Annotated in this window: 110 protein-coding genes (2 of these 110 cut by a window edge); 81 read left to right on the forward strand and 29 right to left on the reverse strand. The window is 70.9% G+C overall.

Annotated elements, in window-relative coordinates:
- On the forward strand, positions 1-178 hold the 3' portion of the coding sequence (locus LO762_RS03965; protein WP_230612498.1) for a hypothetical protein. It extends 140 nt beyond the left edge of the window; the window shows 178 of its 318 coding nt (coding positions 141-318); its start codon lies off the left edge, out of view; the stop codon is at positions 176-178.
- A gap of 160 nt (positions 179-338) precedes the next feature.
- A complete protein-coding gene (locus LO762_RS03970) occupies positions 339-617 on the forward strand; it encodes an HU family DNA-binding protein (RefSeq protein ID WP_230612500.1) in 279 nt (92 codons plus the stop codon).
- 84 nt (positions 618-701) lie between these two features.
- On the opposite strand, the gene LO762_RS03975 is transcribed toward LO762_RS03970, so the two are convergent.
- Together LO762_RS03975 and cofC are read right to left on the reverse strand one after the other, a co-directional pair.
- Complete coding sequence (locus LO762_RS03975) at positions 702-902, reverse strand: cold shock domain-containing protein (protein ID WP_230612502.1); 201 nt, start codon at positions 900-902, stop codon at positions 702-704.
- Between the two features lie 49 nt (positions 903-951).
- Positions 952-1599 carry a 2-phospho-L-lactate guanylyltransferase gene (gene cofC, locus LO762_RS03980; RefSeq protein WP_230612504.1) on the reverse strand — a complete coding sequence of 216 codons (648 nt, stop codon included), beginning with the start codon at positions 1597-1599 and terminating at the stop codon, positions 952-954.
- A 69-nt stretch (positions 1600-1668) separates the two neighbouring features.
- On the opposite strand from cofC, the gene LO762_RS03985 reads away from it, so the two are divergent.
- The 4 genes from LO762_RS03985 to LO762_RS04000 are packed head-to-tail and all read left to right on the forward strand — an operon-like array spanning position 1669 to position 5873.
- A complete protein-coding gene (locus LO762_RS03985) occupies positions 1669-2409 on the forward strand; it encodes a 1-acyl-sn-glycerol-3-phosphate acyltransferase (RefSeq protein ID WP_230612505.1) in 741 nt (246 codons plus the stop codon).
- Positions 2406-3413, forward strand: a complete 1008-nt coding sequence (locus tag LO762_RS03990) for an NAD(P)H-dependent glycerol-3-phosphate dehydrogenase (RefSeq protein WP_230612506.1) — start codon at positions 2406-2408, stop codon at positions 3411-3413. The genes LO762_RS03985 and LO762_RS03990 overlap by 4 nt, the downstream gene beginning before the upstream one ends.
- A 50-nt stretch (positions 3414-3463) precedes the next feature.
- Positions 3464-4729, forward strand: coding sequence for a PLP-dependent aspartate aminotransferase family protein (locus tag LO762_RS03995; protein ID WP_230612507.1), 1266 nt, complete (start codon positions 3464-3466; stop codon positions 4727-4729).
- Between the two features lie 43 nt (positions 4730-4772).
- Positions 4773-5873, forward strand: coding sequence for a D-alanine--D-alanine ligase family protein (locus LO762_RS04000; protein ID WP_230612508.1), 1101 nt, complete (start codon positions 4773-4775; stop codon positions 5871-5873).
- A gap of 53 nt (positions 5874-5926) precedes the next feature.
- Here the strand turns inward: LO762_RS04000 and LO762_RS04005 are convergent, their stop codons facing one another.
- Positions 5927-7813, reverse strand: a complete 1887-nt coding sequence (locus tag LO762_RS04005) for a beta-propeller domain-containing protein (RefSeq protein ID WP_230612509.1) — start codon at positions 7811-7813, stop codon at positions 5927-5929.
- Between the two features lie 54 nt (positions 7814-7867).
- The gene (locus LO762_RS04010) at positions 7868-9556 is read right to left on the reverse strand and encodes a beta-propeller domain-containing protein (RefSeq protein ID WP_230612510.1); all 1689 of its coding nucleotides are present in this window, start codon (positions 9554-9556) and stop codon (positions 7868-7870) included.
- 184 nt (positions 9557-9740) lie between these two features.
- Here LO762_RS04010 and LO762_RS04015 point away from each other — a divergent pair, with 184 nt between their 5' ends.
- On the forward strand, positions 9741-10346 hold the full coding sequence (locus LO762_RS04015) for an acetamidase/formamidase family protein (protein ID WP_230612512.1): 606 nt from the start codon (positions 9741-9743) through the stop codon (positions 10344-10346).
- A 4-nt stretch (positions 10347-10350) separates the two neighbouring features.
- Here the strand turns inward: LO762_RS04015 and LO762_RS04020 are convergent, their stop codons facing one another.
- Positions 10351-10824, reverse strand: coding sequence for a DUF3515 domain-containing protein (locus LO762_RS04020; RefSeq protein ID WP_230612514.1), 474 nt, complete (start codon positions 10822-10824; stop codon positions 10351-10353).
- Positions 10821-11054, reverse strand: coding sequence for an Lrp/AsnC family transcriptional regulator (locus tag LO762_RS04025; protein WP_230612516.1), 234 nt, complete (start codon positions 11052-11054; stop codon positions 10821-10823). Before LO762_RS04025 ends, LO762_RS04020 begins: the two co-directional genes overlap by 4 nt.
- A 102-nt stretch (positions 11055-11156) precedes the next feature.
- On the opposite strand from LO762_RS04025, the gene LO762_RS04030 reads away from it, so the two are divergent.
- From LO762_RS04030 to thiD, 3 genes are all read left to right on the forward strand, one after another.
- On the forward strand, positions 11157-12053 hold the full coding sequence (locus LO762_RS04030; protein WP_230612518.1) for a thiamine-phosphate kinase: 897 nt from the start codon (positions 11157-11159) through the stop codon (positions 12051-12053).
- Positions 12054-12175: 122 nt separating this feature from the next.
- Positions 12176-12802, forward strand: a complete 627-nt coding sequence (locus tag LO762_RS04035; protein ID WP_230612520.1) for a cellulose binding domain-containing protein — start codon at positions 12176-12178, stop codon at positions 12800-12802.
- 24 nt (positions 12803-12826) lie between these two features.
- Entirely contained in the window at positions 12827-13621 is a 795-nt protein-coding gene (gene thiD / locus LO762_RS04040; RefSeq protein ID WP_230612522.1) for a bifunctional hydroxymethylpyrimidine kinase/phosphomethylpyrimidine kinase, read from the forward strand.
- An 81-nt stretch (positions 13622-13702) separates the two neighbouring features.
- On the opposite strand, the gene rpmB is transcribed toward thiD, so the two are convergent.
- The gene (rpmB, locus tag LO762_RS04045; protein WP_230612523.1) at positions 13703-13900 is read right to left on the reverse strand and encodes a 50S ribosomal protein L28; all 198 of its coding nucleotides are present in this window, start codon (positions 13898-13900) and stop codon (positions 13703-13705) included.
- 279 nt (positions 13901-14179) lie between these two features.
- Here rpmB and LO762_RS04050 point away from each other — a divergent pair, with 279 nt between their 5' ends.
- Positions 14180-15799: a DAK2 domain-containing protein gene (locus LO762_RS04050; RefSeq protein ID WP_230612525.1), complete on the forward strand. Its 1620-nt coding sequence runs from the start codon at positions 14180-14182 to the stop codon at positions 15797-15799.
- On the opposite strand, the gene LO762_RS04055 is transcribed toward LO762_RS04050, so the two are convergent.
- Entirely contained in the window at positions 15751-16080 is a 330-nt protein-coding gene (locus tag LO762_RS04055) for a hypothetical protein (RefSeq protein WP_230612527.1), read from the reverse strand. The genes LO762_RS04050 and LO762_RS04055 overlap by 49 nt on opposite strands.
- A 214-nt stretch (positions 16081-16294) precedes the next feature.
- Between LO762_RS04055 and recG the strand changes: the two genes are divergently transcribed.
- From recG to LO762_RS04125, 15 genes are all read left to right on the forward strand, one after another.
- The gene (gene recG, locus LO762_RS04060; RefSeq protein ID WP_230612529.1) at positions 16295-18487 is read left to right on the forward strand and encodes an ATP-dependent DNA helicase RecG; all 2193 of its coding nucleotides are present in this window, start codon (positions 16295-16297) and stop codon (positions 18485-18487) included.
- A gap of 103 nt (positions 18488-18590) precedes the next feature.
- Positions 18591-18671 (forward strand): putative leader peptide, encoded by an 81-nt coding sequence (locus LO762_RS33850; RefSeq protein WP_374201532.1) that lies wholly within the window; start codon positions 18591-18593, stop codon positions 18669-18671.
- Between the two features lie 40 nt (positions 18672-18711).
- On the forward strand, positions 18712-19539 hold the full coding sequence (locus tag LO762_RS04065) for a HEAT repeat domain-containing protein (protein ID WP_230612531.1): 828 nt from the start codon (positions 18712-18714) through the stop codon (positions 19537-19539).
- 30 nt (positions 19540-19569) lie between these two features.
- Positions 19570-20139, forward strand: coding sequence for a 16S rRNA (guanine(966)-N(2))-methyltransferase RsmD (rsmD, locus tag LO762_RS04070; protein ID WP_230612533.1), 570 nt, complete (start codon positions 19570-19572; stop codon positions 20137-20139).
- 47 nt (positions 20140-20186) lie between these two features.
- Positions 20187-21608 (forward strand): penicillin-binding transpeptidase domain-containing protein, encoded by a 1422-nt coding sequence (locus tag LO762_RS04075; RefSeq protein ID WP_230612535.1) that lies wholly within the window; start codon positions 20187-20189, stop codon positions 21606-21608.
- A gap of 75 nt (positions 21609-21683) precedes the next feature.
- The gene (coaD, locus tag LO762_RS04080) at positions 21684-22163 is read left to right on the forward strand and encodes a pantetheine-phosphate adenylyltransferase (RefSeq protein ID WP_230612846.1); all 480 of its coding nucleotides are present in this window, start codon (positions 21684-21686) and stop codon (positions 22161-22163) included.
- Between the two features lie 315 nt (positions 22164-22478).
- On the forward strand, positions 22479-22970 hold the full coding sequence (locus LO762_RS04085) for a DUF177 domain-containing protein (protein WP_230612537.1): 492 nt from the start codon (positions 22479-22481) through the stop codon (positions 22968-22970).
- A gap of 3 nt (positions 22971-22973) precedes the next feature.
- Complete coding sequence (rpmF, locus tag LO762_RS04090) at positions 22974-23150, forward strand: 50S ribosomal protein L32 (protein WP_230612539.1); 177 nt, start codon at positions 22974-22976, stop codon at positions 23148-23150.
- Positions 23151-23414: 264 nt separating this feature from the next.
- Positions 23415-24140, forward strand: a complete 726-nt coding sequence (gene rnc / locus LO762_RS04095; RefSeq protein ID WP_230612540.1) for a ribonuclease III — start codon at positions 23415-23417, stop codon at positions 24138-24140.
- Positions 24133-25020: a bifunctional DNA-formamidopyrimidine glycosylase/DNA-(apurinic or apyrimidinic site) lyase gene (gene mutM / locus LO762_RS04100; RefSeq protein WP_230612542.1), complete on the forward strand. Its 888-nt coding sequence runs from the start codon at positions 24133-24135 to the stop codon at positions 25018-25020. The genes rnc and mutM overlap by 8 nt, the downstream gene beginning before the upstream one ends.
- Complete coding sequence (locus LO762_RS04105) at positions 25020-25313, forward strand: acylphosphatase (RefSeq protein ID WP_230612544.1); 294 nt, start codon at positions 25020-25022, stop codon at positions 25311-25313. Before mutM ends, LO762_RS04105 begins: the two co-directional genes overlap by 1 nt.
- Before the next feature lie 178 nt (positions 25314-25491).
- Positions 25492-25674 (forward strand): hypothetical protein, encoded by a 183-nt coding sequence (locus LO762_RS04110; RefSeq protein WP_230612549.1) that lies wholly within the window; start codon positions 25492-25494, stop codon positions 25672-25674.
- A 255-nt stretch (positions 25675-25929) separates the two neighbouring features.
- Positions 25930-29571: a chromosome segregation protein SMC gene (smc, locus tag LO762_RS04115; RefSeq protein WP_230612551.1), complete on the forward strand. Its 3642-nt coding sequence runs from the start codon at positions 25930-25932 to the stop codon at positions 29569-29571.
- Positions 29572-29602: 31 nt separating this feature from the next.
- Positions 29603-30745: a signal recognition particle-docking protein FtsY gene (ftsY, locus tag LO762_RS04120; protein ID WP_230612553.1), complete on the forward strand. Its 1143-nt coding sequence runs from the start codon at positions 29603-29605 to the stop codon at positions 30743-30745.
- Positions 30746-31009: 264 nt separating this feature from the next.
- Entirely contained in the window at positions 31010-31549 is a 540-nt protein-coding gene (locus LO762_RS04125; protein ID WP_230612554.1) for a hypothetical protein, read from the forward strand.
- Between the two features lie 68 nt (positions 31550-31617).
- Here LO762_RS04125 and LO762_RS04130 read toward each other — a convergent pair whose 3' ends face one another.
- Complete coding sequence (locus LO762_RS04130) at positions 31618-32250, reverse strand: hypothetical protein (protein WP_230612555.1); 633 nt, start codon at positions 32248-32250, stop codon at positions 31618-31620.
- Between the two features lie 282 nt (positions 32251-32532).
- Between LO762_RS04130 and LO762_RS04135 the strand changes: the two genes are divergently transcribed.
- The 25 genes from LO762_RS04135 (at position 32533) to LO762_RS04255 (ending at position 56506) form a co-directional block, all read left to right on the forward strand.
- Positions 32533-33837, forward strand: coding sequence for an ammonium transporter (locus LO762_RS04135; protein WP_255684544.1), 1305 nt, complete (start codon positions 32533-32535; stop codon positions 33835-33837).
- On the forward strand, positions 33834-34172 hold the full coding sequence (locus LO762_RS04140; protein WP_230612556.1) for a P-II family nitrogen regulator: 339 nt from the start codon (positions 33834-33836) through the stop codon (positions 34170-34172). Before LO762_RS04135 ends, LO762_RS04140 begins: the two co-directional genes overlap by 4 nt.
- Positions 34173-34260: 88 nt before the next feature.
- Complete coding sequence (locus LO762_RS04145; RefSeq protein ID WP_230612557.1) at positions 34261-36522, forward strand: [protein-PII] uridylyltransferase; 2262 nt, start codon at positions 34261-34263, stop codon at positions 36520-36522.
- 256 nt (positions 36523-36778) lie between these two features.
- On the forward strand, positions 36779-37807 hold the full coding sequence (locus tag LO762_RS04150; RefSeq protein WP_230612558.1) for a PstS family phosphate ABC transporter substrate-binding protein: 1029 nt from the start codon (positions 36779-36781) through the stop codon (positions 37805-37807).
- 93 nt (positions 37808-37900) lie between these two features.
- Positions 37901-38899, forward strand: coding sequence for a phosphate ABC transporter permease subunit PstC (pstC, locus tag LO762_RS04155; protein ID WP_230612560.1), 999 nt, complete (start codon positions 37901-37903; stop codon positions 38897-38899).
- A 2-nt stretch (positions 38900-38901) separates the two neighbouring features.
- Positions 38902-40110, forward strand: a complete 1209-nt coding sequence (gene pstA, locus LO762_RS04160) for a phosphate ABC transporter permease PstA (protein ID WP_230612562.1) — start codon at positions 38902-38904, stop codon at positions 40108-40110.
- Entirely contained in the window at positions 40107-41588 is a 1482-nt protein-coding gene (gene pstS / locus LO762_RS04165) for a phosphate ABC transporter substrate-binding protein PstS (protein WP_230612564.1), read from the forward strand. The genes pstA and pstS overlap by 4 nt, the downstream gene beginning before the upstream one ends.
- Positions 41585-43843 (forward strand): hypothetical protein, encoded by a 2259-nt coding sequence (locus LO762_RS04170; protein ID WP_230612566.1) that lies wholly within the window; start codon positions 41585-41587, stop codon positions 43841-43843. Before pstS ends, LO762_RS04170 begins: the two co-directional genes overlap by 4 nt.
- Complete coding sequence (locus LO762_RS04175; protein ID WP_230612568.1) at positions 43840-44736, forward strand: sortase; 897 nt, start codon at positions 43840-43842, stop codon at positions 44734-44736. Before LO762_RS04170 ends, LO762_RS04175 begins: the two co-directional genes overlap by 4 nt.
- A 26-nt stretch (positions 44737-44762) precedes the next feature.
- Complete coding sequence (locus tag LO762_RS04180; protein WP_230612570.1) at positions 44763-45590, forward strand: phosphate ABC transporter ATP-binding protein; 828 nt, start codon at positions 44763-44765, stop codon at positions 45588-45590.
- Positions 45591-45635: 45 nt separating this feature from the next.
- Positions 45636-47180, forward strand: a complete 1545-nt coding sequence (gene ffh, locus LO762_RS04185; protein WP_230612572.1) for a signal recognition particle protein — start codon at positions 45636-45638, stop codon at positions 47178-47180.
- A 252-nt stretch (positions 47181-47432) separates the two neighbouring features.
- Positions 47433-47864 (forward strand): 30S ribosomal protein S16, encoded by a 432-nt coding sequence (gene rpsP / locus LO762_RS04190; RefSeq protein ID WP_230612574.1) that lies wholly within the window; start codon positions 47433-47435, stop codon positions 47862-47864.
- Positions 47865-48107 (forward strand): RNA-binding protein, encoded by a 243-nt coding sequence (locus LO762_RS04195; protein ID WP_230612575.1) that lies wholly within the window; start codon positions 47865-47867, stop codon positions 48105-48107.
- 3 nt (positions 48108-48110) lie between these two features.
- Positions 48111-48611, forward strand: coding sequence for a ribosome maturation factor RimM (gene rimM, locus LO762_RS04200; RefSeq protein WP_230612577.1), 501 nt, complete (start codon positions 48111-48113; stop codon positions 48609-48611).
- Positions 48612-48624: 13 nt separating this feature from the next.
- Entirely contained in the window at positions 48625-49401 is a 777-nt protein-coding gene (trmD, locus tag LO762_RS04205) for a tRNA (guanosine(37)-N1)-methyltransferase TrmD (protein ID WP_230612579.1), read from the forward strand.
- 103 nt (positions 49402-49504) lie between these two features.
- Entirely contained in the window at positions 49505-49858 is a 354-nt protein-coding gene (gene rplS / locus LO762_RS04210) for a 50S ribosomal protein L19 (protein WP_230612581.1), read from the forward strand.
- Between the two features lie 206 nt (positions 49859-50064).
- The gene (lepB, locus tag LO762_RS04215; protein ID WP_230612583.1) at positions 50065-50958 is read left to right on the forward strand and encodes a signal peptidase I; all 894 of its coding nucleotides are present in this window, start codon (positions 50065-50067) and stop codon (positions 50956-50958) included.
- A 137-nt stretch (positions 50959-51095) separates the two neighbouring features.
- On the forward strand, positions 51096-51812 hold the full coding sequence (locus tag LO762_RS04220; RefSeq protein ID WP_308103281.1) for a ribonuclease HII: 717 nt from the start codon (positions 51096-51098) through the stop codon (positions 51810-51812).
- The gene (locus LO762_RS04225) at positions 51802-52110 is read left to right on the forward strand and encodes a DUF2469 domain-containing protein (RefSeq protein WP_123662559.1); all 309 of its coding nucleotides are present in this window, start codon (positions 51802-51804) and stop codon (positions 52108-52110) included. Before LO762_RS04220 ends, LO762_RS04225 begins: the two co-directional genes overlap by 11 nt.
- A 148-nt stretch (positions 52111-52258) precedes the next feature.
- A complete protein-coding gene (locus LO762_RS04230) occupies positions 52259-52615 on the forward strand; it encodes a YraN family protein (protein WP_230612585.1) in 357 nt (118 codons plus the stop codon).
- Complete coding sequence (locus LO762_RS04235; protein ID WP_230612587.1) at positions 52615-53646, forward strand: YifB family Mg chelatase-like AAA ATPase; 1032 nt, start codon at positions 52615-52617, stop codon at positions 53644-53646. Before LO762_RS04230 ends, LO762_RS04235 begins: the two co-directional genes overlap by 1 nt.
- Positions 53647-54325: 679 nt before the next feature.
- The gene (locus tag LO762_RS04240) at positions 54326-54838 is read left to right on the forward strand and encodes a DUF6879 family protein (protein WP_230612589.1); all 513 of its coding nucleotides are present in this window, start codon (positions 54326-54328) and stop codon (positions 54836-54838) included.
- The gene (locus tag LO762_RS04245) at positions 54839-55759 is read left to right on the forward strand and encodes a helix-turn-helix transcriptional regulator (RefSeq protein ID WP_230612591.1); all 921 of its coding nucleotides are present in this window, start codon (positions 54839-54841) and stop codon (positions 55757-55759) included.
- Positions 55732-55992 (forward strand): hypothetical protein, encoded by a 261-nt coding sequence (locus tag LO762_RS04250; RefSeq protein ID WP_230612592.1) that lies wholly within the window; start codon positions 55732-55734, stop codon positions 55990-55992. The genes LO762_RS04245 and LO762_RS04250 overlap by 28 nt, the downstream gene beginning before the upstream one ends.
- Before the next feature lie 235 nt (positions 55993-56227).
- Positions 56228-56506: a hypothetical protein gene (locus LO762_RS04255; protein ID WP_230612594.1), complete on the forward strand. Its 279-nt coding sequence runs from the start codon at positions 56228-56230 to the stop codon at positions 56504-56506.
- A gap of 87 nt (positions 56507-56593) precedes the next feature.
- On the opposite strand, the gene LO762_RS04260 is transcribed toward LO762_RS04255, so the two are convergent.
- Together LO762_RS04260 and LO762_RS04265 are read right to left on the reverse strand one after the other, a co-directional pair.
- Positions 56594-57766 carry a hypothetical protein gene (locus LO762_RS04260; protein WP_230612596.1) on the reverse strand — a complete coding sequence of 391 codons (1173 nt, stop codon included), beginning with the start codon at positions 57764-57766 and terminating at the stop codon, positions 56594-56596.
- A gap of 79 nt (positions 57767-57845) precedes the next feature.
- Complete coding sequence (locus LO762_RS04265; RefSeq protein ID WP_230612598.1) at positions 57846-59519, reverse strand: recombinase family protein; 1674 nt, start codon at positions 59517-59519, stop codon at positions 57846-57848.
- Positions 59520-59593: 74 nt separating this feature from the next.
- Between LO762_RS04265 and LO762_RS04270 the strand changes: the two genes are divergently transcribed.
- Both LO762_RS04270 and dprA read left to right on the forward strand, forming a co-directional pair.
- Positions 59594-60280, forward strand: coding sequence for an ATP-binding protein (locus LO762_RS04270; RefSeq protein WP_255684547.1), 687 nt, complete (start codon positions 59594-59596; stop codon positions 60278-60280).
- A gap of 1745 nt (positions 60281-62025) precedes the next feature.
- Positions 62026-63030: a DNA-processing protein DprA gene (gene dprA, locus LO762_RS04275; RefSeq protein WP_230612602.1), complete on the forward strand. Its 1005-nt coding sequence runs from the start codon at positions 62026-62028 to the stop codon at positions 63028-63030.
- A 233-nt stretch (positions 63031-63263) separates the two neighbouring features.
- On the opposite strand, the gene LO762_RS04280 is transcribed toward dprA, so the two are convergent.
- On the reverse strand, positions 63264-63893 hold the full coding sequence (locus LO762_RS04280) for a M23 family metallopeptidase (RefSeq protein ID WP_230612605.1): 630 nt from the start codon (positions 63891-63893) through the stop codon (positions 63264-63266).
- Between the two features lie 284 nt (positions 63894-64177).
- On the opposite strand from LO762_RS04280, the gene rpsB reads away from it, so the two are divergent.
- From rpsB to LO762_RS04320, 8 genes are all read left to right on the forward strand, one after another.
- Entirely contained in the window at positions 64178-65077 is a 900-nt protein-coding gene (gene rpsB, locus LO762_RS04285; RefSeq protein WP_230612608.1) for a 30S ribosomal protein S2, read from the forward strand.
- A 37-nt stretch (positions 65078-65114) separates the two neighbouring features.
- A complete protein-coding gene (gene tsf, locus LO762_RS04290) occupies positions 65115-65951 on the forward strand; it encodes a translation elongation factor Ts (RefSeq protein WP_230612613.1) in 837 nt (278 codons plus the stop codon).
- A 112-nt stretch (positions 65952-66063) separates the two neighbouring features.
- On the forward strand, positions 66064-66831 hold the full coding sequence (gene pyrH, locus LO762_RS04295) for a UMP kinase (RefSeq protein WP_230612854.1): 768 nt from the start codon (positions 66064-66066) through the stop codon (positions 66829-66831).
- Positions 66832-66847: 16 nt separating this feature from the next.
- Positions 66848-67405, forward strand: a complete 558-nt coding sequence (gene frr / locus LO762_RS04300; protein WP_230612615.1) for a ribosome recycling factor — start codon at positions 66848-66850, stop codon at positions 67403-67405.
- Positions 67405-68244, forward strand: a complete 840-nt coding sequence (locus LO762_RS04305; protein WP_230612617.1) for a phosphatidate cytidylyltransferase — start codon at positions 67405-67407, stop codon at positions 68242-68244. Before frr ends, LO762_RS04305 begins: the two co-directional genes overlap by 1 nt.
- 14 nt (positions 68245-68258) lie before the next feature.
- Complete coding sequence (rlmN, locus tag LO762_RS04310; protein ID WP_230612621.1) at positions 68259-69449, forward strand: 23S rRNA (adenine(2503)-C(2))-methyltransferase RlmN; 1191 nt, start codon at positions 68259-68261, stop codon at positions 69447-69449.
- A gap of 20 nt (positions 69450-69469) precedes the next feature.
- Entirely contained in the window at positions 69470-70255 is a 786-nt protein-coding gene (locus tag LO762_RS04315) for a DivIVA domain-containing protein (RefSeq protein WP_230612622.1), read from the forward strand.
- A gap of 9 nt (positions 70256-70264) precedes the next feature.
- A complete protein-coding gene (locus LO762_RS04320; protein ID WP_230612623.1) occupies positions 70265-70684 on the forward strand; it encodes an HIT family protein in 420 nt (139 codons plus the stop codon).
- Between the two features lie 7 nt (positions 70685-70691).
- Here the strand turns inward: LO762_RS04320 and LO762_RS04325 are convergent, their stop codons facing one another.
- Complete coding sequence (locus LO762_RS04325) at positions 70692-71162, reverse strand: Lrp/AsnC family transcriptional regulator (protein ID WP_230612625.1); 471 nt, start codon at positions 71160-71162, stop codon at positions 70692-70694.
- Positions 71163-71376: 214 nt separating this feature from the next.
- Between LO762_RS04325 and LO762_RS04330 the strand changes: the two genes are divergently transcribed.
- The 6 genes from LO762_RS04330 to LO762_RS04355 all read left to right on the forward strand — a co-directional run bounded on the left by LO762_RS04330 (position 71377) and on the right by LO762_RS04355 (position 78431).
- Positions 71377-72813: a gamma-aminobutyraldehyde dehydrogenase gene (locus LO762_RS04330; protein WP_230612627.1), complete on the forward strand. Its 1437-nt coding sequence runs from the start codon at positions 71377-71379 to the stop codon at positions 72811-72813.
- Positions 72814-72968: 155 nt separating this feature from the next.
- Positions 72969-74078, forward strand: coding sequence for an ABC transporter ATP-binding protein (locus LO762_RS04335; RefSeq protein ID WP_230612629.1), 1110 nt, complete (start codon positions 72969-72971; stop codon positions 74076-74078).
- Positions 74079-74083: 5 nt separating this feature from the next.
- On the forward strand, positions 74084-75295 hold the full coding sequence (locus LO762_RS04340) for a PotD/PotF family extracellular solute-binding protein (protein WP_230612631.1): 1212 nt from the start codon (positions 74084-74086) through the stop codon (positions 75293-75295).
- Between the two features lies 1 nt (position 75296).
- Positions 75297-76151 (forward strand): ABC transporter permease, encoded by an 855-nt coding sequence (locus LO762_RS04345; RefSeq protein ID WP_230612633.1) that lies wholly within the window; start codon positions 75297-75299, stop codon positions 76149-76151.
- On the forward strand, positions 76148-76933 hold the full coding sequence (locus tag LO762_RS04350; protein WP_230612635.1) for an ABC transporter permease: 786 nt from the start codon (positions 76148-76150) through the stop codon (positions 76931-76933). The genes LO762_RS04345 and LO762_RS04350 overlap by 4 nt, the downstream gene beginning before the upstream one ends.
- An 88-nt stretch (positions 76934-77021) precedes the next feature.
- Positions 77022-78431 carry an FAD-binding oxidoreductase gene (locus LO762_RS04355; protein WP_230612636.1) on the forward strand — a complete coding sequence of 470 codons (1410 nt, stop codon included), beginning with the start codon at positions 77022-77024 and terminating at the stop codon, positions 78429-78431.
- Positions 78432-78488: 57 nt separating this feature from the next.
- Here LO762_RS04355 and LO762_RS04360 read toward each other — a convergent pair whose 3' ends face one another.
- The 3 genes from LO762_RS04360 to LO762_RS04370 all read right to left on the reverse strand — a co-directional run bounded on the left by LO762_RS04360 (position 78489) and on the right by LO762_RS04370 (position 80845).
- Positions 78489-79769 carry a hypothetical protein gene (locus LO762_RS04360; RefSeq protein ID WP_230612637.1) on the reverse strand — a complete coding sequence of 427 codons (1281 nt, stop codon included), beginning with the start codon at positions 79767-79769 and terminating at the stop codon, positions 78489-78491.
- Positions 79769-80203: a hypothetical protein gene (locus LO762_RS04365; protein ID WP_230612638.1), complete on the reverse strand. Its 435-nt coding sequence runs from the start codon at positions 80201-80203 to the stop codon at positions 79769-79771. Before LO762_RS04365 ends, LO762_RS04360 begins: the two co-directional genes overlap by 1 nt.
- Positions 80204-80311: 108 nt before the next feature.
- Positions 80312-80845, reverse strand: a complete 534-nt coding sequence (locus tag LO762_RS04370) for a PH domain-containing protein (RefSeq protein ID WP_230612639.1) — start codon at positions 80843-80845, stop codon at positions 80312-80314.
- 73 nt (positions 80846-80918) lie between these two features.
- On the opposite strand from LO762_RS04370, the gene LO762_RS04375 reads away from it, so the two are divergent.
- Positions 80919-81383 (forward strand): winged helix-turn-helix domain-containing protein, encoded by a 465-nt coding sequence (locus LO762_RS04375; protein ID WP_230612641.1) that lies wholly within the window; start codon positions 80919-80921, stop codon positions 81381-81383.
- Between the two features lie 407 nt (positions 81384-81790).
- On the opposite strand, the gene LO762_RS04380 is transcribed toward LO762_RS04375, so the two are convergent.
- Positions 81791-81982, reverse strand: coding sequence for a hypothetical protein (locus tag LO762_RS04380; protein WP_230612642.1), 192 nt, complete (start codon positions 81980-81982; stop codon positions 81791-81793).
- A 202-nt stretch (positions 81983-82184) separates the two neighbouring features.
- Positions 82185-82520 (reverse strand): hypothetical protein, encoded by a 336-nt coding sequence (locus tag LO762_RS04385; protein ID WP_230612643.1) that lies wholly within the window; start codon positions 82518-82520, stop codon positions 82185-82187.
- A 134-nt stretch (positions 82521-82654) separates the two neighbouring features.
- Here LO762_RS04385 and LO762_RS04390 point away from each other — a divergent pair, with 134 nt between their 5' ends.
- Positions 82655-83875, forward strand: a complete 1221-nt coding sequence (locus tag LO762_RS04390) for a helix-turn-helix domain-containing protein (protein WP_230612645.1) — start codon at positions 82655-82657, stop codon at positions 83873-83875.
- 401 nt (positions 83876-84276) lie between these two features.
- Complete coding sequence (locus tag LO762_RS33035; protein WP_304523604.1) at positions 84277-86169, forward strand: nitrate- and nitrite sensing domain-containing protein; 1893 nt, start codon at positions 84277-84279, stop codon at positions 86167-86169.
- A gap of 12 nt (positions 86170-86181) precedes the next feature.
- On the opposite strand, the gene LO762_RS04410 is transcribed toward LO762_RS33035, so the two are convergent.
- Complete coding sequence (locus LO762_RS04410) at positions 86182-87204, reverse strand: polyprenyl synthetase family protein (RefSeq protein ID WP_230612648.1); 1023 nt, start codon at positions 87202-87204, stop codon at positions 86182-86184.
- Between the two features lie 443 nt (positions 87205-87647).
- Between LO762_RS04410 and LO762_RS04415 the strand changes: the two genes are divergently transcribed.
- The 7 genes from LO762_RS04415 to LO762_RS04445 all read left to right on the forward strand — a co-directional run bounded on the left by LO762_RS04415 (position 87648) and on the right by LO762_RS04445 (position 95109).
- The gene (locus LO762_RS04415; RefSeq protein WP_230612650.1) at positions 87648-88898 is read left to right on the forward strand and encodes a cytochrome P450; all 1251 of its coding nucleotides are present in this window, start codon (positions 87648-87650) and stop codon (positions 88896-88898) included.
- Between the two features lie 29 nt (positions 88899-88927).
- Positions 88928-89770 (forward strand): terpene synthase family protein, encoded by an 843-nt coding sequence (locus LO762_RS04420; RefSeq protein WP_230612652.1) that lies wholly within the window; start codon positions 88928-88930, stop codon positions 89768-89770.
- Positions 89767-91266 (forward strand): prenyltransferase/squalene oxidase repeat-containing protein, encoded by a 1500-nt coding sequence (locus LO762_RS04425; RefSeq protein ID WP_230612654.1) that lies wholly within the window; start codon positions 89767-89769, stop codon positions 91264-91266. The genes LO762_RS04420 and LO762_RS04425 overlap by 4 nt, the downstream gene beginning before the upstream one ends.
- A 238-nt stretch (positions 91267-91504) precedes the next feature.
- The gene (locus LO762_RS04430; RefSeq protein ID WP_230612656.1) at positions 91505-93745 is read left to right on the forward strand and encodes a nitrate- and nitrite sensing domain-containing protein; all 2241 of its coding nucleotides are present in this window, start codon (positions 91505-91507) and stop codon (positions 93743-93745) included.
- Positions 93745-94152 (forward strand): roadblock/LC7 domain-containing protein, encoded by a 408-nt coding sequence (locus tag LO762_RS04435; RefSeq protein WP_230612658.1) that lies wholly within the window; start codon positions 93745-93747, stop codon positions 94150-94152. The genes LO762_RS04430 and LO762_RS04435 overlap by 1 nt, the downstream gene beginning before the upstream one ends.
- Positions 94149-94538, forward strand: a complete 390-nt coding sequence (locus LO762_RS04440; protein ID WP_230612660.1) for a DUF742 domain-containing protein — start codon at positions 94149-94151, stop codon at positions 94536-94538. The genes LO762_RS04435 and LO762_RS04440 overlap by 4 nt, the downstream gene beginning before the upstream one ends.
- Positions 94519-95109 (forward strand): ATP/GTP-binding protein, encoded by a 591-nt coding sequence (locus tag LO762_RS04445; RefSeq protein ID WP_230612662.1) that lies wholly within the window; start codon positions 94519-94521, stop codon positions 95107-95109. The genes LO762_RS04440 and LO762_RS04445 overlap by 20 nt, the downstream gene beginning before the upstream one ends.
- Positions 95110-95115: 6 nt before the next feature.
- Here the strand turns inward: LO762_RS04445 and LO762_RS04450 are convergent, their stop codons facing one another.
- Genes LO762_RS04450 through LO762_RS04465 form a run of 4 tightly spaced genes read right to left on the reverse strand, consistent with a single transcriptional unit; the run spans position 95116 to position 100459 of the window.
- Entirely contained in the window at positions 95116-95934 is an 819-nt protein-coding gene (locus tag LO762_RS04450; RefSeq protein WP_230612663.1) for a glutamate ABC transporter substrate-binding protein, read from the reverse strand.
- A 32-nt stretch (positions 95935-95966) separates the two neighbouring features.
- The gene (locus LO762_RS04455) at positions 95967-97376 is read right to left on the reverse strand and encodes a hypothetical protein (RefSeq protein ID WP_230612668.1); all 1410 of its coding nucleotides are present in this window, start codon (positions 97374-97376) and stop codon (positions 95967-95969) included.
- A 40-nt stretch (positions 97377-97416) separates the two neighbouring features.
- A complete protein-coding gene (locus tag LO762_RS04460) occupies positions 97417-98352 on the reverse strand; it encodes a PP2C family serine/threonine-protein phosphatase (RefSeq protein WP_230612670.1) in 936 nt (311 codons plus the stop codon).
- Between the two features lie 31 nt (positions 98353-98383).
- Positions 98384-100459 carry a serine/threonine-protein kinase gene (locus LO762_RS04465; protein ID WP_230612672.1) on the reverse strand — a complete coding sequence of 692 codons (2076 nt, stop codon included), beginning with the start codon at positions 100457-100459 and terminating at the stop codon, positions 98384-98386.
- A 350-nt stretch (positions 100460-100809) separates the two neighbouring features.
- On the opposite strand from LO762_RS04465, the gene LO762_RS04470 reads away from it, so the two are divergent.
- Positions 100810-101946: an alpha/beta hydrolase gene (locus LO762_RS04470; protein ID WP_230612674.1), complete on the forward strand. Its 1137-nt coding sequence runs from the start codon at positions 100810-100812 to the stop codon at positions 101944-101946.
- Between the two features lie 22 nt (positions 101947-101968).
- Here the strand turns inward: LO762_RS04470 and LO762_RS04475 are convergent, their stop codons facing one another.
- Entirely contained in the window at positions 101969-103459 is a 1491-nt protein-coding gene (locus LO762_RS04475; protein ID WP_230612676.1) for a CoA-acylating methylmalonate-semialdehyde dehydrogenase, read from the reverse strand.
- The gene (locus LO762_RS04480; RefSeq protein WP_230612678.1) at positions 103459-104742 is read right to left on the reverse strand and encodes an aspartate aminotransferase family protein; all 1284 of its coding nucleotides are present in this window, start codon (positions 104740-104742) and stop codon (positions 103459-103461) included. Before LO762_RS04480 ends, LO762_RS04475 begins: the two co-directional genes overlap by 1 nt.
- A gap of 107 nt (positions 104743-104849) precedes the next feature.
- Between LO762_RS04480 and LO762_RS04485 the strand changes: the two genes are divergently transcribed.
- Positions 104850-106457: a PucR family transcriptional regulator ligand-binding domain-containing protein gene (locus LO762_RS04485; protein ID WP_230612680.1), complete on the forward strand. Its 1608-nt coding sequence runs from the start codon at positions 104850-104852 to the stop codon at positions 106455-106457.
- Between the two features lie 409 nt (positions 106458-106866).
- Here LO762_RS04485 and LO762_RS04490 read toward each other — a convergent pair whose 3' ends face one another.
- From LO762_RS04490 to LO762_RS04505, 3 genes are all read right to left on the reverse strand, one after another.
- The gene (locus tag LO762_RS04490) at positions 106867-107244 is read right to left on the reverse strand and encodes a septal ring lytic transglycosylase RlpA family protein (RefSeq protein ID WP_230612682.1); all 378 of its coding nucleotides are present in this window, start codon (positions 107242-107244) and stop codon (positions 106867-106869) included.
- Positions 107241-107408 (reverse strand): hypothetical protein, encoded by a 168-nt coding sequence (locus LO762_RS04495; protein ID WP_230612684.1) that lies wholly within the window; start codon positions 107406-107408, stop codon positions 107241-107243. The genes LO762_RS04490 and LO762_RS04495 overlap by 4 nt, the downstream gene beginning before the upstream one ends.
- Positions 107409-108686: 1278 nt before the next feature.
- Positions 108687-110030, reverse strand: a complete 1344-nt coding sequence (locus LO762_RS04505) for a CoA transferase (protein ID WP_230612685.1) — start codon at positions 110028-110030, stop codon at positions 108687-108689.
- Positions 110031-110252: 222 nt separating this feature from the next.
- Here LO762_RS04505 and LO762_RS04510 point away from each other — a divergent pair, with 222 nt between their 5' ends.
- Together LO762_RS04510 and LO762_RS04515 are read left to right on the forward strand one after the other, a co-directional pair.
- Positions 110253-110555, forward strand: a complete 303-nt coding sequence (locus tag LO762_RS04510; protein WP_230612686.1) for a hypothetical protein — start codon at positions 110253-110255, stop codon at positions 110553-110555.
- A 226-nt stretch (positions 110556-110781) separates the two neighbouring features.
- Positions 110782-111969 carry an extracellular solute-binding protein gene (locus tag LO762_RS04515; protein WP_230612687.1) on the forward strand — a complete coding sequence of 396 codons (1188 nt, stop codon included), beginning with the start codon at positions 110782-110784 and terminating at the stop codon, positions 111967-111969.
- A 426-nt stretch (positions 111970-112395) separates the two neighbouring features.
- Here the strand turns inward: LO762_RS04515 and gabT are convergent, their stop codons facing one another.
- On the reverse strand, positions 112396-113593 hold the 3' portion of the coding sequence (gene gabT / locus LO762_RS04520) for a 4-aminobutyrate--2-oxoglutarate transaminase (protein WP_230612689.1). Its footprint extends 146 nt past the window's final position; 1198 of the gene's 1344 nt are visible here — the last part of the coding sequence; its start codon lies off the right edge, out of view — the gene reads right to left on this strand; its stop codon occupies positions 112396-112398.

The raw sequence follows: 113593 nt of genomic DNA on the forward strand, positions 1-113593 counted from the left end.
GGCGATCACCGACCTCGCCAAACGCGACCACGAGCTCGCCGCGCGGCGGCTGGCGGCCTTCCTCGCCGACACCGACCTGCCCGGCGGCACCGACCACGCGGGGGCCGCCGCGACGGGCGCGGACGGCGCCGCCACGGGGCAGCGGCGCGACGCGGACGCGGGACGGCACCGGGCCTGAACGCCCCGGCGACTTCTCCCAACGAATCACCATAAGCAGGCTGGTTTCCGCCTTGGGATTCCCCCATGACATGGGAAAACTCGCGACAAGGTGATTGTGCGGGTGCGGTGATGCCCTTAGTTTCAGGGGCGCAACGGGGGAAGCCGGAGGAGTAAACCCTATGAACAAGCGTGAGCTGGTCGACGCGATCGCCGAACGGCTGAACGGCAGCAAGAAGGACGCCGCCGAAGCCGTCGAGGCGTTCCTCGACACGATCCAGACGACGGTGGCGAAGGGTGAGAAGGTCGCCATCACCGGATTCGGTTCGTTCGAGAAGGCGCACCGCCCCGCCCGTACCGCGCGGAACCCCGCGACGGGCAAGACGATCGAGGTCGCCGCGACCTCGGTGCCCAAGTTCAAGGCCGGCGCCGACTTCAAGAACCTGGTCGCCGGCAAGTAGGACGCGGGCCCCGGGCCGCGCGTCCACACAGGCGGACGATGCGCCCGCACGGTTCCCCGTGCGGGCGCTTCCGCGTCCCCGGGGTCAGGGCAGAGGCAGCGTCGCCAGGGTGATCGCGGTGATCCGGTCGCCGTCGTGGGCGAGGTTGACGCGCTGGCCGAAGCGCAGCAGGCGCAGGCCGCCGGCGTCGAACGCGGCGGTGTCGAACGAGAGCTCGCTCCCGTCGTCGAGCAGCACGCTGCCCGAGCGCGACGAGGCGTCGAAGTCCTTCACTGTGCCCTGCATGGCCGCCACCCTAGCCGGGCGGCCCGGCCGCTTTCGACCCCGGCACGGTTCAGCCGGACGCCCCCGCGAGGATCAGCGCGGCGACGGACTCCGTGCGCGGCCCGACCCCCAGCGCCAGGGCGGCGCGCAGGTCGTCGAGGGTGTCCACGTCGGTGCGGACGCTGTCTCGTCCGGCGCGGGGCAGCTCGGTGACGCCCAGCGCGAGGTGCCGCGCGCGGGAGGCGCCGCCGAACGCGGGGAAGAAGGGCGCGTCGGAGCGGGCCGTGTACAGGACCGTCCCGACGCCCTCGCGGTCGGCGAGGAACGCGCGGGGGAAGGCGAGCGCGTCCGAGAGCGCGCAGGCCAGTTCGTCCGGGCGGAGCGCGGGCAGGTCCGCCTGAAGGGCCGCCCGGTGCGCGCCGGGCGGCACCGCGAGCGCCCCGTGCCGCAGCGCCGCGTTCAGCCCGCGCGGCGGCCCCTCGGCGACGATCCGGGCGCCGAGCCCGGTGAGATCGGCGGCCGCCTCCGGGTCCCCGGTCACCACGACGACCTCGGTGACCGCGGGGCAGGCGAGCGCGGCCGCGACGGTGTCGGCGGCGACGGCGCGGGCCAGCGCGGCGCGGTGCGTCCCGGCGGCCCCGGCGATCCGGGACTTGCCGAGCCGTGGCGGTTTCACCGGAACGATCAGTGTCCACCCGGTGACAACGGTGTTCGACATGACAAAGACGACATTAAGGTGTTCCGGTCGTCTCCTCTTCGTCCGCCCCGCCAGGAAAGGAAGCGGCCCATGGCCCCTGGTTCCTCCGCCATGACGGCGCGCTACCGGTACTCGCCTGCCTGGCGCACCTTCGCGCAGCTCCTGCTGCGCCCGCTGCTGTTCGCCCTGATGGCGCGCGGGTGGCGGGGGCGGAGCCACATCCCTCGGTCCGGCGGCGTGATCATCGCGGCCAACCATGTGTCGGAGGCCGACCCTCTGGCACTCGCCCACTTCGTCTACAAGGCGGGCAGGTTCCCTGTGTTCCTCGCCAAGGACGTCCTGTTCCGGCTGCCGGTGCTCGGGCCGCTGCTCACCGCCGTCGGGCAGATCCCGGTGGCGCGCGGCACGGCGGGCGCGGCGCGCTCGCTGGCGGACGCGCGGGAGGCGCTCGAAGCGGGACAGTGCGTCGTCTTCTATCCTGAGGGCACCTGTACCCGCGATCCGCGCCTGTGGCCGATGCGCGCCAAAACCGGCGTCGCCCGCCTGGCGCTGGAGACGGGGGCGCCGGTGATCCCGGTGGCCCAGTGGGGCGCCCATGAGCTGCTGCCTTACGCGTCGGGGAAGCTCAGCCCGCTGCCGCGCAAGGCAATGCGGGTGGCGGCCGGTGCGCCGGTCGACCTGACCGCCTATGCGGACGGGGCGGCCGACGCCGATACGCTCAGGGCGGCGACCGATGAGATCATGCGGACGATCACGGCGCTGCTGGGCGAGCTGCGCGGACAGGAACCGCCCGAGAGACCGTACGTCCATGAGGAGCGTAGACAGTCGTGACGCGCGTTGCGGTGATGGGGGCCGGGTCCTGGGGGACCGTTTTCGCCAAGGTCCTGGTGGACGCCGGGAGCGACGTCGTCCTGTGGGGCCGCAGGCCCGAGGTGGCCCGGGAGATCAACGAGCGGCACGAGAACAGCGAGTACCTGCCCGGGGTGACGCTGCCCGCCGCGCTGCGCGCCACCACCGACCTCGCCGAGGCGCTGGCCGGCGCGGAGTTCGTGTGCCTCGCGGTGCCCGCGCAGACGCTGCGGGAGAACCTCGCCGCGTGGGCGCCGCTGATCCCCGAGGGCGCGGTGCTCGTCAGCCTGATGAAGGGCATCGAGTCCGGCACGAGCCTGCGCATGTCCCAGGTGATCGCGGAGGTGCTGGGCGTCGGGCCGGAGCGGATCGGCGTGGTGTGCGGGCCGAACCTCGCGCCGGAGATCGCCCGCGGCGAGCCGGGAGCCGCCGTCGCGGCCTGCGCGGACGAGGAGACGGCGCTCCGCCTTCAGTCCGCCTGCATGAACCCGTACTTCCGCGTCTACACCAGCACCGACGTGATCGGCTGCGAGGTGGGCGGCGCGGTCAAGAACGTCATCGCGCTGTGCGTGGGCATCGCGACCGGCCTGGGGTTCGGCGACAGCACCAAGGCACTGCTCATGACCCGTGGCCTGGCTGAGATCATCCGCCTTGGTGTCACGCTGGGCGCGCAGGAGCCCACGTTCGCCGGCCTCGCCGGGCTCGGCGACCTCGTGGGCACGTGCAGCTCCCCGTTCTCCAGGAACCGGACGTTCGGCGAGAACCTCGGCCGTGGCATGACGCTGGCGGAGGTCATCGGCGTGACCAAGCAGACGGCCGAGGGCGTCAAGTCGGCGCTGCCGATCCTCACGCTGGCCCGCGAGCACGGGGTGGAGATGCCGATCACCGAGGTGGTCGCCGCCGTCATGCACGACGGGGTGCCCATCGAGGAGGCGTACCTCAAGCTGATGTCCCGGTCGCCCAAACCCGAGCGGTACGGGGTCTAGCCTCCCGAAAGGCCCGAGGTGGCCTCACGTTTCGTGACATCATTGTCGCGATGTGTAAGAAGAGTAGAGGCGAGAACACGAGGGCGGTCCAGTTGCCCGACCCTCCCGTCCCCGCCCAGCGCCCCGCCGGGCTTCCCGTCTACCGCACCGCCGGGTTCGTCTTCGCCGACGCGGCCGAGCACGCCGACCTCGTCCACGAGGGCGGCGGCTACCTGTACGGACGGGTGGACAACCCCACCTGCGACGCGTTCGCCGACGCGGTGGCGGCGCTGGAGGGCGTGACGGTCGAGGGGGTGCGCGGGCAGGCGTTCGCCTCCGGGATGGCCGCCATCAGCGCCGTCCTCCTGGCGTTCACCCGCTCCGGAAGCCACGTGGTCGCCCCTCTGGCGCTGTACGGCGGCGCGTACGAACTGCTCGTGGGGCTGATGTCCAGATTCGGGGTGACGGCCGACTTCGTGGACTTCGCGGATCTTGAGCAGGTCCGAGCGGTGTTGCGCCCTTCGACCCGCCTCGTGTGGGCCGAGACCCTCGCGACGCCCGGCATGGCCGTCGCGGACCTGCCCGGCCTCGCCTCGCTCGCGCATGGAAGGGGCGCCCTCCTCGTCGTCGACTCCACCGCCGCGACGCCGGTGCTGTGCCGTCCGCTGGAGTACGGGGCGGACCTCGTCGTCCACTCGGCCACCAAGTACCTGGGCGGGCACGGCGACGCGCTCGGCGGGGTCGTCGCGGGGCGGGCCGACCTCGTCGCGGAGGTCAGGGGCGTGCGGGTCGCGACGGGCGCCGTCCTCGGGCCCGACGAGGCGTTCCTCCTGAGGCGCGGCCTGGAGACGCTGCCCCTGCGCGTCCGGAGGCAGTGCGACACGGCGGCGCAGTTCGCCGCCGCGATGGCCAGACACCCGGCCGTCCGCGCGGTCGACTATCCAGGGCTGCCCGGACACCACGGGCACACGCTCGCGCGGCGGCTGTTCGACCGAGGCCCTGAGGGCACCCGCTTCGGCGCGCTGGTCACCGTCACCCCGCACGGCGGCCGGGTCGCGGGGCTCGCGCTGTGCGACGCGCTGCGCCTCGCGGGCACCGCGACGTCCTACGGCGGCACCCGCACCACCGTCGCGCACGTCGGCGCGACGGCGCTCACCGGCCGCGACGACGTGCTCCTGGCGGGCGGCGGCGTCGATCCGGGCGCCGTGCGCTTCTCCATCGGCCTGGAGGACGCCGAGGACCTCATCAGGGACGCCGTGGAGGCGCTCGACACGCTCTCCGCCGACCTCCGCCGGCCCGCCGCGCCCGGCGCCGCGCACGAGGCGGTGCCCGGCTGAGCGGCGGCTGAGCGGCCGCGGAGGGCGATAGAGTCGGAGCATCATGCCGGAAAAGATCACAGTCGCCGTGGTGTTCGGCGGCCGAAGCTCAGAACACGCCATCTCCTGCGTCACCGCGGGCAGCGTCATGGCGGCCATCGACACCGACCGCTACGACGTGCTGCCCATCGGCATCGCCAAGGACGGCCGCTGGGTCCTCGCGGGCGAGGAGCGCCTGGCGATCACCGACGGCGCGCTGCCCGAGGTGTCGGGCGCGGGCACCGCGCTGGCGCTGCCGTTCGACCCCGACGGCCCCGGCCTGATCACCGTCGCGCCGGAGGAGGTGCCGCGCGCGCTCGGCCGGGTGGACGTGGTGCTGCCGCTGCTGCACGGCCCCTACGGCGAGGACGGCACGATCCAGGGCATGCTGGAGCTCGCCGGGATCCGGTACGTGGGCGCGGGCGTGCTGGCCAGCGCGGTCGGCATGGACAAGGCGTTCATGAAGCTCGTGTGGCAGGCGCAGGGGCTCCCGGTCGGCCCGTACGTGATCATCACCGACCGCGAGTGGCGGTTGGAACGCGACCGCAAGCTCGACGAGGTCAAGCAGCTCGGCTGGCCCGTGTTCGTCAAGCCCGCGCGCGCCGGGTCCAGCATGGGCATCTCCAAGGTGAGCCGGGCCGAGGACCTCGTGCCCGCGATCGAGGCGGCCCGCGAGCACGACCCGAAGCTCATCGTCGAGGCGGGCGTGGACGGCGCCGAGGTCGAGTGCGGCGTCCTGGAGGGCGTCGGCGACGGGCCCAACGAGGCGAGCCTGCCCGCCCGGATCGTCATGACGGGCGAGCACGACTTCTACGACTTCGAGACCAAGTACCTGGACGGCACCTCCGAGCTGGAGATCCCCGCCGACCTGCCGCCCGAGGTCGTCGCCCGGCTGCGGGCCACCGCCGTGCGCGCGTTCGACGCGCTGGGCTGCGAGGGCCTGGCCCGCGTCGACTTCTTCGTGACGCCGGGGCACGAACTCGTGCTCAACGAGATCAACACCATGCCGGGCTTCACCCCGACGTCGGCGTTCCCGCAGATGTGGGCGGCGACCGGGCTCGACTACCCGGCGCTGGTGGACCGGCTCCTGCGGACGGCGCTGGCCCGCCCGCTCGGCCTGCGCTGAGCCCGCGCGGGACGCCCGCCGCCCGGACGTGCCGGGCGGCGTGCCGGGTTCCGTCAGTCTCCGGGCAGGGTGATCCAGGCCCGCTGCTTCAGGGTCTTGGCGTCGCTGAGCCGGATGCCGCCGTAGGAGACCGTCCACAGGGTGCCGTCGATGTAGAGGGCGCGGGAGATCATGTCGTGGCGCTTCTCGTGGCGGATCTCACCGAGCTGCGTGATGGCGTTCTCCGTGACGGTGAGGACCAGCGCGCTCTCCATGGCGGGCAGCACGGTCAGGCCCGTCTCCGGCCAGTACAGGAAGCCGTGGGCGTCGTTCTCCACCTCGGTGGAGTAGGTGTCGGGCAGGTGCAGTTGGGAGAGGCGCGCGGGCTGGTCGCCGGAGACGTCGAACAGGGAGATGAGCGCGCCCTTGCGGCGTCCCTTGAGGTCGGCCTCCTGACCGACGCCCAGGAGCCTGCCTTCGGCCGTCGGATGCAGGTAGGCGGAGTAGCCGGTGATCTTCAGCTCGCCCAGGGCGCGCGGAGCCTTCGGGTCGGCTAGATCGATCGTGTACAGCGGATCCACCTGCCGGAACGTGACGACGTAGCCGCGCGGTCCGATGAAGCGCACCGAGTAGATCTGCTCGCCCTTGCCCAGGCCGCCGAGCGAGCCGACCTTCTTCAGCTCGGCCCCGTCGGTGGTGAGCACGTGGACGCTGCTCTCCTCCTTGGTGTGGTCGGTCACCGCGACCCGTAGATGGCCGTCGTGCTCGGACATCGAGTACTGGTTGAGCAGTTGCCCGACGACCTCGCCGGAGCCGGTGTAGCGCGGCGTCAGCCCGTCGAAGGCGAACCTGTGCACGCGGGTGCGCACCGGCGCGGGCCGGGAAAGCCGGGTGGGCAGCGGGTCGAAGCCGCGGGTCTCGGTGACGTAGAGGCTGTCGGCGGTGCCGTAGACGGTCTCGCCGCCGCCCACCACCGAGGTGGTCTCCGCTTTGCCCAGCGGCTTGGCGAGGTCGAAGGCGAAGACGCTCACCATCGCGATGCCGTCCTCGTCGTCGGCGGGATGGCTGATCCGCTCGCACGGCACGCTGTGCTCGGCTGACGAGCCGTCCGCGCCCGTCACCTTGTACGCGGGGAGGAAGGACTCCAGGGGCGCCCGGCGGACGATCTCCTTGTTGCGCGCGATGAGGCGGGGCTCGCTCTTCTTCCAGTCCTCGTAGTCCTCCTCGGTCGGGTGTGGGATGTCGATGCGCGGGGTGCTGCGGACGACGAGCCGGACCGCCGAGCCGACCTGTCGGGCGTCCACGAGGCCGCCGGGCAGTTCCAGTTCGGCGACCGTCTCGCGGGTCTTCAGATCGACCTGGACGGCCCGCAGCCCGCCGTGCCCGGGGTAGGGGAGGAGGACGTCCGACGCCGCGTCGGTGGGCATCGGCATCGGGCCGCCGAAGCCGCCGCCCAGGACGAGGGCGGTGTCGCCGTGCAGGAGCAGCCGGGAGCCGCGGCCGAAGCCCTTGGGCAGCTCGACCTTGCCGACGGTGGCGCCGGTGCGGCCGTCCAGGATGAGGAGCGCGCCGTCGGCGACGAGCAGGACGCGGCCGCCGTCGGTCTTCACCTCGTCGGGCTCGTCCACGCCCGCGGTGTGCGTGTTCGTGGTGGAGTGTGCGGGCGGGGCGGCGGAGGCGGCGGCCGGGGCTCCTCCGGCGTCCTGGGCCGTGTTCCGCTCGAAGAGGCCGCCTCCCTCGGCGCGGTAGGCGAGGTGGTCGTCCGCGGTGACGAGGCCCGAGGCGTCCACCCGCTTCAGGGCGGCGGCGCGCAGCGAGTCGAGGAGGGCGTCGCATCCGTCGTAGGCGACGAGGCGGATGTTGGAGAGGTCCGCGGGAGGCGGTGCGGACGCACCGGTGCAGGCGGTCGCGAGGAGGACCGGCACGAGGAGGAGGGAGGCCAGGGGGAGGGCATGTCGCATACCGTCCAGACGGGTCCCTGGGCCTTGCGCGTTGCTCCGGGAGCCGTTCGGGAGCTAGAAGGCCGTCCAGGCGCGGCGCTTCAGCCTCGCCGCGTCGCTGACCATGACGCCCGCCGACGAGAACGTCAGCAGGGTGTCCCCGACGAGGAGGGCGCGGGTGATGGGCGCCGACCGGTGGCGGAGCGTGCCGAGCCGGGTGACGCCCTGCGGCGTCACGGACAGGACGGCAGCCGCGTGCGGGACGGTCGGCAGCACCGTCAGGCCGGTGGCCGGGTCGTGCAGGTAGGCGCGCGGGTCGTGTTCGACGCGGGCGCCGGGGAGGCCGGGTCCGCGCAGGTCGGCCAGAGGGCCGTCGGCGGAGGGGCCGAACAGGGAGACGCGCAGCCCTTGCGGGCGTCCCCTTCCGGTGCGCGGCTGGCCCACCGCGACGACCCTGCCTTCGGCGGACGGAAGCAGCGACGTGGACGCCGCCGGGAAGGGCAGCTCACCCAGGCGGCGCGGATGGGCGGGGTCGGACAGGTCGAGGGCCGGAAGCGGGCCCTTCGCCCGGTCCGTCGTGACGTAGGCGCGGTCCCCGAGGAAGCGCACCGCGCGGATGCCGCTGTCTCCGCTCACGTCGATGAGCCTCCCGATCGTGTCCAGGCGTGGCCCTGACGTCTCCAAGACGTACAGGTCGCCTACGGTGCGGCCGGGGTCGCCGACGGCCACCCGCAGATGGCCTTTGTGCTCCGACAGCCCGCCCGGCCCCAGCACCTCGCCCACGACCGATCCGGATCCGACGTAGAGGGGACGGTCCGGGGTGAGGTCGATCCTGTGCACGCGGGTGGTCGCGGTGCCGGGAGGCGTCTCCGCGACGTACAGGCTGGTGGCCGTGCCGTGCACGGCCGCGTGGCCTCCGGCGACGGCCAGGGGGGCGCCGTCTCCGAGCGGCTTGGACAGGTCGAAGGTGAACACGGTAAGGACGGACTCGGCCACGTCGTCCCGAGGCCGGTTGATCCGGTTGCAGGGCACCCGGTGCCTGACGGTCTCGCCGGACACCGTCACGTCGTAAGCGGGATGGAACGCCTCGGCGGGCGCGTCACGGACGACGTCCTTGTTCCGCTCGACGGCGCGGGGCGCGTAGTCGTTCCAGGCGCTGTCGTCCTTCGAGGGCGGGGCGGCGAAGTCGAGCCGGGGGAGCGCCCGGACGGAGACCCTGACGAGGGGGCCCGATCTGCGCGCGTCCACGAGGACGCCCGGCATGCGCAGCTCACCGAGGGTGCCGCCGGTCGCCAGGTCGACGAGCAGAAGCCGGGCCACGGGAGCGCCGGGGCCCGTCCCGTCGGGGTCATGGCCGGTGAGCAGGAGGGCGCGGGAGCCGTCGCTGAGGACCCGCGCGGTCTCGTAGCCGCGCGGCAGCCTTATCCGCCGCTGGACGGAGCCGTCGCGGCCGTCCAGGACGAACAGGCGGCGTCCGGCGGCCGCGAGCGCCCGTGGCGCGCCTCCGGGGAGGAGCTCCACGGTGTCGGGCAGGTCGGCGGCGGCCGAGGGGTCGTCGGCTGGGACGGGCGCCACGGCCGCAGGGCCGCCGCCCGAAGGGTCCAGCGACCCCTCGACGCCGAGGGGCCCGGTGCGGGCGAGCGTAGCCGTCCGCAGGGACTCCAGCAGCGCCGCGCAGTCCTGCCTGCCGACGAGGCCCGGTGGGGCGTCGGCGGCCGAGGGGGAACAGGCCGTGACCAGAAGGAGCACGGTCGGAGTGATCATGCGTCGCATACATCTCAGATGTTCGGAACACCGCACGGGTTGGGGTGGCGATCTGACAGCGGAGAGTGAGAAGGCACTTACCGAGTTGTAAAAGCAGAGAAACGGGTCCGAAACAGCGCGGTGTGCACTATCTCCTTGGCTACGTGTTTCTTCCGTCGACAAGACAAGTCTGAAAGGGGCCTCCGTGCCGCTGCTGTCGTACGGCGCCCAGGCGGTGCCCGGGCACACCCGGTGGCACCCCGAGATCCCCGCCGTCGCCGAGGTCATCTCCGGGGGGTCGGTGCGGATGGAGTGCCGCGGCTTCTGGGGCGCCCGCGAGGCGCTGCTGTGCGGGCCGATCGCCGTTGTCGGCGCGGAGCCCGGCGACGTGATCGTCGTCGACGTGCTCGGCATCGGCCGCGCCGACGGCGGCCCCGCGCTCGACGCGCACCCCGGCGTGCTCGGCTGCGCCCCCGGCGACGACGCGCTCCCGGTCGAGGTCGAGCCGGACGGGCCGCTGCTGGGCCGGGTCCGGCCGGGCCTGGCCGACTACCAGCCGGTCGCGGCGCGGGCGCTGCGCTCGGCGGCGCTGGCCGGGCAGATCGTCGGCTCCTGCGCGGACGCCAGGCTGACCGCGGGCTCGCGGATCGTGCTTCCGGTGCACGTGCGCGGCGCCAAGCTCTCGGCGGGCGACCTGCACTTCGGTGACGGCTGCACCACCCTGGACGGCTGGATCGACCTGCGCGTCAACCTCACCAAACGCGGCGTCGAGCGGTTCCACGTGACGGGCCCGCTCCTGATGCCCGCCTAGCGCGCTAGAACTGTCCCTCGGGGAGGCTCGGCAGCCCTTGGAGCGTCGAAGTGAACTCGGTGAGGAGCTCGCCGGGAGGGCTGCCCGCGGGTGTGTACTTCTGCGGGATCGTCACCTCGACGTAGGCGGCGCGGCCCACGAGCGTCCAGGTGGAGGGCCGGTCGCCTTCGGCGGGCAGCCATGCGAGCCCGTCCACGGTGACGACGCGTTCGATGAGCCCGGAATCCGGGTCGGCGGGCCGGGTGACGCCGCAGCGCACCGCGATGGCCGGGCTGCCCCACGCCGCCACGTAGGGCGACGCCGGGTCCGTCTCGCGCCGCTCCAGGCCGTTCACCCGCTCCGGATAGGACAGGGCGCGGCACGCGGAGGCGGCCTCCGCGTCCGGGGACGGGACGGGCACCTGCACGGAGCCCTCCGCGCAGCCCGCGGCCAGCAGCAGCGGGACAGCGCAGAGCACGGCGGATCTGGCGAACCTCACAAATGCACGATAGGGCAGGTCAGTGTACGGGTGATCCCGGGGACCCCCTGGATGCGGGCGACGACGAGCTTGCCCAGGTCGTCCATGTTCGGTGCCTCCGCTTTGACGATCACATCGTAGGGTCCGGTCACGTCGTCGGCCTCGACGGCGCCGTCGATGACCGCGATCGTCCGAGCCACCTCGGCGGCCCTGCCGACCTCGGTCTGGATCAGGATGTAGGCCTGCACCATCGCGTCTCCCCGAGTGGGGTGGGAGAAAGAGCGTCCGATCGCTCACCGTACCTTGGTTCTCCCGGGAACTTGAGAGGGAGGGCCGTCATAGAGATCGGTGAGATGGGCGAGTTCGGGCTGATCCGCAGGGTGACCGCGCGGTTCCCCCAGGGCCCGCTCGTGGAGCTCGGGCCGGGCGACGACGCGGCGGTGGTCCGCACCCCGGACGGCAGGGTCGTCGCGACGGCGGACATGCTCGTCGAGGGCAGGCACTTCAGGACCGACTGGTCCTCGGCCTACGACGTGGGGCGCAAGGCGGCGGCGCAGAACCTCGCCGACGTCGTCGCGATGGGCGCCCGGCCGACGGCGCTGCTCATCGGCTTCGGCGCGCCCGCCTCCCTCGACGTCGCCTGGGCCGACGGGCTCACCGCCGGGCTGCGCGACGAGTGCGCGCTCGTCGGGGCCTCGATCGTCGGCGGCGACACGGTGCGCACCCCGGGCATCACCGTCGCGGTGACGGCGCTCGGCGATCTCGGCGGCGCGCCGCCGCTCACCAGGTCCGGCGCGCGCCCAGGAGATCGTGTGGCGGTCCGCGGGCGGCTCGGGTGGGCGGCGATGGGGCTCGCCGCGCTGGAGGTCTCCTCGGCCGTCTCAGGGCCTTTTGTGGAGGCGCACCGGCGTCCCGCGCCGCCCTACACCGCGGGCGCGGAGGCGCGGGCGCTCGGCGCGACGGCGCTCGTGGACGTCTCGGACGGCCTCGTGCAGGACCTCGGCCACGTCGCGCGGGCCAGCGGGGCGGGCATCGCGCTGGAGGCGAAGCTGATCCCGCTGGATCCCGGCGTCACCCTGGAGGCGGCGCTCACGGGCGGCGACGACCACGCGTTCGCGGCCGCGTTCCCGCCGTCGGCGGAGCTGACACCCGAGTGGCGGGTGATCGGCGCGGTGACGGCCGACGTGACGGGTGTGACGGTGGACGGCGCGCGGGTCACCGGCGGCGGCTGGGATCATTTCGGTGGTTGAGCGGCATTCCGTGAATCTTAGAGTTATGTAAAAAGAAGGGACTTCGCGGCGGTCGCCTTGGTCATCCGGTAGGCGCACTTGGTGTGGTTTTGGTATACATCCCAGGAACGAAGAGGATTGGGATGGGACGACACACCAAGTTCTGGGACCGGCCGCGTTTCGCGGACGCGCCCCCAGCGCCCTCCCCCGCTGGGAAGGTGCGGATGGCCTGGATCGGACGGACCCCGCTGATGCCGGTGCTCGCCGGGGTCGGCGCCGTCGGCGTCGTCGTTGCTGCCTACCTGACGCAGCAGATCACCCTGAACCTCGCAGGCCCCGGCGCGGGCCCGGAGTCGGCGGCCTGCGCCGGCTGTGAGCCGCTGCGCGCCGAGGTGCCGGGATACGCGACCGCCGAGGACCCCCCGACCCAGGGGACCGAGGCGGCGGACCGTTCCCTCACGCCCCCCGGCCTGCGCGCCGCCTTCAAGCTGCGCGGGACGACGGGAAGCGGCTTCACCGCGACGGTCACCCTGCGCAACACGGGCGAGGAGGCGGTCTCGGCCTGGAAGCTGCGGTTCCGCATCCCCAACGCCGAGGTGCACGGCGCGGAGGGCGCCACGGTGCAGACCCTCGCGGCCAACGGGGGCACCACGCTGCTCACCGGCGCCGCCCCCATCGGGCCCGGCGCGACGCTGAGGCTCGTCCTCACCGGCCAGGGCGCCTGGTCGGAGCCCGTGGGCTGCCGCGTCAACGGGCAGAAGTGCCGCTGACCGGTTTCCATTAGGCTGCCCCGTATGGCTACCGCTCCACCCCGTGTGCTGACCGTCGCCGGCTCCGACTCCGGCGGAGGCGCGGGCATCCAGGCAGACCTGAAAACGATGCTCGCCCTGGGCGTGCACGGGATGAGCGTGATCTGCGCGGTGACGGCGCAGAACTCCCTGGGGGTCCAGGGCTACTGGGAGCTGCCTCCCGAGGCGGTGACGGCGCAGATGGACTCGGTGCTGTCCGACATCGGCGCACAGGCCGTCAAGACCGGCATGCTCGCCTCGACGGTCCTGGTGGAGACGGTGGCCGAGCGCCTGTCACACCATGACGCGCCCCTGGTGGTGGATCCCGTCGGCGTCAGCAAGCACGGCGACACCCTGCTCGCGCCCGACGCGGTGGACGCCGTCAGGACGGCCCTGCTGCCGCTCGCCACGGTCGTCACGCCCAACCTGTGGGAGGTGGAGCTCCTCACGGGAGTGAAGGTCGAGTCCGAGGACGACCTGATCCGCGCGGCGGAGGCCGTCAAGGAGTTCGGGCCTCGGTGGGTGCTCATCAAGGGCGGCCACCTTCCGACCGCTCCGGTGGACCTGCTCTACGACGGCTCGGAGCGGCACCTGTTCTCCGACGAGCGTTACGACAACCGGCACACGCACGGCACGGGCTGCACGCTCGCCTCGGCCATCGCCTCGCACCTGGCGCTCGGCCTGTCCGTGCCGGACGCGGTGGCCGCGAGCAAGACCTACATCTCCGGCGCGATCCGGGGCGGCTTCCCGCTCGGCTCCGGCATCGGCCCGGTGGACCACGCCTGGCGCTGGCGCGTCTGACCGGCCGCCCGACGGCCCGGGGTGAGACGCCAGAAGACCCGGCGGGCCGCGCGGGCCCACCGGGTCTTCGAGAAGCTTCGGCTAGCGGGCCAGCGGACGCTGGATCTTGCCGGCCTTCAGGCAGGAGGTGCAGACGTTCACGCGCTTGGTCGTGCCGGCGACCACCGCGCGCACGCGCTGGATGTTCGGGTTCCAGCGGCGCGGGGTGCGACGGTGCGAGTGGGACACGCTCATACCGAAGCCGGGGCCCTTGCCGCACACTTCGCAGTTGGCAGCCACGGTAACTCCAAACAGTCGAGAACTCGGGCACCCCAGGCGGATTCCAGCCGGGGCGCTCACACGGAAAAGGTCCCCGCGCAGGGGGACGCTCGGAACAGGGTAGCGGAACCCGCCGCTGGTAGGCGAATCGAGGCCGGGTCCGGTTCCGGCGAGGCCGTCGGGTCTGTTGGGGAATGCCGGAATCGCCGGTTCGACACTACGCTCTGGGAGGCGGGCGTCGCGCGGCGTCCGCGCTCAGCCCTCCCCGGGGAGACCCGGAAAAGTCGGGAAAGGGGTCTCGTGCGCGACACCCTGGACGCCCCCGCCGTGCGCCGCTGGGCGCGCCTCGCCGCCGACGCGCTCGGCAGGTCGCGGACCGAGATCGACGCGCTCAACGTCTTCCCGGTGCCCGACGGGGACACCGGCACCAACCTGCACCTCACCGTGCTCGCGGCGGCCGAGGCCGTCGAGGAGCTCGCCGCGTCCGCGCCGCTGGAGGAGGTCTGGCGCACGCTCGGTAGGGCCGCGCTGGTCGGCGCGCGCGGCAACTCGGGGGTGATCGTGAGCCAGGTGCTGTGCGGGCTCGCCGAGACGCTCGGGCCGCGCTCCGCCGCGACCGGCGCCGACCTCGCCGAGGGGCTGGAGCGCGCGGCGGGGCTGGCGCGCGGCGCGGTGTCCCGGCCGGTCGAGGGCACGATCCTCACCGTGCTCCAGGCGGCCGCCGCCGCGGCTGTGCGGCCCGAGGCGCCGTTCCCGCCGCGCGACCCCGCTCCGGGCGCCGAACTCGCCGAGACGGTCCGGGCGGCCGTCAGGGGGGCGCGCAGGGCGCTGCGGGAGACGCCGGGCGGCCTGCCGGTGCTCGCCGAGCACGGTGTGGTGGACGCGGGCGGCGCGGGCCTGTGCGTCCTGCTGGACGCGCTCGCCGCGGTGATCACCGAGGAGTACCCCGAGCGGTGGGAGGTGCCCGCCCGCACCGAGCCGAGGGCGTCCCTGAACCTGCCGAAGCAGCGGGTCGAGGACCCCGGCTACGAGGTGATGTACCTGCTGGAGGCGGAGGACACCGTCATCCCGGCGCTGCGTGAGTCACTCGACGCGCTGGGCGACTCCCTGGTCGTGGTGGGCGGCGACGGCCTGTGGAACGTCCACGTCCACGTGGACGACGCGGGCGCGGCCATCGAGGCGGGCCTCGCGGCCGGAAAGACCAGGCGTATCCGCGTCACCTATCTCGCCGTCGATTCCGGACGGCCGAAGCCGCCCTGCACAGGGCGCGGCGTGGTGGCGGTGACGGCGGCGGACGGGCTCGCCGCGCTGTTCGAGGAGGCGGGGGCGACGGTGGTGCGCCGCCCGTCCGGCGGGATGCCGCATCTGGCGGTGCTCGTGGAGGCGATCCTCGCGGCGGGCGACGAGGTCGCCGTGTTGCCCAACGAGCCGGAGGTGCTGGCGCTCGCCGAGGCGGCGGCGGTGCGGGCCCGCGAGAGCGGCGTGCGCATCTCGGTGGTGCCGACCAAGGCGTCGGTGCAGGGCCTGGCGGCGCTCGCGGTGCACGACCCCCTGCGGCACTTCCGCGACGACGTGATCGCGATGACGGGCACGGCACTGGCCACGCGCTTCGGTGGACTGCGCGTGGCCAGTGGGGAGGCGATGACGACGGTGGGGTTCTGCCGCGAGGGTGATGTGCTCGGCCTCATCGAGGGCGACGTCGCGTTGATCGGCGATGACCTGGAGGACGTCGCGTGGCGGGTGCTCTCCCGCATGCTCTCCGGGGGCGGCGAGGTGGTCACCGTGGTCACCGGGGCCGGGGTGCCCGACGGGTTCGCCGCCGGGATCGCCGGGAGGTTGCGGGCCCTACGGCCCGACGTGGAGGTGACGTTCTACGACGGCGGCCAGGTGCTGTACCCGGTGCTCCTCGGCGTCGAGTGAGCGGGCACGCCCAGGCTCTGGCAGACGCTGGCGGTGGCCTGGTCGAGGTCGCCGACGGCCGCGATGCGCTCGCCCCAGGGCCACCAGAGCGCCTCGTCTTCGAGGACGATCTCTTCGGCGGCGCCGGGGGCGGCGGGGTTGCTGACGTGCAGCGCGGGCGGCCGTCCGATGGGCTGCTCGAGCCGGGCGCGCAGGCCGTGCGGGACGAGCCTGTCGGCCAGCGAGCTGAGGAGGCCGATGTGGCTGCGCTCAAGGGTGGGGGTGGCGGTCAGAGTGACCATGGTGGTGACGCTCCACTTCATTGTGGGTGATCTAAAGCACCCTTCTAGCATGTCCCCCTTTTACCGTTTTGGGCAAGCCGATTCCCCTGATCTTTACCTTTCCGCGTTCCGGCGGTGACGCCCCTGACCAGGCATTACCCGCACCCGCCTGGGCGCTGCCCGCCGATCTCCACCTTCGGGACGCCCGCGCGCGGCGGCCCTTCCATCGGCTGTAATGGTCGGTGTGACCCTCGCAGACGACCTGAGGAAGACCGTCGGCGACAAGACCGCCAAGGTGCTCAAAAGCAAGTGGGACATGGCCACGGTCGGCGACCTGCTGCGCCACTATCCGCGCAGGTACGTGCGGCATGGCGAGCTCACCGACCTCGCCTCGCTCACCGAGGGCGAGGACGTGACCGTCGTCGGCAGGGTGGTCGACTCCCGGCAGCGCAAGATAACCAAACGTCCTTTCCAGCTCCTCGAAGTGACCGTGGAGGACGCCACAGGGCGCCGGATCAGCCTGACGTTCTTCGGGACCGGCGTGCACAAGGCGGCAGCCGACCTCCAGTCCGGCGTGCTCGCGATGATCGCCGGACGGGTCGGCCTCTACCGGGGCAAGGTCCAGCTCACCCACCCCGACTACGAGGTGATCCCGGGCAGGGCGACCGCCGAGACCGTCGAGGAGTACGCGGCGCGGCCGATCCCGATCTACCCGGCCACCAAGGACCTGCCGTCCTGGAAGATCAAGAAGGCGGTGGAGTACGCGCTCGGCCCCGGACTCGACCTCGCCGACCCGATGCCCGCCTCCGTGCTCGGGCGGCGCGGCCTCGTCCCGCTGGGCGCCGCGCTGGAGGGCATCCACCGGCCCAAGGACGACGACGAGCTGAGGGCGGCCCGCAAGCGGCTCAAGTGGGACGAGGCGTTCTACGTCCAGCTCGCCCTGGCGCTGCGCCGGGAGGCCGCCGCCGACCTGCCCGCCACGCCGCGTCCCGACCGCGCCGACGGGCTGCGCGCCGCCTTCGACGCCGCGCTCCCGTTCACCCTCACCGACGGGCAGGTCGAGGTGGGCGCGGAGATCTCCGCCGACCTCGCGCGCGCGCATCCGATGCACCGCCTCCTCCAGGGCGACGTGGGCGCGGGCAAGACCGTCGTCGCGCTGCGCGCGATGCTCCAGGTCGTCGACAACGGCGGCCAGGCCGCGCTGCTCGCGCCCACCGAGGTCCTCGCGCAGCAGCACTACAGGTCCATCCTGAGCCTGCTCGGGCCGCTCGCCAGGGCGGGCCAGCTGGACGGCGTCGAGGGCGCTACCCGGGTGGCGCTGCTGACGGGCTCGCAGGGCGCCAAGGCGAAGCGAGCCGCCTTGCTGGAGGCCGCCTCCGGGGGCGCGGGGATCGTCGTGGGCACGCACGCGCTGATCCAGGAGCACGTCCAGTTCGCCGACCTCGGCCTCATCGTGGTGGACGAGCAGCACAGGTTCGGCGTCGAGCAGCGCGACGCGCTGCGCGAGAAGGTCGCCGGGGGCCGTCCGCACGTGCTCGTGATGACGGCGACGCCGATCCCGCGCACGGTCGCGATGACCGTCTTCGGCGACCTGGACACCTCCGTCCTCGCCCAGTTGCCCGCCGGACGGGCCGCCGTCGCCACCCACGTGGTGCCGCCGGAGAAGCCGGCGTTCCTGGCGCGGGCGTGGCAGCGGATCCGGGAGGAGGCGGCGGAGGGCCGTCAGGCGTACATCGTGTGCCCGCGCATCGGCGACGACGCCGGAGGCAGGGCGGGGGAGGAGGAAGACCTCCCGCGTGAGGAGGGCGAGGCCCGTCCTCCGCTCGCCGTGATGGAGCTGCTTCCGCTGCTGGAGGGCGAACTCCTCCGGGGCCTGCGCATCGACGTCCTGCACGGCCGGATGCACCCCGACGACAAGGACGCGGCGATGCGGAGGTTCGCGGCGGGGGAGACCGACGTGCTGCTCGCCACCACCGTCGTCGAGGTCGGTGTGGACGTCCCCAACGCCACGGTGATGATGATCATGGACGCCGACCGCTTCGGTGTCTCCCAGCTGCACCAGCTGCGCGGCCGGGTGGGCCGTGGCGGGCTGCCGGGCCTGTGCCTCCTCGTCACCGACGTCCCCGCCGACGCGCCCGCGCGCGCACGGCTGGAGGCGGTGGCCTCGACGTCGGACGGCTTCGAGCTCTCCCGGCTCGACCTTGAGCAGCGCAGGGAGGGCGACATCCTGGGGGCCGCCCAGTCCGGCACCCGCTCGACGCTGCGCCTCCTGACGCTCCAGTACGACGAGCCCGTGATCTCGAACGCCCGTAAGGAGGCGTCCCGGCTTCTGGCGGAGGATCCCGGCCTCGCCGGGCACCCGGAGGTGCGGGCCGCGCTGGAGGAGTTCCTCACCGAGGATCGGGCGGACTACCTCGACAAGGCATGAACAGCGGGACAAGTCGCCTGACAACCCGGGTGAAGTGATCTCCACGAGGCATTGCCTACTAAATAGGTTGACTTAATGGGAGAAGTGGGCGACCATCTTTTCCATGACCGCTGCACTCCTGGTCGGCCGTCCGCACGTCGATCTGCGACGCCAGGCGAGCTGCCTGTGTCGCCCTTGCCGCTGACCCCGCGCACCGGCCACGACGCACCCGACTGGAGAAGAGCATGTCCGACCTCAGCTTGCTGGAGGAGTACCTCCGCGACCCCGACCCCCGAGTCCGCCGCGCCGCCGTCGAGATCCTCGCCGAGACCGCGCCCGGCGGCTCCGGTGACGCCCTCGCCTGGGCGCTCGCCGACGAGGACCCCGACGTCCGCGCCAGCGCCGCGCTGGCCCTGGCCACGCTACGCCCGCCCGTCGGCGAGGACGGCGTCGCCGCCCTGCGCCTGGCGGCCGCGCGCGGCGCCGACCCGCTCGTGCGGGGCACCGCCGAAGCCCACCTGCGCGTCCTCGTGGACGCGCACCGCTCCCTGTACGCCCAGGGCCTGGCCGACGACGAGCCCCAGATCCGCGCTCAGGCCGTGCTGGCGCTGACCGCGCTGCGGGCCGCCGACGCCGTCCGCGAGGCCGCCGACGACCCCGCCAGGGACGTGCGCGTCGCGGTCGCGGACGGGCTGGCCAGGCTCGGCACCGCCGACGGCCTCGACCAGCTCCTGGACGACCACGACCCGGTCGTCAGGCTCGCCGCGCTGGACGCCGTCGCGGCGCTCGGCGTGCCCGGCGAGCTGGTGCCGCGCGTGCTGCGGTCCCTCTCGCACGCGGGCTGGCAGGTGCGCAAGCGCGCCGCCCGGGTCCTGGCCGGAGCCTCCGCCGCCGACGCCGCGGCGCCCCTGTCGGTGGCGCTGCGCGACCCGGTCGTGGACGTGCGGCGCGAGGCCGTCGCGTCGCTCGAACAGTGGGCGTCGCGCGAGCCCGGCGTGCTCGCCGCGCTCACCGAGGCGCTCGCCGACCCCGACCCGGGCGTCCGCACCCAGGTGCGCTGGGCGCTGGCCTGACCCCGCCCGCCGGGGCGGGAGAATGGCCCCATGACGAGGGTGATCGCCGGAACGGCCGGAGGCAGGAGGCTCGCGACCCCCGAGGGGCGCGACACCCGGCCCACCAGCGACAGGGCGAGGGAGGGCCTGTTCTCCACGGCGCAGGCCCTCCTCGGCTCCCTGAGCGGCGTCCGGGCGGCCGACCTCTACGCCGGATCCGGCGCGGTCGGCCTTGAGGCGCTGTCACGCGGGGCGTCCCACGCGCTGCTCGTGGAGTCACACCCGCGCGCGGCCAAGGTGATCCGCGCGAACATCGAAGCGCTCGGCCTGCCCGGCGCCCGCCTGGTGACGGACAAGGTGGAACGCCTCCTGCGGACGGCCCCCGACGAGCCGTACGACTTCGTCTTCGCCGACCCGCCTTACGCCGTCCCGGACGCGACGGTCGTTGCGGTCCTGGAGGCGCTGCGCGACAACGGGTGGCTCGCCGACGGCGCCCTCGTGGCGGTCGAACGGGCCAGCAGGGGCGCCGCACCGGCGTGGCCCGAGGGCTATGTGCCCGAGCGGGAGCGCCGTTACGGCGAGGCCGTCTTCCACTACGCGTCTTACGAGCGGTCCGCGTAGGTCGCCTTTCCCGTCGCTTTCCCCGCCGCCGGTTAGCGTCGGCGGGTGTGAACGTCCAGCTCAGGCGGACCGCTGTCGTCGCGCTCACGATGATCATCGCGATCATGGTGAACGTCACGTGGATCATGGGCTTCCAGGCCGACGGACTCCGCGACGACCCGCGCAACGCCCGCCAGTTCAACCGGCAGTACGAGCGGGACAGGGGCGCGATCCTCGCCGGGGACCTCAGGGTCGCCTACTCCGCGCCCAACCGCGACGGGAAGACGTTCGACAGGCACTACCGCGAAGGCGAGGTCTTCGCTCCCGTCACCGGCTATCTCGGCGCCTTCAGCAAGACGGGCCTGGAGTCCGCGATGAACGGCGTCCTGGACGGCACCGATGGGCGGGTCTCCGTACGCGGCCTGGTGGACTGGCTCACCGGCGAGCTGCCCAAGGGCGCCGACGTGCATACGACGATCGTGCCGAGGGCGCAGCGCGTCGCCTACCGGGAGCTGGCCGCGAGCACCACCCTCCAGGCCGCCGCCGTCGCGGTGAACGCCAGGACGGGCGCCATCGAGGTGATGGCCTCCTATCCGTCCTTCGACCCCGAGGACGTCGCCACGCGCGACATCGCCGCCGCCGGTAATGCACTCCAGCGCCTTGAGGGCGCCGCAGGCAACCCCCTGCTCAACAAGGCGACCCGTGAGCTGTACCCGCCCGGCTCGTCCTTCAAGATCGTGACGGCCGCCGCCGCGCTCGCCGACGGCATCGCCGAGGACGGCACCGTGCCGGCGGGCGCCTCCTACCGGCTGCCCGGGACGAACACCGTCATCGGCAACAGCCATGACTCCGGCGGCTGCGGCCTGCCGAGGACGACGCTCGTGAACGCGTTCGCCCAGTCCTGCAACACCACGTTCGCCGAGATCGGCGCCGAAGAGGTCGGCAACGCGGGGATGCGGGAGCGGTCGGCGGCCTTCGGCTACGGGGAGCGCTGGGAGTACGCGCCCGGCCTCAGGGCCGTCGCCAGCGCCTTCCCCGACACCGACGCCGCCCAGACGGCCCTCGCCTCCTACGGGCAGGGCCAGAACGTCGCCACGGTCCTCCAGATGGCGCTCGTGGCCGCCGCAGTGGCCAACGGCGGCGACCTCATGCGCCCCCGCCTCGTCCAGAAGGTGACGCTGCGGGGCTCGACCCTGGAGGAGACCGAGCCGTCACGGTTCGGAAAGGCGGTCTCGGCGGCGCACGCCGCGCGGCTCGGAGAGATGATGGAAGCGGTGGTCAGCACGGGGACGGCCACCAATCTCCGGGGCAGGGAGGTGGCGGGCAAGACGGGCACCGCCGACGTGGACGGCGGCGCCCACAATGACCGGTGGTTCGTCGGCTACTCGACCTCCGGCCCCCACGCCATCGCCGTGATGACCCAGGGCGCCGGGTTCGGGGGGAGCGTCGCGGGGCCGATCATGGCGGCGATCGCGGACGCGCTCCGCTGATCGTCGCCCCGGTTCCGGCTGGAGACGGCCGGTTTGGTACCTTCGCGCCGTCCGCACCGAAAGGATTTGATGGTCGTGCGCCGAGTCGTCTGTCCGGGCTCCTTCGACCCGGTGACCAATGGTCATCTGGACATCGTCAGCCGTGCCTCGCGCCTCTATGACGAGGTCGTGGTCATGGTGTCGATCAACCTGGCCAAGAAGGGCCTGTTCTCCATCGAGGAGCGCCTCGACATGATCCGCGAGGTCACCCGCTTCCTCGGCAACGTCAAGGTCGACTCGTTCCGCGGCCTGACCGTCGACTACTGCAAGCAGCACGACATCCCTGTGATCGTCCGCGGCCTGCGCGCGGTGACGGACTACGACTACGAGCTCCAGATCGCCCAGATGAACAACCGCATGTCGGGCGTGGAGACCCTCTTCATGGCGACGAGCCCGGAGTACGCCTTCCTGTCCTCCAGCCTCATGAAGGAGGTCGTGCGCTGGGGCGGCGACGTGTCCGGCCTCGTGCCCGAACTCGTGCACGACCGCCTGATCCAGCGCCTCAAGGACGCCTGAACCTGCCAGCCCCCGGCCAGGTCAACACAGCGCGCCGGGGGCGCTCCCGACGAAGTCGGGCCCGCAAAAGCGCCCCCGGCCAGGAAAACACAGCGCGTCCAGCGGCTGAGCACCCGCCGAGTTGGGGTGCGCGCCCCGGCTTCGGTATCCTTGTCCATCGGCCATGCCTGACGTGGCGATCCAACCGTGCACACTTGTGTTCTTCCGGCGCCTCGACGCGTCCGGACGAGCCCTGAAGGGGGAGCCCTGTCCAGCCTCGATCCCAAGGCGCCGCTCGTCGTAGACACCAGGACGCTCGGCCGCCGCCCGGGATCGATGAAGGAACAGCGGTTCACCGCCCCGGCGCCGGCGGGTCTCGGCGTCGAAATGGTCGGCGTTCCCAAGGACGCCGAGATCGAAGTCGACTCACGGCTCGAATCGGTGATGGAGGGCGTGCTCGTCTCGGGCACGGCGCTCTTGCCCATCCAGGGCGAGTGCGCGCGCTGCCTGGACGACATCTCCTTCACCCTGGAGGTGGAGTTCCAGGAACTCTTCGTCTACGACGACACCCGCTCAGCGGCGGGCGCCGACGAAGACGAACACCGTCTTGACGGGGATCTCCTCGATCTGGAGCCGGTGCTCCGGGACGCGGTGGTGCTCGCACTGCCGCTGTCCCCCCTGTGCCAGGACGACTGTCCCGGCCTCTGCGCGGAGTGCGGCGCCCGGTTGGCCGATGTCGGCCCCGGGCACACGCATGACGTCGCCGACCCCCGGTGGGCGGCACTGCAGGGCCTTGCCGAACAACGAGAAGAAAGCCAGGAGGGCTGACAAGTGGCCGTCCCGAAGCGGAAGAAGTCCCGCAGCAACACCCGGCACCGCCGGTCGCAGTGGAAGGCGACCCCGGTCGCCCTGGTCGAGTGCCCGCAGTGCCGTGACCAGAAGCTGCCCCACGTGGCCTGCTCCAACTGCGGTACCTACAACAGGCGGCAGGTCGTCGAGACGGCCTAGCCAACGCCGTAAGACCTGAACCCGGGGGCCGGTTCCGCGCGTAGCAGCGTGGGGACCGTCCCCCGGCGTCGTAGAGGGCGCGACCTCCTCCCTGGCCCCACGGGGCGTGGGGAGGCCGTCCGAGGCCACCTGAGGCCGTGGTGCACGCCGGACCGTTCGTTCGGCGTCCGGCGCGCACCTCGCTCTCCGGAGGGTCCTCCCAGGACGTGACGGCTCCCGCCCTCAACACACCGGCCCACGGGCCCGACCATGTGAGGAGCTGGAATGACCGTCCCCGCCTCGGCGCTTGAGGAGCGGATCGCGCTGCGTCTCGATCCCGCGCTTTTGGAACGCGCCCTTACGCACCGTTCCTACGCCTACGAGAACGGCGGGCTGCCCACCAACGAGCGCCTGGAGTTCCTCGGCGACTCGGTGCTCGGCCTCGTCGTCACCGACACCCTGTACCGGGGGCACCCCGACCTGCCCGAGGGGCAGCTGGCCAAGCTGCGCGCGGCGGTGGTCAACATGAAGGCGCTCGCGGGCGTCGCCCGGGGCCTTGACCTCGGCGCGCACATCCGGCTCGGCAGGGGCGAGGAGGGCACCGGGGGCCGCGACAAGTCCTCGATCCTCGCCGACACGCTGGAGGCGCTCATCGGCTGCGTCTACCTGGACCGCGGCCTGGACGAGGCGTCGGCGTTGGTGCACCGGCTGTTCGACGGCCTGATCGCCAGCTCGGCGAAGCTCGGCGCCGGCCTCGACTGGAAGACCTCGCTTCAGGAGCTGACCGCCGACGAGGGGCTCGGCGTGCCCGAGTACCACGTGGACGAGAGCGGCCCCGACCACCAGAAGACGTTCCGCGCGTCCGTCCGGGTGGGCGGTCGTGCCTACGGGCAGGGCGAGGGCCGCAGCAAGAAGGACGCCGAGCAGAAGGCCGCGGAAGCCGCCTGGACGGAGATCCGCGCGGGCCTGGACGCGGCGGCGGCGGAGGCCGCGCGGGGCGGCGATGCCTGAGCTGCCCGAGGTCGAGGTCGTCAGGCGCGGCCTCGCCGACTGGGTGGCGGGCCGCACCGTCTCGACGGTGGAGGTGCTGCACCCCCGGGCGGTGCGCAGGCACGTGCCCGGGGGCGGGGACTTCTCCGCCCGCCTGGCCGGGGTCACCCTGGGCGAGCCAAGGAGACGCGGCAAGTACCTGTGGCTGCCTTACGGGGACGGCGCGGTGCTCGCCCATCTGGGCATGAGCGGGCAGCTCCTGGTGGGTGAGGCTTCCGCGCCGGGGCAGAAGCACCTGCGGGTCCGTTTCACCTTCACCGACACGGGGCCGTCCGGCGGCACCGACCTGCGGTTCGTCGACCAGCGGACGTTCGGGCACCTGATGGTCTGCCCGCTCGTCCCCGACCCGCACGGCGGCGACGCCCCGGTGCCGGACGTGATCGCGCACATCGCGCCCGACCCGTTCGAGCCCGCCTTCGACGACACGGTGTTCCTGCGCGCGCTGAAACGCAAACAGACGGGCGTCAAACGGGCACTTCTCGACCAGTCTCTGATCAGCGGGGTCGGCAACATCTACGCCGATGAGGCACTGTGGCTGGCGAGGCTGCACGGGGAGCGTCCCACCTCCGGGCTCACCCGGCCGAAGGCGGCGCTGCTGCTGTCGTCCGTCCGGGAGGTGATGGGGGCGGCGCTCCAGGCGGGCGGGACGTCCTTCGACAGCCTCTACGTGAACGTCAACGGCGAAAGCGGCTACTTCGAGCGCTCCCTGAACGCGTACGGGCGCGGTGACCTGCCGTGCGCGCGCTGCGGGACGCCGATCCGCAGGGAGGTCTTCATGAACCGGTCGTCCTACAGCTGCCCGCGCTGCCAGCCCAGGCCGCGCGCCGCGAGGGCCTCCTGATGGCCGCCCAGGGCGACGCCGAGGCCGTCCGGCTGACGGTGTGGGTGCGCGGGCTCGTCCAGGGCGTGGGCTTCCGCTGGTGGACGCGGGCGCGGGCGCTGGAGCTCGGCCTCGTCGGCTCCGCCTCGAACCTGCGGGACGGCAGGGTGGAAGTGGTCGCGGAGGGCTCCCGCGCCGCGTGTGAGCGGCTGCTCGAACTGCTGCGCTCGGGGGACACGCCGGGCCGTGTTGACGGAGTTACCGAGCGGTGGGATGCGGCGCGGGGTAACGTTGTGGGTTTCGTGGAAAGGTGACGGACTGGCAATCCGCCGCAGACCTGCTAAACTCTTTACGACAGGGTTGTTACGGGTCTGTGACGTGCGACTTGACCGGCGTCACGGGTAGTGCAACTCTAGTTGAGTTGATAACCGCTGCCTACTATCGAGTGCAGTGTGATCTCTGCTGGTTACTCAGCGTGGAGGACCCTCAATCATGGCGAAGGCTCTACTCGGCCACGTCGGCGGTCCCGACCCCCGGATGGTCGCGGAGATGCGACGTCTCCAGCGGCGGGTACGGGACCTGGAAGCCGAACTCGTTCGGCTCCAGGAAGAGAACGAGGCACTCGCCTCTTCCGAGGCTGTGCACTCCGTCGACCGCGAGCCCGTGCTCACCTGAAGCCGGGCGGTACCCGGGGCATATCGGACCAAGATATGGTTCGCATACGGTCACTTCCCGGGTACGGACAGACAGGGACGTCGATGACAATGGCGTCCCTTTTGTCATTTCTGGGGTTTTCGTCACGGCTGTGGAAAACCCCGGTGGGACTCGTTCGCCGGTGGCACGATGGAGAGGCCCCGCACCGGGGCTAAGCTGCGTTGTTCACCCCCGGCCACGGCCGGGATCCCGAGCCGTGAGGGGGACCATCCGCGCGTGTATCTCAAGAGCCTCACCCTGCGCGGGTTCAAGTCCTTCGCCTCCTCCACCACCCTGAAGTTCGAGCCGGGCATCACCTGTGTGGTCGGCCCCAACGGATCGGGCAAGTCCAACGTCGTCGACGCCCTCGCCTGGGTGATGGGCGAGCAGGGCGCCAAGTCGCTGCGCGGCGGCAAGATGGAGGACGTCATCTTCGCGGGCACGGCCAACCGCGCCCCGCTGGGCCGCGCCGAGGTCGTGCTGACCATCGACAACTCCGACGGCGCCCTCCCGATCGACTACTCCGAGGTGACGATCAGCCGGCTGATGTTCCGGTCGGGCTCCAGCGAGTACTCGATCAACGGCGACGGCTGCCGCCTGCTCGACGTCCAGGAGCTGCTCTCCGACTCCGGCATCGGCCGCGAGATGCACGTCATCATCGGCCAGGGCCAGCTCGACCAGGTGCTCAACGCGGGCGCCGAGGGGCGGCGCGCGATCGTCGAGGAGGCGGCGGGCGTCCTGAAGCACCGCAAGCGCAAGGAGAAGGCGCTGCGGAAGCTCGACGCGATGCAGGCGAACCTCACCCGCGTGCAGGACCTCACCGCCGAGCTGCGCCGCCAGCTCAAGCCGCTCGGCAAGCAGGCCGAGATCGCCCGCCGCGCCGCCGTCATCCAGGCCGAGCTGCGCGACGCCAGGCTCAGGCTGCTCGCCGACGACCTCGTCACGCTCGCCACCAGGCTGGAGCGCGAGGCCGCCGACGAGGAGGCGGTGCGCCGCCGCCGCGCCGAGGTCGAGGCCGCGCTCGCCACGGCCCAGGCCCGCGAGGAGGAGCTGGACGCCGAGGCCGCGCGCGAGGCGCCGGTGCTCGCCGCCGCGCAGGAGACGTGGTTCCAGCTCTCGTCGCTGAAGGAGCGGCTGCGCGGCGTCGCCGACCTCGCCGCCGAACGGCACAGGGGAGCCACCGGCTTCCAGGCCGAGGAGCGCTTCGGCCGCGACCCCGAGGAGCTGGAGCGTGAGGCCGAGGAGGTCCGCGCCCAGGAGGAGGTGCTGTCCGAGCGGCTCGAAGAGGCGCGCGGCGCCCTTGAGGAGGCGGTCGCCGAGCGGGCGGGCGCCGAATCCGCGCTGGCCGCCGAGGACCGCAGGGTCCAGCAGCTCGTCAGGGCCGCCGCCGAGCGGCGCGAGTCGCTGGCCCGGCGGCGCGCCGCCGTCGAGTCGCTGCGCTCCCGGCTGCAGGCCGCCGGCGCCGAGATCGGCCGCCTCACCGAGGCGCGGCTCGCCGCCGAGGACCGCGCGGAGGCGGCGCGGGCCGAAGCCGAGGCGTTCCAGGTTGAGGCGCGGGTCGATCCGGCGCTGGCCGCCGAACTCCAGGCCGTGGAAGAGGCGCTCGCGCGGGCCAAGGAGGCGGCCGCGCAGGCCCGCGCCGCCGTGGACGGGCCGCAGCGGGCGCTCAAGGCGGCCCGCGAGGAGGTCGGCTCCGCCCGCGCCGCCGACCAGCGCGCCCAGCGCGAGGTCACCGCGCTGCGCGCCCGGATCGAGGCGCTGGAGCTGGGGCTCGGCTCGGCCGCCGACGGGGGGGAGGCGCTGCTGTCCTCGGGTCTGCCCGGGGTGGCGGGCACCCTGGCCTCGGTGCTGACCGTCCGTCCGGGCGCTGAGACGGCCGTGGCGGCCGTCCTGGGCACGCTGGCCGAGGCCGTCACCGTGACGTCGCTGGAGGCCGCGGCGGCGGCGCTGGGCTTCCTGGGCGAGCGCGAGGCCGCCGCGGGGCTCGTCATCGGGGCGGCGCCCAAGGTGCCGGGGCCGGGCGTGCCCAGCCCCGAGGGCGCGGTCTGGGCGAGCGAGCTCGTCGGCGTGCCGGACACCCTGCGGCCCGCCCTGGACGCGCTGCTGGACGGCGTCGTTGTGGTCGAGGACGTCGCCGCGGCCGAGAGGGTCGTCGCGCGGGCGCCCGCGCTCAGGGCGGTGACGCGTGACGGCGTCCTGCTGGGCGCGCACTGGGCACAGGCCGCAGGCACCGGCGGGCAGGGCCCGCTGCAGATGCGGGCCACGCTGGACGAGGCGGTGGCCGCCCTGGCGGGCACCGAGGAGGACGCGGAGCTGGCGGGCGCGGGCCTGGACGCCGCCATCGAGGCCGAGGCCGAGGCACAGGCCGCCGTAGAGGAGGCGCAGACGCGCTCGGCCGCCGCCCAGTCGGCGGTGGGCCAGGCCCAGAGCGCCCTGGACACGGTGCGGGCCGCACTGCGCGAGGCCGACGCCGCCGCCGCGCAGGAGGCACGCCAGGAAGCCAGGCTCCAGGCCGCCGCGCACGCCGCGCTCCAGGAGGCCGAACGCCTCGCCGACAACGTGCGCGCCGCCGAGGAGAACCGGGACACCACCGCCGAGCGGCTCGCCGAGCTCGAAGAGCGGTACGAGGCCGAGGAGTCCGCCGAGCCCGAGGAGGAGCCGGAAACCGAGATCCGCGAGGAACTCGCCGAACGGGTCGCCGAACTGCGCGGCACCGAGATGGAGGCACGCCTGGCCGTCCGCACCGCCGAGGAGCGCGCCGGGGCCCTGGCGGGCCGCGCCGACGCGTTGGAGCGGCAGGCCGAGGCGGAGCGGCGCGAGCGCGTCCAGGCCGTCGAGCGCAGGCGGCGGCGCGAGGAGCGCGCGCGGGTGGCCCTCGCCGTCCGGGACGGCGCGCTGCGGGCGCTCGCGCGGATCGAGGAGTCCCTGGCCGTCGCGGTCGCCGAGCGGGAGGAGGCCGAGCGGCGCAGGGCGGCCCGCGAGGAGGAGCTGAAGGTCGTCCGCGCCCGGGTGCGCGAGTACGCGACCCAGCTGGAGCGGCTCGTGAACGTCGTGCACGGCAGCGAGGTGGCGCGCGCGGAGCAGCGGCTCCGCCTTGAGCAGCTCCAGGAGCGGGCGCTGGAGGAGTACGGCATGGAGGTCGAGGGCCTCATCGCCGAGTACGGTCCCGACCAGCCCGTCCCCCCGCAGGACCCCGAGGCGCTGTCCGAGCCGTTCGACCGGGCCGTCCAGGAGAAGCGGGCGAAGGCCGCCGAACGGCAGATGGCGCAGCTCGGCCGGGTCAACCCGCTCGCGCTCGAGGAGTTCGCCGCGCTGGAGGAACGCCACGCCTTCCTCACCTCGCAACTGGAGGACCTCAGGAAGACCCGCAAGGATCTTTTCGACATCGTGAAGGACGTCGACCAGCGGGTACAGGAGGTGTTCGCCGCCGCCTACGCCGACACCGCCGAGCACTTCTCCGGGATCTTCGGACGGCTGTTCCCCGGCGGCGAGGGCTCGCTTTCCCTCACCGACCCCGAGGACATGCTCACCACCGGCATCGAGGTCGCCGCCCGGCCGCCCGGCAAGAAGGTCAAGCGGCTGTCGCTGCTCTCAGGCGGCGAACGCTCCCTGGTGGCGATCGCGTTCCTCGTCGCGGTGTTCAAGGCGCGGCCCAGCCCCTTCTACGTGCTGGACGAGGTCGAGGCCGCCCTGGACGACACCAACACCCAGCGGCTCATCGGCGTCTTCGAGGAGCTGCGTGAGTCGTCCCAGCTCATCATCATCACGCACCAGAAGCGGACCATGGAGGGCGCGGACGCCCTCTACGGCGTCAGCATGCGCGGCGACGGCGTCTCCCAGGTGATCAGCCAGCGGCTCCGCGAGGCCGAACCGGCCTGACCGGCCCCGGGCGTGCGAGACTGGACGCGCTATGGAATATCTGATTCTCGGTATCGCGCTGCTCGTGGTCATCGCGGTCGGCGGGACGGTTGCCCTGCTCCGGTCCCGGTCGAGCGCCCCGACGATCGAGGCGCCGCCGCAACCGCCGCAGGTCACCGAGCCGTCGGGCGCAGGTGAGGAGCACGAGGGCGGAGCCGTCGCCACCGCCCCGCCGCCCGTCGAGGCGCGGCCCGCGCCCGAGATCGAGGTGCCGCCGCCGTCCGCGGGCCGCCTCCAGCGGCTGCGCGCCCGCCTGGCCAGGTCGCAGGGCACGCTCGGGCAGGGGCTGCTGAACCTCCTGTCGCGCGACACGCTCACCGACGACGACTGGGACGAGATCGAGGAGATCCTCATCACCGCCGACGTCGGCGTCGTCCCGTCCCGGCTGATCGTCGACGAGCTGCGCACCCAGGTCAAGGTGCAGGGCAAGCGCTCGCCTGACGAGGTCAAGGCGATGCTGCGTGAGCAACTTCTCGCCCAAATCGGCACCGATCTGCCGCGCGGCCTCAAGGTGGACAGGCACGGCAACCACCCGGCCGTCCTCATGGTCGTCGGCGTCAACGGCACCGGCAAGACGACGACGACGGGCAAGCTCGCCCGCGTCCTGGTCGGCGACGGCAAGCACGTCGTGCTGGGCGCGGCCGACACGTTCCGGGCCGCCGCGGCCGAGCAGCTCGCCACCTGGGGCGAGCGGGTCGGCGCGGTGACCGTCCGGGGCCCCGAGGGCTCCGACCCCGCCAGCGTGGCCTTTGAGGCCGTCAAGGAGGGCATCGCGGAGCAGGCCGACACCGTCATCGTCGACACCGCGGGGCGGCTGCACACCAAGGTCGGGCTGATGGACGAGCTCGGCAAGGTCAAGCGGGTGATCGAGAAGCAGGCGACGGTCGACGAGGTGCTCCTCGTCCTGGACGCCACCACCGGCCAGAACGGCCTCACCCAGGCCCGGGTGTTCGCGGAGGTCGTCAACATCACCGGCATCGCGCTGACCAAGCTGGACGGCACCGCCAAGGGCGGCATCGTCATCGCGGTCCAGCGCGAGCTGGGCGTGCCGGTGAAGCTCGTCGGGCTCGGCGAGGGCCCCGACGACCTCGCCCCGTTCGACCCCGAGGCGTTCGTCGACGCGATCCTCGGCTAGCCGGAACCGGAGCGGCCTTGGCCGAATCCAGGCCGTCTGCGGGATCCGGCTTGGAACGATCCCTCTCGATCTGTGCTTCTGTGAGGAGATAGGCACGAACCCGTACAGATCGGGGGGATGGAAGTGTCAACACCGACCAGGCGCCCGCACGGCGCTACGTCCGCGGGGGGAGAGGCCGCTCCGGGCGGCGCGCAGAGCGGCTCGGCCACCCAGACATCCGGCGCGCAGGGTATGCAGACGGCGGGCGAAAGGCCCATGATGCCGATGCTCTCGCCGGAGCAACGCATCACGTCGACGGCGTCGAAGGCGTCGGCGATCTCGGCGGGGGTGCTGATCCTCGGCACCCTGTTGCCGTGGCTCAGCGTCACCTTCTTCAGCGCGGCCACGCTGAGCGGCGTGCGCCTGTGGGAGGGCAAGATCGCCCTGATCCTCGCCTTCCTGGCCGGTGCGATGGCACTGACCGCGGCGGTGACCGACGGCAACCGGCGCGCCATGCTCATGGGCTCCGCGATCTGCGGCGCCCTGGCGTTCATCGCCTGCGTCGTCTTCGCGTTCAGGTTCAACAACGCGCTGGACATCCCGCCCGTCCTGGGCGGCAGCGAGGCCGTGGCGCTCGCTGACGCGGGCATCGGCCTCGACGCTGGCTGGTACCTGTCGATAGCCGCGAGCATCGCGCTCGTCGGCTTCGCCCTGTGGGGCGCGATGGCGCACAAGCAACAACAACACGTCCCCGGCATGGAATGGGTAGAACCGGGCACCCCCGGCACCCACACCACCGGCGGCGGCGCCCACCGCCAGCCCTGACCACCACCAACACCACCAACACCAAGGGGACCGGCCTACACCGGTCCCCTATCCGTGCCTCGTCAGGATCAACGCTTGACGCAGATCTTGATCCTCGGGTCGAAGGCGTCGTTGGCACCCTTCAGGTAAGCCGTGGTGCGGACGTGGGTGGCGAGACACAACGGCCTGGTCTTTCCAGGGTAGGCAACGTAGGTCGCGCGGCCCGTGAACGCGGCGACGTGGCTCTCGGCGAACTGCGTGTAGACCTTACGCTTCGTCATGTCGGTTGACGTGAGCCGGAGCACCTTGCGTGAGCCGCACTCCACGGTCACCGCGGTCCCGATCGTCCAGGGGAAGGAGACACTCGCGTCTGCCTTGAGGTCGCACTTGGTTTCGTACCAGTTCTGCTGCATGTGCATGCCGGAGAGCTTGGTGGCCTTGCCCTTGGTGCACTTGGTGAGTCCTCTCACCCGCATGGTGGGCTCGACGAGTCGGACGTCGTAGTAGAACTTGCCCGACTTGCCGTGACTCCGGATCTTGAAGGTGACGTTGCCCGAGATGGAGATGCGGATACAGCGCTTCAGTCCGAACGAGTACTGCTGCACGGAGGCCGAGTAGCTGCGCCCGTAGGTCATCGGTGCGGCGGCGGCGGGTGTCGCGACGAGCGGTGCGAGCAACGCGATGGCCGCAGCGATGATCACGAATCGGGGACGTGTGCTCAAGGTCTGCTCCTGTGGTCTCGGGGACGTGCAGGGCGAAAGTTGCAGGTGTGGGCAGTAGACCACGGAGCTTCCGGCTGGCCAAGATGTCGAGTTTGGCATGTTATGGACATCTGGTACCTGGCCACTTGCCGCGCTTTGGACCGGTGCGAGGGGGGAAACACTTGCGAAACATCGTGTTCGTATGTTTCACACGTCGGAAACATCGGTGCCGTTCGGGTGAAACCGCCGAGGAAGAGTCTTCTGGGCGAACGGAAACCCGCACTAGGAGGGGCGCTCTTCCTGATGGAAATCGACAGCGGCAATACAGCATGGATCCTCACGAGCGCAGCGCTCGTGTTGCTCATGACCCCGGGCCTCGCGTTCTTCTACGGCGGTATGAGCCGCGCGAAGTCCGTGCTCAACATGATGATGATGAGCTTCGTGTCCATGTCCGTCGCGGCCATGGTCTGGGTGTTGTGGGGCTACTCGGTGGCCTTCGGCAGCGACGGCGGCATCCCCGCCCTGTTCGGCGGCCTTGACGCGTGGGGCGTCGTCGGCCTCGAAGCCACCGGCGACGGTCACCCCGACCTCGCGTTCGTCGCCTTCCAGGCGACCTTCGCCATCATCACCGTCGCCCTGATCTCGGGCGCGATCGCGGACCGTGCCAAGTTCCTGACCTGGGTGATCTTCATCCCGATCTGGCTGACCCTGGTCTACCTGCCCATCGCACACTGGGTGTGGTACGCCAGCGCGGACGGCGAGTCGGCCGGCTGGATCGCCGACCTCGGCGCCATCGACTTCGCGGGCGGCACGGTCGTCCACATCAACGCAGGTTGCGCCGCGCTGGCGCTCGCCCTGGTGATCGGCAAGCGCAAGGGCTGGCCGAAGGAGCCGATGCGTCCGCACAACCTGCCGTTCGTGCTGCTCGGCGCCGGTCTGCTGTGGTTCGGCTGGTTCGGCTTCAACGGTGGCTCCGCCCTCGCGGCCAACGACCAGGCCGCCCTGGCGTTCCTCAACACCATCGTCGCCACCGGTGCCGCGGGCTTCGGCTGGATCCTCGTCGAGAAGTTCCGCGACGGCGCCCCCACCACGCTGGGCATCGCCTCCGGTATCGTCGCCGGTCTCGTCGCGATCACCCCGGCCGCCGCGGCCATGACCCCGCTGGGCGCGCTGGTCCTCGGCCTCGTCGCCGGTGCCATCTGTGCCGTCGCGGTCGGCCTCAAGTACAAGCTCGGCTACGACGACTCCCTGGACGTCGTGGGCGTCCACCTGGTCGGCGGTGTCATCGGCGCCCTGGCGATCGGTATCTGGGGTTCGGCCGCCTTCGGCGCCGACAGCATCCTGGCGGGCGGCGGTGTCTCGCTGCTCGGCAAGCAGGCCCTGGCCGTGGTCGCGACGCTGGCCTACTCGTTCATCGTCACCTTCATCATCGGTAAGGTCCTGGACCTGACCCTGGGCTTCCGGGTCGACGAGGAGGCTGAGGTGTCCGGCATCGACCTCGCCGAGCACGCCGAGACCGCCTACGACTTCGGGCCCTCCACCTCTGGTGGCCGCAGCGGCGCGCCCGCTCCGGTCTCCGCTGACACGAAGGTCGAGGCAGACGCGTGAAGCTCATCACCGCCATCATCAAGCCGTTCAAGCTGGACGACGTGAAGGCCGCCCTGGAGACCTTCGGGGTCAAGGGCATGACCGTCAGTGAGGCCAGCGGCTTCGGCCGCCAGAAGGGCCACACCGAGGTCTACCGCGGCGCCGAGTACAAGGTCGACGTCGTTCCGAAGATCCGCCTGGAGATCCTCGTCGAGGACGAGGATGTCGAAGAGGTCATCGACGTGGTCGTGAAGGCCGCGCAGACCGGCAAGATCGGCGACGGCAAGGTCTGGTCGACCTCGGTCGACACGGTGGTCCGCGTGCGGACCGGCGAGACCGGAGCCGAGGCCCTCTAAGGCGGGGCTGTCGGGTTCGGGGGAGAGCGCGAGGGGCGTTCCGGAGCACATCCGGAACGCCCCTTACTCTGTGCGTGAGAGGTGAGATGTGCTGAGTTTCGCGACGGAACGGGCCGCGCGGGTGGCCGAGCTCGACGAGTGGCTCGCCGACCTGGTGGGGGACACCGAGGGGGTGGCGCTCGTCGCGGTGGGCAGTCTCGGCCGTCGCGACCTGACGCCCGGCGGGGACCTCGACCTCGTGCTGGTGCACGAGGGCCGTGAGGACGTCGCCGAACTCGCCGAGAAGATCTGGTACCCGGTCTGGGACCGGGGCCTCAAACTCGACCATTCGGTCAGAACGGTGGCCGAGGCGCGGGCGGTGGCCGCCGAGGACCTCAAGGCCGTCCTGGGCCTGCTGTACGGACGCTGCCTGGCGGGGGACGGGAGGCTCGCCGACGAGGTGCGCTCCAAGGTGCTCGCCGACTGGCGCGCGTCCGCCAAGACGAGGCTGCCTGAACTGCGCGACCTGACCGTCGAGCGGTGGGATCACCTTGGCGAGCTGGCCTTCCTCCTCGAAGGCGACGTGAAGGACGCCCGTGGAGGGCTCCGTGACGTGCACGTCATGCAGGCCGTCGTCGCTACCTGGGCCGTCCCGGAGCCGTCGCCCAGGGTGCGGGCCGCCTACGACACGCTTCTGGAGATCCGTCACGCGCTGCACAAGCGGACCGGCCGCGCCGCCGACCGCCTCCTGCTCCAGGAGCAGGACGGCGTGGCGGAGGAGCTGGGGCTGGCCGACGGCTTCGAGCTGCTGGGCGCCGTCGCGGGAGCCGCCCGGACGATCTCCTACGCGGCCGACACGGTGTGGCGGAACGTCGAGCGGTTCTGTGCCCCGCCGGCCCGCAGAGAGCGCCGTCCGATCGCCGACGGCCTCGTGGAGTACCAGGGCGAGGTCGTGCTCGCCCGGGGCGCCGACCTGACCGACCCGTCCATGCCGCTGCGCGCCGCCGCCGCGTCCGCGCACGCGGGACTGCCGCTGGCGCCCGCGACGCTGGACCAGCTCGCCAGGTCGTTCAGGGGCCTGCCGGTGCCGTGGCCGGAGGCGGCGCGGACGGCGCTGGTCTCCCTGCTGGGCGCGGGTGCCGCCGCCATCCCCGTGTGGGAGGGGCTGGACCAGGCGGGCCTCGTGGTGCGGATGATCCCCGACTGGACGCGGGTGCGGAACCGGCCGCAGCGCAACGCCGTCCACAAGTGGACGGTCGACCGGCACCTGATGGAGGCCGCCGCGGGGGCCGCCGCCAGGACCCGTGACGTCTCCCGGCCGGACCTGCTGCTTGTCGGAGCGTTCCTCCACGACATCGGCAAGGACGGCTCGGGCAGGGACCATTCGGAGGCGGGCGCGGAGTACACCAGGGAGATCGCCGCCTATCTCGGCTTCCCTTCCGAGGACGTCGAGGTGCTGGAGGCCGTTGTCCTGCACCATCTCCTGCTGCCCGACACCGCCACCCGCCGCGACCTCGACGATCCCCTGACCATCGAGACCGTCGTCAAGGCCGTGAAGACGCCGCTGGTGCTGGAGCTGCTGCACGCCATCGCCGTGGTGGACGCGGGCGCGACGGGGCCCGCCGCGTGGGGCGGCTGGAAGGCGCGGCTGATCGACGAGCTCGTCCGGCGCACCGCCGCCGCGCTGCGCGGGGACGAGCCGCCGCGCACGCCCGCGCCGTCGTCGGCCCAGCTCGCGCTGGCCAGGCACGACGGTGTCGCGGTGCGGGTGAGCAGCACCGCCGTCCGGGGCACCTGGGCGCGGCACACCGGCGGCGCGCTGAGCGTCACGATCGTCGCGTGGGACCGGCCTGGGCTGCTCTGGCAGGCCGCGGGTGTGCTCGCCCTGCACCGGCTCGTCCTGCGCACCGCGCGGACGTTCTCGCACGGTGACGTCGGGGGCGGCAACGCCGTCATCGAGTTCACCGCGCAGCCGGAGTTCGGCAGCCCGCCCGAGCCCGCCTCGATCGAAGCCGATCTGCGGCGTGCCCTGGCCGGACGCCTTGACGTCGCGGACAGGCTGGAGAAGCGGGCCAGGTCGGTGCGGACGCGTCCAGGCGTGCCCGTGGCGCCGCCGAAGGTGACGTTCGTGGAGGAGGCGTCGAGCACGGCGACCGTGGTCGAGGTGCGCGCACACGACCGTCCAGGGCTGCTGTGGCGGATCGGCCGGATCCTGGGTGACTGCGGCCTGCACATCCGCGCCGCCAAGATCGACACGCTCGGTTCGGAGGTCGTCGACGTGTTCTATGTCGTCGGCCACGACGGACGCCCTGTGACGGACCCGGTCCTGCTCGCCGAGATCGAAGAGGACATCGTCGAGGCCCTGAGCTGAACGGCGGGTGGACGGGAGCCGAGGGGACGGGGCTCCCGTGGCCCCCGCGTGGTCGGGACGGACGGGGCTGAGACGGGCCGACGCCGGATGATGTTCGCTGTGGTCTGCGTTGTTTGCAGGCTTTTTACCAAACGAGCCGCAGATGGACATGTGATCGGATGCCGCCCGTTCGTCTGGCGGCCCCAGGGTAAACCTCCGCGAGCCAAGCGGTTCGCCGGCGGCGATATGGCCGCCGAAGCATCTTCGCGGAGGAAGAATGCTCAAGAAGATGGTCCTCAGCGTGGCGGTCGCCATGCTGGCCGTCTCGGTCGTCCAGGCTCCGGCGAGCGCCGACCCGGGCTTCACCCCGTCCAGGACCGACTTTGTCGGGGTGGGTTCGGACACCACCCAGGACGTGGTGAACGCGCTCGCCGCCGCGTACAACAAGCGGAAGCCGGCCAACCGGCTCGCCAGCTTCAACGCGACCGGCTCGGCGACCTTCACGCCGAAGGCGGGCCTGCCCAAGCGCGCGCGTGTTGTCGGTTCCAGCAACGGCATCAAGGCGCTGCAGGCCGACACCGAGGGCGCCTACGACTTCGCCCGCTCCTCGCGCGCGAAGAAGACCGACGGCACCGAGGCCACGCTCACCTTCTACGCCTTCGCGCAGGACGGCGTCACCTGGGCGGTGAACTACAACAGCTTCGCGCCCAAGAACCTGAAGAAGTCGCAGCTCGCGAACATCTTCAAGTGCTCCTCCTCGGCCCGTTACTGGGACCAGGTCGGCGGCAAGAAGAACGGCAAGAAGCGCGTCGCCATCAGGCCGTGGCTGCCGCAGGCCGGCTCCGGCACCCGCTCGTTCTTCCTCGGCGCGATCGGCCTGACCGACGCCCAGGTCGGCTCCTGCGTCAACCAGAAGGCCAGCAACATCGAGAACGACGGCAAGAAGGTCGGCACCAACCGCGCCGTCATCGCGCCGTTCTCCATCGGCCAGTGGGTCGCCCAGGCGATCTACGGCAAGAACGACCGCCACGGCAAGCTCGTCCTGGGCAGGATCGCGGGTGTCTCGCCGACCACCGGCAAGATCACGATCTCCAAGAAGGGCGCTGTCAAGGGCAAGAACATCCGCCTGAACGCCTCTGACTTCCCGCGCCAGCACCTGCGCCTCGTCTACAACGTGGTCCGCAACGAGGAGGCCGCCAAGTTCGAGCCGATCTTCGGCCAGACCGGCTACCTGTGCGACCAGACCAAGATCATCCGTGCCTACGGCTTCGAGCCGATCGGCGGCGGCTGCGGCGCCATCTCCTGACGCCCTGACCTCTCGCACAACGAGCCGAAGGCGACCGGCACCGTCCGGTCGCCTTCGGCCCCTGTCCTCATCAGAACGGCTACCACGATGAGCATGGCCCCCCCGGTCGCTCCGGGCACCGAGCCCGCGGCGCAGCGGCGGCGCGTCGTCACCGCGCGGTTCGCGCCGGTGGACGTCGCCTTCCGGACCGCCGTGCGCGGCTCCGGCGTGACCCTCCTGGTCATCCTCGGCTTCATCGGCCTCTTCCTGGCCCTGCGCGGCTTCTCCGCGCTCAACACGGCCGGATACCACTTCTTCGGCACCGAGTCCTGGGACCCGGAGCAGCACGACTTCGGCATCGCCGCGGTGCTGCCCGGCACCATCGCGATCGCGCTGACGGCGCTGGCGGTGGGCGTGCCCGTCGCGGTGCTCGCCGCGCTCTACATCAGCGAGTACGCGGCGCCGGGCATGCGCCGCGCGCTCATCTCCCTCGTCGACCTGATGGCCGCTATCCCGTCGATCCTCTACGGGCTCTGGGGGGTGACGTTCCTGCAGCCGCGCCTGATCGGAGTCTCGCGCTGGCTGTCGGACCATGCCTCTTTCATCCCGTTCTTCCGGGTGGACACCGACCACGCCGACCCCGGCTCCTACACCTCCTCGCACTTCATCGCGGGCATCGTCGTCGCGATGATGGTGATCCCGATCTGCTGCTCGCTGTCGCGCGAGGTGTTCTCCCAGGCTCCGCAGGCAGAGCGGGAGGCCGCCTACGCGCTCGGCTCGACCCGCTGGGGGATGATCCGCACGGTGGTCCTGCCCTTCGGGCGCGGCGGCGTCATCGGCGCGGCGATGCTCTCGCTCGGCCGCGCGCTGGGGGAGACCATCGCGGTCGTCCTCATCATCTCCCCGGACTTCCGGGCCACCCTCCACATCCTCGAAGGCGGCGGGAACTCGATCTCCGCCCTCATCGCGCTGCGTTACGCCGACTCCAGCGACTTCGGCCTGTCGGCCCTCATGGCCGCCGGACTCGTGCTGTTCGCGCTGACACTCGTCATCAACTTCTTCGCCGCCATGATCATCAACCGCAGCCGTTCCGGCGCTTCGACCGAGGCCTGACCATGACCATCGCCGACCAGCGCACCGACCCGTCCGCCGCCGAGGCGCCGCCGACGACGCGCGGCCGCTTCCGACCGGGAGGGGCCGTCCGCGAGGACCGCTACGCCCTCGTCGGGGCCGCCGCGGCGAGCCTCGCCCTGGTGTGGATCCTCTTCACCAGGCTGCTGCCGTTCACCGGCGCGCTCGGCTTCGCCGTGTGCTGGTACGGGGCCTTCCTCGTCCTGTACACGCTCGTCGTGACGCACGAGCACGGACGGCTCGCGGCCCTCGACCGCCTCGTCAGCGTGCTCGTGCACAGCGCGGGCGTGCTCACCGTCACCGTCATCGCGGCGATCCTCGGGTTCACCGTGCTGCGCGGCGCCCAGGCGTTCGCGCACTCCAACTTCTTCACCCAGACGATGTCGGACACCGGCGCGCTCGACCCGCTGACCAGCGGCGGCGTGCTGCACGCCGTCGTCGGCTCGCTGATCCAGCTCGGCATCGGCGTCGCCATCGCGGTGCCGCTCGGCATCGCGACCGCCCTGTTCCTCGTGGAGGTCGGCGGGCGGCTGACCCGTCCCGTGCGGCTCATCGTCGACACGATGAGCGCGCTCCCGTCCGTCCTCGCGGGGCTCTTTGTGCTCGCCGCGTTCATCCTGACGTTCGGATTCCAGAAGTCGGGCCTGGCCGCCGCGCTGGCCATCGCGATCATGATGGTGCCGATCGTCACGCGGGCGTCGGAGGTCGTGCTGCGGCTGGTGCCCGGCGGGCTGCGCGAGGCCGCCTACGCGCTGGGCGCCGGACAGTGGCAGGTCGTGTGGCGGGTGGTGCTGCCGACGGCGCGGTCCGGCCTCGCGACCGGCGTCGTGCTGGCGATGGCGCGCGGCGTGGGGGAGACGGCCCCGGTCCTGCTGACGGCCGGGTTCGCGCGCGGCATGAACGCCGACCCCTTCTCGGGGAACATGACCAACCTTCCCCTCTACATCTACACCTACGTGAAGTTCCCGCAGCCGGACATGGTGTCGCGGGCGTTCGGGGCGGCGCTGGTCCTCGCGCTCGTTGTGCTCGTGCTCTTCACCGTCGCGCGCCTGCTGGGGGGTGCGGCGCCCGGGCAGATGACGCGCCGCGCCCGCCGCAGGCTCGCGAAGGCGGACCGCGCCGCCGCCCAGGCCCCCGTCCCCGCGCCGTCCGGGGACCTTCCCCTCGCACCCGACAAGGAGACGTCCGCATGAGCGCTCGACGTCTGGGGGCGCTCGTCCTGGCGTCCCTGCTCGCCCTCCCGTGCGCGCGGCCGGCCGCCGCCGCGGACTTCGTGCCGGTGACCGGCAGCGGCTCGACCTGGAGCCAGGTCGCGCTCGACCAGTGGGCGGCGGCGGTGAAGAAGAACGGCATCACCGTCAACTACACCGGCTCGGGCTCGACCGCGGGCCGCACCGACTTCCGCAGCGCCCAGGTCGACTTCGCCGTCTCGGAGATCCCGTTCCAGTTGCGTCCTGAGGACGGCAGCCCGCCCGAGGTGAGCAAGCGCGACTACGCCTACATGCCGATCGTCGCGGGCGGCACCGCCTTCATGTACCACCTCACCAAGAACGGCAAGCGGGTGGAGAACCTGCGGCTGTCCGGCGAGACCATCACCAGGATCTTCACCGGGAAGATCACCAACTGGAGCGATCCGGCGATCACCAAGGACATGAACGGCGTCCAGATGCCGAACCGGAAGATCACCCCGGTGACGCGCTCGGACGGCTCGGGCACCACCGCGCAGTTCTCGCTGTGGATGGACGGCCAGTACCCCGACCTGTGGCGGCCGTTCTTCAAGAAGAAGGGCCTGACCTCGTACTATCCGACGCTTCCGGGTGGCAAGCAGCAGAACGGCTCCAACGGTGTCGCCGCCTACGTGGCGGCCAGCTACGGCGAAGGCGCCATCACCTACGTGGAGTACGCCTACGCGCGCAACGCGGGCTACCCGGTGGTCAAGGTGAAGAACAAGTCCGGCTACTTCACGCTGCCGACGGCCTCCAACGTCGCCGTCGCGCTCACCAAGGCCGAGATCAACGCGGACCTGACGCAGAAGCTCGAAGGCGTCTACAACAGCGCCGACAAGCGCGCCTATCCGCTGTCGAGCTACTCCTACATGATCATCCCGACGTCGACGCAGGCGCCCTTCACCAACGAGAAGGGCCAGACGCTCTCGACGTTCATCGACTACTTCCTGTGCGCGGGCCAGCAGAAGGCGCCGGAGCTGGGGTACTCGCCGCTGCCCAAGAACCTGGTCGAGGCCGCCTACAAGCAGATGAACCGGATTCCCGGCCACATCACCGCAGGCACCGACCTTTCCCGGTGCAAGAACCCCACGTTCGAGGGCGGTAAGAACGTGCTGCTGGAGACCGCGCCGCAGCCCGAGGCGTGCGACGAGGAGGGCAAGATCCCCTGCGGCGAGCCGGGCGCGGGCACCAGCGCCTCCGCGCCGCCCGGGGCGACGGCGGCGCCCACCGCGGACGCCACCACGCCCGCCGTCGCCGCCGGGGACGCCCCGGTGGTCGCCGCGGGCAGCACCGCCTTCGCCGAACCGGTCGAGGTGGCGGCGCAGAGCGGGACGGCGCTCGTCGCCGGCGCCGTCGCCACGGCGGTGCTGCTGGGCGCGCTCATGCTGCCGCCCGTCCTCACCGCCTACGCCCGTCGTCGGCGGCGTGCCGGAGGTGCCCGATGACGCGCCGGACAGGGGCCGTCCTGGCCGCCGTCGTCGTCCTGGCGTTCGGCGCGACCGCCGCCGCCGACCCGAAGACCATCGAGACCGCGACGGCGACACCGACCGCGACACCGTCCGCGACCGCCACCCCGAGCCCGTCCGCGTCGCCGTCGACGGACCCGGACGGCCCGGACGACCCGGACACCCCGGCGGAACCCACCGACCCGACCGACCCGGACGGCCCCGCCAAGCCCGAGTACCCGGGCAACACCAAGGGCAAGGTGACGCTCGACCAGTCCACCGACCTGGTCAACCAGGTCATCCGGGTGAGCTGGCGGGGGTTCACGCCGAGCTCCGACGCGTTCCTCAGCGACAGCACCACCCACGTCGTACGCGTCTACCAGTGCCGGGGGCAGCGGCCCGAGACCGTCGCCGACTGCTACGGCTCCGGCGCCTTCACCTACCCGGACAAGCCCAAGGGCGGCGGCGTGCTGCCGGACGGGCCGACCAACGCGGTCACCGCGCTGACCGCGTCGAACGGGCGCGGCTACGCCGACATCGAGGTGCGCACCATCGCCGAGTCGGCGAGCCTCGCCTGCGACGCCGTCGACGACTGCTCGATCGTCGTCATCCCCAACGACGGCGACCCGACCCGGCCGACCCTGGCGGGCCAGCTCGCCACCCAGGCCTACCTCGACTCCGACTGGGCCTGGGCCAACCGGATCGTCGCGCCGATCGGCTTCGCGGCCACCGCGGCGACCTGCGCGCTGGAGGACGCCGACTTCCGCATCACCGGCTCCCCCCAGGCCAAACGGCTCGTCGAACGGTGGCAGCCGGGGCTGTGCACCTCCAAGGCGGACCTGGACGTCGACTACACCTCGCTCGGCGAGCCGCTGGCGAGGTCCAGTTTCCAGACGAACGGCACCGACGTCGCCCTGACGACCCGGCCCGAGGACACCGCGCCGTCCCGCGCGTTCGACTACGCGCCGGTCGGTATCTCCGGCATAGCCGTCGCCTACCGCGTCGACGACGCCGACACCGGCAAGCCGATCACCGGGATCAAGCTGACGCCGCGCCTGGTCGCCAAGCTCCTCACCACGTCCTACTCGATGAACGCCGCGTGCGGTCCCGGCGTGAAGGACTGCAACAAGGCGACCGACGGCAACCCGCAAGACATCTTCCAGGATCCGGAGTTCCTCAGGCTCAACGGCGAGGAGCGCTCCTGGCCGAGCATGGCGTGGCCGACCGTCGTCTCCGGCGACAACGACCTCACCTACGAGCTGACCCGCTGGCTCGCGGCCGACCCGGAGGCCGCGGCCTTCCTCAAGGGCGCCAAGGCACCCGGCGGGATGACGGTGAACCGGAACTTCAAGGGCGCGGAGTTCCCGACGAGCGCGTTCGTGTCCCGCGACCCCGACAAGCGGTTCGTGCACGGGTTCATCCCGGTGTTCGGCCTGTCCGACGTCGCCCGCTACCTCGTGACGAACCGGGACAACAGTGAGAACTACGTCAAGGACCAGTACGGCAACTACGTGAAGACCGGGCCCTACGCCATCGGCAACCGCGGGCTGTTCGCCGTCGTCTCCACCTCCGACGCGCAGGCGCTGCGGTTCTCCTCCGCCCGGCTGCGCAACGCGGCGGGCAAGTACGTGGCGCCGACCGACGCGTCGATGACGGCGATGCTCAAGCACCTCAAGACCAACACCGACGGCGTCACCCAACTGCCCGACTACACCGCGAAGGACCCGAAGGCGTACCCGCTGACGCACGTCCAGTACGCCGAGGTGCCCACGAACGGGGTCGAGGCGGCGAAGGCGAGCAAGATCGCGGCCTTCCTTGAGCACGCGGCCGGTCCCGGCCAGAAGGCGGGCATCAAACCCGGCACCCGGCCCGTCGGCTACGTGCCCCTGACGGCGGCGATGCGGGCGCAGACGAAGAAGGCCGCCAAGAACGTCCTCGCGCAGAAGGGCACGATCCCCGAGCCGCCGGGGGCCGCCGCGCCCGACGCCCCGGCGGAGCCCGACGCGCCGGAGCCCGTCACGCTGCCCGCGATCCAGGCGGGCGCGCCCGCGCCCATGGGCGGACGCCTGTCGGCCGACGCGGCGGCGCTGCTCGGCTGGCTGCTGCCCGCGCTGCTCGGCACCGGCATCGGCGCGGTGCTGCTCGGCCCGATCCTGTACGCGGCGGGCCGGTTCGGTCTCGCCGTCCCGGCGCTGCCGTCGCCCAGGCTGCCGCACGTGAGCCCGCGGGGCGCTGGAAGGAGGCGCAAGCCGTGACCGCCGTCGAAGAACTGCCCGTGGCGGAGACACCGAAGGAAACGCCGAAGGAGACGGCCGCGCCTACGCCGCCGCCCGCGAGCACCAACCTGCCGCTGCGCGCGGCGGGCGTGGCCCTCGGTCTGCTCGGTGTGTTCGTGCTCGGTTTCCTCGCCTACCTCGCGGTGCTCTCACCGCTCCAGCACGACCGCGACCAGATCACCCGCTACGCCGACTTCCGGAAGGAACTCGCCGAGGGCACCGCGCCCGTGGCCCCGCCGATCGCGGCCGGGAAGTCGGTCGCGATCCTGGAGATCCCCCGGCTCGGGCTGCGTGAGGTCGTCGTGGAGGGCACGACCTCCGCCGACCTCACGCACGGCCCCGGCCACCGCCGCGACACCCCGTTGCCCGGCCAGCCGGGCATCAGCGTGATCCTCGGCCGGGCGGGCGCGTACGGCGGCCCGTTCGGCGACCTGGGCAAACTGCACACCGGTGACGTCATCACGGTGATCACCGGCCAGGGCCTCGCGTCCTACACCGTCAGCGGCACCGGGCCGTCGATCCTGCCGCCGGTCCCCGGGTCGTCCACGCTGGTGCTGGTGACCGCGGACAGCGGTGTCGCGCCGCGCGGGGAGGCCCTGGTGACGGCCCGGCTCACCAGCCAGCCCGTCGCGGGGAACTCCGCGGAGGCGCCGCGGATCCACCGGTCCGAGGTCGGCCTCAGCGGCGACCTCGGCGCGCTCGTCCCGCTGCTGCTGTGGGCCGAGGCGCTCCTCCTCGCGGTCGGGCTTACGACCTTCTCCTATCTGCGCTGGTCGAAGTGGCCCACCTACGTCATCTCCTCGCCCGTCCTGTTGGCGGTGCTCTGGAACATCTACGAGAGCCTCGCCCGGCTCCTCCCCAACACGCTGTGAAACTGGACGTGCATGACATGACCGACATGACTGACAACACGGTGATCGACAAGGTGCTGAACGCGGGTGCCGCCGCGCCGCGCGCCGGGAGCGGACTCGTCGCCACCGACGTGTCCGCCTGGTTCGGCGAGCGCAAGGTGCTCGACCGGGTCAACCTCACGATGGAACCCGGCAGGGTGACCGCGCTGATCGGCCCGTCGGGCTGCGGCAAGTCCACCTTCCTCCGGATACTCAACCGGATGCACGAGATGATCCCGTCGGCGTCGCTCGCGGGCGAGGTCGCCCTGGACGGCGCGGACATCTACGCGCAGGAACGCCGCATCACCGAGGTGCGCCGCCGCATCGGCATGGTCTTCCAGAAGCCCAACCCGTTCCCCACGATGTCGATCTACGACAACGTGACGTCCGGGCTGAAGCTCTCCGGGATGAGGGTCGCCGACAAGGACGCGCTCGTCGAGCAGTGCCTGCGCCGCGCGGGACTGTGGAAGGAGGTCGAGAAGCGGCTGCGCGCCCCCGGCGGCGCGCTGTCCGGCGGCCAGCAGCAGCGCCTGTGCATCGCGCGGTCCCTCGCGGTCGCGCCCGAGGTGCTGCTCATGGACGAGCCGTGCTCGGCCCTCGACCCCACCTCCACCCGCCGGATCGAGGAGACGATCGGCGAACTCGCCTCCGAGGTCACGATCGTCATCGTCACCCACAACATGCAGCAGGCGCAGCGCGTGTCCGACACCTGCGCGTTCTTTCTCGCCGAACAGGACACTCCCGGGCGTATCGTGGAATCGGGCACCACGTCGGAGATCTTCGACAGCCCGGCGGACCCCCGCACCGCCGACTACGTCAACGGCCGCTTCGGATAGGTAGGCTGTTCGCATTCCTTTTCCCGCGTCACGCTAGGACGGACCGTGTTCGAGAATCTCTCCGATCGGCTGACTTCGGTCTTCACGAACCTGCGCGGCAAGGGCAGGTTGTCGGAGTCCGACATCAACGCCACCGCGCGGGAGATCCGGGTCGCGCTCCTGGAGGCGGACGTCGCGCTGCCCGTGGTCAAGGAGTTCGTCGAGAGCGTCAAGGAGCGGGCGCGCGGCGCCGAGGTCGCCAAGGCGCTGAACCCGGCGCAGCAGGTCGTCAAGATCGTCAACGAGGAGCTCATCGAGATCCTCGGCGGCGAGACGCGCAGGATCCGCTTCGCGAAGACGGCGCCGACCGTCATCATGCTCGCGGGCCTGCAGGGCGCCGGTAAGACGACGCTGGCGGGCAAGCTCGCGCGCTGGCTGAAGGAGGAGGGCCACACGCCCCTCCTGGTGGCCGCCGACCTGCAGCGCCCCAACGCCGTCCAGCAGCTCCAGGTGATGGGCGAGCGGGCCGGGGTGCCGGTCTTCGCGCCCGAGCCCGGCAACGGCGTGGGCGACCCGGTGCGCGTCGCGCAGTCCTCGATCGCCGAGGCCAAGCGCGCCCTGCACGACGTCGTCATCATCGACACCGCGGGCCGCCTGGGCATCGACCAGGAGATGATGCGGCAGGCCATCGACATCCGGCGGCACACCCAGCCGGACGAGGTCCTGTTCGTGGTGGACGCGATGGTCGGCCAGGACGCGGTGAACACCGCGCAGGCGTTCATGGACGGCGTCGGCTTTGACGGCGTCGTGCTCACCAAGCTCGACGGCGACGCCCGCGGCGGCGCGGCCCTGTCGATCCGGCAGCTCACCGGACGTCCCATCATGTTCGCCTCGACCGGGGAGAAGCTCGAGGACTTCGACGTCTTCCACCCGGACCGCATGGCGGGCCGCATCCTGGACATGGGCGACATCCTCACCCTCATCGAGCAGGCCCAGCGCCAGTTCGACGAGGAGGAGGCGAGCCGGATGGCCGGGAAGCTGGCCGCCGGCGAGGACTTCACGCTGGACGACTTCCTCCAGCAGATGATGATGATCCAGAAGATGGGCCCGATCGGGAACCTTCTGGGCATGCTGCCCGGCATGGGCCAGATGCGGCAGCAGATCGACCAGATCGACGACCGCGACCTGGATCGGGTCGCCGCGATCATCCGCTCGATGACGCCGGGCGAGCGCGCCGAACCGAAGATCATCAACGGTTCGCGCCGCTCCCGCATCGCCAGGGGCTCGGGCACCACCGTCGGCGAGGTCAACTCGCTCGTCACCCGCTTCTTCCAGGCCCAGAAGATGATGAAGGCGATGGCCGGCGGCATGGGCATCCCCGGCATGCCGGGCACCCGCCGCAAGGCCGTCAAGCAGACCAGGCCCAAGAAGGGCAAGCAGCGCTCCGGCGACCCGCGCAAGCGCGCCCTGGGCGGCCCCCCCAGGCCCGCCGAGCCCCAGCCCGGCGCCCTCCCCCCCGCCTTCGGCGGCGGCCTCCCCACCCAACTCCCCCCCGGCTTCGAAATGCCCGACCTCGGCAACCTGGGCCACAACAAAAAGGACAAGGACTGACCAGCCGGTTCCAGGGAGCGCCGCCAGGCGCGGCCCGCCACCCGATCCCGGAGCGGCGGAGCCGCGACCATCGAACACAGCGTGGCGGGGCTGACCAGTCTTCTGGGTCTGGCAGAATGGGCGGCTGGAAACCCGGTACGTGAGGCGCCCTCTCTCGCCCTGACGCCCGGAGTCCATTCGAACGTACGCCGCGCTGGTCCCCACCCTTGCGGTGGTCGTTCGCCAGTTACCGAAACCGGAGTTACCACACCCGTGGCAGTCAAGATCAAGCTCAAGCGCCTCGGCAAGATCCGCGGCGCCCAGTACCGCATCGTCGTCGCCGACGCCCGTACCAAGCGTGACGGTCGTGCGATCGAGGAGATCGGCAAGTACCACCCGAAGGAGGAGCCCTCGCTGATCGAGGTGAACTCCGAGCGGGTCCAGTACTGGCTGGGCGTCGGCGCGCAGCCGACCGAGTCGGTGGCGAAGCTGTTCAAGATCACTGGCGACTGGCAGAAGTTCAAGGGCCTGCCGGGCGCCGAGGGCACGCTGAAGACCGCCGAGCCCAAGACCGACAAGGGTGAGCTGTTCGCCGCCGCCGCCAAGGACGCCGCGAACCTCGACGGTGGCGCCGCCACCACCCCCAAGGCCAAGAAGAAGGCCGAGGCCAAGGACGCCGACACCGAAGCCCCGAGCGAGGACTAAGTGCTCGAAGAAGCGCTCGAGCATCTGGTCCGCGGCATCGTCGATCACCCCGACGAGGTTCAGGTGGGCGCCAAGCGGATCCGCGGTGGCCGGGTCCTGGAGGTGCGCGTGCATCCTGAGGACCTCGGCAAGGTCATCGGCCGGAGCGGGCGTACCGCCAAGGCTCTCCGTACGGTGATGGGCGCCCTGTCGGGCGGCCGTTACGTGCGGGTCGACCTGCTCGACGTGAACGAGGTCCGCTGACCTGTGCAGCTGGTAGTGGGCCGCATCGGCAAGCCGCACGGGATCCGGGGCGACGTCACGGTCGACGTCCGCACCGACGACGTCGACGCCCGGTTCGCGCCGGGCACGGCGCTCGTCACGGATCCCGTGTCGGCCGGTCCGCTGACGGTTTCTTCCGCCAAATGGCACAGCGGCCGCCTCATCGTCCGTTTTGAGGGTGTCGCCGACCGGAACCGCGCGGAGGAGTTGCGCGGTATCTGGCTGGTGATCGACTCCTCCGAGATCGTCCCGTCGGCCGATCCCGACGACTTCCACGACCAGCAGCTCATCGGGCTGAGGGTCGTCACCACGTCCGGCGAGGAGATCGGCACGGTCGCCGACATCCTGCACCACGCGCAGGAGCTCGTGGTGGTGGACACCCCGACCGGTGAGCGGTATGTCCCGTTCGTCGCGGCGCTCGTCCCCGAGGTGGACCTGGCCGGCGGGCGGATGGTCGTGGACCCGCCCGGCGGGCTCTTCGACTAGCCCCCCGGAACCCATGCGCTTCGACGTCATCACGATCTTCCCCGAGTACTTCTCGCCCCTGTCCGCCTCCCTTCTGGGGAAGGCCGCTGACAAGGGGCTGCTTTCGTTCGGCGTGCACGATCTGCGTGACTGGGCGTATGACAGGCACCGCACCGTGGACGACACCCCTTACGGGGGCGGCCCCGGCATGGTCATGAAGCCCGGCCCCTGGGGTGAGGCCCTGGACGACGTCCTGACGCCGGAGAGCCGACTGGTGGTGCCGACCCCGTCAGGCAGGCCGTTCACTCAGGCCGTCGCGGGTGAACTGGCCACCGCGTCCCACCTTGTGTTCGCGTGTGGACGGTACGAGGGCATCGATTCGCGCGTCATGGCCCACTACCGGGACGTCGTGCCGGTCGAGGAACTCAGCATCGGCGACTACGTCCTGGCGGGCGGGGAGGTCGCCGTCCTGGTGATGGTCGAGGCCGTCTCCCGGCTTGTCCCCGGAGTCCTGGGCAACGCCGAGTCCGTCTCGGACGACTCCTTCGCTCCCGGCCGTATGGAGACCCTCGTGGAGGGGCCCGTCTACACCAAGCCGCCTGTGTGGCGCGGCTTGGACGTCCCTGCGGTGCTGAAGTCCGGGCACCACGGGAGGATCGCGCGCTGGCGGCGCGACGAGGCCCTCCGTAGGACGGCCGAGTCGCGTCCCGACCTGCTGGCGCGGATGGACCCCGAGTCGCTCGACAAGCACGACAGGGCGGTCCTGGACACGATCGATTTGGAGCGCCACCCGGGGGATGTGGCAGACTAGTGCGGTCGCGCGCCTTCGCGCGAGCAGCCATATCCCCGCACCTGACGCCCCCATCTCCGCTTCCTGGGGCCTCTCCGGTCCGGGCCAGTCAGCAAGGACAGCCATGCACACCCTGATCCAGGAGATCGAGAAGGCCGCGCTGCGGTCGGACCTTCCGGAGTTCCGCCCCGGCGACACCGTCAAGGTGCACGTGCGGATCACCGAGGGCAAGGTCAGCCGTATCCAGCTCTTCGAGGGCGTCGTGATCCGTCGTCAGGGCGGCGGCGCGCGGGAGACCTTCACCGTCCGCAAGGTCAGCAAGGGCGGCTACGGCGTCGAGCGGACCTTCCCGCTCAACCTGCCCGCCATCGAGAAGCTCGAGGTCACCATCCGCGGTGACGTGCGGCGCGCCAAGCTCTACTACCTGCGCAACCTGCGCGGTAAGGCCGCCCGCATCAAGGAGAAGCGCGACTTCTAGTCGACGCCCCCACGCCTTTTCCACGCCCGGCCCGGGGTCGGCCGCTCCCGACGAAGTCGGGCTCGCAAAGCGGTCGGCCCCGGGCCGTAGCAATGCAGCCCGTGTTCTTCGCGGGGCGGGCGTTCGGCGTTCTTGGCCCGTCCCTGACCCGGTCATGGCACCGGCGCGCGGACCCGTCCGGCGCGCGGCGCTAGGCTCGACCCCTGATGAGCGACGAAGAACCAGGGCCGACCGCGTCCGGGGAGGAGCGAAGGCCGGTGCGTTCCGACACCGACGGCGTCACCGCAGGCGAAGGCGAGGAGACCGAGGGGTCCGAGGCCCCCGCCGAGGAGAGGAGGCGCGGCGCCTTCTGGAAGGAGCTGCCCGTCCTCATCGGCGTGGCGCTCGTCCTCGCGCTGGTGATCAAGACGTTCGTCGTCCAGGCGTTCTACATCCCCTCGGCGTCGATGGAGTCCACCCTCCAGATCGGCGACCGGGTGCTGGTCAACAAGCTCGTCTACAAGACGCGGCCGGTCGCGCGCGGCGACATCGTCGTCTTCAACGGCCTCGACAGCTGGGACCCCGAGGTGCAGGTCGCCGAGCCCGCCAACCCCGTCCAGCGGGCGCTGCGGGCCGTGGGGACGGCGTTCGGCGTCGTCCCGGGGGAGAAGGACTACATCAAGCGCGTCGTCGGGATCCCCGGCGACCACGTGGTGTGCTGCGACGCCCAGACAGGGCGGATCACCATCAACGGGACGCCGCTGGACGAAAGCGCCTACCTGTACCGGGATCCCGGCTCGGGGGAGCAGAACGCGCCGTCCACGCAGAAGTTCGACGTCGTCGTGCCGCCCGGAAGGCTGTGGGTCATGGGCGACCACCGGAAGGTGTCCTGGGATTCGCGCGGGCACCAGGCCGATCCCGGCAGCGGCACCATCCCGGTGAGCAGCGTCATCGGACGCGCGTTCGTCGTCGTCTGGCCGGTGAGCCACTGGCAGATCCTTGGAATCCCGTCCGCCTATGCGCGGATGAGCGGCACGTCGGCGGCCCCGGCGGGCCCGTCCGGCGGCGGGGTCGCGGCCGTGGCCGCGCTGCCCTTCCTGCTGCCGCTCAGGCGGTTCTGAGCGGGCGTCGCGGGCTTTCCGGTCCCGTGACCCGATCCACACCGCACGATGCGGGGGATCTCGCCGGGCATTGGGTGGATGTCCCCCGGTGGGCGTAAGGTTCCGGGTATGTACAGGCTCGACATCCGGTACCGCTCGTGATCACGGGACTACGGCGGCCGCTGCGGTTCACGCCGCGTCGCGACGCCGGGATGTACGGCTACGAGAGGGCGCTGGCGCACGGCGGGTTCACCCGGGTCGCGGGGGTCGACGAGGCGGGGCGCGGGGCCTGCGCGGGGCCCCTTGTCGTCGCCGCGGTGATCCTCGACGGCCTGCGGGTGCCGGGCCTCGCGGACTCCAAACTGCTGACGGCGGCGCGCCGGGAAGCCCTCTACGAGGAGATCACCGCTCGGGCCGTGTGGTCGGCGCTCGTGATTTCGACCGCCGAGGTCGACCGGACGGGAGTACACGCCAGCAACGTCACGGGAATGCGCCGTGCCCTGAAGGCGCTGCCCACTCCGCCGTCCTACGTGCTGAGCGACGGGTTCGGCGTGCCGGGCCTGGAGGTGCCCAGCCTTCGCGTGATCAAGGGCGACCGCGCGGTGGCGTGCATAGCGGCGGCGTCCGTCGTCGCGAAGGTGACAAGGGACCGGATCATGGAGGGGCTGCACGAGGTGTACCCCGCATACGGGTTCGACGAGCACAAGGGCTACGGCACGCCGGAGCACATGGCCGCGCTCACCGCGCACGGGCCCTGCCCGGAGCACCGCTTCTCCTTCGTCAACGTCCGCGCGCGTGCCGCGGGCGGCTCGGGAGTGGTCGCGCTCCCGACCATGGTGAACAATGAGCTGATGGGAGGAGAAGATGAGCGCTGAGGACCTGGAGAAATACGAGACCGAGATGGAGCTGCAGCTCTATCGCGAATACCGTGACGTCGTCGGCCTGTTCACGTACGTGGTGGAGACGGAGCGCAGGTTCTACCTGACCAACACGGTGGACCTCCAGGTGCGGGCGCTTGAGGGCGGCGAGGTGTACTTCGAGGTGACGATGCAGGACGCGTGGGTCTGGGACATGTACCGGCCTGCCCGCTTCGTCAAGAACGTCCGGGTCGTCACGTTCCATGATGTGAATGTCGAGGAACTCGCCAAACCGGATCTTCAGCTGCCGAACTGACCGGTCGCTCTTCTCCCTTTTGCACTTTTCTCGGTTTTTGCCGTGGCGGGCCGCCGTGCCCGGCGCGAAGAAAGTTATCCACAGAATTTAGTTCGGGGGATTTTGTCGGTCGGGGTCGGGTGCAGTGTGAGGCCCGGAGGTGATCGGCATGAACGCCAACCACGAACTGGGCCGGCGCGGTGAGGACGCGGCGGCCGCCTACCTGCGGAGCCTCGGCTGGCGGGTGCTCGCCCGGAACTGGCGCTGCCCCGAGGGCGAACTCGACATCGTCGCGCACGACGGGCGCCGCCATGTCTTCTGCGAGGTCAAGACGCGCACCAGCGTCGCCTTCGGGCATCCCGCCGAGGCCGTCACACCGGCCAAGGCCCGCCGTTTAAGGCGTCTGGCACTGCGCTGGGCTCGGGAGCACGGGGTCAGGCCCGACCGGATCCGGATCGACCTGCTCGGCCTGATCGGCGGGCGCGGCCCCGGCTTCACCGTCGACCACCGGCGGGAGGTGGCGTGATGACGCTCGCCCGCACCCGGTCCACGGGGCTGGTCGGGGTCCGCGGGTACCTCGTCGACGTCGAGGCGGCGATCACCAGCGGCACCCCGGGCCTGCACCTGGTCGGCCTGCCCGACACCGCGCTCAGCGAGGCCCGCGATCGCGTCCGCGCCGCGATCATGCACTCGGGCGAGGAATGGCCGGTCCGGCACGTCACCGTCGCGCTCGGCCCGGCCGGGCTGCCCAAGTCCGGCGCCTCGTTCGACGTGGCGATCGCGGTGGCGATCCTCGCCGCGGCCGGGGTGCTGCCCGCGTCCGTCTGCGCGGAGCCGGTGATGATCGGCGAACTCGGGCTCGACGGCGGGGTCCGTCCCGTGCCGGGCGTGCTGCCCGCCGTCCTCGGGGCCGCCGAGGCGGGGGTGCGCACGGTCGTGGTGCCGCGCGCGAACCGGCCGGAGGCGGAGCTCGTCCCCGGGATCAAGGTCGTCGCGGTCGGCACGCTGCGGGCGCTGCTGTGCGAGCTGCGCGGCGAGCCGCCGCCGCTGGAGCCCGAGCCGGACGATGAGCCGCCGAGGCCGCCGCTGCCCGGGGAGCCGTCACGCGGGCGGCGCGGCGCGCTCGACCTCGCCGACGTGCGGGGGCAGGCCGAGGCGCGGCGCGCGCTGGAGATCAGCGCGGCGGGCGGCCACCACCTGTTCCTCGCCGGCCCGCCCGGCTGCGGCAAGACCATGCTGGCCGAGCGGCTGCCCGGCCTGCTGCCCCCGCTGGACAGGCAGACGGCGCTGGAGGCCACCGCGATCCACTCGGTGGCGGGCACCCTGCCGCCCGGCCAGCCCCTCATCGACCGTGCCCCGTTCCACGCCCCGCACCACAGCGCGTCCCGCTCCGCCATCGTCGGCGGCGGTTCGGGCCGCCGGGTCCGCCCCGGCGCCGTCAGCCTCGCGCACGGCGGCGTGCTGTTCGTCGACGACCCCAGGGATCAAGTTTTACACACTGTGGGAGTCCTACAAGGTCACAGGCCCCGCATGGGCCCTGTGTATAGGTATGCATGAGGGCCTGAGAGCCCCTGTAGGCCCTGCTGAGCGGACCGGAGACCGGAGCGCGGGTCACGCACAGGCCCGCACTGTGTGCGTGCCTCTGAGCCCTGCTGAGGGTGGGGTGAACGTGTGTCGGCACGAAGGATGCGGAAGCACTCCCCGGTGCCCCGTGCTGCTCTGTGGCTGAGGGTGTGACGTGATGAGGGGCGCGGAACGAAGCGCGCATTGGCGCATGGAATGGAACGTGTACGGACCTGGGGTAATAACCCTTCGGACCTCCTTTTGTCCCCGCCGGGGGTACTCTTCTTTAGGTCGGTATGGAATTGGGAGTTTTGGACGTCCGATAATCCCCCCAAATACCTATAGGGGGTATTTTCGCCCTGCCCTCAGCTTATCGTTATTCCTGAACGGGAATATTCAAGCTAAGCGTTGACCCTGCCTGCACGGTGGCCTTAACTTGTTTACGGATCACCGATCTAGCGGGAGGCAGGTATGGAGCTCGGAGAAATCATCGCGGGCGGTACATGTAGTGCCGGAGATGACGACTGCGCGAACAACGATTGCCCGACCGTCGCGCTTGTTCCGGGAGAGCCGGAAATGATTGACGTTCAGGGATATCACCAGCCGGGAATCTCAACCCCTCCGGGGGAGATTGTTGCCCGCATTCCCAAGTCAGTTCTCCTGGAGGCTGCCCGTGTTCTTGGCAGATGATGAATGGCAAGAGTACTTCGGCACTTTCAAGCGCTATGCATGGCGCTTGGAACTTCACCCGGTCTACACGATGCCGCATGAGGAAGAAGCCCTAGCACAGTTCAGGGAGGGCTACCGACTTCCCGAGGACTATGTATCGGGCTGGGCAAAAAAGGTGAGCAGCTACGTCGCTTCTGGCAGGTCGATTGGCAGGGTTCATATAGTACGCCAGCCCCTGTCGGAATACCTGCAATTTGAGTTCGATTACTACCGGGGCCATGCAAGAGCAGGCGAGGATATTCGGATTCTCGATCTGACCGGCAAGGACGATCCCGGATTGCCGGATCATGACTTCTACCTCTTCGATGATGAAGCAGTCGTGAGAATGCTCTACCGGCCCGATGGAACGCAGATCGGGCGGGAACTTGTAGAGAACCCAGACATTGAAAGCTACTTGCGTTACCGGGATATCGCCCTTGACGGGGCTATCCCCTTTAGGGAGTACTGGCAAGGCTAGGTGCTAGAACCAGAAGAACTAGGTCGAAACAGAGACGACCTAGCAAAGACACTACGAGAATTGCGCAAGGCGAAGGGTTGTACCGGCCAACGCCTTGCTTCTCTGTGTGCAATGAGCCAGAGCAAGATTTCGAAGATTGAAACGGGGAAGGCTGTACCCACAGCCGTTGATGTAGAGCGCATATTGCGGGCGCTAGACGCTCCGCAATCTGTCATTGAGGAAGTTACCGAACTAGCGAAGCTTGCCAATACCGAGTTTCAGGATGTCCGCTCTCTGTGGCGAAAGGGCCTGGAGAAGAAGCAGCATGAGCTAGTCGGTCTTGAAAAGACCTCGAAGGTCTTTCGTTTCTTCCTGCCAGTGATGATTACCGGCCTACTGGCGACGCCGGAATATATCCGCGCAAGCCTTGCCCATGTTCCGGGGGATGCTTCTAAGGCGATAGCCAAGAAGCTAGAGCGTCAGGCAATCCTGTATAACGCTTCTAAGAGCTTTACGTTCATCCTCACAGAGGCCGCTGTCAGGTGGGCGCTCTGCTCACCCCCGGAAATGGCTATGCAGATTGACCGGCTGGCCTCTCTGTCACTCATGGCGAATATCAGGATCGGCGTTATCCCTCTTGGTACTCAGTCCCACATGGGGCCTCTCAACACCTTCACCGTCTATGACTCTTCTCTGGCCACGGCTGAGAACTTCAATGGCGCGCTCATGATGCGCGACCCCAGGGACGTTGAGTTTCACCTCAACCTGTTCGCCCTCTATGAGGAGCTTGCCGTGTTCGGGGATGAAGCTAGAGGACATCTGAGCACATGGGCTACGGCCTACCGACAGGGCTCTTTATGCGAGTACGGGAATAATCCTGGCCTCTCAGCACAGCCCACCCGTAGCTTAGGGGCATGGAGAGAAAACACCTTGAGGAGCTGAGGAAGGCTCTTGAAGGCAAGGGCCTTGAGTCGGACCTCATCGAAGGTCCCAACGTCGTATTCCTGAGGATTGGCCACAGGAACCCTGAGCAACGGCCAGAGGCTGTCACCTGCCGAGAGGCAGAAGGAGAGCTGTTCTTCGTCGGCTCTTTTGGCTCTCTCATTGCTCCGGTGCGGCATATTGAATCGGCAGCGGAGCGGATCGCTTATCTTGTGTCGCCTGGGAGGCTGTAGCCGTGATTCAGCTTGCCGAGAGGATCGCAGCGGGAAAGCAAGCAGCCCGAGAGCTTGAAGCTAAATGGCCGGGGTGGATCATCCTCTTCGGGGACTATCATCGTGTCTTCTGGGCCTGTGCGTGCTGGATACCCACGGAGGCAGTGAATATCACTGCCGAAAATCCCCAGGACCTAGAGCGGGTCATGAGAGCTGTAGAAGCCCGCCACCCTAAGCGGATAGCTTGGGTGCGCCGATGAATAAGCCAGACCTCGACAAGGCAGTGGAGAAGGCGAAGAAGTCGTTCTTTGACCTCTTTGGCCTCATGATGGCCTACGAGTTGGATTTCAAGATACTTACGCTCTTGCTCGAATGGCCTACGCCAGTAGCGGCGGCCTACAAGCAATGGGCAGCCGACACAAACGCGGTAGCGCGCATCCTCGCGGCCCGTGATGGTGTCGAGGATGGCGACAAGCTCTCTGAGGCAGACAGAGCCCGCTACACCGTGCGGGCCTGGGAGCTGATCGAGTCCTAGGGGCTCTCAGCGGCCCGGTGGGGGCCTGAGTCGCCAAGAGGCATGGATGGGTGCGCCTGTGGCTCTCTCAGGCCCCATGAGGGGCGTCTAGGCGGCTTGAAGCCGCACCATGCGGGTCATGTGCTTCTCCCAGCGTCGGCCTAGGTCGTCGGGCTCTCTGGCACGCCAGGAGAGAAAGGCAGTAGCCGCTTCAAACGCGGCAATCCTGGCTTCATCCTCTTCGGAAGTAGGGGCTATCGGCTCAGGCCGGTTGAAGATCTCAGGGAACCAGTCTTCACCCGACACAGCGAATGTGGAGGGCTGATCGCGCTTGGCCCAAAACTCTCTGTCGGCCTTGTATTCGGCCTCTCTGCGCTCTCGGGTACCGGAGACGCCCAAGCTCTCGGCAATACCGTCTAGCGCCTCCTGAGAGGCTTCTAGAACCCAGTACTTCACAGGCCGACCGTCGGCCTTCTCAGCTAGGCCGACCTCGACCAGCTTCTCTAGGGCAATGCGGCAGGCATTGTCACTGAGACCGGTCATCTCCCGTGCCTGTCTCACAGACACGTAAGCCTCACTCTGTAGGGCTACCCACAGACGGCCAGAGGTTGCCCCCAGGGCACCTCTGGTGAACACATCATGTGCCAGTACCTCAGTCTCTCTCTCACTAACGTTACATATAACCCCTACGGGGTAAAGGTCATATGTACCAGTAATGAGAGAAGGAGAGACAATCTCGTACTCAGGGGGAGATACCTTCTCCCCCTTCTTCTTGAGCCAACCCGCCTTATCTAGGCGGGTCCTAGCCCTACTCACTGCCATGGTGCTGAGCCCTGTCCGCAAAGACAGGGTTCGCACATCAAGCCTAGGTGTGTATATACCCCTCTCGATACCGATATCGAGGTAGGCAAACATGACAAGGCGTTCGGCGTTGCCGCCACGCCCAGCCCATTTATGGGCCTGTGCTAGCTCATATGTTTTCGACAGCCGATCCCGGATGTCCTCTGGTGTGGCCATCGGTGGGTGGTCTTCAACCCGCTTGAGAGCAGAGTGATACTTGTCCCTCAAGTACTTGCGTGCCTTGCTGTCTAGCCAACCGTTGGAAGCAATCCCGCCCCTATTGGCGGGATCGAGCATCTCGGTTTCGTAGACCTCATACGGGATGCCTGCATTGCAGAAGTGGATGGCTAGCCGGTAGTGCGTCGTGTCGGCTCTCTCGACACGTGTGTTCGTGCCGTCCCTCAGAAGCTCCCAGGCTTCTGGGCTGAGTCGTTCAAGCATGGGGTTCCCTCTCTGGATACGCCAAAAGGCCCCCAGCTTTGGGCTGAGGGCCTTCTAGGGGTGTTGGGGATCGGTTTGGCTAGGCGGCCTGGGGTTGTGTGGCGAGACCGTAGATGCGGCTCAGGTCGCCGAACCTGGCGGCGAATGCGGGCTCTGCCTTACGTGCGTTGTCCTCAGGCGTGATGTCGCACAGATGCACAGTCTTCCCGAGGAAGGAAGTCGAGACGGCGAACGTAGCGCCGCTAGAGATCTCCTCAAAGTTGGGTGTGTCTTCCTCAACGATGACCTTTCCGGGCCATCGCAGAACTCGGATCTCGATTCCGGCTTGCCGGTAAAAGCTGCCCTTCTCCCATTCGCTCAAGCCAGCCCAGAAGTCGGCGAATGTTTCGCCTGTGCTGATGATTTCTGTGCGGCTCGGAACTTGGGGGAGCGCTTCAAGCTTGATGCGCTGTTCTGCAAGCTTCTGGATTCGTGCGCTGTACTCCTCAGCGCCTCCGGAGTATCTGTAGTCCCCCCGGTCCTTCTCTGCTCGGACTTCGTCCATGGTCTGGCGGATCTGCTCAAGGCGTTCGGTGTGGTCCTCGCCCTTGATAAAGACGGTCGTCTTGCGCTCAAGCTTGCCGAACATTCCCAAGAGAAGGGTCTCTAGCGCGTTCTCAAGGTAGTCGGCCTTGACCGAAGCATTGCCACACTTCGCGGAGGTCGCACCGACCGACGAGCATCGGTAATACATGCTCCTGCTCTTGGTGCGGTACATGGCCGCGCCGCATACTGCGCAGAAAGCCACCTGGCGAAGGGGGGCACCTCCGGTCCTGTGGTGAGTCTTGCCGGAGCTGTTCTTGCTGAGCTGCTCCTGTAGGGCGTCCCATTCCTGCTTGGTGATGAGGGGTTCGGCACGCTGAATCGGCATACCGTCGTCACCGACGATTACCTTGCGGGGAATCTTTTTCTTTGCTCCGGTCTCGTCTACCTCATCCCTGACGTACTCGGACCCTTCGGCTTCGTACTGGCCAAGCAGTGCCTTGGACTTGAGCATCTTTAGGAGGTTGCCTACGCGCCAGAGGCCACCCTTGGGTTCCTTGCCCTGACGAATTCTCTGGGCATCGCTTGAGACTGGAATCTTGCGTTCGTTGAGGTCCCGCACGATCGAGTTTGCAGACTCACCCTTGAGCATGCGCGAAATGATGTCGCGCATGACCGCTGCTGTTTCGGGGTCGTGCTCAAGCTCCCAGTGGTCTACAGCCTTGACGGCCCTGTACCCGTAGGGGACGTTGCCACCACGCCAGTTACCGGCCTTGATATTGCGGTCGTACGCGTCCCTCACACGCTCTTTGATGACCTCGCCTTCATACTCAGCGAAGGCGGCAAGGACCATGGCAACCATGCGCCCCGCTGGCGTGCCGAGATCGAACGACTCTTCAACAGTGACAATCCGGATCTTGTGCTTCTTGGCCCACTCCAGGAGGTCGCAGAAGTCCTTCATCTTTCGGGAGAGGCGATCAAGCTTCCACGCAACGATGACGTCATAGTCATCGGGCCGGTTCAGCCATTCCCTGAATTCTGGCCTCTCCCAGGGGCCTGCTGTGATGGCAGAGACATCAAGGTCTTCCGCGATGCCGATCACATCGGCGTCGTGCAGGTCAGCCCATTTGCTGATCTTGTTCTTCTGGCGCTCAGGGCTAGAGGTGGTGTCGGTCAGGTTGGAGAGTCGGACGACTCCCAGGACACGCGGACGCCTGGTCGGCTTGCTCATAGATGGCTCCCAGTCACGACCCCCGGAGGGGCCTCAGTCAGTGAGCGGGACCCCGAAGGGTCTCGGCGCTCAAAATGACTGGGGTGGACTCACCAAGCAGGGTGCGTTTGCCCTGCTCAGAGGCCCAGAGGGCTTGGTGTAACTCTGGCTCCCTGGACGAAGCACCCGAGTTCGCTCTCGGGGTGCTGGATTCGATGCGCCAGCCGATGGAGCAGGGCGAGGTCAGCATCGACCGCACCGAGGTCACGATCCGTTTTCCGGCCCTGTTCACCCTGGTCATGGCCGCCAACCCCTGTCCCTGCGCCGCAGCGAAGGTGATCCAATGCCGCTGTTCTCCCGCCGTCCGGGCCCGCTACCTGTCCCGGATCTCCGGCCCGCTCCTCGACCGCGTCGATCTCAAGCTCTCGCTGGCTCCGGCCACCCGCGCCGAACTCCGCTACGACCTGGAGAACGCCGAGTCCACCGCCGAGGTGGCGGCCCGCGTCCTGGAGGCGCGCGAACGCTCCCTGAAACGTATGGCCGGCCTGCCCTGGCGCAGCAACAGCGAGGTCCCCGGCCCGGAACTCCGCCGCCTCTTCCCCCCGCCCCCCGAGTCCCTCCTCCCCCTGGAAGCCGCCCTCCAGTCCGGCACCCTCAGCGCCCGAGGCATGGACCGAGCCCTCCGCACCGCCTGGACCCTCGCCGACCTCTCCTCCCGAGACACCCCCGCCCCCTGGGACACCGCCGAAGCCCTAGCCCTATGGCAAGGCCACCCCACCTAACCCACCCCCCATCCCCACAAACAGATCGGACCCCAGATGAACCGTCCGCAGCCGACCCACCCCGCCGCGCCACGCTGCCCCGGCGGCCACCCGACGCGACGCGCACCAACCGAGTCCGCCGACCCGCCAGTTCACGAAGCGACAATCACTCTCAATCGAGGGCAGGCCAGCCCCAATAGGCAGATTGGAACTCATATGAGACGTACGCGCCTAGCCTGCTCCGACGCGTCGAGCCATGCGGGCAGCCACCCGACGCGACCCAGACCAAGCGCGGCCACCCGCCCGCGTCCACGCGAGCGGGAGCCCGTCCGATCCGCCACGCCGCAGCGGCCCTCGCGCCCCCGGTGCCACCTGATGCGCCCACCCAGACGAACAAGTCACCGCCGGTCCGGCCCGCGAGCCACCGCACGGTCGACCACGGCCCCACGGTTAGGGCGACGCGGGCTCATCCCGACATCGCCCACCGCTGACCGGGCGTCTCGCTGACGACGGCCATACCCGTCGTCAGCGAGACGGCCAACGGTGCCCCCGGCTCACCGAGCGGATCACGGTCCGCCGAGGCCCGTTCACTCGGCCGCCTTCGGTCCCGGCGCTACAACTCGAACGACGCGGCCCCGGCCGCCGAGCCCACCAGCCGATGAGCCTCCTCGGGCGACGTGCCATTCAGCAGAGCCACGACCTGTCGTCAAGGACGCGGGCGGCTACTGCCTGAGGGCACGGGCTGGGCGGCACGTCGGCCGGTGGCCCGGCGCCTTCGGGGGCGCGGCCAGACGGTGCGCGTGGTCGGGCGGCTACTGGCTGAGGGCGCGGGCTGGGCGGCACGTCGGTCGGTGGCCCGGCGCCTTCGGGGACGTGGCCAGACGGTGCGCGTGGTCGGGCGGTTGCTTCCGAAGGGCCGGGCACAGGCCCTGGATGTGGGCAGAAGGCCGCGGCTCGGCGTGGGTGGCCTCTGTGCGCTGTCTCGGAGGACGGCGCGGATTGCTGGACTTGTCCAGGGTGCTGCTGCGGGACGTGGGCTGGGCGACTTCGTCGGTCGGTGGCCCGGCGCCTTCGGGGACGTGGCCAGACGGGGTGTGTGGCTGGGCTGGCAGGTCGCGGAGCGGCTGGCCCAGGTGCGGCGTCGGGTGGTCGGGCGTCGCGGCGCGCGTGGTCGGGCAGCATGGCCTGGGCGCCGCGACCGGGGGACGCGCCTCGGGCGGTGTGGTTGCTCGGCGACATTGTGGTGTCGGGGGCACGGCTCGGCTGGGGCGGCGTTCGGCTCGGGGGGCGTGGTGCTGGTCGCTGGGATCGCTCGGCGGTGGTCTGGTCTTCGGGGCGCGCTTGTCTGGCGAGGGCTTGGCGTGGTGTTGGGCGAGCGGGGCGGGCGGCTACTCGGGCCGCGATGGCACCGCGCCAGCGGGACGTGATCGGGGCGGGTGGTCGGATCGTGGGCGGGTCACGGCTCGTCTGGTCGGGGCCTTGCTGTACGGCCTTGGGTGTGACGTTGGGGCTTTTTGGGAGGGGTGGTGCTGCGGGGGTGTGGGGGCGGTAGGTGGGGTCGGGGCTTACGGGATTTATGGGACTTGCGGGAGGAGTGGGAACTGATGGGAGGGGTTAGTGGGATGGATGGGGAGAGGGTGGCTCGGGTTTGGTTGAGTGGGGTGGGGGAGCCGGGGGATGTGGGGGTTTGGCGGTTGGTGGAGAAGGTGGGGGCGGTGGAGGCTATGGCGGCGGTGCAGCGCGGGAGGGTGCCTCGGGAGGTGGGGGTGACGGAGAAGAGGTTGGCTGGGCTGCGGATGCGGGCCGGGGCGTTTGACCTGGAGGGGGCGCTGTTCATCTGTGCGCAGTTCGGGGGGCGGGTGCTGGTGCCCGGGGACGCGGAGTGGCCTACGACGCTGGGGCATCTTGGGGAGGCGGCGCCGCTGCTGCTGTGGGTGCGGGGGCGGGCGGACCTGCGGGCGGTGTGCCTGCGGTCGGTGGCGATCGTGGGGGCTCGGGCGGCCACGCCCTATGGGACGCGGGTCGCGGCGGACCTTGGCGCGGAGTTGGCGGACCGGGGGTGGACGGTGGTCAGCGGGGGCGCGCTCGGCGTCGACGGGGCCGCGCACCGGGGTGCCCTCGCCGCGGACGGGACGACGGTCGCGGTGCTGGCCAGCGGCGTTGACGTCGCCTATCCGCCGCGGCACGAGGCGATGTTCGACGAGATCGCCGCGACCGGGCTGCTGGTGAGCGAGTGGCCGCCGACGGCGCACCCGACGCGGCCGCGGTTCCTCGTGCGGAACCGGGTGATCGCCGCGCTGACGAAAGGCACCGTCGTTGTTGAGGCAGACCTGCGCAGCGGCGCCCTCAACACCGCGCGGCACGCCCGTGACCTCGGCCGCCATCTGATGGCGGTGCCGGGGCCCGTCACGTCGCTGATGTCGCGCGGCTGCCACGACCTGCTGCGCGCCGCCCCGCCGCACACCCGCCTCGTCACCTGCGCGGAGGACGTCATCGAGGAGGTCGGCGCGATCGGTGAGGGACTGGACCGGCCCGACGGCAGGCCGGTCCTCCCGCGCGACCACCTGGACCCCGACTCCCGCGCCGTCCTGGAGGCCGTCCCCGCCACGCCGCGCGGCGCCCCCGCCGAAGCCATCGCCGCCGCAGCCTCCGTCGACCTCCCCACCACCCGAAGCCGCCTCGCCCTCCTGGCCGCCACCGGCTTCGTCGACCGAACCCGAACCGGCTGGCGCCTCCGCACCCCCCACACCCCACCCACCCCCGACCCCTAACCCCACCACCCACCCCCTGACCCCACCCACCAACCAGCGCCCGCCCCGGGCCTACCGGCCTGCGCCCGCCCTGGGCCCACCGGCCTGTGCCCGCGCTGGGCTTACTGGCCTGTGCCCGCGCTGGGCTTACTGGCCTGTGCCTGCGCTGGGTCTACCGGCCTGTGCCCGCGGCGGGCTTGCTGGCCTGTGCCTGCGCTGGGTCTACCGGTCAGTGCCCGCGCTGGGTTTGCCGGTCAGTGGGGTTCTTGGGCGGGTGGGGGTGGGGTTGGGGTGGGGAGGAGGATGACGGGGGGTGGGGTGGGGAGGAGGCGGGGGTCCAGGTAGGTGGGGGTGGGGGGCTGGTTGAGGAGGAGGCCCCAGTGGAGGCAGGGGGTGGGTGGGCAGTGGGTGGGGGCGGGGGAGAGGAGGGCGATGGGGTGGTTGGCGGGGACGGTGGTGCCTTTTGGGAGGAGGGGGGTGACGGGTTCGTAGGTGGTTCGGTAGGGGCCGTGGGTGAGGGTGAGGACGCCTCGGGTGGCTACCGGGCTGGCGTGGGTGATGGTGCCTGGGGCGGGAGAGAGGATTACGGAGCCTGCGGGGGCTTGGAGGTCGATGCCTCGGTGGCCCGGGAGCCAGTCGACATCGGGTGGGGCGAAGGGGCGGGCGATCTTGAACGGGGGATCGAGCGGCCAGCGGGCTGGCGAAGGGAGAGGAGGGAAGCCGGGGGCGGCTTCGGCCCTTGAGGTGGAGGTGAGTGCGGCTTGCGGAGGGGTGGGGAGGGCTTGGGTGAGATGGGCGATTGCTGAGTGGGGAGTGGGCTTGGGAGGGAAGGGGGTGGTGGCTTGGAGGGAGAGGAGGATGAGGATGAGGTGGGTTGTGGTCATGGGGTTACTCTGCGGGACGGGTTGGGGGTCGCGGGGGGCCGAACGGGGTTCTGTGGATAACTCCGGAAAGGGCTTCGATTCGGTGTCGGGGGGTGCGTTCCCCTAAACTGGGGGAACGGGCGGGTGAACTGTGTCTGTGGCACGGGGAAGTCGGCCGAATTCTCAGCGTCCGTCAGCCGCTTCGGCGGGGCGCGTCTCCCAGGTCCACGGCTCGGCGAGTGCCGGGCGGTGGCGGGACGCGTCCGGGCGTGACAGGCAAACCGAAACGTAGAAGGAGTACGGGTATGGCTCCCGTCGTCACCATGCGCCAGCTTCTGGAGAGCGGCGTTCACTTCGGCCACCAGACACGCCGGTGGAACCCGAAGATGAAGCGCTTCATCCTCACCGAGCGCAACGGCATCTACATCATCGACCTCCAGCAGTCGCTGGCCCACATCGACCGCGCCTACGAGTTCATCAAGGCGACCGTGGCCCACGGCGGCACCATCCTGTTCGTCGGCACCAAGAAGCAGGCCCAGGAGGCCATCGCCGAGCAGGCCACCCGGGTCGGGATGCCGTACGTCAACCAGCGCTGGCTGGGCGGCATGCTCACCAACTTCTCCACCGTGCACAAGCGCCTCCAGCGCCTCAAGGAGCTCGAGCTCCTCGACTTCGACGACGTCGCCGGCTCCGGCATGACGAAGAAGGAGCTGCTGGGCCTCCGCCGGGAGAAGGACAAGCTGGAGAAGACGCTCGGCGGTATCCGCGACATGGCGAAGGTCCCCTCCGCCGTGTGGATCGTGGACACCAAGAAGGAGCACATCGCGATCAACGAGGCCAAGAAGCTCGGCATCCCGGTCGTCGCGATCCTCGACACCAACTGCGACCCGGACGAGGTCGACTACCCGATCCCGGGCAACGACGACGCGATCCGCGCCGTCAGCATCCTGACCCGTGTCGTCGCCGACGCCGCCGCCGACGGTCTGCTCGCCCGCTCCGGCGGGGGTTCGGACAAGGCCGTCGAGGTCGCCGAGCCGCTCGCCGAGTGGGAGCGCGAGCTGCTCGAGGGCAAGAAGGACGACGAGTCGGCCGCCGCCGCTCCGGCCGCCGAGGCCGCGCCCGAGGAGGCCGCCCCCGAGGCTCCCGCCGCTGAGGCCGCCGAGGTCGCCGAGGTCGCGGAGCCCGAGGCTCCGGCCGCCGAGTAAGTCCTCCTCCCCGACGACGACAGAGAGAGTCATCACCATGGCGAACTTCACCGCCGCCGACGTCAAGCGGCTCCGTGAGCTCACCGGCTCCGGCATGATGGACTGTAAGAACGCGCTGACCGAGTCCGAGGGCGACTTCGAGAGGGCGGTCGAGATCCTGCGTCTCAAGGGCGCCAAGGACGTGGGCAAGCGCGCCGAGCGCACCGCCGGCAACGGCCTGGTGGCCGAGTACTTCCAGGGCTCCGGTGACGGCACCCTGCTGGAGCTCAACTGCGAGACGGACTTCGTGGCCAAGCTGGAGTCCTTTGTGGCTCTCGCCGACAAGATCACGAAGTTCGCGGCCGAGTCGGGCGCCGCTGACGTCCCGGCCCTGCTGGGCGCCGAGATCGAGCCGGGCAAGACCGTCCAGGCCCTGATCGAGGAGAACTCCGCGACGATCGGTGAGAAGCTGGAGCTGCGCCGCTTCGCGCACTTCACCGGCCCGTACGTGGCCAGCTACCTGCACAAGTCGGACCCGCAGCTCCCGCCGACCACCGGCGTGCTGGTCCAGCTCTCGGCCGAGAACGCGGACCTGGCCAAGGACGTCGCGCAGCAGATCGCCGCGATGGCGCCGAAGTACCTCTCCTTCGACGAGATCCCGGCCGACGTGATCGAGAAGGAGCGGGCCCTGGCCGAGACCAAGACCCGCGAGGAGGGCAAGCCCGAGGCCGCGATCGCCAAGATCGTCGAGGGCCGCGTCAACTCCTACCTGAGCGACTTCGTCCTGCTCAAGCAGGCGTTCGTGAAGGACAACAAGAAGACCATCGCCAAGCTCCTCGACGAGGCCGGCGTCAAGGTCGAGCGGTTCGTGCGGTTCAAGGTCGGCCAGGCGTAAGCCACCGACGGTACCGCCCCCGTCACGGTCCGCGCCGCCCCGCCGGTGGACGCGGACCGTTGATGGGAGAAACTGAAGACAGTACGTGAGCAATACCGAGGAGGCCGTCGCCGTGCCCGAGAATCCAGAGACCGACGCAGCGACGGCCTCCCCGCTTGTTCCGCGGCGCCCACGCAGGGTGCTGCTGAAGCTCTCCGGCGAGGCGTTCGCCGGGGGTCAGCCGCTCGGCATCGACCCGACGGTCGTGCAGACCATCGCCCACTCGATCAAGACGTCCGTCGACGAGGGCGTCGAGGTGGCGGTGGTCTGCGGCGGCGGCAACATGTTCCGCGGCGCCGAGCTGTCGGCGCGCGGGATGGACCGCGCCCGCGGCGACTACATGGGCATGCTCTCCACGGTGGTCAACTGTCTGGCGCTGCAGGACTTCCTGGAGCGGCTCGGTGTGGACACCCGGGTCCAGACGGCGATCACCATGGCCCAGGTCGCCGAGGCGTACATCCCCCGCCGGGCCGTCCGCCACCTGGAGAAGGGCCGTGTGGTCATCTTCGGCGCCGGGCTCGGCCAGCCCTTCTTCTCCACCGACACCTGCGCGGCCCAGCGCGCGCTGGAGATCGGCGCGGACGCCGTCCTCAAGGGCACCCAGGTGGACGGAGTCTATGACGCCGACCCCAGGAAGAACCCGGACGCGGTCCGCTTCGACAGCCTCGATTACGGCGAGGTGCTCCAGCGCGGCCTGAAGGTGATGGACGCGACGGCGATCAGCCTGTGCATGGACAATGGCCTTCCGATCGTGGTCTTCGACCTGATGGGCAAGGGCAACATCGTGCGGGCCGTCCGAGGAGAGAAGATCGGCACCCTCGTCAGCCCGGCACAGAACTAAGACGGGAGCCACAGCAGTGATCGACGAGATCCTCTTCGAAGCCGAGGAGAAGATGGACAAGGCGGTGTCGGTCGCCAAGGACGACTTCGCCGGGATCCGGACGGGCCGGGTCACCCCCGCGATGTTCAACAAGATCATGGTGGAGTACTACGGCGCCCTCACCCCGGTGAACCAGCTCGCCTCCTTCCACCTCCCCGAGCCGCGCATGGTCGTCATCCAGCCGTTCGACAAGGGTTCGATGGCGGCGATCGAGAAGGCGATCCGCAACAGCGACCTGGGGGTGAACCCGGGCAACGACGGGTCGATCATCCGGGTGATCTTCCCTGAGCTGTCCGAGGAGCGCCGCAGGGAGTTCATCAAGATCGCCGGGAGCAAGGCCGAGGACGCGCGGATCTCGATCCGCAACATCCGCCGGAAGGCGAACGAGACCCTCAACAAGCTCGTCAAGGACGGCGAGGCGGGCGAGGACGAGGTTCGGCGTGCCGAGAAGGAGCTCGACGAGTCCACGAAGCGTTATGTGGCCTCGATCGACGCGATGCTTGAGCACAAGAAGGCAGAACTCCTCGAAGTCTGATGACACGGACCGTGGAGCCCACAACAAAGCGCAATCCGGGACGTAACGTACCGGTCGCCGTGGGGGTCGGGGCCGGGCTCGGTGCCCTGGTCCTGGCCTCCCTGTACACGGCGCGCGAATCGTTTCTTGTGGTCCTGCTGGTGTTCGGCGGGATCGCGCTGCGCGAGCTGACCGGCGCGTTCCGGTCCAGGGACATCAACGTCCCGCTGTTCCCGGTGGCGTTGGGCGGCGCGGCGATGCTGCCCGCCGCCTACTACCGGGGTCCCGGCGGGATGGTGGTGACGCTCGCTCTGACCGTCCTGGTCACGCTGATCTGGCGGATGAAGGACGGCGCCGACGGGTATGTGCGGGACACCACGGCGGCGGTGTTCACGATGGTGTACCTGCCGTTCCTCGTGGGCTTCGCCCTGCTCATGCTGGCCCATCCCGACGGGCCGGACCGCATCACGGTGTTCATCGCGGTGACGGTGGCCAGTGACATCGGCGGCTTTTTCGTCGGCGCCTATCTGGGCAAGCACAAGATCGCCCCGCTGATCAGCCCGAAGAAGACGTGGGAGGGTTTTGCGGGTTCGGCGTTCACCTGCATGCTGGTCGGCGCGCTGCTGTTGATGTGGCGGTTGGACGGCCACTGGTGGCAGGGCGTCATCCTTGGCGCCTGTGTGGTGCTCACCGCGACGCTCGGCGATCTTGTGGAGTCGATGATCAAGCGGGATCTGGGCATCAAGGACCTCGGCACGCTGCTGCCGGGCCACGGCGGTGTGATGGACCGGCTGGACTCGCTGCTGGTGACGGTTCCGGTGGCCTGGATCCTGTTCGAGTCGTTCGAGTGGCTGGGATGAGCGACACTGGGGGAATGTCCGCACAGGTAGCGCCCTCCCCGAAGGAAGATCCCGAAGCCGCGAACCTCGATCCCGAGGCGCAGCGGCAGGCGGTCGCGCCGCGCCGTCCCGGTCAGCTGATCTTCGCCGGGCCGCGCCGTGCCAAGCCGCCCCGCCATCTGGCGGACCTGACGGTGGCGGAGCGGCGTGAGGCCGTCGCGGCGCTGGGGGAGAAGCCGTTCCGGGCGGATCAGTTGTCCCGGCACTACTTCGACCGTCTCGTGTCGGACCCTTCGGAGATGCCGGACCTGTCGCAGAAGCTGCGGGACAAGCTCGTCCCCGAACTCCTTCCGCACCTCCTGACGCCCGTGCGCGATCTCGCCTGTGACGGCGGGAACACCCACAAGACGGTCTGGCGCGCCTTCGACGGCGTGCTGTTCGAGTCGGTCCTCATGCGCTACCCGGACCGGGTCACCATGTGCGTCTCCTCCCAGGCCGGATGCGGGATGAACTGCCCGTTCTGCGCCACCGGGCAGGCAGGGCTCACCCGCAACCTGTCGACCGCCGAGATCGTCGAGCAGGTCGCGGCGGGCCAGCGCGCGCTGAACCGCGGCGAGGTCGCGGGCGGCCCCGGACGGGTCAGCAACATCGTCTTCATGGGCATGGGCGAGCCCCTGGCCAACTACAAGGCGGTGCTCGGCGCCGTGCACCGGATCACCGAGCCGTCCCCGGCGGGCCTGGGCATCTCCCAGCGCGGCGTGACGGTCTCCACGGTCGGCCTGGTGCCCGCGATCCACAAACTCACCGAGGAGGGCCTCTCGGTGCGTCTGGCGGTCTCCCTGCACGCCCCCGACGACGAACTGCGCGACACCCTCGTGCCGATCAACACCCGGTGGAAGGTCCGTGAGGTCCTGGACGCCGCCTGGAGCTATGCCCGCAGATCCGGACGAAGGGTGTCGATCGAGTACGCCCTCATCAAGGACATCAACGACCACGCCTGGCGCGCGGATCTCCTCGGGAAGCTCTTGAAAGGCAAGCTCGTACACGTCAATCTGATCCCGTTGAATCCGACACCGGGGTCGAAGTGGACGGCGTCGCGGCCGGCGGACGAGCGCGAGTTCGTCCGGCGGCTGCAGGCGCACGGCGTGGCCGTGACCGTCCGCGACACCCGGGGCCGGGAGATCGACGGCGCCTGCGGCCAGCTCGCCGCGGCGACCCAGAGCTGACGCATCCAAGGAGTGTCCCGGTGGCCCGCTTCCCCCGCGCGCTGCGCGGCTACTTCGCCAGCGAGGTGGACGCGCTGATCGTCAGGATCGAGGGCACCCTCGGCGTCCATGACGAGCCGGCGCCGCCGATCACGTCGGCCGAGCTGCGGGAGACGAGGCTCGGCGTCGTGCTGCACGGGTACGACCGGCGCGCGGTGGACGCGGCGCTGCTGGAGTACGTCAGGCAGTTGGAGCACCGGGAGCGCGGCGAGGCCGACCCCTACGTGGAGACTGTCTCGGGGCAGCTCCCCTGGCTGATCCGCTGGGTGGAGGACGCCCAGTTCCCGATCACCAGGGTGCGGGCCGCCTATGACGAGCGCGAGGTGGACGCCTTCCTTGACCGTGTCCTCGCGGGCCTGAGAGGCGAGGGGCCCGCCGTCTCCGGGCAGGCCGTGCGGGAGGCCGTCTTCGGCGGTGTGTTCTTCCAGCCCGGCTACGCCGAGCCTGATGTGGACCGCTTCCTCGACGAGCTCGCCGCCGCCCTGGACCACCTCCAGCCCGCCCGTGCCACCCCGACCCCCTGGTCTCCGCCGCCCGCCTCGCCTCCGCCCCCGGCCCCTGAGGCGCCCGTCGCGGAGCCCCCGGCCGTCGTGGCGAAGGCAGAGCCCGCCGCGCCGCCCGAGCGGCCGGACGTCCCGGCCCCGGCCGTCTCCCTGGAGAAGCCCAGGACGGCGTCGGAGGAGTCCCAGGAGAGGGCGAGCGGCGCCCTCACCACCGCGTTGGAGTCCGAGGCGCGCGACGTCCCCTCGCCGCGTGGCGGTGTCTAGGCTGGGGGCATGGTGGAGTGCGTGTTCTGCGGGATCGTGGCGGGGGATGTGGCCGCGCGGGTGGTGGCGGACGGCGACGAGGGTGTGGCGTTCCTCGACGCGCGGCCGGTGTTCAAGGGGCACGTGCTGGTGGTGCCCAGGGGGCACGTGGAGACGTTGACGGACCTGCCCGTGGACGAGGTGGGCGGGTTCTTCCGGTTCGTCCAGCGGGTGGCGGGGGGCGTTGAGCGGGGTCTTGCGGCGGGCGGGACGTTTGTGGCGATGAACAACCGGATCAGCCAGAGCGTGCCGCACCTGCACGTGCACGTGGTGCCGCGCAACCGGAAGGACGGGCTGCGCGGCTTCTTCTGGCCACGGCACAAGTACGCCTCGGACGCGGAGGCGGCCGAGTACGCGGAACGGATCAGGAAGGCCCTGGCGGACGGCTGAGGGCGCGTTAGCGGGTGCCCCAGGAGTACGTCTGCTTGCGCAGCTTCAGGTAGACGAACGTCTCGGTGCTCAGCACGGACGGCACCGCGCGGACCCGGCCGAGGATCTCCAGGAGCTGTTCGTCGGTCTCCGCGACGAGTTCGATCATGAGGTCGAAGGATCCGGCGGTGATCACCACGTAGTCGATCTCGGGCATCGCGGCGAGGTCGTCGGCGACCCGGTTGAGGTCGCCCTCGCACTTGACGCCGATCATCACCTGCCGGTTGAAGCCGAGCATCAGGGGGTCGGTGACGCCGACGATCTGCATGACGCCCGTGTCGAGCAGCCGTTGGACGCGCTGCCGTACGGCGGCCTCGGACAGCCCGACGGCTTTTCCGATGGCCGCGTAGGAGCGCCTGCCGTCCTGTTGGAGCTGTTCGATGATCTGCTTGGAGATCGCGTCGAGCTGGACGCGGCCTGGGCGTGGGGGCTCGCTCATGTGGTCCATCCTCCCCGTTCGCCAAGGTGACGCACGCCGCATAGCCTCTGGGCACACCGCCGCAAGGGTGCGGCGGGACGGCGTGAACCATACATCCAACCCGGTTCGACAAGCGATTCCGTTGGGAAACCCGATTGTAACAACGGAATCCCTTGTAGCCGGGGTTATGCTCTGCGAAAGTCAAGCGACACGGGACACCTGGTGGAGGTCGAAGATGACCGGCAAGGCGCAACTGCGCAACTTTGTGAACGGGGAGTACGTGGAGCCGGCGGACGGCGCCTACTCCGACGTCGTCGACCCGAGCACGGGTGAGGTGTACGCGCAGGCTCCCGTCTCGGGCACGGCCGATCTGGACGCGGCGTACGCGGCGGCGGCCAAGGCGTTCGAGGGCTGGCGGGACGCCACGCCCAAGGAGCGGAGCCTTGCCCTGCTGAAGATCGCGGACGCGGTCGAGGCGCGCGGCGAGGAGATCGCCAGGGCCGAGGTGAGGAACACCGGCAAGCCGTACCAGCTCACCGTGGACGAGGAAATCGGCCCCATGGTGGACAACATCCGGTTCTTCGCGGGCGCCGCCCGGGTGCTGGAGGGCCGCTCGTCCGGCGAGTACCTGGCCGACCACACCTCGTCGATCCGGCGCGAGCCGATCGGTGTCGTCGGGCAGGTCGCGCCGTGGAACTACCCGATGATGATGGCGGTGTGGAAGTTCGCCCCGGCGATCGCGGCGGGCAACGCGGTCGTGCTGAAGCCGTCCGACACCACGCCGGTCTCGACGCTGCTGCTGGCGGAGATCGCAGCCGAGTTCCTGCCTCCGGGCGTGCTCAACGTCGTCACGGGCGACCGTGAGACGGGCAAGGCGCTTGTGGAGCACCCGACGCCGCAGATGGTCTCGATCACCGGTTCGGTGCGCGCGGGCAAGGAGGTGGCCGCGTCGGCCGCCCGCGACCTCAAGCGGGTCCACCTGGAGCTGGGCGGCAAGGCCCCGGTCGTCGTGTTCGACGACGCCGACATCGCCGCGGCCGCCGAGGGCATCGCCGGGTCCGGCCTGTTCAACGCGGGCCAGGACTGCACGGCCGCGACCCGCATCCTCGTCTCCGAGCGCATCGCCACCGACTTCACCGCCGCGCTGGCGGAGGCCGCCGCCGGCCTGAAGACGGCGGGCCCGGACGACCCGGACGCCTACTTCGGCCCGGTCAACAACGCGAACCAGCTCGCGCGCGTCAAGGGCTTCCTGGACCGGGTGCCGGGCCACGCGACGGTCGAGACGGGCGGCGCCCAGGTCGGCGACCGGGGCTACTTCTTCGCCCCGACGGTCATCTCCGGCCTGCGCCAGGACGACGAGCACGTCCAGGAGGAGATCTTCGGCCCGGTGATGACGGTCCAGTCGTTCTCGGACGAGGACGAGGCGGTCCGGTGGGCGAACGGCGTCCAGTACGGCCTGTCGTCGAGCGTCTGGACGAACGACCACGGCCGGGCGATGCGGATGACCCGCCGCCTGGACTTCGGCGTGGTCTGGGTGAACACGCACATCCCGTTCGTCTCGGAGATGCCGCACGGCGGCTTCAAGCACTCCGGCTACGGCAAGGACCTCTCGATGTACGGATTTGAGGACTACACCCGGATCAAGCACGTCATGCACTACATCGGCCGGTAACAAAAGTCGGATATAAACCGTTCCGTCCGCGTCGCTCCCGGTGGCGCGGACGGGCCGGGACCCCCAGGCTCCCCCCACGACTCCAGCCCCCGCACGACCCCCGCACACCGGAGGCGGCCCCCCGCCTCCCGCGCACGACCCCCCGAAGGACAAAAATGACGGAGAACCAGGTCGTTCTTCCCGCCATCGAGCTGGTGAGCCTCGTCAAGGAGTTCACCGCGCACGGCGAGACCGTCCAGGCGGTCAAGGGCGTGGACCTGCGCATCGGGGAAGGCGAGTTCTTCTCCCTGCTCGGCCCCTCCGGCTGCGGCAAGACGACGACGATGCGGATGATCGCCGGGTTCGACGAGCCCACCTCGGGCGAGGTCCACCTGCACGGCGAGAACGTGACGGGCGTGCCGCCGAACAGGCGCGACGTGAACATGGTGTTCCAGTCCTACGCGCTGTTCCCGCACATGAGCGTCGCCGAGAACGTCGCGTTCGGCCTGCGCCGCAAGGGCGTCGCCAAGGACGAGGTGACCCGCCGCGTCGGTGAGATCCTGGAGATCGTCGGGCTGGGCGGGCGTGAGAAACGCCGTCCCGGCGAGCTGTCCGGCGGCCAGCAGCAGCGGGTGGCGCTCGCGCGCGCGCTGGTGAACAACCCGCGCGCGCTCCTCCTGGACGAGCCTTTGGCCGCCCTCGACCTCAAGCTCCGGCAGACGATGCAGGTCGAGCTGAAACGCATCCAGCGCGAGGTCGGCATCACGTTCGTGTTCGTCACGCACGACCAGGGCGAGGCCCTCACCATGTCGGACCGGATCGCGGTCATGAACGACGGGCGGGTCGAGCAGCTCGGGTCGCCGCGCGAGATCTACGAGCACCCGGCGTCCAAGTTCGTCGCCGGGTTCATCGGGACGTCGAACCTGCTGTCGGGCACGGTCACCGAGCTGCGCGACGGCGCCGCCGTCATCGGGCTGGGCGGCGACGAGCGGATCGTGGTGCCGGCCCGGACGACGAAGGTCGGCTCCGAGCTGGAGCTGACGGTCCGCCCGGAGAAGATCGACATGCGGACCGAGGAGCCGGACGGCGGCCGCAGCAGGGTGCGCGGCACCGTCACCGAGGTGATCTACCTCGGGACCAGCACCAACTACAACGTCCGCACCTCAACCGGGGCTGAAGTAGTCGTATTCACCCAGAACGCCTCAAACGCCAACGACATCGCCGTACGGGGGGACAGCGTCTGGCTGTCGTGGGAACCGCGGCACTCCTACGCGATCGGAGCCTGAACCACATGAACGAGATCAATCCCCTCCTGCGCCGCGGCCTCACCCAGCGCCGGGACTTCCTGAAGCTGATGGGCCTGGGCGTCGTCGGCATGGCCGCCGCCGCGTGCGGGGTCGAGGGCCAGGGCGGCAAGCAGAACGTCACCCAGTCCGAGGTCGAGAAGTACTGGGCGGGCAAGGCGAAGAACGGCAGGCTGAACTGGGCCAACTGGGTCGGCTACATGGAGGACGACCGGGCGACCCTCAAGGGCTTCACCGCCAAGACCGGCATCGAGGTGACCTACAAGGAGGTCATCAACGAGAACGCCGAGTGGTTCGGGAAGATCGACGCCCCGCTGCGCGCAGGGCAGTCCATCGGCTTCGACATGATGGTGATGACCAACGGCCTCCAGTTGGAGCAGGCGCGCCAGCTCGGCTACCTCGTGCCGCTCGACCACTCCAAGCTGCCGAACTTCGCGGCGAACGTGGACCCGGCGCTGAAGGACCCGTCCTACGACCCGGGCAACACCTTCACCGTTCCCTACACCTCGGGCATCACGGGCATCGCGTACAACACCAAGTACGTGAAGGAGCCCATCACCAAGTGGGCCGATCTGCTGAACCCGAAGTACAAGGGCAAGATCGGCATGATGGGCGACTCGCAGGAGCTCGGCAACGTCGGCCTGTTCCTCATCGGCGTGGACCCGGAGAAGTCCACCCCCGACGACTGGAGGAAGGCCGCCGACAAGCTCCGCGAGCAGCGTCCGCTCGTGCGCAAGTACTACACGCAGGACTACATCGAGGCCGTCACCAAGGGCGACGTGTGGATCACCATGGCGTGGTCCGGCGACGTGTTCAGCCTGGCCGGCCCCGAGGTCAGGTTCGCGATCCCCGAAGAGGGCGGCACCCTCTGGACGGACAACCTGTGCATCCCGTCCACCGCCGAGAACCCGGTGGACGCGCTGGAGCTGATGAACTACCTGTACGACCCGCGCGTCAACGCGACGCTGACGGAGTTCATCAACTACATCACGCCCGTCCCGTCCGCGAAGGGCTTCATCGTCGAGGACGCGGCAGCCGCCAAGGGTGAGGACAAGGAGCTGCTGGAGTCGCTGGTCACCAGCCCGCTGGTGTTCCCGACCGCCGCGGACATGGCGAAGCTGCGCAGGTACCGGACCCTCACGCAGGAGGAGAAGGAGATCTACCAGAGCGTCTTCACCCCGGTTCCGCAGGGCTCGTAGCGTGCGCCGCCGCCTGACCCCCTACCTCCTGATCCTGCCCGGAGGTCTCTGGCTCACCGCGTTCTTCGCGGTGCCGCTGATCATGATGCTGTCCTTCTCCCTGATGGAGGGCAACCTGATCGACGGCTTCGCGTTCACGTTCCACTGGCAGAACTACACCGAGGGCCTCTCGACGTACGGCGACAAGTTCGTCCGGTCCCTCTGGTACGGGCTGCTGGCGACGGTCGCGTGCATCCTGATCGCCTACCCGGCCGCGTACTGGATCGCCTTCAAGGCGGGTCGTAACAAGTCCACGTACCTGTTCCTGCTGCTCCTGCCGTTCTTCGTGTCGTTCATCCTGCGCACGGTCTCCTGGAAGTTCGTGCTGGCCGACGACGGCATCTTCCTCGGGACGTTCAAGGACTGGGGCCTGCTCAACGAGGACTTCCACGTCCTCGGCACCACCTTCGCGGTGGTCGCGGGCCTCGCCTACAACTTCCTGCCGTTCATGGTGCTGCCGATCTACGTCGCGTTGGAACGTGTCGACGCGCGGCTCCTGGAGGCGGCCCGCGACCTGTACGCCTCGCGCGTCCAGACGTTCCTGCGGGTGGTGCTCCCGCTGTCGCTGCCCGGCGTGTTCGCGGGCGTCGTCATGACGTTCATCCCCGCGTCGGCCGACTACGTCAACGCCGACGTGCTGGGCGGCAGCGGCAACGTGATGATCGGCAACGTCATCTACCTGGAGTACTTCAACAACAGCAACTACCCGACGGCCTCCGCCCTGTCGTTCACGCTGATGGGCGCGCTGCTCGTCGGCATCTTCCTGTACGCGCGGCTGCTGGGCACGAAGGACGTCCTGGAGGCGGCGGGCCGATGAAACTCCTCAAGGGGCGCCTCCTCCACGCCTACACGCTGCTGCTCGTCGCGTGGCTCGTGCTGCCGATCGCGGTGATGATCGCGTTCGGCTTCAACGACACGTCCTCCAAGCAGAACTTCGTCTGGGAGGGCTTCACCTTCGAGTGGTACGCCCGCCTGTTCGAGAAGGAGGACCTGACCAGGGCGCTGGTCAACTCACTCCTGATCGCCCTGCTCAGCACGGTGGTCACCACGGTCATCGGGACCATGGTCGGGCTCGCGCTCGGCAGGTTCCGGTTCCGCGGCCAGGGCACGTCCAACTTTGTGCTCTTCGCCGCGATCTCGACGCCCGAACTCGTCATGGGCTCCTCGCTCCTGGCGATGTTCGTGCAGCTCAACACCCCGCGCGGGTTCGTCACGATCCTGCTGGCGCACGTGATGTTCTCCATCGCGTTCGTCGCGGTGACGGTGCGCGCGCGGGTCGTCGGCCTCGACCCCTCCCTGGAGGAGGCCGCGGCCGACCTCGGGGCCTCCGGCTGGACGACGTTCCGGCTGGTCACCCTGCCGATGATCATGCCGGGCGTGATGGCCGGGGCGATGCTCGCCTTCGCCCTGTCCGTCGACGACTTCGTGATCACCAATTTCACCAGCGGGTCCACCGTGACGTTCCCGCTGTGGGTGTGGAGTTCCACAAGAACGGGGACGCCACCCCAGGTCAACGTGATGGGCACGTTGATCTTCGCGGTCGGTGTGCTGGTCGCGCTCTACAACCTCTGGTCGGCGCGCCGCCGCAGAACCACCTGAGACGTGACCCTAGTCGCGGCCGGGGAAGCCCCGTCTGAAAGCGGACGGGCCCCGGCCGACGGCCCAGGGGGCACAGGAGAAGGGACATGTGAATGCGTTGAAGGCTCTGGCGCAGGCCGAGCCGACTCCGTACTGGCTTGAAGACCCGGCTCGACCCGAGCCCCTCCCGTCGCTGGTGGAGACGACCACCTGCGACCTGGCCGTGATCGGCGGCGGTTACACGGGACTGTGGACCGCCCTCATGGCCAAGGAGCGCGATCCGTCCCTGGACGTGGTCGTCGTCGAGGCCGACCGCGTGGGTGGCGCGGCCTCCGGACGCAACGGCGGTTTCTGCGCCGCGTCCCTCACGCACGGCCTGTGGAACGGCATGGCCCGCTGGCCGGGCCAGATCGCCGAGCTGGAACGGCTCGGCAAGGAGAACCTGCAGGAGATCGCCGACACCGTCGCCAGGTACGGCATCGACTGCGACTTCGAGTTCACCGGCGAACTGCACGTCGCCACCGAGCAGTGGCAGCTCGCCGATCTCGCCGAGGAGGCCGAGCACGGCGCCCGCCTCGGCCACGACGTGCGGCTGCTGGACCGCGAGGCCGTCCGCGCCGAAGTCGACTCGCCCACCTACCTCGGCGGCCTCTGGGACCGCGACGGCGCGGCGATGCTGCACCCCGCCAAACTCGCCTGGGGGCTGCGCGAGGCGTGTGTGGCGCTCGGCGTCCGGATCTACGAGCACACGCCCGTCACGGCGCTCCAGGAGGCGCGCGCGGGCCTGTGGCTGCGCACCCCCTACGGCGGGGTGCGGGCGGGCCGGGTGGCGCTCGGCACCGGCGTGTTCCCGCCTCTGCTGAAGCGGCTCAAGCACTACCTGGTGCCCGTCTACGACTACGCCCTGATGACCGAGCCGCTGAGCGACGCCCAGCTCGCCTCGCTCGGCTGGCGCAACCGCCAGGGGCTCGGCGACTCGGCAAACCAGTTCCACTACTACCGGCTGACCGCCGACAACCGCGTCCTGTGGGGCGGGTACGACGCGATCTACCACTTCCGCAACGGGCTGCGGCACGAGCTGGAGTCACGGCCGGAGACGTTCGCGCGGCTGTCGTCCCACTTCTTCCGCACCTACCCGCAGCTGGAGGGCCTCGCCTTCACGCACGCGTGGGGCGGCGTGATCGACACGTGCAGCCGCTTCTGCGCCTTCTACGGGACGGCGATGGGCGGCCGCCTCGCCTACGCGACGGGTTACACGGGCCTCGGGGTCGGCGCGACCCGGTTCGGCGCCAACGTGATCCTCGACCACCTCGGCGTCGGCCTCGCACCGGGCGAGCAGACCCGCAGGATGGGGCTGGACATGGTGCGGAGCAAGCCGCTGCCGTTCCCGCCCGAGCCGTTCCGGTTCGGCGCGATCCAGCTGACCCGCTGGTCGATCGCCAGGGCCGACGCCAACCAGGGCAAACGCAACCTCTGGCTGCGCACCCTGGACAAGTTCGGTCTCGGCTTCGACTCCTAGAGACGGCGACGGCCGGGGACCCTCGGGCGGTCCCCGGCCGTCGGCCTCGCCCGCTCGTCAGGTGGCGAACAGAAGGAACAGCCCGCCGACGGTGTAGAAGACCATGAGCAGAAGCAGCGGAAGCTGCCCGGTGAGCGCGCGGCGGGTCGGAAGCAGCGCGACGGCCCTGTCGTGCGCCGAGAACACCCCGAAGATGTGCCCGGCGACCACCGCGCCCGCCCTGACGACGGCGAGCAGCCAGACGGGCAGCAGTTCGAAGTTCACCGCGAAGTCCCCGACGCCGAGGTAGTCGGCGTTGGTGCCGAACGGGTCCGACCACAGGATGAACGCGCTCTGCGAGCTGTAGAAGAACAGCGAGAAGTAGTGCGCGATCAGGTAGCCCACCGCGATCGGGATGAGCGAGTGGGCGAGTTCACCCGGGCCGCCCGGCCCCGCCGAGTAGGTGCACAGCCAGTACGTCACCGCCACGATGAGCACGAGGGCGAACATGCCGAGGGTGCTCATCAGGGTGGGCGGCAGTGGGCCGTCCTGGACCTGGCCGACCCACCACGGCGAGCGCGTGAACCCGTCGTAGGCGGTGGAGCCGAGCATGACGCACAGCACCGCGACGAGGCCGGGAGCCGGACGCAGCCCCACGAGCCCGTCGAACGGGTTCCGGAAGACCAGATGGCCGTCCTCGTGCCTACCGATCGGCGCCATCCGGCCGATGAACGACGAATAGACCTCGAACGGATCGGCCTTGTCGAAGAACTCCGTGCCGAAGACCGTCGAGCCGACGATCATGACGGCCGCGTAGATCGAGAACCAGGTGAGCAGCGCCCAGCCCTCGACCCGGTCCGGCGCGACCAGCTCCATCCAGGTGAACGCCAGCAGGCCCACGGCGGCGGGCCAGTAGCCGAGCCCGGCCGGATAGCGGGCCAGCGGCTTCCCGCCGCTCAGCAGGGCGATCCCGCGATGCACCGCGCGCAACGGGTTCAGCAGCTTCCACACCGGGCCGAACGCCAGCGACGCGAACACCAGGCCGACCCAGAAGATCACGTAGACCGTCCAGGGCGCCGGGTTGGCGTTGCCCGACGGGCCGAACGCGGCGGCGACGATCGTCGCCAGGGTGCCGAGCACACCGACGAGACGCAGCACCGTGCGGGTGACCCGGGAGTCGGCGAACGCCTGGAGCCACGCCGGGACGGGGCGACCGGCGTCCGCGCGGAACTTCGACCGCTGCCAGGTCAGGCCCAGCGCGGCGAACGACGCGAGCACCGCCAGGGCCGCGCCGATCATCAGCACTTCCAGCGGGATCGGAAGGTCCTGCCGCCCGCCGATGCCGTGGGCGATGACCATCAGGACACCTGGAGGGTGAACAGCAGCAGGTGCGCCCCGTGCGTCTCCACCTCAAAACGGCCGCTCACGTCGGCGGTGAACTCGACGGTGGCGGGCTCGCCGGCCTTCAGCGCGGCGGACTTGTCGTAGCCGTGCACGTGGAGCTCGTCGTCGGCGTCGGCCGTCACGGTGATCCGGACCTTGGTGCCCTTGGCGACCTTCTGGATCGACGGACGGGGCGCGACCTTGCTACCGGTGATCGTCACGGTGAACTCCTCGCCGTCGAAGGCGGGGGTCGCGGGGGTGTCCGTGGGGGCGGCGTCCGGGGTCTGCGGCGCGGTGGCCGTCGCGGCGGGGGTGCTCGCGGCCGTCTCCGGCTCGTCGCCGCCGCCGCAGGCGGACACGGCGAGCAGGGACAGCGCGAGGACGGGCACGAGGACGCGGACGCTGGGCACGTCGGAACTCCGAGGGGTCGGGGGTGTTGACGGCGCCAGTCTAGATAACGGGAGATACCGGTGGGGTAAGGGATGCCGGGAGCGGTTCGGCCGGGACGCGGCCGGGGCTCAGTCCGGGTTGTCGTCGATCGACGGGAAGATCATCGAGGAGATCTCGAAGTACAGTTGCTCCGGGTAGGGCATGTAGGTGACCTGGCGGAACGCCTGGTCGTCGCCCGCGCTCTCCATGATGAACGTGCCGTAGTCGAGGAACTGGCCCTGGATGGGGCGTTCCAGTTTGATGTCCGTCACCTTCTTCAGCGGGATCATGCCGACCCGGCGCTCGATGAGGCCCTGGATGTACATGAGGCGGCGCTCGGTGACGATGAAGAACTCGACATACCAGGTGAGGACGCGCCACATCAGGCGTCCGACGAGGAACAGCCAGGCGAACCAGACGACGAGCGACGCCGCGCCCGCGCCCAGCCAGCGGCTCAGCACCCCGGCGAGGATGAGGCTGCCGAACACCTCCGCGACCGGCCGCCACAGCGCCACCGGGTGGCGGCGTACCGCGATGACCTGCTCCTCGTCGGCCATGAGGTAGTGCCGGATCGTCCTGGACCTTGTCCTGTCGCGCACGACCATCATGTCGTTGAAGCCCACGTGTCAAGGATCGCATACGGGAAAGCCGCTGTAACTCTATATACTCGACCAAGTTAGTGTGTAATATGGGTTCATGGACACCTTGACAGCCGCCGCGAAAGTGGAGGGCATCCCTGCCGACCAGGGACAGCTGCTCGGCGTCGTCCCCATGGAGGGGACCGACACCGCCCTCGTCATAGTCGGACACATCGTGCCATTGAGCAGGGAGGGTGAGGCCCCCGTCACGCCCGTCCTGCCCGAGGACACGCGCATCGTCCACGATGGTCTGACCGTGGACGAGGTGTCTCGTTCAGCCCATGTGGACGGCCGCAAGATACCCCTGACCTACCAGGAGTTCGAACTGCTCGCGCACCTCACGGCCAGTCCCGGCCGGGTCCACTCGCGCGTCCAGCTCCTGCGCGCCGTCTGGGGCTACTCCGAAGCGGGCTCCGTCCGCACCGTCGACGTGCACATCCACCGCCTCCGAGGCAAGCTCGGCCCCTACCGAGACCGCATAGTCACGGTACGCCGCCTCGGCTACATGTACACCCGCCGCTAACCCGCTCCGCTTCCTTCCAGGCCGCGCCCAAGAGCCCCGGCCCAGCTCCACCACGCCCCCAGAACGCGCCCCCGGCCAGACCCCAACCCGATCCGCCGCCGACCGTCCTGGCGCGCCGCCACCCGCGCGCCCGAACCCGTGCGGCGAACGCGCCCACAGTCGGACCCACCGCGCCCGCCCCAGGGCGGCCCGCGCACGACTGTCGCGCGCCCGAACCCGGCCGATCCACCGGACACAACGCGCCAAGAACCACCGGCGCCCTCCGGGCCCGCGAACGCGCCCTGGCCACGAACACCTGTCTGCCCGACCCAGGGACCCCCGCCTCCCGCCACGAGCCGGACTCACGTGACGCCCTCCGCGCGAGCCGCGCCGCTTCGCGCGCCCTGGCGATCGCCCCTTCCGCGCGGTCACCCGTGGCAGCCCACCCGCCGCCGGATCATCCCCAGGATCCGCGCGACCCCGTTGTCGCTGGATCCGAGGTAGTCGTTCACCTCCCCGCCGGGAACATCCGCCCAGTAACGGGCAGGCTCGTCGTCGGGCTGCGACACCCACACCAGCAACTTTCGCCCACCGGGCCCCGTCACGATCACCGAGTCCACCGAGATGGCCCACCCCATCACGACGGTGACACCCGGCGTCCGCGAAAGCTCCCGGAACAACTCATGAACCGCCTGACCCCGCCGAATCGTCGGCTCCGCCGCCGGACCGCGCCTCACCGGCCCGCCCTAGCCCACACGACCAGGGCGACCACGCCCAGCACCCACACCAACACGCCGATGATCCCGCCCACAATGAGGTCCGTCACAGCCTCTCCACCGCCCCCACCGCCCCGCCGGTCACCCCGCAGCACGCCCGCCCGTCCAACAGATGCCACCACGCCGCGTCCACACTGCACAGGTAGCCATCCGCCGTGTGCCGATCCGCCAGCGATTCCGCCTCCAACTGACGCCACAGCCGACGGCACGTGTCCTCCATCAACGTCGGCGAACACCCCGCCCGCACCTGCCGCAGGTCCAGTTCCGCACGCCGGGACGCCATCCACGCCCCACCCGACGCCCGCCACACGTTCCACCCGGGATACCCCTCCCGCAACCCCGCCAACTCAGCGGCCTCCCGCTCCGTCTGCGTATACGTCATGGCGCGTCCTCTCCTGTAGCGAAACAGACACGTCCAGTGGACTCCCTGTGCTCGGCCGCTGGGCAGGGCCACAATGGCGGACAGGGACCCGGACAACCGCGTGTCCGGGTCGGGTCAGCGCGAGAGGCCGAGGGATGGACCAGGACATTCCGGAATGGGCAGGGCGGCTGCGCCGGGCGCGGGAGCAGCGCGGCTGGTCCAAGTACGAGATGGCCCGTCAGCTCCACCGGGCGCGTGGCGAGGAGTACCCGCCGCTGGAATCCCTCGCACGCCAGGTCCGCCGGTGGGAGCGGGGCGAACACCACCCCGACGACGTGTGGAGCCCGGCTTACGCCGCCGCGTTCGGGACAACAGAGGGCGAACTGTTCGGTTCGTTGCCGGGTGGGGGGCCTTCGCCGGGTGTGGTGCTTAGGGAGCTGCTGCCTTCAGTTGATCTGTTGGGGTGGGGTGGGCGGCGGGTTGGGCGTGGGGTTGTGGACGATCTTGTTGGGCGGGTGCATGGGTTGCGGTTGGCCGATGACGTGTTGTCCGGTGGGGATCTTGTCGGGCCCGCTTTTCGGGAGCTGGGATCGGCGGTGCGTGTTCATCGCGAGGGGACGCATTCTGGGCGGACTGGGCGGGCGTTGCTCCGGGTGATCGGGGAGTTCGCCCAGATCGCCGGGTGGGTCGCCAGTGACGCGGGCCAGCATGCCAGGGCCGTTGAGGCGTATTGGCTGGGCATTAGTGCGGCGCGTGAGGCAGGTGACGGCGTGCTGGAGTCGAATCTGCTCGGGTCGTTGGCCTATCAGGAGTCGAACGTCGGCGACGTGGCCGGGGCCGTGCTGCGGGCTCGTGCTGCCCTCGACGTCGCGGGGCCCGGTGCTCCGGCCCGTGTGCGGGCCCTGGCTTGGGACAGGCTTGCGTGGGCGCACACCAAGGCGGGGGAGGCGCAGTCCGCGATGCGGGCGTTGGGGGAGGCGGGCGAGGCGTTGGCGGAGTACACGGTCGGTGAGGATGAACCGGGGTACGTGTACTGGGTGGACGCCGGGGAGCTCCAGGTCATGGAAGCCCGCGTCTACACGGAACTTCGGCGCCCGCTGCGTGCGGTGCCGCTGTTGGCCGAGGTGCTGGCGCGTTACGACGCGACTCACACGCGTGAGCTCGCGCTCTATCTGTCGTGGTTGGCCGTTGCTCTGGCTGACGCCAACGAGGCGGAGGAGGCTGCGGCTACGGCCCGGCGGATGCTCGCGCTCGCCGCCGACCTGTCCAGCGAACGTACCGCTACCCGCGCGCGCGCCGTGCTCACCCGGCTCAAGGACTACCGGTCGGTTCCCGAAGTGGCCGAGTTGCTCAACGACTACCCGCAATCCGCGTGAGCACCTGGGAGTTCGGGGGCGTGGTCGGTCTTTGTGCCCTCAGCTGCGGCCGGGGTGGTCGGCCGCCGTGCTGTCGCAGAACGCGCTGAAATCCGTGTGATGTCGGGGGCCTGATGGGCCGGGCGTTGATCCGGGCCCGAGTCGGGCGATGCGGCGTGGGTGGGGGCGGGTGAGTTGGGTGGGGGTGGTGGGAAGTCAGGGGTTATTGGGAAAGGAGTGGGGCCTTTTTTGGGGTGTTGTTGGGGGAGGGGTGGGGAAGGGTAGGGGGTGTGGGGTGGGGATTTGCGTTTGGGTGGGGTGGGGAATGTTAAGAGTGGGGGTGGGGGTCGCGGTGGGCTGGGGGAGGGGGGATGATCGGGAGTGGGTGGGAGGGTGGGTGTCCGGAGGAATTGGTGGGGGTTATGGGCTTGGGTGGGGTTTTGGGCAGGGTGGGGGTGGTGGTTGTTGTGCCCGTGGTGGTGGTGCTCGGGGTGTTGGGGGTGGTCGGGTGGGGGGTCTTCGGGGAGGTGGGGGAGGCTCGGCGTGGGGTTGTGGTGGGGGAAGGGGTGGGTGGGGTTGGGCGGGAGCTTGTGGCGGCGGTGCAGGTGGAGAGGCGGCTGACCGGGCCGTTTCTGGCGGGCGGGGAGGGGCGGGGTGGGCCTGCGTACGGGCGGTTGACGGCGGTGCGGGCGGTGGTGGACGAGGTTGAGGCGCGGTTTCGGAGTAAGGCGTTGAGTGGGGAGGTGCCAGCTGGGGTCGTGGCGCGGGTGGAGGGGTTGGTGGAGGCGCTTGACGGGCTTGCCACACTGCGGGAACGGGTGGACGCCGGGACGGTGTCGCCCGGTGAGGCGGTGCGGGGGCTCAGTGACGTGGTGCTGGCGGGGCTCGGTGTGGTCAGTGCGCCCGAGGTCGGCGGCGGGGGTGACGGGGCTGTGGTGTTCGCGTGGGCGCGGGAGTTCCTGTTGCGGGAGGACGCCATCGTCGGGACGGCCGTGGCCGGGCGGGGGAGGCTCTCGGCGACGCGGCACCGTGAGTTCACGGGCTGGGCGGCGGCCCGGCACCAGACCGTCACGGTTGCCCTCGCGCGGCTCGGCGGACCGAAGGCGGGCGTCGGCGCGGGCGCTGCGCACACCCAGGTGCCGGGCTCGGCCTCGGACTCGGCGCATGCCCAGGTGCCGGGCTCGGCTTCGGGCTCGGCGCATGCCCAGGTGCCGGGTCTGGCCTCGGACGTGGCGGGTAACCGGGTGCGGGATGTTGTCGCGGATGCGGCGTATGTTCGGGTGCGGGAACTTGAGGAGCTGGTGAAAGAGGCGGGGCCTGGGCGGTTGCCGGAGCGGGTGAGGGTGGGGTGGGGCCCGGCGGTCACTGAGCTGCTCGGTGTCTGGGACGCGCGGATGGGTGCGGCCGAGCGGGCGGCGCGGGTGGAGCGGGAAGCCGAGGTGGCGGCGTTGGCGCGGCGGTTGTGGTGGATCGGCGGGGTTGGGTCGGGGGTGGTTCTTGTTCTGCTGGTCGTGGCCGTGAGGGTGGGGCGTGGCCTTGTTCGTGATGGGGAGGAGGCGCGGAACGTTGTTGTTGAGGCGGGTGAAAGGGAGAAGCGGCTGAAGGAGGGGGTGGGGAGGCTGTTCCTGAACCTGGCCTGGCGGGCGCAGACGCTGCTGCACCGGCAGGAGCAGGCGCTGGACGCGGTGGAGTCGCGCGTCCAGGACGGCGAGGCGCGGGACGAGCTGCGCGGGCTCGGGCGGCTCACCGGAAGGATGCGCCGCTACACCGAGGGGCTCGTGGTGCTCTCCGGCACGGCGCCCGCGCGCGCCTGGAGCCGTCCCGTCCCGGTCGCCGACGTGCTGCGCGAGGCGGTCGCCGCGGTCGAGGACGGCGAGCGGGTCAAGTTGGTGTGCGCGGCCCGGGTGGCGCTGGCCGGGGTCGCGGTCGCCGACGTGGTGCACCTCGTCGCGGAACTCGTGGAGAACGGGACGGCTTACGCGCCCCCGCCTACCGAGGTGCTCGTTACGGGTGAGCAGGTCGCCGAAGGGTTCGCGGTGGAGGTGGTGGACAGGGGAGTGGGCCTGTCGGAGGCGGAGCTCGCCGCGCTGAACCGGCGGCTGCGGGAGGCGCCGGAGCCGGATCTGGCCGCGAGTGACCGGCTCGGGTTGTTCGTCGTCGCCAGGCTCGCCGTCCGGCACGGCATCCGGGTGACGCTGCGGCCCTCGCCGTTCGGCGGGGTCAGCGCGTTCGCGCTCGTCCCGTCCGGGCTCGTGGTGCCCGAGGAGCCCGGTTGGGACGCCGCGGCGCGCGGCTCGGGGGAGGGGTCGGCCTGACCGTCCGGCCGGTCAGGCGAGGCGCCGCACGACGTACTCGGCGAGGGCGGTGAGCGCGGCCGCGGCCGGGCCGCCGAGCTGGTCGATGACGGCGAGGGCGGCGGTGAGCTCGCGTTCGGCGAGCTCCTCGGTGAAGCGGCGCCCGCCCGCCTTCTCGATGAGGTCGGCGGCGCGCAGCGCGCGCGCGTCGTCGTCGGGGCGGGCGGCGAGGAGGTCGGCGAGGCCCTCGGTGTCGGTGCGCAGCGCGGCGACCACCGGCAGGCTCTTTTTGCCCTGCCGCAGGTCGTTGTGCACGGCTTTGCCGGTGACGTCCGGGTCGCCCCAGATGCCGAGGAGGTCGTCGACGGCCTGGAAGGCGAGGCCCAGGTGACGGCCCATCGCGTCCATCCGCTCGGCCCCGGCGGAGTCGCCGCCGCCGAGCAGCCAGCCGAGGGAGGCGGCGCAGCCGAGCAGCGACGCGGTCTTGCCCGTCGCCATCGCCGTGTACTCCTCGACGGTGACGGCATGCGGACCGCTCCAGGCACGGTCCTCGAAGGCGGTGTCGGCGGCCTGCCCGTTGACGAGTTCGACGAGCACCCCGGTGAGCCGCCGGACGGCTTCGGCGTGTCCGGTGCGGGCGAGGGTGTCCAGGGCGAGGGCGAGGAGTCCGTCTCCGGCGAGCACCGCGGCGCCGACGCCGTACGCCTTCCACGCGGTCTGGCGGTGTCGGCGCAGTTCGTCGCCGTCCATGATGTCGTCGTGCACGAGGGAGAACGCGTGCGTGAACTCGACGGCGACGGCGCCGGGCGCGGCGTCCTCGGGGCGGCCTCCGGCGGCGGTGGCGGCGAGTCCGGCGAGCGCGGGTCGGACGCCCTTGCCGCCGTCGCCGTCGCGGGGTGTGCCGTCGGCCTCGCGCCAGCCGAAGGTGAAGCCGGAGATCTGGCGCGGGCCCGGGTGCAGGCGGTTCGCGGTGTCGATCATCGCGGGCCGCATCCAGCGTCTGGTGTCGTCGAGTATCCCGGTGATCCCGGGAGCGAGTGCCTGGGGGGTCATCATGCGGCCCTTTCTCACGACTGCGATGGCGCCGATATTCCAGACTGCCAAAAACGATCATCTGATGAAACCATTCTTGGTTTCATTGTTGTAAGTATCTTTCGATGATCGGTCGATTGCGGAGAGTCATTCCGATAAATGCCTGTAGCGGAGAGTTCATCACTTCTCACGGCCTGTATCGCATTGTGTGAGAGGTCACAGGAACGTGTCCGACTTGTCAGGTTGCGTACGTCTTGATCCTCTCATTGGATCATGAAACACTCCGGACTTGTCGGGTTCATCCTGGTCTGGTCTGTAACCCGGACCGGACCGGCGCGTGTACGGAAAGAGGCGTCCGAACAATGGCCCTGGATACCGCCGTCAGACCGGTCCGCGAAGCGCGAAAGCTACCCGTCTACCGTGACATTCCGAGCTTTCTACGTGACCCTCTGGGTACCTTCGAGGAATTGGGGCGCCAGGCCGACGGGGAGATCGTCAGGCTCGACGCCAAGGTCCTCGGCCCGTACCTGGTCACCGGCCCCGAGCACATCCAGCACATCCTGCGCGCGAACCAGAACAACTACGCGCGCGGCGGCATGTTCTACGCGCCCCTCGACAAGCTGTTCGGCGACGGCATCCTCGGCCAGGACGAGGAGGCCTGGATGCACAGCCGCCGCATCATCCAGCCCATGTTCACCGCCCGTCACATCAAGCAGATCCAGTCCCAGATCGCCGGATTTGTCAACGAGGGACTCGACCCCCTCGAAGAGGCGGCGCGCACCGGAGAACCGGTGGACGCCCTTGATCTCATGGCTTCGATCGTCACCAAGGCGATCGTGGGTGTGATCTTCGGGCAGCGGATCAGCCGCGAACAGGTGGACGATCTCGCCGTCGCGACGAACGCGATCATCCCGTCGATGATCCCGCGCGTCGTCACCCCGTTCCTGCCGCGCTGGGTGCCCCGGCCGAAGGACAAGCAGTTCAACGACGCGATCAAGACCTTCGACCGGCACATGTACGCGGTGGCCGAGGCGACGCCGCAGGAGGGTGACGACGACCTGCTGACGCTGCTGCTGGGCGCGCCCGACCCGCACGGCCTGCCCGCCTCGCCCAAGTGGCTGCGCGACAACTTCTCCGGCGTCTACGGCGCGGCCAGCGAGACGACGGTCTCGGCGATGGTCTGGGCGATGCCGATCCTGTTTCGGCACCCCGAGGTGTACGCGAAGCTGTGCGCGGAGGTGGACGAGGTCATCGGGTCGGACCCGGTGACGCCCGAGCACCTGCCGAAGCTGACCTACGCCAAGCAGGTCATCGACGAGTTGTTGCGCTACATGCCGGTCGGCTGGCTGTTCAGCCGGGTCGCGGTGGACGACGACGTCATCGACGGCGTCCGCATCCCCAAGGGCGCCGACATCCTCATCAGCCCGTACCTGACGCACCGCAGCGCCAAGTTCTGGGACCGCCCCGACGAGTTCGACCCCGAGCGGTTCGCCCCCGGCGCGCCCGTTCCGCACCGGTACGCGTACTTCCCGTTCGGCGGCGGCGGCCACATCTGCATCGGGAACCACCTGTTCGCGGTCGAGGCGCTGCTGCTGCTCGCGGGCCTGATCAGCAGGTTCCGGATCACGAGTGTGACGCCGGAGAACCCGACGCCGGTGGTGGGCGCGACGCTGCGGCCGATGGAACGCGTGATGATGACCGTCCGCCCGGCGCGCTGACCCCCGCCCACGAGCACGAGGACGTGCCGGTGAAAGACCTGCTCGACGCCCGTGGCTGCGGCATCGCCGCCGCCGTCTCCGGCCAGTCCCAGCGGCGGATGCGCGGCTGGGCGGCCCGGTATCCAGGCCTGTACGACAAGCCCGAGTTCGACCCCGCCCTGTACGGCACACTCGCCCAGGCGACCGCGTTCAGCGGCCCCTGGTACGGCGCCGACCAGCTCGACGCCGCCAACAAGACCTGCCTGTGGGCGTTCGGCCTCGACTGGCTCGTGGACTACCAGGCCAAGTCCGAGGACGAGGTGACGACCCTGCTCACGCGGATCACGGCCGTCGCCGCGGGCGAGGCCGAGCCGGACGACGAGCTGACCACCTTCCTCGCCGAACTGCGAGACGACCTGCCCGAGGACCCCGCCCTGCGCGGCGTCTGGCGGGACGAGCTGGCGATCATGCTCGACGGCATGGCCCTGGAGTGGCGCTGGAAGACCGAAGGCCCGCGCCCCGATCTTGACGGCTACCTCGCGAACGCCGACAATCTCGGCTTCTCGTTCGTGTTCTTCGCACACTGGATCGCCAACGGCGCGACCGGCGACCTCCCGGCGATCCGGGACGCCAGCCGGGTCGTGCAGCGGGTGATCCGGCTGCTCAACGACCTGGGCACCTACGAGCGCGACCTCAAGTGGGGCGACCTCAACGCCCTGCTGCTGCCCGGCGCCGACCGGGCCGCCGTGGAGAAGCGGATCGAGGAGCTCATGGCCGAGGCCAGGGAGCTGCTCGCCGCGCTGCCGCCCGAGCACGGCGGCTACATGCGCAGGCAGATGGAGTTCTGCGCGGGCTTCTACGGCGTCACCGACTACTGGGGAGCTGAACTTTGACCGACCGGGACGAGCGGGCCCAGCGGATCGTCGACGGCCTGCTCGCCCAGCCGTGGGGGAGGTCCTCCCCTTCGGTGTACGAGACCGGCCGTCTGGTGGCCCTCACGCCCTGGCTGGCGGGGCACGACGCGCGCGTCAGGCACCTTCTGGCGGCGCAGCGGCCCGACGGAGGGTGGGGCCCGCCCGACGGCCCCGGCTACCGGATCGTGCCCACGCTCAGCGCCGTGGACGCCCTCCTGTCCGAAGGCGGACCGGCCGCCCTTGAGGCCGCGGAGAAGGGCCTCGTGTACGTGCGCGGCCTCCTGTCCGAGCTGCCCCCGCTGCCGGACATGCCCGCGCTGGAGCTGATCTCCGCGTCGCTCATCCGGGCCGTCAACGCGCGCAGGCCGGACGCCGTGCCCGTCCCGCCCGACCTGGACGACGGCACGCTCGACCTGGTCAGGGCGGCCGCGACGGACGGGCGCGCGCTGCCCGTCAAGCTGCTGCACGCGCTGGAGATCCTCGGCCCCGACGCGGTCGGCCTGGCCACCGCGCCCGTCGAGCCGACCGGCACCGTGGGGGCCGCCCCGGCCGCCACCGCCGCCTGGCTCGGCCCGCAGGAGCCGCCGCCGAGCCATCCCGCGCGGCGCTTCCTGGAGACGGCAGCGCGCCAGTACGGCGGTCCGGTCGCGCCCGGTGTGCCCATCACCGTCTTCGAGCGCGGCTGGGTGCTCATCGCGCTCGCCCGCGCGGGCCTGGACTTCACCCCGCACCCGGACCTGCTGCTCAGCCTCTCGGGGTCGCTCGGCGAGCACGGCGCGCCCGCCGCCGCGGGCCTGCCGCCGGACGCCGACACCACCTCCGGCGCGCTGTACGCGCTCGACTGGCTGGGCGCGCCCGTCGCGCCCGACATGCTGCTCTCCTACGAGACGGAGACGCACTTCTGCACCTGGCCCGGCGAACAGGGCAGATCGGTCACGACCAACGCGCACGTCCTCGAAGCGTTCGGCAGGGCGCTGGAACGCGGCGCGAATTCGCGTTACGAGGCGGCGGCGGCCAAGGCGGCGGCCTTCCTGCGCGCGACCCAGCGGCCCGAAGGCTTCTGGGACGACAGGTGGCACGTCTCCCCGTACTACGCGACCATGTCGGCGGCGCTGGCCCTGGCCGCCTATGGTGGTCCGGAGAGCGCGGAGACGGTCGCGGGGGCCGTCGCGTGGGTCCGCGCGACCCGGGGCGCGGACGGCGGCTGGGGCGGCCGGGGCGCCACCGCAGAGGAGACCGCGTTCGCCCTCCACGTGCTGCTGCTCGCCGACCCCGACGGCGCGGGCCCGGACGACCCGGACGTGCGTGCCGGAGCGGCGTTCCTGGACCGCTGGAACGGGACGCATCCCGCCCTCTGGCATGACAAGGACCTCTATCTTCCGGTGGCGATCGTGGAGGCCACGGTGCTCGCCGCGGCGCGTCTCGCGGGCGCCGCGCCAGGCCATGCGCGGTCTCACCGGGCGTTGGTCACGTAGAAGCATCCTCATACTCCGGAACGCATTTCTGTGACTTATCTGGAAGATGCTGTGATGTTGTCGTTTACAGCGATGCCGACCTACCGGTGTTGCTATCGTGTCTGACCGTCGATCCGAATCGGTACCGCAGATCCAGTGCCGCGTTTGATTCGACTTTGTTAACGGGACGCCGGCCCGCCGGTGATCCCTCGTCTATGTGCGATGGAGCGGCTGTAATATGCGTCTCCGCAATTCTCGGGTGCGGACCAAAATCACGGCTCTGCTGCTCTCGCTCGCCGCGCTGTGGGTCTTCGCCGCCTGGGTCACCCTCCGTGAGGGCGTGAACCTGCTCTGGGTCCAGCAGATGGACCAGCGGATCTCGCAGCCGGGTGACGTCCTCCTGCTGGACCTCCAGAAGGAACGTCGGCTTTCGATGATCCTCGCGGGCCAGCGCGACCCCGCCAACGTCGACGCGCTGCGCGAGCAGCGCGCGGCGACCGACAAGTCCCGCGCCGAGTACACCCGGCTCGCCGACTCCACGCTCGCCCGGCTCGCGTCCGACGACCTCCTGGAGCGCCGGATCGACGCGTCCTTCACCGCGCTCAACGAGCTGGAGGAGGCGCGGCAGTGGTTCGACAACCCCAGCTCGCAGTACGCGGACTGGGCGCGCGCCCGCTACACCGACGCGATCGCGGCGATGTTCCGCGTGTACGACGGCATGGCCACCCTCGACGACGACAAGTTCGCCGCCGACACCCGCATGCTGGTCGCGGCCAACCGGGCCCGCGAGCTGTTCTCCCAGGAGGACGCGCTCGTCTCCGGCGTGCTGGCGACCGGCCGCTTCACCACCGTCTCCTACAACGAGTTCGTGCAGATCGTGGGCGCGCAGCGGCACGCCTACAGCGAGGTCGTGCAGGGCCTCTCCGAGGCGTTCCCGAAGGCCGGGGAGGGCATCTCCTCCAGCGCGACCCGCGCCAAGGCCAACGGCCTGGAGGACCAGCTGATCGGGCTCGCCAACCCGCGCAAGCCGATCCGCACGGTCACCCTGAGTGAGTGGAGCACGGCGTCCAGTGCCTGGCTGGACGAGGGCTACGGCTACGTCCGAGGCTCCGGTGACCTCCTGATCGAGGCGTCCATCCCGATCGCCGCGGGCGTCATCGTCCGTCTGATCCTCGCCGGTGGTCTCGGCTTCCTCGCGGTCGTCGCGTCCGCCATCCTGTCGGTCACCACCGCGCGGCACCTCGTGCAGCAACTGGAGCGGCTGCGCGACTCCGCGCACGAACTCGCCGACGTGCGGCTCCCGGACGTCGTCGACCGGCTCGGCCAGGGTGAGAGCGTCGACGTCAAGGCCGAGGCGCCGCCGCTGGAGTTCGGCGACGACGACATCGGCAAGGTGGGCCAGGCGTTCAACGCCGTCCAGGAGACGGCGATCCGCACCGCCGTCGAGCAGGCCGAACTGCGCCGCGGCATCCGCGACATCCTGCTCTCCCTGGCCCGCCGCACCCAGGCGCTCGTGCACCGGCAGCTGACCCTGCTGGACGTCATGGAGCGCCGCGAGATCGACACCGAGGAGCTGGAGGACCTCTTCAAGATCGACCACCTCGCGACCCGGATGCGGCGCAACGCCGAGAACCTCATCATCCTCTCCGGCGCGACCCCGGCCCGTGGCTGGCGGCGCCCCGTCCCGATGGTGGACGTGGTCCGCTCCGCGGTGTCCGAGGTCGAGGACTACACGCGCGTCACCGTCATGCCGATCGACGAGGTCCACCTCGTGGGCCGCGCCGTCGCCGACATCGCGCACCTGCTCGCCGAGCTCATCGAGAACGCCGTGTCGTTCTCGCCGCCCTACACCTACGCGCAGGTCTCCGGCCACATGGTGGCCTCGGGCTACGCGATCGAGGTGGAGGACCGCGGTCTCGGCATGTCGGACGAGAACCTCGAACTGATCAACCAGCGCATCGCCCACCCGCCGGAGTTCAACCTCTCCAGCTCGGTCCAGCTCGGCCTGTACGTGGTCGGCAAGCTCGCCGAGCGGTACGGCATCCAGGTGATGCTCAAGCGTTCGCCCTACAAGGGCACGACCGCGGTGGTGATCATCCCGCGGGAACTCATCGAGGAAGGAGAGTCCGGCGCGCCGTCGAAGCCCTTGACGGTCGTCGGGGCGTCCATGCCGGAGAGCACCGACACGCCGAGCCGGAACGGGGAGCTGTTCAGCGCACCCGCCCTGGTTCCCCCTCCCGCACCCGCCGTCGAGGCGCCGCCTGCCGTCTCCGCGTCGTCGGCCGAGGACGCGTCTGACCCGTCGCAGACGACGCCGTCCGGGCTGCCGGTGCGGGTTCCGCAGGCCAGCCTCGCCTCCCAGCTCCGGGAGGACCCGAACGAGGCTCCCGCCGAAGACGATCCAGGCCGTTCGCCCGAGGAGATCCGCAGGATCGTGGGCGCGTTCCAGAGCGGCACACTGCGCGGCAGGGCCGCCTCCGTTGAGAGTGAGACCGAGTGATGCAGAAGACCGGGGCAGGCGCCGATCTGGCGTGGCTGCTAGACGACCTGGTCAAGCGGGTCAACGAGGCCGAGCACGCCATCGTGCTTTCGGCCGACGGCCTGCTCATGGCCCAGTCGCACGGGATCGTCCGCGACGACGCGGAGCACCTGTCGGCCGTCGCGGCCGGTATCCAGAGCCTGGCCAAGGGCGCGGGCGAGCGCTTCGGCGGCGGCGCGGTACGGCAGACGATCGTGGAGATGCGGTCGGCGTTCCTGCTCGTCACCGTCGCCGGGCAGGGCGCCTGCCTCGCCGTCCTCAGCACCGAGGACGCCGACGTCGGCCTCATCGCCTACGAGATGGCGATGATGGTGACGAAGCTGGGCCACCACCTCTCGACACCGGCACGGGTGACGGAGTCGGCGTGAGCTACCCGCCCCAGGAGCCGGACCAAGAGCGCTGGACCGACGACGGCGCCGGTCCCCTCGTCAGGCCGTACGTGATGACCGGCGGACGGCTTCAGCCCGTCCGCGGCAACTTCGACCTGATCACCCTGGTGGAGGCGACGGGACCCGTTCCCGCGCACGTGATCGGGCTGGGCCCCGAGCACCTGTCGATCCTCCGCCTCACCCAGACGATGATGTCGGTGGCCGAACTGACCGCGCACCTGGACCTCCCCTCCGGAACGGTTCGGGTACTGCTGGGCGATCTGCTCGACAAGGGTCATGTCACCGTCCAGGAACCCACACCGGAGATCGACATGCAGGACCTCAGGATGTACCAGGCGGTGATCGATGGCCTCCGCGCCCTCTAGCGCTCCGGGGACGCGCCGCCGCATGCCCACGGCGATCAAGATCCTCGTGGCGGGCGGCTTCGGCGCCGGCAAGACGACGCTCGTCGGCACCGTGTCGGAGACCAAGCCGCTGCGTACCGAGGAGGTCCTGACCGACCGTGGTATCGGCGTCGACCATCTGGACGGCGTCGAGGCCAAGCGGACCACCACGGTCGCGATGGACTTCGGCCGGATCACCTTCGGCGACGAGTTCGTCCTCTACCTGTTCGGTACGCCGGGCCAGGAGCGGTTCTGGTTCATGTGGGACGAGGTGGCGCTGGGCGCGCTCGGCGCCGTCGTCCTCGCCGACACCCGGCGCCTGGCCGACTGCTTCCCGGCGATCGACTACTTCGAGCGCCGCGGCACCCCGTTCATCGTCGCGGTGAACTGCTTCGAGGGGGCGCAGCGGTACGACGTGCACGACGTCAGGCAGGCGCTGCAGATCCCGGGCGAGATCCCCGTCGTGCTGTGCGACGCCCGGTCCAAGGAGTCCTCCAAGGAGGTCCTCATCACGCTGGTGCAGCACGCGATGCGCCAGCGCGCGGCCCGCTAGCCGGGCTCAGCTGCACCCTTCGAACTGCGGCACGTGCCCGGTGGTCTTCAGTCCGGCAGGACGGAACCACCGGGCCAGCAGCCGTGCCGCCGTCCCGTCCTGGTACATCCGGGTGAGCGCCCGGTTGACGGCCTCGCATCCGCCGATGTCGTCCTTGTGCAGGCCGATCCCGTACTTCTCGTCGGTGAACTTGGCGTTCACGAGGCGGAACGCGTCGGGGTTGGCCAGGGCGTACCCGGCGAGGATCACGTCGTCGGTGGTGAGCGCGTCGAGGTCGCCGGCCTGGAGCATCCGGACGCACTCGCCGTAGGTCGCGGCGGGCACGAGCCGCGCCTTGATGCCGAGTTCGACGGTGACGCGCCGCCACGAGTTGGAGCCGCCCGCCTGGCACAGCCGTTTGCCGCGCAGGTCGTGCACGCCCGCGACGTCGGTGGCGTCCTCGCGGACCATGATGTCCTGGTGGCCGATGATGTACGGGCCCGCGAAGTTCACCTCGCGCCGCCGGTCCGGCGTGATCGAGTAGGACGCGACGACGAGGTCCACCTCGCGGTCCCTGATCCGCCGCTCCCGCTGGTCGGAGGTGATCCGGACGAACTCGGGGGTGGCGCCGAGCGCGGCCGCGACGTACTCGGCGACGTCCACGTCGAAGCCCTCGAAGGTGCCGTCGCGGCGTTCCTGGCCGATGCCGGGCTGGTCGAACTTCACACCGACGCGCAGCACCTTCTTGCCCTCGATGCCGGTGGGCTCCTCGTCGGTGCAGCCCGCGAGCGCGGCGCTGAGTGCGGCGCAGACGAGGAGCGGGGCGAGGAGGAGGCGGAGACGCATAGGGGAGTGTCCCTTTCGGGCGGTGCGGGGGCTCATCGGAACTCCGCGAGCCGGGGCCGGACGCCCAGCAGGACCAGCGCGAGCACGGCGGCGGCGCCGACGGGCAGGCCGGTGCCCCAGCCGCCGAGTGCCCGTTCCGCCCTGGTGATCCGGTCGTCGAAGACGGTGCGGCCGCGGGCGACGAGCGCGCCGAGCTCGCGGTCGTAGTCGGCGTAGACGCCGACCATCGTGCCGGTGCGCAGCACGATCGCGTGCCTGGTGCGGCCCGCCCCGGCCAGGCCGCGCAGCGTCCTGTCCGCCTTCTGGAACGCCCGGTACCTGACGACGACGGGGTCGGTCGCCTTGGTGGACTGGAGGAAGCCGCCCTTCAGCGGGACCTTCTCCAACGCCGTGTAGTAGGCGGCGAGGTTGCCTGCGGGCACGTAGGCGATGGTCTGGGACGTGTCGAAGTACACCTGTTCGTAGGTGTCGGCGCGGGCCGGGTCGATCAGCCAGCGGACCTGGTCGGCCGCCGCGGTGTTGCTGATCGCGCGGGCACGGGCGTAGGTGAGGGCGCTGTCGAAGCCGTCCTCCTTGGCCGCGCGCAGGTGCGCCGAGGAGCGGCCGAGCGACGTCGCGGCGAGCGCGGTGATCGCGAGGGCGACGGCGGTGGCCAGCGCGAGCGGCGGGCTGACGGCGCGGCGGAACCTGCGCGAGATCGTCACCTGGAGGCCGCCGAGGACGCCGAGGAGCACCACGCCCGCGACGGCGACCCGGGCGAGCGCGTCGGTGGCCCGGTCGGTCTCCGAGACGTGGGTGCGGCGGACGATCGCGGCGCTCTCCAACGTCAGGTTGTACGCCTGCGGCAGGAGCTGGGCGCGCATGAGGTCGGTGGCCTGCCGGTAGACGGCCAGGACCGGGGCGGGCGGCGGGCCCGCGCGGTGCCCGGCCCGCTCGTCCAGCACGAGGGCGCGGGCGGCGAGCCGCTCGTAGGCGCCCAGCCCGTCCAGGACGGACTGGACGGTCTCCCGCCCCGTGGCGTTCTGCCCGGCGATGTCGAACGCCTGGAGCACGGCCTGGCCCGCCTCCCGGCGGCGCTTCTCGTAGATGGCGAGCGCCTTGGCGCGGCCCTGCCCGAGCCGGTGCTCCCGGCCGATGAGGAGGATCCCGGCGAGCTGCGCGTCCATGTCGCTGAGCGCGAGGTAGAGGGTGCCGGTGTTGACGGCCTGCGGCCCGGCGTCCCGGCCGATGACGCGCAGCCCCTCGCGGGCCTCGTCCACGCCGCTGTGCACGGCGGCGAACAGGCCGACCAGGGCGAGCGCGACGGCCGCCGTCCAGATCCGCAGGACGGCCGGGACGGTGCGGGGCGGGCCGAGCGCGCCGCCGCGCCGCCGGTAGCGGGCCCGGCGGCGGCGGGGCCCGGGCTCCCGTCGCCGGGACGGCGGGGCGAGCGTGTCCGTCACGGCGGTGCTCCTCGTCGGCCGGGGCGCGGGCTGGGCGGGCTCACAGTTCCAGCCCGCCCGCCTCGACGGGGACTATCGCGACGGTGATGTTGTCGTGGCCGCCGCCGTGCAGCGCCGCCCGCACCAGCTCGCGGGCGACGGCCAGCGGGGTGCGGCGGCTGCCGCGCGGGCCGGTGAGCGGCCCGGAGACGGGGTCGGCGAGCGGGTCGGCGACGGCGGCGGCCATCGCGATGGGGGAGGCCATGTAGTTCCACAGGCCGTCGGTGCAGACGACGAGGACGCCCGGCACCTCGGGCGCGTAGACGCGGACGTGCACGTCGATGTCGCGGGCGTCGGCGCCGAGCCAGCCGACGAGCATGTGCGCGCGCCGGTCGGCGTACGCCTCCTCCTCCGTCATCATGCCGTGCGCGATCACGTACTCGGCCCACGAGTCGTCCTCGGTGAGCAGCTCGTCGCCGGTGGCGCCGACCCAGTAGGCGCGGCTGTCGCCCACCCAGCCGAGCGTGATGGTGTCGCGGCCGTCCACCCGTCCGGCGACGGCCGAGATGTAGGTGCAGGCGGGGGCTGCGGTCCGGTCGGCGGTGAGGGAGGCGACGGCCTTGGCGGCGGCCAGCGCGGCCGTCCGGGTGGCGTCGCGGGCGTCGGCTCCGGCGTCCAGTTCGGCGGTGAGCACCGCGAGGCCCGTCTCGACGGCGGCGCGGGACGCCTCGTCGGGCCGGGGCGAGGCCGACACCCCGTCCGACAGCACGGTGACGACGCCCGCGCCCGTCCTGGCCAGCGCCATGCCGTCCTGGTTGACCGCGTGCCGAAGGCCCCGGTCGCTCACCGCGGCGGCGTCGTGCCCCAGGTCGATCTCCGCGTGGTCGGCCGGCGAGGTGCGCCGGGCCGGGCCGCCCGCCTCGGCCAGCCGGTGGCCGCAGGACTCGCAGAACACGTCACCGGAGAGGACCGGTGCGGAGCAGATCGGGCAGTGCATGTCGTTCCGTTCGCTGGGAGCTGGCGGCTGTTCACAGAAGTGTTCTCGGCCGGACGGCGTTCGCGCGGGCGATCAGTCGGTGCCTTTCCGGTGTGTCGTCGCAGAGCCGGGCGAGTGTCCGGTAGGTCCGTTCGAGTCCTTTGCGCAGGCCGCGTTCGGTGAGGGGGTCGCCGAGCAGGCGGGCGGTGGAGCGGTGTCCGGCCAGGACCCAGCCGAGCGCGGCGTCGAGCACCTCGGCGGCGAGCCTGCCGTGCCGTTCGGCGTCCAGGCGGAGCCGGTCGAGCCGGTGCCCGGCGTCCAGCAGCTCCTCCTCGGTCAGTTCGGCGGGGGCGCGGCCGAGGACGAGCGCGCGGACGGCGGCCATCCCGGCGGCCTGGCGGTGGCTGGAGACCGCGGGCACCGAGTCGAGCGCGGCGACGGCGCCGGGCCGGTCGCCGCCCGCCAGCCGCACCCGGGACAGGCCGAACGCGGCGCTCACGTGCGAGCGTCCGGTCCGCCAGACGGCGAGGTAGCGGCGGGCCGCGGAGTCCAGGTCGCCGAGCAGCTCGCAGCAGAACGCGAGGCCCAGCTTGGGCGCGAGCTCGCCGGGCAGCAGCGCGTACAGCGCGTCGAACGCGGCGGCGGCTTCGGCGGCGTCGCCTGCGGCCAGTGCCGCCATGGCCAGGCACCAGCCGGCCCGCCAGTCGTCGCGCAGCGGCGCGAGCAGCGCCCGCGCCGCGTCGCGGCCGCCCAGCTCGATGTGCGCGAGCGCCTGGCGCAGCAGCGCCTCGGGGGAGGCGTCGCCCGCGGCGGCCAGCGCGGCGAGCACCGCGACGGGGTCGTCGCCGCCCGGCCCCGCCGCGCCCGCGATGAGCGGCACCGGCAGCGCCTGCACCGCGCGTTTGGGGGTGAGCTCGCCGGTGACGGTGTGCCGCTCGGGCCCGAACAGCGTGGACGGCGCGGGCCTCGGCTCCTCGTCCTGGGCCGACAGCACCTCGCGCAGCACCCCGGTGAGCTGCTCGGCCATCTCGCCCGCGTCGGTGAAGCGCGCGAACGGGTCGCGGGAGCAGGCGCGGCGTAGGAACCTGTCGTAGGACTCGTGCTCGCGGAGCACGTCCACCTGCTCTCGGGGCGGCAGGTCCGCGACGTAGGTGGTGGTGAAGCGGCGGAACGGGAAGCTGAGGACGGCGAGGGTACGGCCGACGGTGAACAGGTCGGAGGAGACCGAGGGGCCGAGCCCGGAGATCTCCGGCGCCTGGTAGCCGACCGTGCCGTAGATGGCCGAGGTGAAGTCCTCCATCCGGCGCACTCCGCCCAGGTCGATGAGCTTCAGCTGCTCCTCCGCCTGGATCGCGTTGTCCGGCTTGAGGTCGCAGTACAGCAGGCCGAGCGCGTGCAGGTAACCCATCGCCCGGAGCACCTCAAGAGCGTAGGCGATGGCCTGCGCGAGCGGCAGGGCGGTGTCGGGTCCGTGCTCCTCACGGTGCTGGAGCAGCACGTCCTTGAGTGACTTGCCTCCGACGTACTCCATGACGATGTAGCCGACCATCGCGAAGGTGCGCGGCTCGGGGTGCTGGACGAAGTTGTAGATCCGGACGATGTTGGGGTGCTCGACCTCGGCCAGGAACGCCTTCTCGGCGGCGGCGACGGCGCCGGCGGCGGGGTCGCCGGTGTCCAGCAGGCCCTTGAGGACGACCCAGCGGTCGTTCACGTTGCGGTCGCGGGCCAGGTACACCCAGCCCAGGCCGCCGTGCGCGAGGCAGCCGAGCACCTCGTACTGGCCGCCCACGAGTTCGCCGGGCCGCAGCTTCGGCAGGAACGAGAACGGCGAGCCGCAGCGCGGGCAGTAGCCCTCGGTGCGGCCCGGCCTGCCGCCGCGCCCCCTGCCCACGGGTTCGCCGCAGCGGCAGAACCTGCGGCGCTCGGCGACGACGGGGTCCTTGAGCACCGCTTCGGCGGGGTCCCGGTACGGCACCGGGGGCACCTCGACCAGGCCCGCCCCGAGCAGGCCGCGCCGGGACCGGCCGCTGGTGGAGCCCCGTGCTGAGGGCGCCGACCAGGCCGCCGGGGGCCGGATCGAACCCGTCCGGGGGAATCCGTCGTCCGCGACGGTCGGCTTGTGGTCCATCAATTCCCCATTATCGGACAAGCGCCGCCTTTCGGTATTGTTTACCCCCACTCCGCCTCCGGAGTTGTACGGTCCGTGACCGCTGTTTTCCTCTTTGGATGCGAGATTCCCGCAAGCGGTTCATCTAGGTGGGCATCATGCGAAAACCCACCCGGTCTGGGACGCGTCAAAGGGGTTTCGTGGTCCGTCCGGAACGTCGGCGAACCGGAAACCGGGGACGGACCCCCGCCAGGAGGTCGCAAACCGGTCGGGACCGGCGCGCCGGGAACGGTCCCGTCTCCCCGGCCGCGTGGACGCGCTCCGTCATCCCGCCCCGCATTGAGTCGATCTTGGTGGGGTAGGTCGCGGACATGCGCCTGTTCGAGGATCCGCTGCTCCAGTTGTTCGCCTCGCGCGCGCTGGCGATGATCCCGCGCGGCGCCGCGGAGTTCGGCGAGTGCGAGACGGCCGCCTCCGGCGTCGTCGAGGGCGACGACGCGAGCTGGTACCGCTCCTGGACGGCCGTCGGCGACATGGTCGCCGAATGGGCCGCGCACAGCGACGACAGGGGGCACTTCCGCAGCGCCGCCGACGCCTGGCTACGGGCCGCCACCTACTACCGGACCGCCTACTACCCGCTGTTCGGCGCGCCCGTGGACCCGCGCCTCGTCCGCGGCTTCCGCCGGGAGGAGGAGAGCTTCCGCAGGTTCGCCGCGCTCAGGCACCTGCGCGAGGTGGAGATCCCCTACGAGAGCGTCAAGCTGCGCGGCTACCTGTGCCTCGCGCCCGGCGCGGAGGAGGAACGGCCCGTCGTCGTCTCCGTCGGCGGCGTCGGCACCGACGTGGCCGAGCGGTGGGCCGTGCACGCGCTGCCCGCGATCCGGCGCGGCTACCACTGCCTGCTCGTGGACGGCCCCGGACAGGGCGACGCGCTCGTGGACCTCGACCTGCCGATGCGGCCGGACTGGGAGTACGTCATGACGCCCGTCCTCACGAGCCTGCGCCTGCACCGCGAGGTCGACCCGGACCGGGTGGCGCTGCTCGGCTCCGGCTTCGGCGCGTTCCTCGCCGCCCGCGCCGCCGCCGCGCACCCCGGCGTCGCCGCGCTCATCACCGACCCAGGGCCGTGGGACATGGCGGGCGACCCGCCGGACCGGCTCGCGCTCGCCGACCCCGTCATGCGGTGGCTGTACGAGCGGGCCGGGGCGTGGGCGCACGGCGTGCTCCACCTGGACGCCTACGTGGAGGACCTCTCCCGGTACCGGCTGTCGGACGTCGTCGGCGACATCCGCTGCCCGACCTTCGTCGGCGCCGCCGAGGGCGACCTGTTCTCCCACCAGGCGGCGCGGTTCTTCCAGGCGCTCACCTGCCCCAAGACGCTCGGCGTGTTCATCCGCGCCGAGGGTTCGGCGGGGCCGCTGGAACTGTGGAACAGGTCGCGGTTCGACCAACGCGCCTTCGACTGGCTGGACGAGGTGCTGCACCACTATCCGGGCTCCCGGGGATGAACCCAGGGAGCCCGGAGCGGCGTCAGCCGTTGGTCGGGAACCCGAGGTTCACGCCGCCGTGCGACGGGTCCAGCCAGCGGGCCGTCACCGCCTTGGTGCGGGTGTAGAAGTGCACGCCCTCGGTGCCGTGCGCGTGGCTGTCGCCGAACAGGCTCGCCTTCCAGCCGCCGAAGCTGTAGTACGCCATCGGCACCGGGATCGGCACGTTGACGCCGACCATGCCGACCTCCACCTCGTTCTGGAAGCGCCGGGCCGCGCCGCCGTCGTTGGTGAAGATCGCGGTGCCGTTGCCGTACGGGTTGGCGTCGATCAGCGCCATGCCCTCGTCGAAGCTCCCGACCCGGACGACCGACAGGACGGGGCCGAAGATCTCGTCCCGGTAGCAGTCCATCTCGGCCGTGACGTCGTCGATGAGGGTCGGGCGCAGCCAGAAGCCGTCGCCCGAGGGCAGGCCCTCACGGCCGTCCACGGCGAGCGTGGCGCCCTGCGCTACCGAGGACGTCAGGTAGGACGCCACCTTGTCGCGGTGCTGGCGGGTGACGAGCGGGCCCATCTCCGAGGCCGGGTCGTCGCCGGGGCCCGTCACCAGGCCGGAGATCCGGTCCTTGATCTTGGCGACCAGCGCGTCGCCGACCGGGTCCACCGCGACCAGCACCGAGATCGCCATGCAGCGCTCGCCCGCCGAGCCGAACCCGGCGTTCACCGCGGCGTCCGCGGCGAGGTCGAGGTCGGCGTCCGGCAGGACCAGCATGTGGTTCTTCGCGCCGCCCAACGCCTGGACGCGCTTGCCGTGCCGGGCCGACGTCTCGTAGATGTAGCGGGCGATCGGCGTCGAACCGACGAACGAGACGGCCTTGACGTCCGGGTGCTCCAGCAGCGCGTCCACCGCGACCTTGTCGCCGTGCACGACGTTGAACACGCCGTCCGGCAGGCCCGCCTCGGCCCACAGCTCCGCGATCTTCAGCGCGGGCGACGGGTCCTTCTCCGACGGCTTCAGCACGAACGTGTTCCCGCAGGCGATCGCGACCGGGAACATCCACATCGGCACCATCGCCGGGAAGTTGAACGGCGTGATCCCGGTGACGACGCCCAGCGGCTGGTGGATCGAGTAGGCGTCCACCTTGCTTGAGACGTTCTCGGAGAACCCGCCCTTCAGCAGGTGCGGGATGCCGCAAGCGAACTCGACGACCTCCAGGCCGCGCGCGACCTCGCCAGCCGCGTCCGACAGCACCTTGCCGTGCTCGGCGGAGATCAGCGCGGCGATCTCGCCGGAGTCGCGGACCAGCAGCTCCCGGAACCGGAACAGGATCTTGGAGCGCTGCGTCAGCGAGGTGTCCCGCCAGCCGGGGAACGCCGCCTTGGCGGACGCCACCGCCTCGGCCACGTCGGCCGTCGAGGCGAAGTCGACGGTGCCGGTGACGACGCCCGTCGCCGGGTTGAAGATGTCGCCGGTGCGCTCGGCCGTGCCGCTCCAGGGCTTGCCGTTGATCCAGTGCGTGACGTGCTTGCCCATCAGGCGATCGCCTCCAGCGACTCGACGAGGATGCGCAGGCCGTCGGCGGCCTCGGCCTGCGTGAGGGTCAGCGGCGGAGCCATCCGCATGGTGTTGCCGTACAGGCCGCCCTTGCCGACGAGCAGGCCGCGCGCCCTGGTCTCCTCCATCATCCTGGAGGCCAGCGCCGGGTCCGGCCGCAGGGTCTCCGGGTCGATCAGCTCGACCGCGAACATCAGGCCCTTGCCGCGCACGTCGCCCACGAACGGGAAACGCGGGGCGGCCTCGCGCAGGCCCGCGATGATCTCCGCGCCACGTGCGGCCGCGTTCGCCTGGAGGTCGTGGTCGAGGACGTAGTCGAGCGTCGCGTTCGCGGCGGCCGTCGAGACCGGGTTGCCGCCGAAGGTGTTCAGGCCGATCGCGTGCGGCGCGTCCATGAGGTCGCCGCGCGCCACCACGCCGCCGATGGCAAAACCGTTGCCGAGGCCCTTGGCGAACGTCATCGCGTCCGGCGTGACACCGTGGTTCGCGATGCCCCAGAAGCTCTCGCCGGTACGGCCCCAGCCCGTCTGGACCTCGTCGGAGATGAAGAGGATGCCGTACTCGTCCAGCACCTCCTTGTAGGCCGCGAACAGGCCGTCCGGGGCCATCGTGAAGCCGCCGACACCCTGGATCGGCTCCGCGATCAGCGCGGCGACGTCGCCGCCCGTCGTCGTCGCCAGGACGTGCCTGAGGTCCTCGACGCACGCCGCCACGTAGTCGTGGTCGGAGAGCCGGGCGAACTGCGGCAGGTGCCGGTCCGCGCCGTGCAGGAAGCTGACGTTCAGCGGGCTCAGGCCGTTGTTCTTCCAGGCCCGGTTCGAGGTGACCGCCGTCGCGCCGAACGACTTGCCGTGGTAGCTCTGCCGCATCGCCAGCACCTGGTTGCTCCGGCGCGCGACAGTCGCCAACAGCAGCGCCGACTCGTTGGCCTCCGTGCCGGAGTTGGTGAAGAAGACCTTGGCGTCCGGAATGCCGGAGAGCCTGGCGATCTTCTCGGCCAGCTCGACCTGGCCGCGCAGCAGGTACACCGTCGAGGTGTGCACGACGCCCGAGGCGATCTGCCGCTCCACGGCGTCACGCACCTCGGCCACGTCGTAGCCGATCATGTTGGTGAGGATGCCCGCGAAGAAGTCGAGATACGAGGTGCCGTCGGCGTCGACGACGTGGTTGCCCTTGCCCCCGGTGATCTCGATGGGCTGCTCGTAGTAGAGGCTCAGCCACTGGGGCATGACCGCGCGGTGCCGCGCCAGGAGTTCCGACATGACCCCAGTGTTCAGCGCCCGACCTCCCGCCACCACCTGCAACATGTCGGAGAATCGCGGGAACCCTTTACAGCTTGTTCACGCAGGTCACCTAGGATGAGGGCACGATGCTGCCGACTCTCTCCGACGTCCTCGACCTCGAACCGGTGCGGCGCGGCAGGCCCCGGGTGGTGGCCGGCGGCGACCGGCTCGACTCCCGGGTGCGCTGGGTCCACGTCGCGGAGATCGCCGACATCGCGCCGCTGCTGCGCGGCGGCGAACTCGTCCTCACCACCGGGATCGCGCTGCCTTCCGAGGCGTCCCGGCTGCGGTCCTACGTGCGGGCGCTCTCCGACGTCGGCGTGAGCGGGCTGATCATCGAACTGGGCCGCCGGTACCGGGGCGAACTGCCCGCGGCGCTCGTCGCGGAGGCCGAACGGCTCGGCGTCGCCGTGGTGGCGCTGGAGCGGGAGACGCTCTTTGTCGACGTCACCGAGGCCGTGCACGCCCGGATCCTGGACGCCCAGCTGGAGGAGCTGCGGGCCTCGGAACAGCTGCACGAGATCTTCACCCAGCTGAGCGTCGAGGGGGCCGCGCCGGACGAGGTGGTGCGGCAGGTGGCGATCCTCGCGGGGCGGCCCGCGGTGCTGGAGAACCTCTCCCACCAGGTGCTCGCCGCCGACGCGGCAGGACGTGATCCGGCCGAGCTGCTCTCGTCGTGGGAGGCGCGCTCCCGTGCCGTGCGGCCCCCCGCGCGGACGGCCTACGACGACGCGTGCGGGTGGCTCGTCACCATGGTGGGCGCGCGCGGCGAGGACTGGGGCAGGCTGATCGTGCTGGCCGGGGCCCCGCCCAGCCCGCGCGACACGGTGCTCGTCGAGCGGGCCGCCACCACGCTGGCGCTCGGGCGGCTGCTGGACCGGCACGAGGCGTCGCTGGAACGGCAGGCACACGGCACGATCATCAGCGCGATCCTCGCGCACGCCTACTCCGACCCGCAGGAGGCGGCCGCGCGGGCGCGCGCCCTGGGCGTCCAGCTTTCGGGGCGGCGGCTGCTGGGCGTTGTGGTGCGGCCGCGCGGGGCCGTCACGCCCGAGGCGGTCGCCGAACTCGCCGAGCAGACGGCCGCCGCCTCGCGCGCCGCCGACCTCGCGGCGCTCGTCGGGGTGCTCGGCGAGGGCACCGGGCAGGCGCGGGTCGGGGTGCTGGCGTCGCTGCCGCACCGGGCGCACGTCGAGCGGGCGCTCGCCGCGATGGCGACCCGGCTGCGCGAGGGCGCGCCGGAGGCCGTCATGGCGTGCGGCTCGGTCGTGGAGTCGGTGCGCGACGTGCGGCGCTCCTTCCTCGAAGCCGAGCAGGTCGCCGACGTCGCCGCGCGCGGCACCGGCGAGCGGCTCTTCTACCGGCTGCCCGACCTGCGGCTGCGCGGCCTCCTCCACCTCCTGCGTGACGACGCCCGCCTCCAGACCTTCGTGGAACGCGAACTCGGCCCCCTCCTCGAATACGACGCCCAACGCTCCGCCGACCTCACCGGCATCCTCGGCCTCTACCTGGACTGCGGCCGCAACAAGGCAGAGGCCGCCCAACGCGCCCACCTCTCCCGCCCCGCCCTCTACGAGCGCCTCCGCCGCATCGAACGCGTCCTGGACACCGACCTGGACGACATCGAAACCTGCACCTCCCTCCACGTAGCCCTCCTGGCCCTCACCTCCGTCCGCCGCCCCCAGGACCCCTGACCCACCCCGCACCCCCACCCGACGGCCCGCCGGTCCACCCGGACCCCACAGGCCCAGGCACCCCCGGCCGCCCCGGCCCGGCGACACCCGCTCCCGACAAAGTCGGGGCCGCGAAGCAGCCGTCCTCCGGGCCCATCGAACACGGCCCGGTTCGCGGTCGCTCCCGACGGAGTCGGGGTTGCGTAGCGGTCGTCCTCCGGGCGCATCGAGCACGGCCCGGTTGACGGCCGCTCCCGACGGAGTCGGGGTTGCGTAGCGGTCGTCTTCCGGGTCCATCGGACACGGCGCGGTTCACGGTCGCTTCCGACGGAGTCGGGGTTGTGAAGCGGTCGTCTTCCGGGCCCGTCGAGCACGGCCCGGTTCGCTTGGTCCCGCGCGGCCGGTGCCGACCGGTGACGTGTCCTGGGTGTCAGCGGTCCGGTGACCTGTTCGGCGTGGCGGGCTTGGTCGGGACGCGCATGGCGAGGGCGTAGCCGACACCGGCGGTCTTGTAGCGGCGGCCCTTGCCCCACCTGAGGACCTCGAACCGGACCCGGACGACGTTCGAGCGCTTCCCGGTCAGATGGGCCATCATCTTCTCCGACAGGTCCACGATCGCGGGCGGCCGATGCTGGCGGACCGCCCACTGCGCCGGGCCGAAGTCCTCAACAAAACCGACGGTGCTCCGGCCCCGATAGGTGATCCGCACCTTCGTCCCCAGCGGCCAGTACGGACTCGCCAACGTCCGATACCGCATCGGTTTCCCCGACGCCGTCTGCGCGTCCCAGAACGACGTCGCCACACTCACCCCCGCAGGCAACCGAGGCCCCGGCTTCCCTTCCTCCCCAGGCTTCCCCTCCTCCCCAGGCTTCCCTTCGCCCTCTTCACTCTCGCCACCGTCCGACTCCTCCCAAGGCCCGTCCCAACCGCCTTCCCCACCCTCTTCTTCGCCACCGTCTTCTTCTTCGCCACCGTCTTCACCTTCCCCGGGCTTGTCCTCAAACTTCCCCGCCTCACCAACCTCCCCACCTGGCCTCCCCGCCACATCCCCGTCACCAGCCCCCTCCTCCCAGGGCCCATCCCACCCGCTTTCCCCACTTCCTCCCGGTTCGTCCCCACCGATCCCCTCCGCCCCCGGCCGCTGCGACCCGGCGCCCTGCCCGTCCCCCTGCTCCCACGGCCCGTCCCATCCCGGTTCACCGCTCCCCGTGGCCTCGCCCGCACCGGGCGAGTCGGCGGCCGCGCGGTTCTCGACGGAACCGAGCTCCCGAGGGCTCGCGGACGTCCCTTCCGGCCGCTGCGTCCCGGCGTCCCGTCCGGCCTCCCCCTCCCAGGGCCCGTCCCAGCCGGACGGGTCACCGCCCGGCCGGTGCGCCGCGAGCACGAGTCCTTCCGCGCTGCCGGACGCGCCTTGTGGCCGCTGCGTCGCGGCGCTCCCGCCGGAGTCCCGTTCCCACGGTCCGTCCCAGCCGCCCTGGCCGCTTTCCGCAGGTTCGTTCACGGCGGATGGGTCACCGCCCGGCCGGTTCGCGGTGAGCGCGAGTCCTTCCGTGCTGGCGGACGCGCCTTGTGGCCGCTGCGTCGCGGCGCTCCCGCCGGAGTCCTGTTCCCACGGTCCGTCCCAGCCGTCCTGGCCGTTTTCCGGGGGTTCGTTCGTGGCGGGTGGGTCAGCGACCGGCTGGTTCGCCGTGAGCGCGAGTCCTTCCGTGCTGGCGGACGCGCCTTGTGGCCGCTGTGGGGTGGTGTCCTGGCCGGGGTCCTGTTCCCATGGGCCGTCCCAGCCGGGTTCGCCGCTTTCTGCGGGTTCGTCTGCATGGGACGGGGTGCCTACCGGGGGGTTCTTGGTGAGGTCGGGGCCTTGGGTGCTGGCGGGTGCGTCTTGGGGTTGTTGTGGCGGGGGGTTCTGGGTGGGGGCGGGTTCCCAGGGGCCGTTCCAGCCGGGGGCGGGGGTGAGGAGGTAGAGGGTGGAGTCGGGGGTGAGGAGGAGGGTGTGGGGGGGTGGGGGGGAGGGAGGGGTGGGGTCGGCGTGGGCGGGAGGGGCGAGGAGGGGGGTGGCGGCGAGGGAGGCGGCCAGGAGGGTGGCGGTGCGGCGGGCGGCGGTGGTGGTGGTGCGGGCGGTGGTGGTGGCGGACGGGTGGCGCGGTGGTGTGGTGGGCTTCGACAAGTGTTCCCCCGAATTGTCGGTGTGGATTACGGACTTCGGGGGGTGGTATTTGTGGGCAGATCACGGGTTGGAGGCAAGAACGGTTTTCACAGCCACTTGGGGGGATCCTCGGCGGGGACCGGGGGCGGGGTGGCCCACTGCGGGCGGAAATCGCCGATGGCGCCCGGGGGTAGCACGAAGGTGAGAACTCCGTGCGGGCTGTCCATCGCGGCGAGCACGTCGTCGGGCGGGGTGCCCGCCGCCGTCAGGTCGGTGCGGCCGAGCCCGTCGAGCCAGCGGGCCGTCCCGGCGAGCGAGACGGCGCCGTGCCAGCCGCCGCCCGTCGCGGCCCGGTGCACGAGGCCGCCGATCGCGGTGAGCGCGGCCAGGTAGCCGGTGGCGTGGTCGAGCGCCTGGGCGGGCAGCGCGCTCGGCGTGTCCGACCCGGCCGCCCGCGCGGACTCGGCGGCGATGCCGGTGGCGAACTGCACGAGGCTGTCGAACCCGCGCCGCCCCGCCCACGGCGTGCCCGGCTCGTACGCCTGGACGTCCACCGTCACCAGCGAAGGGTTCAGCTCCGCGAGCGCCTCGGGGCCGAACCCCAACGCGGCGAGCGCCCCCGGCCGGTACCCCTGGACGAGAACGTCGGCCCCGGCGACGAGCTCGCGCAGATCCGCCCTGCCCCCGGCTGTCTTCAGGTCGAGCCGACAGGCGCGCTTCCCGAAGCTCATGTCAAGGAACAGCCCCGGCATCTCGGGCACTTCGGGCGAGCCCACGTGGAGCACGTCGGCCCCGTACGCGGCGAGCATCCGGGTCGCGACGGGCCCGGCGATGACCCTGGTCAGGTCCAGGACGCGCACGCCCTCCAGCGGGCTCTCCGCGGCCGTGGGGCGCACCACGGGCGCGTCGCCGCGCCGCTCCAGCGTGAGCAGCGGCCCGTGCGGGAACGCCGCCCACTCGGTGCCGTCGCGCAGCGCCGCCGCCGCGCCGCCCGCGCCGAGCACCGCCTCCTCGACGTCGAGCGCGGCGCGTCCGGCGCAGGCGGCCGAGACGGACTCCGGCTCGGGCAGGCAGTCCAGCGCGCGCAGCACGGCGTCCCGGTGCGCGGGGAAGTTGCAGTGCAGCCGGACCCAGCCGTCGCGCGTCCGGTAGTCGCCGGACAGCTCGGCCCACAGCCGCAGCGGCCGCCCGGCGATCTTGAAGACGCGTTCGGAGAGGAAGGCGAGCTGGGCGTGCCCGCTGTCGACGGTGGCGGCGGCGGGCGGCCCGCCACGCAGCTCCCACAGCAGCGCGGCGGCGGCCGTGGCGGCGCCGACGCTCGCCGCGGCGACGGTGTCGACCTCGTACACCGACGGCAGCAGGCCGGTGGAGCCGCCGAACGCGACGGGCACCGGGGGCAGCGCCGCGAGGCCGCAGAGCCACGCGGTCTGGTCTTCGGGCGTGTCCTTCACTTGGGCGGTCTTCCCGCCCTCGGGCCGCCGAATCACGGTACGGAACGGTCTGTGCGTGAACAATCCGGTTAAGGGTCGGCGCGGCACAATTTCCGGGGTCGCGGGTAAGCCCGAGTGTAAGCCGTTTTCCGGATTGCCATGGCATTGCGGAACATTCCTACAAGGCTTGACCTGAATTGTTTCCGTGGACACACTCGACAATGACGGTAAAGGGAGGCGGGCATGTCGTACGCGGGCGGAGTCACCCCGGGGCATGTCGCAGAACTCCTCTTCCTGGTCAGGCGTTATCCGCGGTGGACGATCTGGTTCGGCCCCGCGACCGGCAGCTGGTGGGCCCTGCCGCCCCGGGACCGGGACATCGGCGACTTCGTCGAGGCCACGGACGTGGAAAGGCTCGTCGCACGTATCGAAGTGATCCAGTCAGAGCCCCCGGCGTACCGGGACGCGGCGAGCTTCCTCCGGCTCGGCGCGCCACCGGTCCGGCGGGTGCCGTTGGCGACGCGGCCGGGTGACCCTGCAAGGTGACCCGTTGTTCCCCCGGCCCGGCCGCGGCCGACGGCGACACGACGACCCCGGAGGGAGACGCGGACGTGCTCGCTTCCTCCGACAAGCCCCTCGCGAGCGCGCCCGCCAGGCGGCCCGCCCGCCCTCCGGGGTCGTCACCGTGCCTACGGCGCTGAACCGACGGCGCCGACGTCACCGCTCCCACCCCTTCCCGGTGGCCGCGCCGCGCCGGTTAGGCTGCCCGACCATGAGTCTTCTTCGGGCCTCCGCCGTTCTCGGGACCGCCCTGGCGGTGACGTTGGCGGGCTGTACCGCCGACCGTCCGGCCCCCGGCGTCGCGGCGACCCCCGCGGTCTCGGTCGGCCCGGCCGAGGGCGCGCTGACCCTCGTCGCGCCGCCCGGTTACGCCGAGGAGGGCGCGGTCGACCAGGCGGTGGACTGGGTCACCCCGTTCGAGCGCGAGACCGGCTGCCAGGTGACGGTCAGGACGGCGCACACCGCGCAGGACGCCTACGAGCGCATGGCGGGCGGCGCCTACGACGGCGGCCTTGTCCCCGTCGAGGTGGCCGGGGCGCTTATCGACGGCGGGAAGGTAGCGCCGCTCAACCTGGATCTCATCCCGTCGGCGCAGGCGATCCCGAAGGAGCTGCGCGCGCTCGTCACGGCGGCGCCGGAGGACGAGGAAGACAGGAAGCCACGGAAGGTCTACGGGGTGCCGAACGCGTGGGGCGCCGACCTGCTTCTGTTCGATCCGCGCAAGGCCGCTCCGGCGTCATGGGGCGACGTGTTCGATCCGGAGCGGAGCAAGCCGCACCACGACGCCATCCTGTGGCGGGACACCCCCGCGACGATCGGCCTCGCCGCCCTCTACCTGAAGGAGCGGCGGCCGAAACTCAAGATCGACGACCCGTTCGCGCTGACCGTCCCGCAGCTCGACGCGGTCGCCGAGGTGCTGGCCGCGCAGCGGCCGCACGTGCGGCCGGTGTGGCGCGACCCGGCCGTCCCGGTCGAGGCGTTCGCGACGGGCGGCGCGGCGGTCGGGGTCGGCGACGCACACACGTTCGACGTGCTCGTGGGCGGCGGCGTCCAGGTGGCCGAGGCTGCCGCGCGCGAGGGCGGCACGGGCTGGGCCAACGCGTGGATGATGGGCGCCCGCGCGCGGCACCCCGGCTGCCTGTACCGGTGGTTGGACTGGACGGCCTCGCCGGAGGTGCAGCGGGCGATGGCCGAGTGGCGCGGGGTCGCGCCCGCGAACCCCGGCGCGTGCGCGACGCTGCGGGCGGGCTTCTGCGCCGCCTACCGCGTGGGCGACCGCGCCTACCTGGAGAAGCTGGTGTGGGCGAGGACGCCCGGCCTGTCCTGCCCGGACGACAAGGAGTGCACCGGCTGGGCCGACTGGGCGAAGGTGTGGGAGTCGCTGCGCGGCGACGGCTGACCCGGCCTGACCCCGGACACGAGAACGGGCCCGACCGCCCCCAGTCAGGCCCGTCTCGCGGACGCGCGGGCGAAGAGCGCCGCTGCGCGTCCCTTTGTGGGAGCGGGAGCCCCTGGCCAACCCCCCGAAAGCCAGGGGCCCCGCTTATCCAGTGAGGTTCAACTCACCCCGGAACCGTGAACGGCCAGCGCGGGGATACACGGCAGGGCGGGCACGCCGATCGACGCGTGCGCGAACACCCCTGAGCCGCCCGGCATGCGGGCGCGAGCGCCGGCGCCGGAGACCTCTTCCTCTCGGCTGGTCCTTCGGCTCATTGCTCACCTCCCGGCGGTGACCGTTCCTCGGTTCTCCTCCTTTGTACGTGCCGGGGGGTTCGGTTGGGGAATGGCGGCGCCCAAGACCTGGCAAAGGCCCTCGTGTCGGACGTCAGCGGGTCGCGGCGAATGCCTCGTCGAGCAGGTCGAGGCCCTCGCGCAGGAGGTCCTCGGGGATGACGAGCGGGGGCAGGAACCGCAGCACGTTGCCGTAGGTGCCCGCGGTGAGGACGACGAGGCCCTTCGTGTGGCAGGCGCGGGCGATCGCCCCGGCCAGTTCCGCGTCGGGCTCCTTGGTGCCCGGCTTGACCAGTTCGACGGCGACCATCGCGCCCCGGCCCCGGACGTCGCCGATCCTGGGGTCGGCGGCGGCCAGCGCGCGCAGGCGCGGCAGCATGATCTCGCCGATCCGCTCGGCCTTGGCGACGATCTCGTCGGCGTCCAGCGCGTCCAGGACGGCGAGGGCGGCCTCACACGCGAGGGGGTTGCCGCCGTAGGTGCCGCCCAGCCCACCGCCGTGCACGGCGTCCATGATCTCGGCCCGGCCGGTGACGGCGGCCAGCGGCAGGCCGCCCGCGATGCCCTTGGCGGTGGTGATGAGGTCCGGGACGACGCCCTCGTGCTCGGACGCGAACAGGTTCCCGGTGCGGCCGAAACCCGTCTGGATCTCGTCGGCGATGAACAGGATCCCGTTCTCCCGCGCGAACTCGGCGATGGCCGGGAGGAAGCCGGGGGACGGGACGATGAAGCCGCCCTCGCCCAGGATCGGCTCGACCACCACGGCGGCGACGTTGTGCGCGCCGATCTGCTTGGTGATCTGGTCGATGACCTGCGCGGCGGTCGCGGGGCCGTCCTCGGGGGAGCGGAACGGGTAGGCCATGGGCACCCGGTACACCTCGGGCGCGTAGGGGCCGAAGCCCTCCTTGTACGGCATGTTCTTGGCCGTCAGGGTCATGGTGAGCAGGGTGCGGCCGTGGTAGCCGTGGTCGAAGACGACGACGGCCGGGCGCTTGGTGGCGTACCGCGCGATCTTCACGGCGTTCTCGACGGCCTCCGCGCCGGAGTTCACGAGGATCGTCCGCTTCTCGTGGTCGCCGGGCGTGAGCGCGTTGAGCCGCTCGCAGACCTCCACGTACGGCTCGTAGGGGGTGACCATGAAGCAGGTGTGGGTGAACGCCGCGACCTGCTCCTGGACCCGCCGGACGACCTCCGGGTGGGCGTTGCCGACGTTGGTGACGGCGATGCCGGAGCCGAAGTCGATGAGGCTGTTGCCGTCCACGTCCACCAGGACGCCGCCGCCCGCCGCCGCC

This window comes from Actinocorallia sp. API 0066 (assembly GCF_020991275.1).
In the GTDB taxonomy this organism is placed as follows: Bacteria; Actinomycetota; Actinomycetes; order Streptosporangiales; family Streptosporangiaceae; genus Actinocorallia.

Bases quoted from the DNA above. Each gene is read 5' to 3' on its own strand.
- LO762_RS03970 (WP_230612500.1), top strand. From the start codon at position 339: ATGAACAAGCGTGAGCTGGTCGACGCGATCGCCGAACGGCTGAACGGC.
- LO762_RS03975 (WP_230612502.1), bottom strand. From the start codon at position 902: ATGCAGGGCACAGTGAAGGACTTCGACGCCTCGTCGCGCTCGGGCAGC.
- cofC (WP_230612504.1), bottom strand. From the start codon at position 1,599: ATGTCGAACACCGTTGTCACCGGGTGGACACTGATCGTTCCGGTGAAA.
- LO762_RS03985 (WP_230612505.1), top strand. From the start codon at position 1,669: ATGGCCCCTGGTTCCTCCGCCATGACGGCGCGCTACCGGTACTCGCCT.
- LO762_RS03995 (WP_230612507.1), top strand. From the start codon at position 3,464: ATGTGTAAGAAGAGTAGAGGCGAGAACACGAGGGCGGTCCAGTTGCCC.
- LO762_RS04000 (WP_230612508.1), top strand. From the start codon at position 4,773: ATGCCGGAAAAGATCACAGTCGCCGTGGTGTTCGGCGGCCGAAGCTCA.
- LO762_RS04005 (WP_230612509.1), bottom strand. From the start codon at position 7,813: ATGCGACATGCCCTCCCCCTGGCCTCCCTCCTCCTCGTGCCGGTCCTC.
- LO762_RS04010 (WP_230612510.1), bottom strand. From the start codon at position 9,556: ATGATCACTCCGACCGTGCTCCTTCTGGTCACGGCCTGTTCCCCCTCG.
- LO762_RS04025 (WP_230612516.1), bottom strand. From the start codon at position 11,054: ATGGTGCAGGCCTACATCCTGATCCAGACCGAGGTCGGCAGGGCCGCC.
- LO762_RS04030 (WP_230612518.1), top strand. From the start codon at position 11,157: ATGGGCGAGTTCGGGCTGATCCGCAGGGTGACCGCGCGGTTCCCCCAG.
- LO762_RS04035 (WP_230612520.1), top strand. From the start codon at position 12,176: ATGGGACGACACACCAAGTTCTGGGACCGGCCGCGTTTCGCGGACGCG.
- thiD (WP_230612522.1), top strand. From the start codon at position 12,827: ATGGCTACCGCTCCACCCCGTGTGCTGACCGTCGCCGGCTCCGACTCC.
- LO762_RS04055 (WP_230612527.1), bottom strand. From the start codon at position 16,080: ATGGTCACTCTGACCGCCACCCCCACCCTTGAGCGCAGCCACATCGGC.
- recG (WP_230612529.1), top strand. From the start codon at position 16,295: ATGGTCGGTGTGACCCTCGCAGACGACCTGAGGAAGACCGTCGGCGAC.
- LO762_RS33850 (WP_374201532.1), top strand. From the start codon at position 18,591: ATGACCGCTGCACTCCTGGTCGGCCGTCCGCACGTCGATCTGCGACGC.
- LO762_RS04065 (WP_230612531.1), top strand. From the start codon at position 18,712: ATGTCCGACCTCAGCTTGCTGGAGGAGTACCTCCGCGACCCCGACCCC.
- rsmD (WP_230612533.1), top strand. From the start codon at position 19,570: ATGACGAGGGTGATCGCCGGAACGGCCGGAGGCAGGAGGCTCGCGACC.
- LO762_RS04085 (WP_230612537.1), top strand. From the start codon at position 22,479: ATGAAGGAACAGCGGTTCACCGCCCCGGCGCCGGCGGGTCTCGGCGTC.
- rnc (WP_230612540.1), top strand. From the start codon at position 23,415: ATGACCGTCCCCGCCTCGGCGCTTGAGGAGCGGATCGCGCTGCGTCTC.
- mutM (WP_230612542.1), top strand. From the start codon at position 24,133: ATGCCTGAGCTGCCCGAGGTCGAGGTCGTCAGGCGCGGCCTCGCCGAC.
- LO762_RS04105 (WP_230612544.1), top strand. From the start codon at position 25,020: ATGGCCGCCCAGGGCGACGCCGAGGCCGTCCGGCTGACGGTGTGGGTG.
- LO762_RS04110 (WP_230612549.1), top strand. From the start codon at position 25,492: ATGGCGAAGGCTCTACTCGGCCACGTCGGCGGTCCCGACCCCCGGATG.
- ftsY (WP_230612553.1), top strand. From the start codon at position 29,603: ATGGAATATCTGATTCTCGGTATCGCGCTGCTCGTGGTCATCGCGGTC.
- LO762_RS04125 (WP_230612554.1), top strand. From the start codon at position 31,010: ATGCTCTCGCCGGAGCAACGCATCACGTCGACGGCGTCGAAGGCGTCG.
- LO762_RS04135 (WP_255684544.1), top strand. From the start codon at position 32,533: ATGGAAATCGACAGCGGCAATACAGCATGGATCCTCACGAGCGCAGCG.
- LO762_RS04150 (WP_230612558.1), top strand. From the start codon at position 36,779: ATGCTCAAGAAGATGGTCCTCAGCGTGGCGGTCGCCATGCTGGCCGTC.
- pstC (WP_230612560.1), top strand. From the start codon at position 37,901: ATGGCCCCCCCGGTCGCTCCGGGCACCGAGCCCGCGGCGCAGCGGCGG.
- pstA (WP_230612562.1), top strand. From the start codon at position 38,902: ATGACCATCGCCGACCAGCGCACCGACCCGTCCGCCGCCGAGGCGCCG.
- pstS (WP_230612564.1), top strand. From the start codon at position 40,107: ATGAGCGCTCGACGTCTGGGGGCGCTCGTCCTGGCGTCCCTGCTCGCC.
- LO762_RS04170 (WP_230612566.1), top strand. From the start codon at position 41,585: ATGACGCGCCGGACAGGGGCCGTCCTGGCCGCCGTCGTCGTCCTGGCG.
- LO762_RS04180 (WP_230612570.1), top strand. From the start codon at position 44,763: ATGACTGACAACACGGTGATCGACAAGGTGCTGAACGCGGGTGCCGCC.
- trmD (WP_230612579.1), top strand. From the start codon at position 48,625: ATGCGCTTCGACGTCATCACGATCTTCCCCGAGTACTTCTCGCCCCTG.
- rplS (WP_230612581.1), top strand. From the start codon at position 49,505: ATGCACACCCTGATCCAGGAGATCGAGAAGGCCGCGCTGCGGTCGGAC.
- lepB (WP_230612583.1), top strand. From the start codon at position 50,065: ATGAGCGACGAAGAACCAGGGCCGACCGCGTCCGGGGAGGAGCGAAGG.
- LO762_RS04225 (WP_123662559.1), top strand. From the start codon at position 51,802: ATGAGCGCTGAGGACCTGGAGAAATACGAGACCGAGATGGAGCTGCAG.
- LO762_RS04230 (WP_230612585.1), top strand. From the start codon at position 52,259: ATGAACGCCAACCACGAACTGGGCCGGCGCGGTGAGGACGCGGCGGCC.
- LO762_RS04235 (WP_230612587.1), top strand. From the start codon at position 52,615: ATGACGCTCGCCCGCACCCGGTCCACGGGGCTGGTCGGGGTCCGCGGG.
- LO762_RS04250 (WP_230612592.1), top strand. From the start codon at position 55,732: ATGGAGAGAAAACACCTTGAGGAGCTGAGGAAGGCTCTTGAAGGCAAG.
- LO762_RS04255 (WP_230612594.1), top strand. From the start codon at position 56,228: ATGAATAAGCCAGACCTCGACAAGGCAGTGGAGAAGGCGAAGAAGTCG.
- LO762_RS04260 (WP_230612596.1), bottom strand. From the start codon at position 57,766: ATGCTTGAACGACTCAGCCCAGAAGCCTGGGAGCTTCTGAGGGACGGC.
- LO762_RS04265 (WP_230612598.1), bottom strand. From the start codon at position 59,519: ATGAGCAAGCCGACCAGGCGTCCGCGTGTCCTGGGAGTCGTCCGACTC.
- LO762_RS04270 (WP_255684547.1), top strand. From the start codon at position 59,594: ATGACTGGGGTGGACTCACCAAGCAGGGTGCGTTTGCCCTGCTCAGAG.
- LO762_RS04280 (WP_230612605.1), bottom strand. From the start codon at position 63,893: ATGACCACAACCCACCTCATCCTCATCCTCCTCTCCCTCCAAGCCACC.
- rpsB (WP_230612608.1), top strand. From the start codon at position 64,178: ATGGCTCCCGTCGTCACCATGCGCCAGCTTCTGGAGAGCGGCGTTCAC.
- tsf (WP_230612613.1), top strand. From the start codon at position 65,115: ATGGCGAACTTCACCGCCGCCGACGTCAAGCGGCTCCGTGAGCTCACC.
- LO762_RS04305 (WP_230612617.1), top strand. From the start codon at position 67,405: ATGACACGGACCGTGGAGCCCACAACAAAGCGCAATCCGGGACGTAAC.
- rlmN (WP_230612621.1), top strand. From the start codon at position 68,259: ATGTCCGCACAGGTAGCGCCCTCCCCGAAGGAAGATCCCGAAGCCGCG.
- LO762_RS04320 (WP_230612623.1), top strand. From the start codon at position 70,265: ATGGTGGAGTGCGTGTTCTGCGGGATCGTGGCGGGGGATGTGGCCGCG.
- LO762_RS04325 (WP_230612625.1), bottom strand. From the start codon at position 71,162: ATGAGCGAGCCCCCACGCCCAGGCCGCGTCCAGCTCGACGCGATCTCC.
- LO762_RS04330 (WP_230612627.1), top strand. From the start codon at position 71,377: ATGACCGGCAAGGCGCAACTGCGCAACTTTGTGAACGGGGAGTACGTG.
- LO762_RS04335 (WP_230612629.1), top strand. From the start codon at position 72,969: ATGACGGAGAACCAGGTCGTTCTTCCCGCCATCGAGCTGGTGAGCCTC.
- LO762_RS04340 (WP_230612631.1), top strand. From the start codon at position 74,084: ATGAACGAGATCAATCCCCTCCTGCGCCGCGGCCTCACCCAGCGCCGG.
- LO762_RS04350 (WP_230612635.1), top strand. From the start codon at position 76,148: ATGAAACTCCTCAAGGGGCGCCTCCTCCACGCCTACACGCTGCTGCTC.
- LO762_RS04360 (WP_230612637.1), bottom strand. From the start codon at position 79,769: ATGGTCATCGCCCACGGCATCGGCGGGCGGCAGGACCTTCCGATCCCG.
- LO762_RS04375 (WP_230612641.1), top strand. From the start codon at position 80,919: ATGGACACCTTGACAGCCGCCGCGAAAGTGGAGGGCATCCCTGCCGAC.
- LO762_RS04385 (WP_230612643.1), bottom strand. From the start codon at position 82,520: ATGACGTATACGCAGACGGAGCGGGAGGCCGCTGAGTTGGCGGGGTTG.
- LO762_RS04390 (WP_230612645.1), top strand. From the start codon at position 82,655: ATGGACCAGGACATTCCGGAATGGGCAGGGCGGCTGCGCCGGGCGCGG.
- LO762_RS33035 (WP_304523604.1), top strand. From the start codon at position 84,277: ATGGGCTTGGGTGGGGTTTTGGGCAGGGTGGGGGTGGTGGTTGTTGTG.
- LO762_RS04410 (WP_230612648.1), bottom strand. From the start codon at position 87,204: ATGATGACCCCCCAGGCACTCGCTCCCGGGATCACCGGGATACTCGAC.
- LO762_RS04435 (WP_230612658.1), top strand. From the start codon at position 93,745: ATGCAGAAGACCGGGGCAGGCGCCGATCTGGCGTGGCTGCTAGACGAC.
- LO762_RS04445 (WP_230612662.1), top strand. From the start codon at position 94,519: ATGGCCTCCGCGCCCTCTAGCGCTCCGGGGACGCGCCGCCGCATGCCC.
- LO762_RS04450 (WP_230612663.1), bottom strand. From the start codon at position 95,934: ATGCGTCTCCGCCTCCTCCTCGCCCCGCTCCTCGTCTGCGCCGCACTC.
- LO762_RS04460 (WP_230612670.1), bottom strand. From the start codon at position 98,352: ATGCACTGCCCGATCTGCTCCGCACCGGTCCTCTCCGGTGACGTGTTC.
- LO762_RS04465 (WP_230612672.1), bottom strand. From the start codon at position 100,459: ATGGACCACAAGCCGACCGTCGCGGACGACGGATTCCCCCGGACGGGT.
- LO762_RS04470 (WP_230612674.1), top strand. From the start codon at position 100,810: ATGCGCCTGTTCGAGGATCCGCTGCTCCAGTTGTTCGCCTCGCGCGCG.
- LO762_RS04475 (WP_230612676.1), bottom strand. From the start codon at position 103,459: ATGGGCAAGCACGTCACGCACTGGATCAACGGCAAGCCCTGGAGCGGC.
- LO762_RS04480 (WP_230612678.1), bottom strand. From the start codon at position 104,742: ATGTCGGAACTCCTGGCGCGGCACCGCGCGGTCATGCCCCAGTGGCTG.
- LO762_RS04485 (WP_230612680.1), top strand. From the start codon at position 104,850: ATGCTGCCGACTCTCTCCGACGTCCTCGACCTCGAACCGGTGCGGCGC.
- LO762_RS04510 (WP_230612686.1), top strand. From the start codon at position 110,253: ATGTCGTACGCGGGCGGAGTCACCCCGGGGCATGTCGCAGAACTCCTC.
- LO762_RS04515 (WP_230612687.1), top strand. From the start codon at position 110,782: ATGAGTCTTCTTCGGGCCTCCGCCGTTCTCGGGACCGCCCTGGCGGTG.